The following is a 115,343-nucleotide window of genomic DNA, read 5'->3' on the forward strand; positions in this document are numbered from 1 at the left end:
GAGTGATTTAGCTGCACAATTCGCTTTAGATAAACAAAGCTTGCAATCAAGTGATTCAAATCGTGACTTTGATCCAGACTTGTTAGATATCTTCCTTGAAGAAGCTGATGAGTTATTGGTTGGTATTGATGCTGATCTAAATACATGGACAGCTGATCAACAAAATGTAGGTGCATTGAAAAACTTGATGAGATATTTGCACACCTTAAAAGGTGGTTCAAATATGATTCAAGCAGGTCATATTGGTTTAATTGCACATGAATTGGAAACAATTTATGAGAAATTAATCAATCAGCAGTTACAACCGAACCCACAATTAATCGCAATCATTCGTGCAGTACAAGATGATATTGCAGATCGAATTCAAACTATTCGTGATAAGCAAGTCGATTATCCAGCTACACATGCGTTGAGTGTATTAGCAAACCAAGATTCAGCAAGTTTTGCATCAATGGTTATTCCTGTTGATGACATTGAAGAATTGGATAGTTTGAATACAGCCACAGTGGAAACCACGGTTGATTCGACTGTTTTTGTAAATACGTTAAGAACTGAAACACATCATGCTGTTGATGTGGGTGATTTAGCTGCACAATTCGCTTTAGATAAACAAAGCTTGCAATCAAGTGATTCAAATCGTGACCTTGATCCAGACTTGTTAGATATCTTCCTTGAAGAAGCTGATGAGTTATTGGTTGGTATTGATGCTGATCTAAATACATGGACAGCTGATCAACAAAATGTAGGTGCATTGAAAAACTTGATGAGATATTTGCACACCTTAAAAGGTGGTTCAAATATGATTCAAGCAGGTCATATTGGTTTAATTGCACATGAATTGGAAACAATTTATGAGAAATTAATCAATCAGCAGTTACAACCGAACCCACAATTAATCGCAGTCATTCGTGCAGTACAAGATGATATTGCAGATCGAATTCAAACTATTCGTGATAAACAAGTCGATTATCCAGCTACACACGTACTTCAATTGCTTCAGCAAGCAGATCAATCTATTGATTTTACTTCGTCATCACCTGTTACTTTTGAGCCTGTAGCCGAAAATCATGTTGCCGCTTTGATCGAAACGGATGATCTCACGGACTTATCAATTGATGAATTCTCATTGGTCGAAGCTCAAGAAGTTCTAGAAGATACTTCAAATGCTGGAATTGTTCATGAAGTTGCCCTTGATGATGATGTTCGTTCTCTTGTTGAGCAAACATTCTTAGAAGAAGCAGAAGAACTACTTGAACAAGCCAAAGGTCTATTAAGACAATGGTTTGATCAACGTGGTAATCGTAGTTTGCTCTTACAGTTACAACGTAATGCCCACAGTTTAAAAGGTGGTGCACGTATGGCTGAGTTAGATGCAATTGCGATTGTTGCTTATCATCTCGAGAATGCATTTGAACAGTTTGGTGTACATCATTTCAATTCAAATGTTTACGATAATCTTCTCAATACAGCATTGGCTTGGTTGAGTGATGCGATTTTCAAACGTCAGTATGCAAACTTTGACGGCTTAAAACAAAGTTTAGAGAATATGGAGTTTGTTGATGTTTCAGCACAACTTCCACAAAAGCTCTCAGCTAAAGATATTTTCACTCCAGAATATACAATGGAGTTTGTTCAAGGCGATGGTACAGAACCTCCATCAATGTTAGGTGAGTGGGAAACGACCGAACGTATTGAACAAAATAATGAGATGATTCGTGTCTCCGCTGACGTCATTGAGAAAATGATTGACTTGTCAGGTGAGAATGCGATTAACCGTTCGCGTATCGAAATGGACCTTGGTCAATTGGGCGGTACATTAACGGAGATGGAGCTTGCGATCAAACGTTTGGCAGATCAGTTACGCCGAATGGAAGGTGAGTTAGAAAGTCAAATTATCGCACGTCATGGTGGTGAGAACTCTCGCTATGCAGATTTTGACCCATTAGAGATGGACCAATATTCATCTTTAAATCAGTTGTCAAAATCTCTTGCGGAATCCGCGTCGGACTTGGTTGACTTTAAGACCACACTTTCTGAGAAGATTCGTGATACGGAAGGTTTGTTATTACAACAATCTCGTATTCAAGCAGAAATTCAAGAAAGTTTGATGCGTACCCGATTGGTACCTTTCTCTCGATTATTACCACGTTTACAACGTATTGTTCGTCAAACAGCATCGACTTTAAACCGACCAACAGAATTAATTGTTAACAATACTGAGGGTGAATTAGACCGTAGTATTTTGGAAAAATTGGTTGCGCCATTTGAACATATGTTGCGTAACGCGATTGACCACGGTATTGAAGACAGAGAGCAACGTTTACAAGCGAAGAAACCAGAAACTGGACATATCGCTTTAAATATTGGTCGTCAGGGTACTGATATTGTTGTGACATTTAGTGACGATGGTAAAGGTATCGATGTGAATCGCATTAAAGATAAAGCGATTCAAACAGGTTTAATGACTAAAGAGCAGAAACTTGACCATGAAGAAATTCTGCAATTTATCTTCCATCCAGGTTTTAGTACGGCTGCACAAGTTACACAAATTTCTGGGCGTGGTGTTGGTCTAGATGTTGTTCAGAGCGATATTAAAGCGCTTGGCGGTCATGTGAGCGTTAACTCTGTTTTAGGTAAAGGAACAACATTTACCATTCGAGTACCGACCACAGTAGCTGTAAGTGATGCCTTGATGGTAAAAGCAGGCGATCAACAGTTTGCCTTCCCACTTGCACAAATTGACCGTATTGTTCGTATTTCACCTGCGGCATTAGAACAATACTTTGAAAGTAAAGACGATTATTTCAAGATCGATCAAGAAAGTTATCGTTTACGTTATTTATCTGAGTTTGTTGCTGGGCAGCCGATTCCTCGTTTAAATGGCGTTGTTCATTCATTGCCTGTATTGTTGGTTAAAGGTGCGCAGGGGCAAACAACAGCATTACTTGTTGATCAGTTAGTTGGTTCTCGTGGACAAATTGTTGTAAAACCTATTGGACAACAGTTCTCAAGTATCGGGGTGATTGCTGGTGCGACGATTATGGGTGATGGTCAGGTATGTTTGATCTTAGATGGTCAAAATATTGCTCGACAAGCACAGTCTACAGCACGTAGTAAACAGGCTGATGAAACTTATACAAAACAGCGCTATGATGAACGTCGCTTGATTATGATCGTCGATGACTCGGTAACTGTACGTAAGGTAACTTCGCGCCTATTAGAGCGTCAAGGTTATGATGTTGTGACTGCGAAAGATGGTGTGGATGCGATTGAGCAGCTTGAAACCATTAAGCCAGACTTGATGTTACTTGATATTGAAATGCCGCGTATGGATGGTTTCGAAGTGACAAACCTTGTTCGACATCATGAATTACATCGCGATTTACCAATTATCATGATTACATCACGTACGGGTGAAAAGCATCGTGAACGTGCTTTATCACTTGGTGTAAATCAATATATGGGTAAACCATTCCAAGAAGAAACACTCTTGGAAAATATTGAAAGTTTACTAACAGTGCGCTCATGAGGTAAAAATTAATGGTAAAAAAAAGCGCAAACTCAGGTTTGGGGCAAATTGACCAACAAGAGTTACAACATTTAATTACGGTATCAACAGGGTTTATTGACGCTTATATTATTAAATGTCATGAAAAAGTTCCAATGCTGCTACCGCAGAATATCGTGTTATCAGCGATGGATACACAAACCAATATTGATCATGTTGAATGGCATGATCTCAAACTTCCTATTTATGCTGTAAATGATCCAGCAAATAAAAATGGGGTAGCATTGGTGGTTGAAGGTGATGACGTTTCAGAACGATTTGCTTTGGTTTGTAATGAAATGCCTGAATCCATTCGTTTACGTATTTCTGAAATTGTAGATGAAGAAAAAGACATTGATGACAATAACGTATATAAATATGTCAAGATTGGGGAAAAACAGTTTTATGTCCCTCATCTACAAAATATTCAAACCCAACTAGGGTTATAAATAAAAAAGGAACTCAAAAGAGTTCCTTTTTTATTGCCTCAACTTGTATGTTAAGCAAGTAATTCAACTAAAATTTGCTCATAAATCTCAGCAAGTGGCTCTAAATCATCGACATTTACATGTTCATTGATTTGGTGAATTGTTGCATTTAATACGCCTAATTCTAGAACTTGAGCGCCCGTAGGTGCAATAAAGCGGCCATCTGAAGTTCCTCCACTTGTCGATAGAACAGTTTCAACACCAGTCACATTTTTGATCGCTGTTTTTGCAGCATTCACTAATTCACCAACAGGGGTGAGGAAAGGTAAACCTGATAGTGTCCACTGAATATCATAAGTTAAATTATATTTATCCAAAGTCTCAAGTACGCGTTGTTTGAGAATTTCAGCTGTCACTTCAGTTGAGTAGCGAAAGTTAAAAGTAACTTTTAGTGTGCCTGGGATTACGTTGGTTGCACCTGTTCCAGCTTGTATATTTGAAATTTGAAAAGAGGTCGCAGGGAAATATTCATTGCCATTATCCCAAACAGTATCGCACAGTTCAGTTAAAGCCTTCGATGCTGAATGAATAGGATTTTCTGCTAAATGAGGGTAGGCCACATGTCCCTGTGTGCCATGAACAGTCAAAATCGCATTCAAAGAGCCACGACGACCATTTTTGACGATATCGCCTAATTGATGTGTGCTCGATGGTTCGCCTACCAAGCACCAGTTCATTTTTTCGTTACGTGCTTCTAAAGTTTCAATGACCTTCACTGTCCCGTTGATTGAAGGACCTTCTTCATCAGATGTAATCAAAAATGCAATAGAACCTTTATGGTTCGGATGCTTCGCCACAAAACGTTCAGATGCAACCACCATTGCAGCCAGTGCTGTTTTCATATCTGCTGAACCACGACCATATAATTTACCGTCACGGATACTTGGTAAAAATGGATCTGAATTCCAAGCATCTAAATGGCCTGTAGGAACGACGTCTGTATGACCTGCAAAACAAAAAACGGGTGCTGTAGTGCCTCGGCGTGCCCATAAGTTATCAACATCTTCAAAACGCATGTTTTCGATATTAAAGCCAATTTTTGCTAAACGCTCGGCCATAATATTTTGACAATCATGGTCAACAGGGGTGACAGAAGGTTGGCGTAGGAGCTGTAAACTAAGTTCAAGAGTATCGGAATGGTTCATGCGAGATGTGGTTAAATCTGGTGAAATCTGAACCGATATAATAGGGGAATATGATAGAGAAAGGTATGCAAAAATAAACCTTATCTATGTTTAGATAAGGTTTTGCGAAGGGTGTTCACTAAAATTACATTTTATCCTGAGTTTTTTCAGCAGTTTGAGTAACTTTGTCACCTGCTTTAGATACATCCTGCCCAAAACCCTTAAATGTATTACAACCAGTTAAAACAAAAGCAGTCATGATTGAAGCAACTAAGATTTTTTTCATCATCTTCTCCGTTTAAATGTAATTATGATGTTCTTAGAGGCTAAGAAAAAATGCAGAAAATAAACATAATGGTTTGATAGTAGAAGTGTTATAAAATGTTACTTTATAAAAAATAATCTGATGAAGAAGATCTAACGAATAATAAAGAGGGTTGGCGAAACATATAAAATGAGGGGCTAGGTGTTTCATGATAATAAAGACCATTTGTCCACCATGTTGCATTTTTTGAGGATGCTTGCTGATTAGGACATAACCATTCATGACGTTGTAATCGATAGTAATCTGTTGTGGGAATATTAGTTCCCCATAATCCCAAACGACGGGACGAGTTGACCCAGTTGGGGAGTGCAAACTGATTCAAATCAGTCGGTAAATATAATTGCCCTTTCATAATCGCAAATCTTCGTTGAATCTGATGATGATTTGCATCCGCAAACTGAAATTGACGTTGAGTGAAATGCTTCAATTTTCTTTGTAATGTGTCTTCTCGATTTAGCCCATACCATTGCGCTAAGTCTAAGTTACTTTCACCTAGGTAATACTTTAGCGCAACTTCCCAGTGTTCAATTTCTTGCGTGTCTTTATTTAAAATGACGAAATCTAGTTCACCTAGCGTAACCGATCCTACAATTTTTTGAATGCTATGACCTAAAAGTTGATAGGGATGATACTCATCATCTAATAACCAAAACCAAAGTAAGTTCTCGAATCGTAGCCCAAGGCGAGTACTTTTGAGTTGAGCAAGAAAATCAATGAGGGCTTGCGGATGTTGATCAAGTTGCTTTAAGCGTTCTTCATAGCGTTCATAATGAGTTTGCCAGATTTGATCAGAATGGAGCTCAAAAGTATGCTTTAGCACTAAATCTGGCGGGATTCGAGCTAAAATATTTGGACTCGCGATGCAAAAAGCCAAGTGACGTACTATAGGATTCTTAAACTGCAACCAAGGTTCAAAAAAAAGGGTCGTACTCATTAGGCTCGACATGCTGTTACTCAATCATGGAAATAATAAGTTAAGTTTAAGAAAGAGCAATAAAAACAATTTATACTACCATGGTTGTAAACATGTGTTGGTTAATTACTCAATGAAAACATTGTTCTGGCGTAGTTTAGTTGTGATTTTTATTATTTTAGGAATCATTGGAGCAATTTTACCAGGCATGCCAACCACTGTGTTTTTAATCCTTGCAGCATGGGCTGCATCGAAAGGATGGCCTGAAATGGATGCTTGGCTCTTAAATCATCCTAAATACGGACCCACCTTACGCGATTGGCGTGAACATGGGACAGTACCGCGTAAAGCAAAATGGATTGCAAGTATCATGATGCTAATGAGTGGTATTTTAATGCTGTTTACCAACGCACCATTCCTTGTCAAAATTTTTACAGATCTCACTATGTTTATTGTTGCTGTGTGGTTGTGGTTAAGACCCGAGCCTGAGCGAGGATAAACAAAGCAACGCTTTGTCCGAGCGCAAGACGAGCAGCTATGCTGCGAGTGGCGAGTTAAGAAAAGCAACGCTTTGTCCGAGCGCAAGACGAGCAGCTATGCTGCGAGTGGCGAGTTAAGAAAAGCAACGCTTTGTCCGAGCGCAAGACGAGCAGCTATGCTGCGAGTGGCGAGTTAAGAAAAGCAACGCTTTGTCCGAGCGCAAGACGAGCGGCTATGCCGCGAGTGACGAGGATAAACAAACTTAAAGCTTTTCCTTAATGGCAAGACCTCGCACCAAATATGACCCATATGCCGTGAGTTACGTTGTTAAGAAAAGCAATCCTTAGCGCTGAGAATTGATTAAAACACTACTTTTGCTGATCTAAAACAGCATGTTTGATCTTACTATGCTGTTTTGTTTTTTATATTTAAAATCAATCAACAATCAAAACTACCGAAAAATACAAGAAAAAGCTTTGGGTGTATGTTGAAATATCTGTGTTCTATCATCTGTTGAGATAAAAATGACTTATACCCTTGATCAGGCAGACATCGTCATAGATTTAGCACAACAAATTCTACATTTGCCAAAGCACAATAAATTTTATGTGATCTCTTCTGGCAAGAATGGTGTTGGTGAGCAAGAGAATAGCGGTAAGACGCCAAGAGGTTGGCATCAAGTCGCACAAAAGATTGGTGCAGACCTAAAGAAAAATACGGTCTTTATTGCACGTCAGCCGACAGGGGAAGTGTATAACCAACAACTCGCACAACAATTTCCACAAAGAGATTGGATTTTGTCACGAATTTTATGGTTGGATGGTTTAGAAGATGGATTCAATCATGGAAATGGTTGCGATACATTTAAACGATATATCTATATTCATGGCACGCCTGATACAGAGCCGATGGGCATTCCGATGTCACATGGCTGTATTCGGATGAAGAATGATGAGATTATTGAGTTATTTGAGCTAATTTCTGAGCAGGCGCTGGTTTATATTTCAGAACATACTTTAGAAAATGAATGATGAAAATATGAATAAGTGCTTAAATAAAATACGAAAATCTTGATTTTTTCAATGAATTACTTATTTTTTAATCATTCGTACGCTTTTTTCAGAAAAGAATGGCAAAAGCGTTTGACAGGCTGTAAAGATTCTCTATAATGCACCTCACAAACGATGAAGACGTTAAGGGCGCTTAGCTCAGTTGGTAGAGCGTCTGCCTTACAAGCAGAATGTCGGCGGTTCGATCCCGTCAGCGCCCACCAAGCCTTTACGTTAAAACTCAAGTGCAGCGGTAGTTCAGTTGGTTAGAATATCGGCCTGTCACGCCGAGGGTCGCGGGTTCGAGCCCCGTCCGCTGCGCCACTTAAGTTTTAATATCGTTTTACCCTATAATTGCAAAATTATTGTGCAGCGGTAGTTCAGTTGGTTAGAATATCGGCCTGTCACGCCGAGGGTCGCGGGTTCGAGCCCCGTCCGCTGCGCCACTTTAAGATTGCAAGAATAGATAGAGTTAAGTAAATTAGAGTTTATATTCTTTGATACTTAAACAATATTTAGAGCGTTGCTTTAAATTTGTTACCTCGCTCAGGGCGCTTAGCTCAGTTGGTAGAGCGTCTGCCTTACAAGCAGAATGTCGGCGGTTCGATCCCGTCAGCGCCCACCATAATTAGTGACACATACTTCTTAATAGAAGTAAGCAGTGCAGCGGTAGTTCAGTTGGTTAGAATATCGGCCTGTCACGCCGAGGGTCGCGGGTTCGAGCCCCGTCCGCTGCGCCATTCTCTTAATACCTTTTTTTGAGAATGTTTGTTTTAACAAGTATACTTATACTTGATCTCTGATACGAGTTTACTCTCGCTCAGGGCGCTTAGCTCAGTTGGTAGAGCGTCTGCCTTACAAGCAGAATGTCGGCGGTTCGATCCCGTCAGCGCCCACCATAATTTCTCTTCTAGTTCAAATCCTTGTAATTTATATAGAATTGTTTTATTATTAGCGTCAATAATGATTCTAATATTGAACTATTTTATGAAAAATCCATATCAACGCAAGGCTGCGTCGAAATCACAAACAACAAATTCTAGTTCCTCACCAAAAGATATTTATCGTCAATTTATTCAAAATATTATTATACAAAGGCAAGTTATTGCGCTTTATCATGATGGGTGGGCCTTATGTTCAACCCCATCTGGTCAACACGCATTATCGATTTGGCAAAATAAAGGTTTGGCAAAATTATTGATTAAAGATAATTGGGCTAAATACGAGATTCAGGAAGTATCACTGTGGGTTTTCATTGAAAAGATGATTCCTTTTTTAAAAGAAAATAATACGATTCTATCTTTAGACCTTACCCCAGAGGGTAACAATCTATTGGTTTCACCTGATACTTTTTTATTGGATGTAAAAAATTTCCTTTACCAAATTTATTTACAACGACCAGATGTATTTGCTGAGTTAAAGTTACCTTTGCCTAGAGATATTCGTCTACACAATTAAATGAGATAAATTGATTGGGGGACAACCCCAATCAATATTCATTCAGAAGCCAACCACTGGCATAAGCAAAGTATTCTCTTAACCATGCATTATAGCGTGTGGTCACTGGTGTCGTTGCGCCAAGCATAATGATATTACGATAGCCTTGTTTCTTTGCAATGGCGGCGGCGCGTAATGTGTGGAAATCGCTGGTTACAATTGCGATCGGTTGATGGATGTCAATCTGTTGTGTCTGTAATAAGTGTTGGCTATTTCTAAGATTCAGCTCCGTACTCGTGCTTTTATCTTCCAAGATGATCTGTGAGGCAGGAATATGATAGTGCTGCTGTACATAACGTGACATGACAATCGCTTCACTATTAGTTTCACCAAAATCAATACCACCTGTCATGACTAATTTGGCATGAGGTTGTGCTAAAGCTACAGGGGCAGCACGCTCTAAGCGTTTCGCCAATGTGGCAGAAGGTTGTCCATTTTCAACGCCACTGCCTAACACAATAATGGCTTTAACCGTAGGGATATTTTGAGTTTTGGTATTATTGTCTGAAATGTAATTAAAGAAATAGCCTAAGCTAACGACCCAAATCCAAAAGCACAACCAGCCGAAGCGCCAAATTGAATGTAGACGAAAATGATAGAAGAAGAAACGTTCGATATGATAATAGAAATAAGCATAGAGGCAAAAAAATAGCCCAAGTAGTAGCGGTAGTACTGTTCCAATATAAATCTTTTTAAAGGCGATTAGAATAGCGCCATCTAAGAACAGAACTGAACCGATAAGGGCTAAAACAAGACGAACCCATGAACTTATTTGCATAATCTTAATTGTAGTCAATTTGAATCGTGCTCAGTGTATGCAAAATTCTAAGAAAGGCAAATTCTCTTATGTTTTGATGAAAAAAACGAGTGGCTAGCACTCGTTTTTAGATATCAAAAGGGTTTAATAAACGTCTCGACGATAACGTCCAGCTTGTCTTAATTCATCTAGTTTTTCTTCGCTGAGAATATCTGTCAAAGCTTGATCGACTCCTGAAGCCATGCCTTCAATGCTGCCGCAGACATAAATCACCGCACCTTGATCAATCCATGTGATCAGTTCATCAGCATTGCTTCGCAAAATATCTTGTACATAGATGCGTTGTTCCTGATCACGAGAGAAGGCGAGGTCCAAACGTTGCAAGCTTCCCATATTCAACCACGCTTGAATGGTTTCTTGATAAAAGAAATCATGTTCGCGTTGGCGTTCACCGAAGATCAGCCAATTGGCTGTATAGTTTTGTCGATTACGTTGCTGTAATAAACTCATCAAGCCTGCAATGCCTGTGCCATTACCAATACAGATAATTGGACGGTTATCGTCAATCAGATGGAAGGACTCATTGGTCCGAATACGCAGGGCAATGGTCTGCTGCAACTGAGCAAATTCAGTGAGCCAACCTGAACCAAGACCAAGTTGATTCTGTTCATCATATTTTTGACGAACCACCAGTCTCAGGAGTTGTTGCGAAGGAATACTGGCAATCGAATATTCACGTGTAGGTAGAGTGGGTAGTTGTTCAAGTAAATCTTCAAGTGTACTAAATGGCTGAATCTCAACTCGTAGGTTTCTATTCCAAAGGAGCTGTTCAATCTCTTGGTTCAATGATTCAACGACACTGTGTGTTGGAATCTGATACTTGATTAAGAAATCCTGAATGTCGGTTAAGCAATTGGCAGGCTGAATTTCTGCAATATCGCCAGCATGCCAAGTTATATCAGAAGCGGAACGAAGTTCAATATTATAGGCTGCCTGTCCTAAGCTATTAGGGTTGAGCAATGTGCGTTCAGCGAGAGTCCACTGGTCAAACACTTTCTCTATATTCATGGCATGTAGTTCATGCTTAGTCACCACCGAAAGCGCTTGATTCCAGCGTTGAATATCATTGCTATTGGCATTATCTACTTCGATCAAGTCAAATAATGGTTGTGCCTTGCATTGTTTTAACCATGCATCAACGGCATAACCAAAGCTGCAATAGCTGTCAGGATATTCTCTTGATCCTAGTGCAAGCACTGCGTATTGCATATGAGCTAACTCTAGCTTTTGTTGCATCAGTTTTTTGCTAAAACTTGTTGCAAGATCAGGTGCTTCACCTGTGCCATATGTGCTGATTACAAATAAAACCTGTGATGCTTGTTGTAGGTCTTGTTCAGTCAGTTGCTGAACCGGTTTAACCGTCGTTGGTTGTTGCGCTTCCTGCAAGCTGGTCGCAGTACGCCATGCTAGTTGTTCAGATACACCTGTTTGCGTCGCATAAGTGATCAGCCAAGGCTTGGCATTTGGATCAACCTGCTGTGCGTTGAGTGATTGACGTGCCGCTTGGGTTAGCTTTTTCTGCTTGCGACGTTTTAGATACAACATCCAACCCGTTACAAAGAACAGAGGCATGGCCAATGATGCCAGCATGGCAATAAATTGATAAGTCGAACCAAAGAAGCTGCCGCGATGCACAGGCAACATGCTGCTCATGATTTTTTCATTGAGCTTCTTGTCTTTATACAATTCAAATTTTTCAAATTTATTGTCTTGATAGTTATAAATCGCTTGGTTACGTGCACGTTCATGTTGAGGAATGGCATCGACAAAAGAGAGTTCAACTTTGGCATCCGCATTTTTGGGAATATTCAGGGTTAAACTTGAGTATTCACGACCAATCTGGGCATTTACTCCAGTCCATGTTTGCATCAAGATAGTATTAAGCTGTGCGTTTGTCAGCTTAGGTTGTTTATCTTTGCCATGTTCATTATTTTGTTGATTACGTTGTGGCTGTTCAACGCCCATGACCTTGAACATACCTGCACGCCACCAGTCATAAGACCAATATAAGCCAGTGCAAGCAAACAGTAGGTAAAACACAACGACCCAAGTTCCTACCACTGCATGTAGGTCCCAAATAAAGTTACGACCTTTTAGTTTTGGCTTAATAAACAGCCATTGTTTAATGCTATGTTTCTTTGGAAAGCGTAGATAGATGCCACTCAATACAAAGAAAATCAGCATTAGTGTAGAAGCACCTGTGATTTGTGCTCCAAATTCCCCAGCTGTTAAATTACGATGTAAACGCTGAATAAATTGTAAGGTGTCACGACCTTTAATATCGGGTAGGACCTCAGCCGTATAAGGGTTCACCATCATATTATAACCACGACGTGCACCTTCTTTTTTAATATTGACGGTAGAAGGTGCTGTTGGGTCGGCAGCAATAGTAATGCTGTTAATTTCAATCTCGGGTTGTTGCTGATTGAAATGTTGGTATAACTGGGCAGGGCTAAGTTTTGGTGTTTGAGCAGCCTCAACGACATAGCTATCTTGGTTGAGCCATTTTAAAATTTGCTGTTCATAAGAATAAATTGCACCGGTTACTCCCATTAAAGAAAGTATAAGCCCTGCAGTAATCCCTAAAAACCAATGGATTTGGAAGAAGACTTTTTTAGACATGGTCAAAAATGAAAAGATAATGGAATTTATGTCAAAAATTATAACTCAAGAATACGAACATAATATGGATTTTGTAGGTAATATTGATTTTGATTCTCATTTATTTTTATGGGGTTGAAAAAACCTCTCATTTCGAGAGGTTTTTAGAATCATAGGCGTTAAATTGACTTTGGTGCGCCTACAACTTCATTTAAATGTTTACGTACCGTGTTAAAAGGGAAATTCTTAGAATCCATACGCTTAGGTAGGATGTAAGCACCTTGTTGTTGTTCGCCTTTTGGTGTTTTTACTTTGAAATTAACTAAAATAAACTCTGGAGAGTTGTACCATTCGTAAATGTCTTTCCAGCCAATGGTCGCAGTACCTTCTTGTAATCCAACTTTTTGGCGCATCACGATACCATGGGGTTGTACGCCTAAACGAAGACCTTTAATCTCTTGAACCGGAAATTCTGTCATTTTGCGTTTAACGTACCACTCAAGACCAAATTTTTTCACAAGATAAAAAAGGATCACAGCAATGATCACAACCCAACACAATACAGTTGAGTAAGTTGAATAATACTTAATCAGTCCTGCTGAAACTAATGAAAGCACCACAAGTGCAATCATAATCATCCATGCTTTTTTACTGAATTTATTGGTACTACGCCAAATCATCAGTTGAGCTTGACGTTGTTCAGCTTCAGAGACTTCGTAAGGAACAGGTTGTAGCGTATAAGCGTATAGCGTTTTGGCGGTCATAGTTTAAAAAATGAGTTTAGAACTGAGTTAAGTTTAACACCAATTGGCACTCAAAGATATTATGCCAATGGCGGATAAATTAAAGAGAAGCAAACTCAGTGCCATCTTCATTCGGTTCATGACTGAGACTTTGTTTGAGCATACTTAAACGAGTTAATATGCTAAGCATAAGCGAAAGCTGCTGTAAAATAATTAGAGACTTTTGATTGTTTTCATCATTGCGATTTAAATGCTCACGTATGGTTTTCATCATATTTTGTGCAGATAAATCAGGGACTTCATCTCTAAGCAGAGCACCTTGAATATCATCTAATGCTTGATCGAGCAGGGCTAGAACCTCTTGATCTTGAATTTGTTCGCGATGAGCTCCAAGTGCAGCGATATAACTTAAAAAAGTATGACTTAAGCATAGAAACTCAAAAGCCAAAGTTTTCTGAGTAGATTCAATATTGGGTTCTGTGGCAAGCGTGGAAATAAGAGAAGCAACTTCTGCATCAGTATTGTGCGCAGCGCGCCGAACTACACGATAATTTAATGCATTATTACGACCTTGGTGATATTGCTCAATTACTTCTGCTAAGTAGGTACATTGGGCTTGTAAAGAACGTTGGATCGAGCGAGGTAGCCTGCGGAATTTCCAATCTGGCCAAATGAAACTGACCCCAAACCACGCCAAGGCACAGCCGATCAAGGTATCAATAAAGCGTGGGAAACCTGCCGCAAATGCAGAACCATCTAGATTAAAGTTAATTAAAGCGAGAATCGTAATAAAAGCTGTTGCTTGAGCATACTGTTTACTTCGAAGTTCTAAAAATAATACGCCACTAAGAACTAACATCACCAGTTGCCCTTCAATCGAAGGAATAAAATAGATGATGGTTAGCCCCACGATAATACCGATTAGAGTTCCAACAATTCGCAAATATAAGCGGCGTTTGGTAGCATTAAAGTTAGGTTGGCAAACAAACAATGCTGTGAGCAAAATCCAGTAACCGTAAGCAATATGGGTTACTTGAATAAAGACATAACCAATAAACAACACGATTGAAAGTCTAACCGCATGGCGAAATAACACAGACTCAGGGGTTAAATGTTGTTTAACACGGACTAGAATATCATTCCAACCTTTTAAATCATCATCTTTTAGTTGATTTTCTGCTTGTTGTGCATTGATTAATTTCAGATTTCTTTCCGTTTCTAAATTCTGTAATTGTGCATCAATCGATTTAAGATTTTGATAGAGTGCAAATAATGCATTGATGCGAACTTGATCGTAAAGTCCATCTTCTCTTAATTTGTCTAAGGAAACTCTTAAATTTTCAAAGCTGTGTTTAAAGCGTTTGTTATGCACATAAGGTGTACGGCTTAAAATTGATTGGGCTAAATCCTGACAGGCTTTACCCTGAATCGTGAGAATGCGTTGAAAACGGAATAAGATATCACTGTGTTGAAATACTTTCGCTAGCTTTTGATAATCAATATGTGCGGAGTCTGCACGTTCATGAATATCTTGTGCAACGAAATAGTATTGTAGACTGCGACGTGTATCTTTCTGACCGCGGTCACCTTTTAAGCGGGTTAACAGTGACATTCGCATATCATTAAAAATCGCCACCAATTTGCCATTTTCTAATGCAATATCAATCATACTTTGTTGATAACTGGGTGGAGTAATGTCCACATCAAATAAGTTTGATTTAGCAAATAAAAAACTACCTAAAGCATTATAGGATGCATAAAGTTGGTCTTGTACTTTTCGTACAGGGAACAGCAAGAAACTGATTGTTGAAAGTAATCCATACCAAGCGGCTCCCAAAACTAAGAATGCTGGTTGTAAATACCATTGTTCAAATAAGTGTACACCGAGCATGGTATAGACAGAAATCACTAAACATCCGTAAGCGATGGTCGCATAACGCCGCCCCAAAGAGCCTAATAAAATCCATCCAATACAGGAAACAATTAATCCAACTGCAAAAATAATTGGGTAGGGGAATAACAATTGAACCGATACCGCAGTGATAAAGAAGCCGATATAAGTATAAATCAGGTTCATGATCCGCACGGAAAAACGGTCATCAATGTCACTGATCGCTGCGGCAACCACACCTAATGTCAGCGGAATGGTAGCAAGTTGGAAATTGAGCAGATAGGGAACAAAAGCCGTGCCTGTAAAGGCAATAAGCATACGCACGTTATACATAAACGTGGTGTTGTAGGTTGCCTGTTTTAAACGTCCGAACCAGGGATTCAAGGTTGATCCTTTTTGTATTCTGCTATCGATTTTATCACTCATATTATGCACAAATACAGTGAGGATGCTAAGCTTGCAAACATGATTAACATGAAAAGTACAGTATTATGCAGGCAGAGCAAGCTCGTCAGCGTCAATATTCAACAGCATGGATATTATTGCTGGCTTTATTGACCGCTTTGGGGCCGTTATCCATTGATATGTATTTACCCGCACTGCCACAAATGGCAGATGAGTTTGGGGTAAGCATGCAGATGATTGCCAATACTTTACCTGCATATTTTCTGGGACTTGCGATTGGACAACTGATTTATGGGCCTGTAAGTGACCGCATTGGACGCAAGACCCCGTTGTATTTTGGTCTAGGCTTGTATGCGCTTGCCAGTCTGGCCTGCGTTTTCGAGACCAATGAGTGGGCCCCGATTCTTGCCCCTATATTTGGTGCCTGGATTCTAACATTTTTCCCGTGGCAAGCTATTTTTATCACTTTGGCGGTGATTGGAATAATCTGCTGGTTGTGTGTACATTTCTTCTTTAAGGAATCCTTGCCTGTAGAACGCCGTTTAAAATTGTCTTTTTATCAGGTAACGACCCTTTATGCCGCAATCTTAAAAGATGAGAGTTTTAGAAGACCAATGTTTGCAGGCTGTCTGACGGGTGCGGCATTATTTTGTTATATCAGCTCTGCTTCAGCCGTTTTTATGGGGCAGTACGGACTGTCTCAGCAACAGTTTTCTTATGCATTTGCATTTAATGCAGCTGGGATTATGTTGATGTCCTCAATCAATAAGCACTTAAATACTCGAATGGATATTTTTCCGCGCTTGTGCTTAGGTGGGACAATTCAATGTTTTGGCGCAGTGATTGTGGTCAGTGCTGGCTTGATGAACCATGCGCCACTTTGGCTGTTGATGTCAGGCTTGTTTCTTGCTGTTTCTGGAATTGGTTTAACTGGGCCTAATGCGATGGCTTTGGCCATGTCGAAACAGGGTGCAAGGGCAGGAACGGCCAGTGCCATCATGGGCAGTATGCAGTTTGCCTGTGGTTTGTTAGGTGGTGTGATTTTAAATTTCTTGTTATGGAAAGCTAGCCTCAATATGGGATTGATGATGTTGATGTTTACCAGTGCAGGATTGTTTGCCATTTTTAAGGTGGAGAAACAGCAAGACAGTATCTCCAGCTAGAGATACTGTCTTATAAATCCATTATTCATCTAAAAACACAGTAAAGTTTTCAACAGCTTCGCGTGGCGTGATAAAGGTATTTACGATGTGGTCGGGGTCTGCATAGCCCAGAGCAACAGTACACACCAGTTCTTCATCGTCAGGTGCGCCAAGCACATCCAGTACGATAGGGTGGAAATGGTTCCATGCGGCTTGTGGACAGGTGTCCAAGCCACGAGCTTTTGCTGCAACCATGACATTCTGGATCATCATGGAAATATCCATTTTTGAACCAATGCCCATTGCCTTGTTCACGGTGAAATACAGGGCAACAGGGGCATCAAACAACTGGTAGTTACGCAATTGCTGTGCCGCCATTTTTTCCTTTTCCCCTTTTTGAATGCCCAGCAAACCATACAGTCCCCAGCCATTTTCACGACGACGATCAATAAATGGTGAAATCCATGTTTCAGGGTAGTAGGCGAAAGTTTCTTGATATTGTTCAGCGAGTTCTGGTTGTTGAAAAAGTGCTTGTTGAGCAGCACAAACTCGCTCAATCATCTCGGCGCGTTTTTGGCCTGTCACCACATAAACTTTCCATGGTTGAGTGTTTGTACCTGATGGCGCACGAGCGGCAACATTTAAAATATCCTTAATTGTCTCTGTTGCAACAGGTGTATCTAAAAATGCACGTACAGAATGACGGGCTGTAATCGCATCATCCACATAACGGATTTGTTCCATGTTCATCTTAAGGTTCCTAAGCTTATGGCTCTTTCTCATGTAATGAGACTATAAAGTAATAAGATAGATTTGAGGATGGGTTTTTAGTCGTAGATTGAGATTTGAATAAAAAATAGTCGAGTAAAGATTAACGAGATGAGATGATCCATAAAATTTTTTAATTTGTTATCTTTATGTGAAAAAGAAATGTATTTGTAACACAATGAAATAGAAATAGTATTTATTGATACACGCTGAAATCGTTATGATGATTGGAATAAAAAAATACACACAATAATCTAAATTTATGCATAATACGCCCTTTTCAAAAATCGATTAGGCTTTTCTAACCAAGAAGGTGAGGGAAGTTTTCTATGATAAGCATATTTATTTACCCAATTTTATGCTTATGAAAAATGTTGAAATATACACGAATACAGGAGCTTCTCATGAGTTTACCTCTCATCCGTAAGCCGTTTATTCAAGATTTTGCAATAACCGTTGCAACTTCCATGATGAACAATGCCTATGTCAGTGGGCAAGAACAGATTCAGCACTTTCGTGCCAGAGCTACAGCGCTTGTTTATTTACATAACAAATAGAATAAATGGAATAAAACATGGAATTTACTTTTAATGGTTTTTATACGCTAATTTCGGCAGTGATCGTGCTGTTATTAGGACGTTTGCTGGTCAACAAAATTGATTTCTTAAGACGCTACAACATTCCTGAACCTGTCGCAGGTGGTTTGGTGGCAGCAGTGGTATCCTTGTTGGTGCATTCACTCTGGGGCTACAGTATTGTTTTCAGCAGTCAGTTGCAAACCAGTTTTATGTTGATCTTTTTTGCTTCGATTGGCTTAAGTGCAAACTTTATGAAGCTCAAAGAAGGCGGGATCGGCTTAGTTTTATTCTTGATCTGTGTCGCTACATTCATCATCGTACAGGATGTTGTCGGGATGAGTCTTGCCTCTTTATTAGGTATTGATCCTTTGGTCGGATTGATTGCAGGCTCAATTACTTTAACAGGTGGACACGGTACAGCAGGGGCATGGGGTGAAATTCTTGAAAGCCAACATGGAATTCAGGGTGCATTAGCACTAGGCATGGCAAGTGCAACTTTTGGTTTGATTATCGGCGGCATCATTGGTGGGCCACTTGCAAAACTATTAATCAATCGTTATAGCCTTGCTCAAGAGCAATCATCCACTGCGATTAAGAATCGTGATACCCATCTAGATCAACACCCTGATGAACTCGCACCATTTGAAAATCCACACCAAGTGCGTTTAATTACGGCTGATAATGCGATTACCACGCTGGGGATGTTTGCTGCGTGTCTAGCATTTGCTGAGTTTATGACAGGTTATAGTAAAGGCACATGGTTTGAGTTACCCACCTTTGTATGGGCATTGGGTGGTGGTGTCATCCTGCGTAATATTTTAGAAAGCGTATTAAAAGTTGATATTTTTGATCGTGCAATTGATGTGTTTGGTAATGCATCTTTGTCACTTTATTTAGCGATGGCATTGTTGTCATTAAAGTTGTGGCAATTAGCCGATTTGGCTGGCCCGCTGGTTGTAATTTTGGGTGCACAAACTATTACCATGGCGTTGTATGCAGCATTTATTACTTTCCGCGTCATGGGCAAAAATTATGATGCAGCAGTTCTTGCTGCTGGTCACTGTGGTTTCGGTATGGGCGCAACGCCAACAGCTGTTGCTAACATGCAAGCAATTACCAACATGTATGGACCATCACATAAAGCATTTTTAATTGTTCCGCTTTGTGGTGCGTTCTTTGTTGATTTAATTAATGCAACAGTAATTCAATTAATTTTGAAATTCTTTGCCTAAGTCGGATCAAAAGCCCCATGTGGGGCTTTTTTGGTTCATCGATTGTTATCGTATATGTACTGCCGTACATAAAATATTTTAAAGCGAATAAGTGATGAATGAACAATTAAATGCCACGCTGATGTCGTGGGTACAATTCCTGAATGATCCACTCTGGAATTTTCTGGTCGTCTTATTGGTTGCGGTTGGGGTGTTTTACACATTCGTTACGGGTGCGGTACAGCTTCGCTTGTTCCTGCACAGCATTCTTGTGATGAAGGGAAGCCGTAAAGAGACGCAAGATGAACATGGCATTACACCATTTCAGGCTTTCGTCACGGGTCTTGCAAGCCGTGTCGGTGTTGGTAACGTTGCTGGTGTTGCCATAGCAATCGCCATTGGTGGTCCTGGGGCCGTGTTCTGGATGTGGTTCACTGCCTTTCTTGGCATGAGTTCTGCATTTGTTGAATCATCGCTTGCCCAGTTGTTTAAGGTGAGAGACCATCAAAACAAGCAATTCCGAGGTGGACCTGCGTACTATATTACTCAGGGCTTAAAACAAAAATGGCTGGGGATTGTTTTTGCACTGTCACTCATTCTGGCTTATGGCTTTGTATTTAATGCCGTGCAGGCAAATGCGATTATTGGGGCAACCTCACATGCATGGGGGTGGGATAAAGCCAATTTTGTATTGGGTCTCGGTAGTCTTAATTTTGAAGTGTCATGGGTTGGTATTGCATTGGTGGTTATGACAGCATTGATCATCTTTGGTGGGATCAAGCGTATCGCCAAGGTTGCCGAAGGTATTGTTCCTTTCATGGCATTGCTTTATATCATGGTCGCTTTGTACATCGCGATAATCAACTTGCCGATGTTGCCTGAGATTTTTAAACTGATCTTCACCGAAGCATTCCAGTTTAATGCGGCAGCAGGTGGTTTCTTTGGTGCGATGATTTCTATGGCAATGATGATGGGCATCAAACGTGGCTTGTTCTCCAACGAGGCAGGTATGGGTTCAGCGCCAAACGCTGCTGCTGCATCTGATGTGAAGCATCCTGTGAATCAGGGGTTGGTACAAATGCTGGGTGTATTTGTTGATACTTTCGTGGTGTGTTCATGTACTGCGATCATCATCATGGTGTCTGGTCTGTATCATGAAGCTGGCTTTGAGGGCGTGACATTGACCCAAAAAGCATTGGAGAGCCAAATTGGTGGTTGGGGTGGAGGCTTCCTTGCCATTATCCTGTTCCTGTTTGCCTTTACCTCAATTATTGGTAACTATGCCTATGCTGAAAGCAATGTACAGTTCATTAATGACAACCCAAAGGTCATGTTCATTTTCCGCCTGCTGGTATTGGCAATGGTCTATTTCGGGGCGATCACAAGTGTACCTTTAATCTGGTCAATGGCCGACCTTTCAATGGGCTTGATGGCCACCATTAACCTTGTGGCAATCCTGCTGTTAACACCAATGGCACGCATACTGTTGAAAGATTATACTTCTCAGCTTAAAAAAGGGATCAAGGAACCAGAGTTCAAGATTGATCAATATCCTGAGCTAAAGAAAAAAGTAGATTCTGATATCTGGTAAGTTATTGGATTTATAAAGGCTTACTTCACTAAATTAAAGCCCCTTTCGAGGGGCTTTTTATCAATATATTGTGGATATATACATAAAAATTGATACAGCATTTCACCAATAATGGCGTTAAAATTAAAAGATAGAATCACGTAGATATGGCAAGACAGCATATGAAACAGCTTAAATTATTGACGCTTGGACTTTCAATGGTGATTTTGGCGGGTTGTCAAACGACTTCGCATTTAAAACCTTTAGTTGAAGATGCCCAAGTACAAGCAGTTGTTCAGCCCTTTGCACATATTAAACAACAAGAAAAAAGACCTGTTGTTGCCTTAGTACTCGGCAGTGGTGGGGCACGTGGATATGCTCATATCGGCGTACTTGAAGTGTTGGAACAGCAAGGTATTCGCCCTGATTTTATTGTAGGTACAAGTGCAGGCAGTATTGTAGGTTCAATTTATGCAAGTGGTAAATCCGCTGCAGAGTTGAGAGATATTGCGCTTAAGCTTAAGGCTACCGATGTAAGAGAAGTGAATATCAGTTTAAAAGGTTTCTTTGATGGTAAAAAAGTTGAGGACTATGTGAATGAGCAAGTCCAAAACATTCCTTTACAGAAGTTAAAAATCCCGATGTATGTGGTTGCAACGGAATTAAAAGACGGCACCAAAACTGTATTCAATTATGGTAATACAGGCCAAGCAGTACGTGCATCTGCTTCGATTCCGAGTATGTTTATACCAACCAAGATCCGTAATGTGGAATATGTTGATGGTGGCCTAGTCAGTCCTGTGCCTGTACAGGTTGCACGGGATTTAGGCGCAGATGTGGTGATTGCAGTGGATATTTTGGCACAACCTATTCATACTGAAACCAGTAATGTTTGGGGGCTATTCAACCAAAATATCAACATTATGCAAGGACGTTTGGCTGAAGAAGAATTGAAAAATGCAGATATTGTCATTCAGCCTGATCTACGTGAAAAAGCGCATATCTTTGATATCAAAGGCCGTGAAATGACTATGCAAGCGGGTATTGATGCTGCAAAAGAAAAATTGGCCAATATTCAATGGGTAATTAAAAGCAAAACAAAGCAAGTTGATTTAAATCAACAGGATTTAGCTTTAAAAATGAGTAGCCTTGAGCCATAGTTTCTGCAAAATATTGAATTAAGGGTAGACAGCGATAATGTTTAAGTTCGTCTATCCAGTTGATGTTTATTAAACAAATTGTAAATACGCTACAAAAAGCTATCAAAAAATTGAGAAAACAGGTAAATAACTACCATTCATTAAACTTTTTCATCAGACAAATTTAAGTTTGAAATTATAGGATGACGTTCCAACGTCAATAGCAACACTACAAGGATTGTTAAACGCGATGTTTAAATCTTTTTTTCCTAATCCACGCTTGTTCTTTATTTCAGTCGTTGTGTGGTTAGCCTTGAATATGCTGCTTTGGTATACAGGTGGTCATAGTTGGGGTGAATATCTCGGTTTTACCAAAGGTTATGCTGAAGTAGAGCTACCTGTTGGTGTGAGTCGATTTTTATCAGCATCGTTCATTTGGTTTTATATTTGGTTTTTGGCTTCAACAGCACTTTTTGCAGGATTCTGGCGATTTTTTTCTGATAATAAATGGCAGAAATGGTCAGTTTGGGGTTCTGCATTTATTTTGTTTAATATCTGGTTTGGCGTGCAGGTGAGTGTTGCGATCAATGCTTGGTATGGTCCATTTTGGGATATGATCCAAAAGATGCTAAGTGAAGGTGGTGGTAATATTAATGATCTATATAAAGGTACGCTAACATTCCTTTATATTGCGATGGTTGCTGTTACATTTGCCGTAATTAATGCCTTTTTCACCAGTCATTATGTATTCCGTTGGCGGACAGCAATGAATGAATACTACACAGAAAATTGGGAGCAATTACGCCACGTTGAAGGTGCTTCGCAGCGTATTCAGGAAGATACGATGCGCTTCGCAACTATCGTCGAGGATTTAGGTGTTGAGTTGATTAAATCAGTGATGGTTCTCATTGCCTTTTTACCGCTATTGTTCAAAATTTCAGAAAAAGTACCTGTCTTACCTGTCGTTGGTGAAATCAAACACTCATTGGTGTGGGCGGCTGTGGTTTGGGCTATCGTGGGTACGATTATTTTAATGTTTGTCGGGCAAAAACTACCAGGCTTGCAATTTAACAATCAAAAAGTTGAAGCAGCTTATCGTAAGGAACTGGTTTATGGTGAAGATCATCCGAATAGAGCTGATCCAATCACGTTAAAAGAGTTATTCAGTAAAGTTCGTTTAAATTATTTTAGACTTTATTTCCACTATGCTTATTTTAATCTAGTCGCGATTTGGTATAAGCAACTCGATGTTTTATACAGCTTAGTTGTCCTATTTCCAGCGATTGCATCAGGTAAAATGACTTTAGGCTTGATCAACCAAATCAGTAACATCTTTGATAAAGTGCGTGAATCATTTCAATATCTCATCAGTTCTTGGAAAACGATTATTGAATTACTCTCAATTTATAAACGTTTAAAAGCTTTCGAGTCAATTTTAAAAAAATAAGTGTGATTAAAAAACCTGCATCTAGCAGGTTTTTTTGTGCCTATGATTTGATTAGTGAGTTGCGTTGTAAAAATTTAGAATAGTTCCAACCAAATGCTGTTGTGATTGATCAACGGTGACTTTGATTTCTCTAAAGTTAAACGTGTCTTCATCTTGATATTTGGCTACGCCATCTGTTCTGTTCTTCAGCTTAGGAATTTGATAACTAAAGAAAGCGATTTGTTTTGAAGGGTGTACAATCTTCAATAATTTAAGCGGATCTTGATAACCGCCGTATTCATATTCCACACTTTGTTTTAAAAGATGTGGAAAATAAAGCGTCGCATTTGGCATGCCGCAACCTACACAAAACGATTTTAAATTTGACCAAACTCAGTTTGCTTTAAGCTCATATCTTCTGCAATAAAATGACATATGACAAGTGTAGATTAGCCCTTTAAACTGTTTTCAAGTTTGATAATAAATATGAGTAATACAGAATGATACCAGTGAAGAATATACTTTCAGTTTGCTGCTTTATGGCACTCAGTTCTACTAGCTTCGCACAAGAAATCAAAGGGATTTCATTTTCACATCAAGATTGGGAAATTTACTGTAGTAATACAGGAACCTGCCGAGCAGCAGGCTATCACAATGAATCCAGTGATGATTATCCAGCATCTATCCTATTAACACGTCAGGCGGGCAAAGCTCAGCAAGTCACAGGCGAGTTTGCTTTGGGTGATGGGTTTACCGAACCTCAAATTCCTAAAAATCAGCTTAAAAATATTCATTTTTATGTCAATGGCAAGGATTTAGGGGCTGTTTTGGTAGATGGCACTGAATTTCCACTTATGGGTAGATTGACCGCAGCACAGGTGAATGGATTGTTGCAACAAGCCAGTGGAAAAGCAGACATAGTATTTAAAAACAACCGACTGCAATGGAATATTTCGGATGCGGGTATGACCGCAAGCTTATTAAAAATTGATGATTTTCAGAAACGTGTTGGAACGACAGGGGTATTGGTCAAAAAAGGGAAAATGAGCGAAGTAAAAGTTTTGGCAGCTCAACCGAAATTGATGGTGAAACAGGTTAAAACAGCCAGCAAACCTTATTTAACCCTACAGCCTAATAATAAGCAGCATCAGTCAGTGTATAAATCATTGATGGCAACACAACCCACACCCAAACAAGATGGTTTTTGTGAGGGAGTTTATACTAGTGATGGCGTAAAACCTCAGTCGATTGAACTTTACAAATTAAGCAATAAAAAAGTATTGGCAACGACCCTATGTTGGCGTGGAGCATATAATGAGGGGTATGGAGCGTGGGTACTGGATGAGTCTTTAACAGGAAAAGCGATCTTTGTGACTGAACATGCCTCAGATTTTGGGGATGGGATAATCGGTAGCTCACAAAAAGGAAGGGGGATTGGAGACTGCTGGTCAAGTGATGAGTGGGTTTGGGATGGGCAAAAATTCGTACATACTAAAGATATGTGGACAGGCATGTGTAAAGGGCTTGCTGCAGGTGGGGTATGGGAACTCGATAAAATTGAAGCCGTTGTAAAATAAAGCGTTACGCCAATAAAAATAGCCTAAGGAAATATCATGCTGAATCATAAAATTCATTTACGTGGGCTGATTTTAACGGTTTCATTCAGTTGTTTTAGCACTTCAATTATTGCTGCGCCGTTGCAAATTTTAGAATTTAAAAAAGGGCAACTCAGCCAAACGGAACAGACACAGCTATGTGAACAGGTGAAAGACTTATGTCAGCAGCGTGCGCAATGGCGTAGTTTAAAAGCTACTGACCAAAGTTTATGGTTATTGTCAGATGGAAATGTTGCTCAATTTGGCATCTCGACCACTGGATTTAAATTGTTGCAACAGTGGCATATTCAATTATCTCCTGCGGATGAAATGGCAAGATCGGGGCAATATGTTTTTCCTAAGCTATTTCCTATGGATCCAAATCGTTATGCCATTGCAGTGATTGATACCTTTTCGGAAATGTATTCGGGTGGTGGAGCAGGAATTGAACGTGCCAGCTTTTACGAGTTAAAGGAATCAGGCAAAACACATCGTTTTATTGAAAATTATCCGTTTAGTTTTAATCGTATGATTCGGGCGTGTTTCTCAGAACAGGATTATGAAAGTTCTAGAGGCAAATGCCATGATGAAGATAGTTTGAGTCTGGATATTCGTCCAATTAAGCCGATGCTTTGGCAATTCCGTTATCGTTATAGTTTGGATGTATCGCCTGCATCGGATTCAGGTGAGAAATCATTTAAGGGTAGCCGAAATCTCAATATTGACTTAAACAAAGTATCAAAGCAGCCAAATATTCCTGCAAACTGGGATTATCAAGGGCAAGGCTAAGTTAATTCGGTTTTAGATTTTGCTAAAGCTTTAAGTCCGTGGACTTATGCAATTTACAGCGTCATAACAGATGATTTGTATAGTGCGTGGTACACAAAGAGACTGATTGCTTTTTGGAACTGTGCTTATGTCTCATACTATTTATACCTCATCTCGCCGTAAATTTTCTCATTTGAGCCGTTCTGTAATCATGGCTGCGGCTGTGTTGGGAACAACCCAAGTGGCAATCGCAGGGCCAACCGTCGATCAACTCAGTGATTGTTTGGTGAAAGCCACGACGGCAGCGGATAAAACCACAGTTTTACAATGGACGTTTACCGCTTTGGCAGCGCATCCTGATTTAAAATCTTTTAGTAATGTTACGCCTGAGCAAAAGAATCAGTTAGATCAGAAATTGGCACAGGTTTTACAGCGTGTGATCGTGGAGCAGTGTTCGGCTCAGACTAAGGCGGTGATTCAGGCTGAGGGGATTCAAGCGGTTGGAGAGGCTTTTCAGCAGTTAGGTCAGAGTGCGGGTGAGGATATTGTGAAAGACCCAGCGGTCAGACAGCAGTTGCAAGGCACGTTGCGTTATATTGATTTAAATAAATTGGTTACGACTTTTTTAACACCTGATATCTGGAATAAGTTGGGTGTGTTAAGAGGGGGGTAGTTTTAAACGCTGCTTTTGGAAAAAGCGTTTAGGCAGAGCACTTACATCAAATCGGGATAAAAATTTTCATATTCAGGATTGGGTTCTGGTGTCACTTTTAAATTGCCTTGATAGCCTTTAATAAAACTATGAATTTCTTTTCTCGGTTGTTCATGCCAGCCAATATTAAATGCACAAAGTTTTGGGAAAAATTGTAGGTGGTTGTAATTCAAATTATTATGAATCCAATAGGCGAGTTGTTGCCAATTGGCTTGATCTTTTTCATATAGCTCTAAAAATGATGGAATGACAATACACGCCGTTGCCCCATAACCTTTTGCATCGGGATAGTCCCAAATGTGACTGGCAAAGTTTTTCTCGTTGCTGGCGCAGTTATGTCCTTTTTCATTGCCGAGTTGATTGACGCTTGGAGAACGATATGCCGAGCGAATCGTAATTCGTCCAAATTTATCTTGGAGTGGTTCGAGCAGTTGCTCGCACAGTTGTGTACCTGTGTAGATGGCTTTTTCAGGATGATCGGGGAAGTTGGGTACACCATACCAATTAGCGATTTCGCTATAGAGGAAGTCACGCATGAAGAAAGACTTTGAAAGTTGGATACGTCCTAAGTCTTCAAGTTTAGTAATAGAGGATACTTTTTTGATATTCATTTGTATTTGTCTTGCAAGTATTTTGCAGTGTTTTCTAAAGTAGGGTAAATTGTTCTAAGATTAATATTTATAAGATCTAGGTCTTTTAAAATTTTCGATTTAGCAGAACCAGCGATTCTAATTCTATGAATTTGATAGTCTGAATCTGATCTTTCATTCATTTTAGCTTTTAGACCAAATAACAAAAACGCTCCAGTTTGAGCTAAGATACGTTTATTGTTAAGTTTGCTTTTAATGCATATAACACGGTTTAAATCGCTTGGTTTAACTAAATTTTGAAAATAGGGTTTTTCCTCTTTAATAAAATGTAAGAATTTTTTATGAGAAGTTAGGCTATAATTTAGCTTGTTAGGAAATGGTTTTTTAAGCAAAAAATAAGTAAGGCTATTTTTGTCATTTATATTAAGTTTAGCAATATTTGTTATACAACTAACCGTATCAGAGTCATAATATTTAATATTTTTTTTGTTTGGTCTAATAATAATTACTTCTCCATCTTCATTATTTTTATTCTGACAAGCAAAAAATAAAGCAGTTAACGGATTAGAAGTTATATCCAATAATCTAGTATATAAACCAAAATGTTGCATTCTAGTCAAAATTTCTAGAGCATTTTTATCGTCATTAAATGGGAGGGGTTCATTTATAATTAATTCTCTATAAAGTTTATCTTCATTATGTAGATAAACTCTTTTCCCATTATAAAATCTAAAATTTGAAGGTTCTAACCTATACGTTAATGAAGAATGCCCTCTAAAAAATCTTTCATTGAAATCTGGATTTTCAATATTTATTAGTTTAATCATTTTTCTAAAGAAAGATTCTAAATCTGTTACGCTTTCTTTCTCAGTTTCATTGGAATCTTCTATTATTTTCCTGAATAGTTCGGGATTGAAATACAATAAATCATCACTATAATTTTTTATATGATTAATATAAATATTTTCTTTATCTAAGGTGATAATTTGAATAAGTATATCGCTTTCATCTCTTCTAAATCTATTTAGTGAATCTAATTCGATAATATCATTTTTTGAATAAATCTTTTTTTGGGTATTTATAAAAGAAAATTCTATAATTGAATTTTCTTTTTCATATACGGCATTTTTCAATTTACATAAATAGATGTCGCCTAATTCATTTGTGATTATAAAGGGGATATGAGTTAACCAAGATAGTTTTTCACTATCTAATATTTTATAAAAAATTTGAAGTTCGGTTGATGCATTAGAAAGTATTAAGTCAGCAGCAAAAATCCTTAAGCTCTTTTTATCGATTATTTCTTTTAGATAGGATGAAGTTGTAGATATATATGCAATAGTCTGATTCATAAGAAACCCCGCATTAAGCGAGGTTCTTATAACATGAAATCAATTAATTAGCGAATTAATCAACCAATCAATTTCTTCATTAATTCATTCACTTGCGCAGGGTTCGCTTTGCCTTTCGCAGCTTTCATCACTTGACCAACAAGACCGTTAAAGGCTTTCTCTTTACCAGATTTATACTCTTCAACCATTTTTTCATTGGCTGCAAGCACGTCTTTGATAATCGCCTCAATCGCACCTGTATCGGTTTCTTGCTTTAAGCCTTTTTCAGCAATAATGTCATCTGCAGATTTTCCTTCTGCTTCCCACATAAAGCCAAACACTTGCTTCGCGATTTTGCCGTTAATGGTATTGTCAACAATACGTGCAATCATACCACCCAACTGCTCAGCAGAAACAGGAGAGTCCGCCAATTCTAGGCCTGCTTTGTTTAAAGCACCTGAGAATTCGCCCATCACCCAGTTTGCAGAGACCTTACCTTGCGCAGCACCGCCAGCAGCAGCGACAACAGCCTCGTAGAAGTCAGCCATTTCGCGTGACAGCGTCAATACATGTGCATCGTATTCAGTTACACCGAAGTCAGCCATAAAACGGACACGGCGAGCAGCAGGCAACTCTGGAAGCGCAGCACGTGCCGCTTCAATCTGCTCATCGGCAATGATCACTGGCAACAAGTCTGGATCAGGGAAGTAGCGATAGTCGTTGGCTTCTTCTTTCGAGCGCATTGAACGGGTTTCCATCTTGTTCGGATCGAACAAACGGGTTTCCTGATCAATTGTGCCGCCGTATTCCAAAATTTCCATCTGGCGTTCAATTTCAACATTGATCGCCTGTTCAATGAAACGGAAAGAGTTGAGGTTTTTCAACTCACAGCGTGTGCCAAAAGGTTGACCTGGACGACGCAAAGACACGTTACAGTCGGCACGGAATGAGCCTTCTGCCATGTTGCCGTCAGAAATACCTAACCAGCGTACAAGCGTGTGAATCGACTTGATATAGGCAACCGCTTCTTCAACCGAACGCATATCTGGCTCAGATACGATTTCAAGCAATGGCGTACCAGCACGGTTTAAGTCGATACCCGACATACCTTCGAATTGGTCATGAATCGATTTACCTGCATCTTCTTCAAGATGGGCACGGGTCACACCAATGCGTTTGGTCGTACCATCTTCCAGTTGAATGTCGATATGACCCAAGCCTACAATCGGATTGTCCATCTGGCTGATTTGATAGCCTTTTGGCGAATCTGGATAGAAGTAGTTTTTACGCGCAAACACAGATGCTTGATCGATATAGGCATCAATACCCAAACCAAAGCGAATTGCAAGATCAACCACTTCGGCATTCAATACAGGCAATACGCCCGGCATGGCTAAATCAACAAGGTTGGCTTGTGTATTTGGGTCTTGACCAAATTCAGTCGATGAACCTGAGAAGATTTTAGACTTGGTCGCCAACTGCGTGTGGATCTCAATCCCGATAACGACTTCCCAACCGTCAATTAATTTTAACTTTTGAGCTTCAGCCATTATGCATTCTCCTCAGCAATTGCCGCACGTTTGGTATGCCAGTCTGTGTTTTGTTGATATTGATGCACAATCGAAAGCAATTGTGATTCTGACCAGTAGTTACCAATCAACTGTAAACCAACAGGCAAGCTGTCTTTATCAAAACCTACAGGTGCATTGATGGCTGGTAGACCTGCCAAGTTCACAGCAAGGGTATAGATATCGCCTAAATACATTTCAGTCGGGCTGAGGTTTGCACCGATCTTATATGCTGTGGTTGGTGCAGATGGTGCAGCAATCACGTCAACATTTTCAAATGCTTTCAAGAAATCTTGCTGAATCAAACGACGTACTTTTTGTGCTTTGACATAGTAGGCATCGTAGTAACCCGCAGACAGGGCATACGTCCCGATCAGGATACGACGTTGTACTTCAGCACCAAAACCTTCTGAACGTGAGCGTTTGTACAAGTCCATTAAATCCACTGGATTTTCACAACGGTAGCCATAGCGTACACCATCAAAACGTGACAGGTTCGAAGAAGCTTCCGCAGGGGCGATCAGGTAGTAAGTCGGTACATAGGCTTCAGTCATGTTGAGATCAATCTCAACCAAGATTGCACCCATCTCTTCAAGTTTTTTCAATGATTCTTCAACACGTGCTTTTACATCGGTGTCTAAACCTGCGACATTGAAGTATTGCTTTGGAATACCAATGCGTAAGCCTTTGACTGCTGTGCCATTCAAGTTAGCAACGTAATCGTCAACCTCTTTATTCACTGAAGTTGAGTCTTTGGCATCATGACCTGCAATCACATTCATCAAATATGCACAGTCTTCCGCAGAACGTGCCATTGGACCGCCTTGATCGAGTGATGATGCATACGCAATCATACCGAAGCGTGATACACGACCATAAGTCGGTTTTAAGCCTGTTAAGCCGCAGAATGAAGCTGGTTGGCGAATTGAACCACCAGTATCCGTACCTGTTGCAATCGGCGCGAGATCAGCCGCCACAGCCGCAGCGGAACCACCTGATGAACCACCTGGGACATGATCTAATGCCCAAGGGTTACCTGTTGCACCAAAGTACGAGCTTTCAGACGTTGAACCCATAGCGAATTCATCCATATTCACCTTACCTAAAGTCACAAGACCTGCAGCTTTAGCTTTAGCAACCACAGTTGCGTCATAAGGTGAAATGAAGTTATCGAGCATTTTTGAACCCGCAGTGGTTTTAATGCCTTGAGTACAAAAAATGTCTTTGTGTGCAAGAGGAATACCTGCCAACGCATGTGCATGACCTGACTTAAGTGCAACATCAGCAGCATCAGCTTCAATAAGTGCTTGTTCTGCTGTCACCGTTACATAACTTTTTACTTTCGGGTCAATTTTGGCAATACGTTTTAAATAATGTTCGGTCAATTCGCGTGATGAAAATTGAGCTTGTTTTAGCCCTTCAGAGAGTTCACGGATTGATAAGCGATGTAAATCTGTCATATGAAAAATTTCTTTACATTCTAAATATAAAATATTGATTAATCGAATAGAAATTATTCAATTACGCGAGGTACAAGGTACAAGCCTGCTTCTGTTGCAGGAGCGACCGCTTGATATTCATCACGATGGTTGCTTTCACTTACAATATCAGCACGTAAAGGTTGCGGATTATCAAAAGGACTTTTCAAAGGCTCAACGTTATCGGTATTAATGCCTTTTAGGCTTTCCATCATGCCAAGAATTTTATTTAAACTTTGAGCATATTCAGTAGATTGCGTGTCATTTAGAGACAAGCGAGCAAGATGTGCAATCGCTGAAACGGTCTGTGCATTTAAGTCCGTTGTCTGCTGAGCATCTGATGATGTAGACATAACTTTACCTAATTCAGTATCAAAAAATTGCAAAATATCGTGCGTTATAATAAGCGATTGACTTGTTCAAAGCATCACATTTCGTTAAAGTTGCCACCTTGCATCCATACAAAGTTTAATTGAGAACGCCCCCGTGATTCTAAAACGACTAATTGGCTTGTTTTCGCCGGATTTAGCCATTGATTTAGGTACGGCAAATACACTGATTTATGCACCAGGCCGTGGCATTATATTAAATGAACCGACTGTTGTGGCGATTCGTCATAGCGGTTCACAAAAAATTGTTGCTGCTGTTGGTCTTGATGCTAAACAAATGTTAGGTCGTACACCAGCGAATATTTCAGCGATTCGTCCGATGAAAGACGGTGTGATTGCCGATTTTGAAGTCACTGAGACCATGTTGAATCAGTTTATCGGTAAAGTACATGAAAAGCGTTTATTTCCACCAGCACCGCGCGTTGTGGTGTGTGTCCCATGTAAATCGACTTTAGTTGAACGTCGTGCGATTCGTGAGGCTGTATTTAATGCAGGCGCGCGTGATGTCCGTTTAATTGAAGAGCCAATGGCGGCAGCGATTGGTGCAGGTATGCCAGTCGAACAAGCATGTGGTTCGATGGTGGTTGATGTGGGTGGCGGTACGACTGAGATTGCGATCATTTCATTGCAAGGCTGTGTTTATGCCGATTCATTACGTATCGGTGGTGATGTATTTGATGAGCAAATTATCAATTATGTGCGTAAAGCGCATGGTTGCGTGATTGGGGAAACCACAGCAGAAACCATTAAAAAAGAAGTGGGTATGGCTGTGACTGATGGCAAAACCCTTCAGATTGAAGTTCGTGGTCGTAATTTGGCAGAAGGTGTGCCACGTGCGATTACCGTCACTTCTGATGAAATCTCACAAGCGATTGCTGACCCATTACAAAGCATCGTAAGCGCAGTAAAATCTGCTTTAGAACAAACTCCACCTGAACTTTCTTCGGATATTGCAGAGCGCGGTATTGTGTTGACCGGTGGCGGTGCATTATTACGTAACCTTGATAAATTGCTTGCGCAAGAAACAGGTCTACCTGTGATTGTTGCGGATGACCCTTTAACTTGCGTCACGCGTGGTGGCGGTAAAGTCTTAGAGTTCTTTGATAATCCGAACCATGACATGCTTTTTGTTGGCTAAATCATAAGGACTAGGCGGTGCAACCGAATCTTTTTTCAAGACAACCGCCATCTTTTCGCTCATTTATTATTGCGGTTATTTCATGTTTGGTGGTGCTTTTCTTTGATTGGCGCATGCCTTATGTGATTAAGCCAGCAAGAGATGTCTTGTACGCAGCGTATAATCCAATTTATGCGCTGGCAAGTTATCCTGTATTGTCGCGAGAATGGCTGAACCAACAAACCAAATCTGAAACCCAATTGCGCCGTGAAAATACCGCAATGCAGGCTGAACTCCTTCAAGCTCAAGTTCGACTCCAAAAACTTTCAGAACTCTCCGCGGAAAATAACCGTTTAAGGGGGCTTTTGGATACGCCATTGATTATTGATGGTCGTATGCAAATTGCAGAAGTGATTGGAACAGATGCCGACCCATTACGCCATATTATTATCATTAACCGTGGCTCTGTGGATCACTTAAAAGTTGGGCAAACTGTTCTCGATGATAAAGGGATTATGGGACAGCTGATTAATGTGTACCCACATAGTGCCCGTATCATGTTGTTATCTGATAAAGAACATTCGCTGTCTGTGCGCTTAGAACGAACAGGAATGCGTGCGATTGTATCTGGAACAGGTGATTTAGGTCACCTAAAAATGGAATACGTCCCGACAAGCGCGAATATTCAAGCGGGTGATAAGGTATTTAGTTCTGGTTTGGGTGAACACTTTCCTGCTGGTTATTTGGTGGGTACTGTTTCTAAGGTTAGCCGTCATACTTCAGGTGAGTTTGCAGAAATTGATGTTATTCCTGCGGCACAGCTTGCCAGTGGTCATCATGTGGTAGTTTTATTTTCAGAATCTTTAGCGCAGGAGCAACCTTATGCCGATCGCTAGATTGAGTTTTGAAAAACGCAAAGATCCACTTTGGATGATCATCATCTCAATTATTATCGGGTCTATTCTTTTAGTTTATCCGATTGCTTACGAAGCTTCAGGATGGCGACCATCAATTATGTTGATGACCATGCTGTTCTGGATTCTTTATCAACCTAGTTGGTGCGGGGTTTGGTTCGCCTTTGGCGTGGGGATTTTCACTGATTTATTGTTAGATGCGCCTTTGGGTTTAAATGCACTAAGTTTTGTTTTAATTACGTTTGGTACGCGTTATTTTATTCGTGAACGCCGAATTTTAACTTTCGCGAACTCATGGGTAATCGCTGTACTTGCAATTATTGCACACTTAACCTTTTTGTGGATGAGTCAAACAATATCGAGTACACATTTTTCAATAGCGAGACATTGGCAACCGCTTGTTACTAGCGTGATAGGATGGCCGATGGTTTATTACTGCTTACAAAAATGGCGCGTATAATTTTAGCTTCGAGTTCACCTCGTCGCAAAGAACTGCTACAACAGTTAGGTCTGGACTTTGAAATATACAGTCCAGATATCGATGAAAGTGTCCGAGAAAGTGAAATTGTTGAACACTATGTTGAACGATTGGCGAGAGCAAAGGCACATGCTGTTCTAGGTTTATTTCCTGATGCAATTGTGATTGCTGCGGATACCAGTTTAAGTTTTGCAGGTAAGATCATTGGAAAACCACAATCAAAGCAGCACGCATTTGAAATCTGGTCAACAATTTCTGGGCAATGGCATGATGTGTACTCTGGAATTTGTGTGGCAAGCTCTGTCCAATGCTTAAGTAAAGTGGTTAGAACTCAAGTCGAGTTGCAACAGTTAAGTCATACCGAAATGGAAAAATATTGGGCAACGGGTGAACCTGTTGGAAAAGCAGGGGCGTATGCAATCCAAGGGATCGCAGCTCAATATATTCCCCAAATTCGGGGGAGTTATAGTAATGTGGTCGGTTTACCGTTGTACGAAACAGCACTGTTATTAGAAAGCGTTAAAATTTAAAGTAGACACTTTCGGATATAAGAATTTTTATAAAATTTTGAGTGGATTATGGCAGAAGAATTGCTAATTAACGTCACACCGATGGAGTGTCGTGTGGCTTTAATTGAAAATGGTACGGTCAATGAATTATTTGTTGAGCGTACTGTAAAACGTGGTTTAGTGGGTAATATTTATAAAGGTAAAGTGGTACGTGTACTGCCGGGTATGCAAGCTGCTTTTGTTGATATTGGATTGTCTCGGACTGCTTTTTTACATATCAATGATATGGTCTGGTCACGTTCGCAACCTACCCCAAATGTTTTCGAGCTTCTGCATCCGGGACAGATGTTGACGGTTCAAGTGATGAAAGACATGTTGGGAACTAAAGGTGCACGTCTAAGCACAGATCTTTCTATCCCATCACGTTATCTAGTATTAATGCCTTATGGTAATCATATCGGTGTATCACAACGCATTGAATCAGAAGAAGAGCGTGATCGACTTCGTAGCATGATTGAACGCATTCAGACCGAACACAGCTTACCGGGTAGTGTGATCGTTCGCACCGCAGCGGAAGGTGTAGATGAAGCTGCGATTGCACAAGATATGTGCTATCTGAGTAAGCTTTGGGAGTATATTCAACGTAAGCAAAAAGAAGTTGCGACACCTGAACTTATTTTTGAAGAATTACCTTTACCACAACGAATTGTCCGTGATTTAGCCAGTGATGAAACCGCAAAAATTTATGTCGATTCTCGTGAGATTCATGCCAAGTTAAGTGAGTTTGTGCTTGAGTTTGTGCCAACGATTGAAAATCGTCTGATTCACTATCCCGGCGAAAAGCCACTTTTCGATTTGTATAACGTCGAAGAAGATATTCAAAAAGCGTTGCAGACCCGTGTCGCACTTAAGTCAGGCGGCTATCTGATGATAGATCAGACTGAAGCCATGACCACCATTGATGTGAATACAGGCTCTTATGTGGGTGGCCGTAGTTTAGAAGACACGGTATTTAAAACCAATATGGAAGCGACACAAGTCATTGCGAGACAACTTCGTCTACGTAATTTGGGTGGCATTATCATTATTGATTTTATTGACATGCAAGAGCTTGAGCATCGACAAGAGGTCATGCGTCAGTTTGAACGTATGCTTGAACGTGATCATGCCAAAACAAAAATCACCCAAGTTTCAGAGTTAGGCTTGGTTGAAATGACACGTAAACGTACACGTGAGTCTTTAGAACATTTATTATGTGAGTCATGCCCAACTTGTCAGGGACGTGGATATGTAAAGACAGCAGAGACAGTATGTTACGAGATATTTCGAGAAATTTTGCGTTATGCCCGTGCATTTGATTCCAAGAGTGGCTTTACTGTCGTTGCACATCCAGCAGTGATTGATCGTTTATTAACGGCAGAAGCCCCAGCAGTTGCAGATTTAGAGCATTTCATTAGCAGAGTGATTAAATTCCAAGTTGAAAATTTATATACGCAAGAGCAATACGATATCATTCTGAGCTAAAGTTGTAACAAAATTTCGCTTAATCCTTGTTACAACTGAAATTTTACTTTCTATCATGAATTTTAAATACTAGAACCATAGAATGAGCCATAGGTATCTTGAGTACCTTAGCAAATAATATGAGGTATATAATTATGAATGTGAGCGAAAGATTAGTGAATCATGGTTTTAAGCATGTTTTAGACAGTAATCCAGTCAATACATGTTATATGGTTGATAGCCAAGGTAAAGAAGTCCAAATTACTACGGCAATGATCCGTTTAGCCTGCCATCAACTATTACAGCGTTGTCGTACAATTAAAAAATAAGGGGCGATTTAAAGCCCCTTAATTTTTTCTGTGAATTTAATTCGCAACTTTCTGTTCAGGCAAATCCTGAATGGCCTGTTCAAAACGCTGAATTTCGTCCTCTAAATGCGTAAGAAGTGTCTGCATTTTAGGTACTGTATTACGACATGCAATCAAACCTACTTCTAACTTATCTAAATAACTTGTCATTGTAATATTTAGTGCTTGGCCATCCATGACGATTGAAGCAGGGTAGAGCGCATCCAATTTTGCGCCATTCCAATATAATGGTTCACGTGGACCTGGTACATTCGAAATCACTAGATTAAATGCCTGACGTTTCGGTAACATTCCTGAAGCGATGTTTAAACCTGCTGGTCCATAGACTAATGCACTATAGTTCAGGATTTCATTTGCAGTCATGCGGTTAAAACGCTGTTTTGAATTCTGTACGCTACGGCGAATAATTTCTAAACGTTCAATTGGGTCTGCAATATGAGTGGCTAGGTTTGCCAAAATCATGGTAATACGATTGCTGAAATCAGAATCATCGGTACGCAATGAAGCAGGAACCATCGCAATCAAAGGTTTTTTGGGCAAACTATTTTGATTAATCAAATATTCACGTAATGCACCAGAGCAAACTGCTAGTACTACGTCATTGAGTGTTACACCAAGTGTTTTAGCGATAAGGCGGAAACGTTCCAACTCAAAAGATTGTGCAGCAAAACGGCGAGAAGAACTCACACGTTGGTTTAAGATCGATGGTGGTGCTTGAAATGTTGAGACATAATCAGGATTTTTCCCGATTTCCTTAAATAAGGTTTGTGAAAGTTCGTGCATCACTTTAGGTGCAACTTCACACTGTGATTTAATCGTATCCAAGACTCCTCTGATTTTACTTGCAGTAGGGGCCTTAGGTGCCTTTAAGCGTTTAGTTCGCTTCCCTTCGACACACCATAATGGTACGACATGCTTTTCATTTGGGTCTTTGGAGAGTGATTTTTCGATCAATCGCATTCCTGCAACACCATCCACCATCGCATGGTGAATTTTGAAATACATTGCAAAACGATTGCCTTCAATGCCTTCAATAATGTCGCATGTCCATAGTGGTTTAGCACGGTCAATCAAGGAACTGTGTTGCTGTGAAATATAGACCAATAGTTCACGAATACGCCCTGGATTTGGTAACGCAATATGACGGAAATGATGATCGATATCGAATTCAGGATCTTCACCCCAGAATAATCCTGTCAGTTGATTGTTAAATGGAGGAACCGGAATACTCTTCGATTGACGGATATCTTGAACAAGATCATGCACGAATGTCGGAGATGCATTTTCTGGGATTTCAAATAAAAATAATCCCCCTACATGCATAGGTTGCTGTCTTTTCTCTAGTGAAAGAAAAATAAAATCAATAGGGTGTAATGGGCGCATAGCAGATATAGCCTCTCATTGCATTTTTTATAAGATACTCTTTGAGCTCTTATTAGAATTATTGAACCGTTGTGTAAAGTATATACGGTTTGGTCTGGTTAAAATATGACTTTGTACTGAAGAGTTAGAAAAAATAAAACCACTGACGAATCAGTGGTTTTTATATACCAAATCTGCTAGGAATTATTTTTTCAGATTACCCGAGTGTAATCCGCACTCTTTGTGAGTTGCTTCTTCCCACCACCAACGACCTTCACGTTCATGTTGGTTTGGTAATACAGCACGAGTACATGGTTCACAACCAATTGAAATAAAACCACGTTCGTGCAGCGGGTTATATGGAATTTCCATCATTCGAATATAACTCCATACATCTGCACTGCTCCAATTTGCAAGCGGATTATATTTAATCAATTGCTTGCCTTCACCTGAAAATCCAACATCCGCTTGCACCACTGGGATCTCATTACGTGTGCCTGGGCTTTGATCTTTACGTTGACCTGTAATCCAACCATCCAAAGTCGCTAATTTTTTACGTAAAGGTTGTACTTTACGAACGCCACAGCATTCCTGATGACCATCTTCAAAAAAGCTAAATAAACCCTTTTCATTTACCAACTGCTGTACAGCAGCGGATTCAGGAAAGCAAATTTCGATCTTAATATTGTAATGTTTACGCACAGTTTCAATAAATTGATAGGTTTCTGCATGTAAACGCCCTGTATCTAAACTAAACACACGGAATGGTTTACCAAGACGCGAAGCAATATCAATTAATACAACATCTTCAGCACCAGAAAATGAAATTGCAATTTCGCCTTCTTGGCTTAAAGCAAGCTCTAAAATTTCTCGTGGTGATTTATCTGAATATTCAGCAGCGAGCGCATCTACAAGGTCAATAGTCGGAATAACAGTCATAGGTGTTCCTGGCGAAAGGCTTGGGTACAATTGTAAATCATTCTAAGCAAAGCCATTTGCTTGTCTTCGATTTTAATCTTGCAGAATAAAATCGTTTTATTTAACAACAGCGCAAAAAATGAAAATCTTAATGGTATGATACAGCAATTTTTAATCAACATTGGATGCATTCATGGAAATCGTATGCCTAGACCTTGAAGGGGTACTTGTACCAGAAATCTGGATTAACTTTGCCAAGAAAACAGGAATTAAAGAATTAGAAGCGACGACGCGCGATATTCCAGATTATGATGTTTTAATGACTCAACGTTTAAACATTTTAAAAGAGCATGGTTTGGGTTTAAATGATATTCAAGCTGTGATTGCGGATATGGGACCATTTGAAGGTGCAAAAGAATTTGTTGAATGGGTACGTACACATTTTCAACTGATTATTTTATCTGATACTTTTTATGAGTTTGCACATCCATTGATGAAACAACTGGGTTGGCCAACGATTTTCTGTCACAAACTTGAAACTGATGAAAATGGTATGATTACGGCGTATAAATTACGCCAGCCTGATCAAAAGCGTCAGGCGGTGAAAGCATTACATGGTTTAAATTTCCGTGTGATTGCTGCAGGTGACTCTTATAATGATACGACCATGTTGGGTGAAGCGGATCATGGTTTCTTATTTGATGCGCCAGAAAATGTGATTGCTGAATTTCCACAGTTTCCACCTTTGCATGGCTATGAGGCACTAAAACAGGCGATTCGTGCTGTTTCACAACGCGATATTCCAGAATAATTAAAATTTCTAAGCTTTTTATGAAAGGTAAAGGAAATTTAAAAATAAAAGGCGCTTCTAAGCGCCTTTTATTTTTTTACTATTTATTAGAATTTATAACCAATTTTCAAACCATAAGCGATAGCATCATTATTTTCAAACTCAGCTACGTAGTTAGGCGTATTAAATTGAGAACCTGATTGAGCTTTAGCATCTCCTAACCAGAAATACTTTACACCACCAGCAATAAAGTAATTCGGGGCAGGGCTATATTGAACTCCTATGCCTACATTCCAATAACCTTCTGTTGGACCGAGTGTTGTAACTGGGTTACCTGCACCAGAATCCCAACCTACAGATACACTACCAGCCCAATGATCATTGACTTTACGACCTACGCCAGCAGTTACAGAATATTGGTCGTCAGTATAAGCCACTAGATCAAAGCCGTCTTTTTTACCAGTCTTATTAACGATAGGAGGTAGAACTGAAGCGGCTCCAAATTTATATGGACGAATCGCAAAGTCTTTCCAGTTTACCCAACGAACGTTTGCGAACGCGACAGTATTTTCCATAATTCCCGTTTGAAAATCGAGATTAACGGACTGAGGTGTCGTGATTTCAGTTGTACCTTGAGCATTGTTAATTTGATTTAACATCGCATCAAAAACAGGACTGTTTGTAAAACCTGCAAATCCATGATTCTCATATGCATTCATTTCATGCTTGATTTTTGCACGGTAAGTTAAAGATGTTTTGAGTGCAATTTCTGGAATTTGATAAGCGACACCTACTAACCAACCTACAGCTTCATCACGACCTGTTTTAAAATCATAACCACTGTACGCACTATAACTTTCACCACGTAATAATACCGTTGCATCTAGTGTTTGATAAACTGCGCCTGCATATATGTTCCAGTTTAGGGTTGGTTGATAACCTAAAATTAAATTCAAATCTTCAGTATCAACTGTAACTGAAGTACCACCTTTAAATGGAAGAGGGCGGCTTTCGATAAAGTTACTTTTGCCTTTGTACTCTGCATCAGCCCCATAAGGTTGGTCATAAATAAGACCAATAGAGAATTTTTCGGTTGCCTGAATTTTTAAAGCAGCGTTTGGCGAGTAATAGTTACCTGCCATATTACCTGTCTCATTTTTCGATGTATCTTTTCCTGATACATTTGGATCAAGAACTGAAATACCTGCTTCAAAATAGTTGCCTGCTTGTAAAAAAGGGGCAATAGATTGACCTGAACGGTCTAAAGCTGCTGCAAAAGCTGAAGTGGTTGGGAGTAAGCTAAGTAAAAGAGCGTGCTGAATCGCATTAATCTTCATTGGTATTTTCTCTCATATCACTCTGTAACAAGAATGTTGCGAAAAGTAACATAATTTTTATGGCTCAAAATATTTTACAAATGTCCATAAATGAACTGATAAAGTCATGAAAATTTCTTGAGAAGTGTAGTGTTATATACTATTCGGTTTATTTGTGAATTCTTGTTAAGACTTTGATTAATCATGTTTTTCTATATTTTAAGAATAATCCATAATAAATTTTGAACAGTATTTATTTTTAGCATAGCAATAAAAAAGACCATCAAATGATGGTCTTTTTTATTCGATGTGTTGATTAGAAACGGTAACCCATCTTTAAACCGTAAGCGATAGCATTATTATCTTCAAAACTAGCTACATACTCATTAGTACCAGCTTGTGCACCGGTTTGTGCTTTAGCATCGCCTAACCAGAAGTATTTCACACCGCCAGAAATAAATGTAGCAGGTGTAGGACTATATTGAACACCAAAGCCCACATTCCAGTAACCTTCTGTTGGACCTAAAGTTGTTACAGGGTTGCCTGCTCCAGAATCCCATCCGACAGAAACATTACCAGCCCATTTTTCGTTGAGCTTACGACCAACACCTGCATTTACAGACCATTGATCATCAGAATATTCGACTAAATTAAAGCCATTAGGTTTACCAGCAACTAGACCTGCACCACCAAGAATTTTTGAAAGTTCACCGAATTTATACGGTTGGATTGAGAAATCCTTCCAGTTAACCCAACGTACGTTAGCAAAAGCTACGGTGTTAGCCATGATACCAGTCTGTAAATCTAGATTTACAGATTGAGGGGTTGTAATTTTTGTTTTTTTGTCAACACTTAAAGCCGCAAGTTTACTCGCATCAACACCTAAACCAGTAAGTACACTAGTTAACCCAGGGAATCCTAGCAAAGAAAGGTCTTCTTTAATATTAATTTTGTGATCAATTTCTGATCTATATGTCAACGATGCTTTAAGTGCAATTTCTGGGATTTGATAAGCTGCACCTGCTAACCAACCAGTACCAGTTGTTTCTTTAATATCTGCGTCATAGCCATTATAAACACTATAAGCTTGACCACGAAGGCTGACATGACCTTTTACAGTTTGAATGACAGGTCCTGCATAAAAGTTAAGATTTTTATTAGGTTGGAAACCAAAAACCATTGAAAGATTCTGACTATCTACTTCAACTTGAGTGCTATTTGATCCCGTACTTGAACCTAAATAAGCTTTTGCTGCATTTAATGCCGTTTGAGTTTGTTGAAGCTTTTGAAGACCAGCAGCAACAGTAGTATTACCACCGATAGCAACCTGCTGTAAAGCACCCAGAATTTCTTGTTGAGTTGGGTTTGCTGGATTACCGCCAGTCTGATTAGTTACCTGTTGAAGAGCAGGTCCAAATGAAGCACCAGCTGCATTTACTAATTGACCAATAGACTTAGTTGATAAATCAGATAAAGACTTTTGACTTAGTACGCCATCATTTGGGCTTGAAACAAATACGTTCTCACCGGTGTATTTGGCATCTGCACCAAAAGGTTGGTCGTAAAGTAATCCAAAAGAAATATTGTCTGTAAGTTGAAGTTTTAAAGCTGCACTAGGGAACATGTAATCGTCACCCATGTCACCAATTTTACGTTGAGTTGGTGTTCCGCCAGCTTCTTTACCTTCTACAGTTGGATCTAGAACCGAAAGACCAGCTTCAAAATAGTTACCTGGCTGTAAAAAAGCAGACATTGACTGACCTGAACGATCTAATGCTGCTGCAAATACTCCAGTTACAGGCAGCGTCGCTAAAATCATGGCAGTGCTAAGATGTTTTAATTTCATTTTAAATCTTTCCTTGAACTTCAAGATTTTTTAGGTAGAGAAGCTATCATTGATAAGCCAAATCATTTACGACACATGATTTGCTATAACTCCATGTAACAAAAATACCATAATTAAAATAAGAGTAAATGTTCTAAATGAACTACTCAGTACGATTGATTACATGAAACCGAATAGAAATAATGCTATTAATCTTTATATACATCTGTGTTTTTATTGGTAATGTTATGAAAAATATAACTTATTAATTAAAAATAAAGTGGTGTTTAATTTGCATTTTTACAAAAATATTTTTTTAAAAGGTCAAAGATTTTTTGTAAAAATTAAGAAATTTTTCTCCATAATTTTTTTTAAAGCATTTTTTGGCAATACAGAGAATAGTTTAGGAATAATTTTACGCAAAATTTACGTCTACTGGTTTTTTCAATATAGAGAATTTACGCTCTCAATTTCCATACTAAAGCTGACCTATTTTAAATGGCATTTGCTATGTGGGAATTTATTACTGTATTTTTCTTTTCATTGTTGTTGGCTTATCCGCTCGGACACTATCTTGCGGATGTAATGCAAGCCAAACCAATGAAAAGTGACGCTTTGTTTAAATGGATTGAGCAACCGATTTATGCGCTACTCGGTGTCAAGCACAGTGGGATGAACTGGCGGCAATATTTAACGGCATTTGTGCTCAGTAATATTTTACTGCTTGCTGCAAGTGTCACTATTTTAATGACACAGGCATGGCTACCATTGAATCCTGATCATATCCCGAATATGAATTGGGATTTGGCTTTACATACCACCATTTCATTTCTGACCAATACCAACCAGCAGCATTACTCGGGGCAGTCTCAACTCTCTTATCTATCGCAAATGACCGTGATTGTGGGATTGCAATATTTGTCACCAATTATGGGACTTGCCTTATTGGTTGCCATGTTAAGAGCATTATTTTTACAATCAGCTCAACAACAAGACCTAGATCAAAACAAATGGAATCGTATTAATTTGGGTAACTACTGGATGGATATCATCCGACCACTATTTCGATTTTTCATTCCTTTGGGATTTATTTTTTCTTTACTACTCACTTTTCAAGGTGTGCCAGCAACCTTATCTGCGGGGCCAACAGCGCAAGTTTTAGAGCAAAGCACAGAAGTCAAAACTCAACATATTCCACTCGGCCCAGTTGCACCGATGGTGGCGATTAAACAATTGGGTAGTAACGGTGGCGGTTGGTATGGCCCAAATAGTAGTGTGCCTTTAGAAAATCCAACGCCACTATCCAATGTGATTGAGATGATTGCGATTTTACTGATTCCACTTTCTGCGGTGTTTATGGTTGGACGTTTTATTCAACGTAAAAAACTGATGTGGATGATTTTTGGCACTATGTTGTTGATGTCACTTTCTTCAACGCTGTTGACCCTGTGGGTTGAAAAATCTTCGTTCACTCCAAATACTGCTTTGATGGAAGGGAAGGAAATGCGTTTCGATGCTGAAGCATCGGCATTGTGGGGAAGCGTGACCACACAAGTGAATAACGGCTCAGTCAATATGATGCATGACTCTGCCTCACCCCTCACGGGATTGGTTGAACTGTGCAATATGTTGATCAATGCCATTTGGGGCGGCATAGGGTGTGGGCTATTACAGTTCTTCATTTATCTGTTTTTAGCGGTATTTATCGCAGGTTTGATGACAGGGCGTACCCCTGAATTGTTTGGTCGAAAAATTGAAGTCACTGAAATTAAGTTATTAGCACTGGTGATTCTTTTACAACCTGTGGTGATTCTTGGTTTGACTGCGATTGCTATTGCATTCCCATCCATGACAGGGAGTTCCAATCCCGCATTTCATGGCATTAGCCAAGTGTTTTATGAGTATGTTTCTGCCTATGCCAATAATGGTTCGGGCTTTGAAGGTTTAGGTGATAGCACGCTTTGGTGGAACCTAAGTGCCAGTGTGGCGTTATTGGCAGGGCGTTATAGCGTATTGATTATTCCTGTTTTGATTGCAGTGAGTTTAGCAACCAAACCGCAAGCAGCCGAAAGCAAAGGTTCTTTACAGATCGAATCTCCAACCTTTGCCCTGACTTTAATCGGGATCGTGTTGATTCTGACCTTGTTGCAATTCATGCCAGTGTTGGTGATTGGGCCAATTGCTGACTATTTGTCGATAAAAGTTTAAGCGTGGAGCAAGCACAATGAAACATTCAAATGCGACACAACAGATGGATATCTTGAATAAAGAAATTATTCAGCAAACTTTCCATAAATTGCTGCCTCAACACGCGTTTAAAAATCCAGTGATGGCATGTGTGTGGGTAGGAACAGTTTTAACCCTTGTTGCCACTTTGATGGGTAATGCCAGTTTTGGTTTTGGCTTAGTCCTAAGCTTGATTTTATTGGTCACGGTCTTATTTGCTAATTATGCCGAGGCGGTTGCAGAAGCCAAGGGACGTGGACAAGCTGCATCTTTACGTCAGGCGCGTGAAAACTTAACCGCAAATCGAATTCTCTATTTAAATGCTGTGCCGACTGTGATTTCCGCAAATTTACTGAAAAAGGATGATTTAGTTGTCGTCAAAGCTGGTGAAATTGTTCCTGCGGATGGTGAGATTATTCAGGGTTTTGCCACGATTAATGAATCAGCCGTTACAGGTGAATCTGCGCCCGTACTGCGTGAAGCCAATACTGACCGTTCAGGTGTGATTGGTGGAACTAAGGTTTTGTCAGATGAAATTATTATTCGAGTCAGTAATGAGGCAGGGCATAGCTTCCTAGACCGTATGATTGCCCTAGTTGAAGGTGCCAACCGTCAAAAGACACCGAATGAGATCGCACTGAGTATCTTACTGAATATTATGACCATCACCTTTATTGTGGTGGTGGCAACCTTACCTTTTATTGGTTCAATGGTTGGGATCAAAATCAGTATGGTTTTGCTGATTGCACTGTTGGTGTGTTTGATTCCAACCACGATTGGCGGCTTGCTGCCTGCAATTGGGATTGCAGGGATGAACCGTGCTTTAAAAGCCAATGTCTTAGCCAAATCAGGTAAAGCGGTTGAAGTAGCGGGTGATATTGATGTGTTGTTGTTGGATAAAACAGGCACGATCACCTATGGAGATCGCCAAGCTACTGCTTTTTATCCATTGGCAGGTGTGACAACAAGTGAGTTACGTCAAGCAGCGATGCTGACCTCTTTTGCCGATCCAACGCCTGAAGGGAAGTCGGTCATCAGCCTTGGGAAAGAATTAGGTGAAAGTATCCAAGAGCCGAAAGATGCTGAGTTCATTCAGTTTAGTGCCTCAACACGTTTATCGGGTGTGGACTTAGCAACTGGACAAACGATTCGTAAGGGTGCTGTCGATGCCATTCTTAACTTTACCCATCAAAATATTCAAGACAACATTGAGCTTAAAACTCGTGTAGAGCAAGTGGCTTCTAAAGGTGCAACACCACTCGTAGTAGCTTCGAATCACAATATTTTAGGCGTGATTGAACTGTCGGATGTGATCAAACAAGGCATTAAGGAACGTTTTGCACTGTTACGTGAGATGGGCATCAAAACCATTATGGTCACAGGAGACAATCCATTGACTGCGGCTGCGATTGCGGCCGAAGCAGGGGTGGATGACTATATTGCGGAGGCGAGACCTGAGGACAAATTGGCGTGCATTCGTAACGAACAAGCAGCAGGAAAATTAGTCGCAATGGTGGGTGATGGTACCAATGATGCTCCCGCCTTGGCGCAGGCAGATATTGGTTTAGCCATGAACTCAGGTACCCAAGCAGCCAAAGAAGCGGGCAATATGGTGGATTTAGATTCTGATCCAACCAAATTGCTAGATGTGGTCGAAATTGGTAAGCAGCAATTGATTACTCGTGGAGCATTAACCACTTTTTCTTTGGCAAATGATGTATCTAAGTACTTTGTCATTTTACCTGCATTGTTTGCGGTAGCGATTCCACAACTTGGTGTTTTGAATATTTTGCAATTGAGTAGTCCAAGCAGTGCGGTGATTTCCGCTTTGATCTTTAATGCCTTGATTATTCCAATGCTGATTCCATTGGCACTCAAAGGTGTTCAATTCAAACCTGCCAGTGCATTGCAATTGCTACGCCGTAATATGCTGATTTACGGTGTAGGTGGTGTGATCTTTCCGTTTATTGTGATCAAGCTGATTGACCTTGTTGTGTCCTTGTGGATTTAGGAGTTGGAAATGAATACTTTATTGAAGCATGAACAATTGAATCAACAGAATCTCCAATTATCGAATCCTGTCCATTCAGTTTTACGCCCAAGCCTCGGTTTGATTGTGGTTGGTTTTTTCATTGCAGGCATGTTGTACGCTACAGCAAGTGTCTCGATTGCGCAGTTGATCTTTCCCAAACAAGCCAATGGCAGTGTCATTGAACTGAATGGTAAAGTAGTGGGGTCAAGTTTGGTAGGGCAAAACTTTGTTAGTGAACAATATTTCCATGGACGACCAAGTGCGGTAAGTTACAATGTCGATGGTATGGCAGGCAGTAATTTGGCAATCTCTAATCCTGATTTGCAAAAACAAATTAAAGAGCGAACAGTACAATTTGCCCAAAATAATCAGATTACTAAGCAACACGTGCCGAACGAGATGGTAACTGCATCAGGTAGTGGGATTGATCCTGATATTTCACCTGAGAGTGCATTGTTACAGGTGAAGCGAGTGGCGCAACAACGTCATTTGCCTGAGCAGCAAGTTCGTGATTTGGTACAACAACAAACTCAGCCTGCACAATTCGGCATATATGGGCAAGCCCGAGTGAATGTGTTACAGCTAAATTTGGCCTTAGATCAATTGTCATCGACCACACGTTGATAGAGCGTAATTATGCAGATCGACCGTAATAACAAAGCAGATGCATGGTTGGCACATAGTCAACGTGAACAATCTGGACGTTTGACCATTTTCTTGGGTGCAGCACCTGGGGTGGGGAAAACCTATGCCATGCTGACCCGAGCGCATGAATTGATGCAACAAGGGCAGCATGTGGTGGTTGGCGTGGTGGAAACCCACGGTCGATCTGACACCGAAGCTTTGATTCAAGGGCTGAATGTTATTCCAAGAAAGTCTGTGGAATATCAGGGGCGAATGTTGGAAGAGATGGATCTCGACCAAATTCTTAAATTAAAGCCTCAAATTGTGCTTGTTGATGAATTGGCCCATCGTAATGTACCCAATAGTCGGCATGAATATCGTTGGCAAGATGTCAATGAGTTGTTGGATGCAGGCATTGATGTCTATAGCACCTTAAATATTCAGCATTTGGAAAGTCTGAATGATGTAGTTTTTCAAATTACGGGGATTCGGGTAACTGAAACTGTCCCCGATGCACTACTTAAACGTTTGAAAGATATTCGACTGGTTGATTTACCTGTTCCCGAACTATTAGAACGGATGAATCATGGCAAGATTTATTTCGCCGATGTTGCACCCCATGCATTACAAGGTTTTTTTAAAGCTGCGAATTTGACGGCGTTACGTGATCTGGCAATTCAAACTGTTGCAGGGCAGGTCGATATTGATTATCGAGAAAAATTTGTTGCGCAAGGGCAGATTATTCCGATTCAAAATCATGTGATGTTGGCGATAGATGGTTCTGAATTCTCTGAAGATTTGGTACGCCGTGCGCATCGGATTGCGGAAAGGCGCAATGCAACGTGGAGTGTCATTTCGATTCAAAAAAGTAAGGTTGAAACGACCCAAGCCTTTGCAGTGACGAAGGCTTTCAATCTAGCGCGTAAGCTCGGTGCAGATACCTATTTGCTGTATAGCAATCATATTGCATCGACCATTTTACAAGCGGCTTATGATTATGGTGCATCTAATATTTTGCTTGGCAAAAGTCCTCAAAAATCGCTATGGCAACGCTTATTTTCAGATCATATTGCTGACCAACTGTTAGAGAAACAGCATCCTTTTGAAATCACCTTTGTTCAGCCTTTAAAAGCCAAAAATAATGAAAAGCGTTTGCAGAAAGATGTGGCGCATTCATCTTGGCTGGAACAAGGTTTAGCATTTAATCAACGTGAAGTGTTTGAAAGTATTATCATTGTGTTGTTAGGGCTGATTGTGGCAGCAATCAGTGATCATTTTATTGGGTATAGTGATTTAGCCTTAATTTTTATTGTGACCGTATTACTGGTTGCGATACGCGCCCGCATGTTGATCACGATTATCAGCGTATTCATCTGTTTTTTACTCTACAACTATTTTTTTATCGAACCTCGATTTACTTTTATGATTAGCGCTGAACGAGGCGTGATTACCATCATTACGTTTATTGTCTCAGCCTTACTAGTCGGGCGTTTAGCCAACCAATTACGTGCGCAGGTATTGAATTTACGTGCTGCAAATTCAGTCTCGTTACAGTTGCAAGAATTGGAAAGAAAACTATCGACTTGTGTAGATATTGAGCAGGTGTTAAATGTCGCCAAACAACATTTAGAAACCTCATTAAATGCGACGGTCTGGTTAAAAGTTGAAAATCAGTCTTTGGGTGATGTCTCTGCTTTAAATGAAAAAGATCAAATAGCCGCAGATTGGACACAGAAGAATGCGAAACCCTGTGGACGCTTTACCAACACACTGACCAATTCTGAATGGTGGTTTATTCCACTGAATGTAGTGAAAGAATATGGGGTGATTGCAATTCGTTTTCATCAAAATGCTCAAACCATCAGTTTTGAATTACAACGTTTAACTGAGTTGATGATTGAGGATATTGCTCAAACTGTTGCTCGGGTACAACTGTCTTTACAATTAGAAAATTCTAGAGTAGTGGCTGAAACGGAAAAACTACGTTCAGCTTTACTTTCTTCGGTATCGCATGATTTACGTTCACCCTTAGCCGCGATGATTGGTTCAGCAGATACGCTCAAATATTATGGTGAACAGATGCCTGAAAGCGATCGGCATGAATTATTAGACACTATTCACATTGAAGGGGAACGACTGGATCGTTATATACAAAACCTATTGGATATGACTCGACTAGGTCATCAGGGTTTGACTTTAAGTCGTGCTTGGATCGGTGCAGATGAGCTGATTGGCTCAGCAACGCAACGGCTTAAACGCTATCAGCCTGAGGTGAAAATCGAAGTTGCTTTGCCGGAAGAACTTCTGCAATTGTATGTGCATCCTGCTTTGATTGAACAAGCCATTTTTAATGTCTTGGAAAATGCCGCCAAATTTTCACCAGAGGATGTTCCGATTGAAATAAAGATTCAGCAAGAGGAACAATTTCTACAAATTGACATTATCGATCAGGGGATTGGTATTCCCGAAGATGAACGCGAGCAAATCTTTGATATGTTCTACACCATGCAACGCGGTGATCGAGGAAAAACGGGGACAGGTTTAGGACTGGCGATTGTTAAAGCTATTATTGGCGCACATATGGGCAGTATTGAAGCTTTTGCTGGAACAGATGGTCAAGGCACCTTAATTCGCATACGATTACCGTTACATCAGGATTAAAATTATTATTTATGCCGCAAACAACCCATCCGAATGCTTCAATTTTAATTATTGATGATGAACCTCAAATTCGAAAATTTTTAGACATTGCTTTACGTGCGCAAGGTTATCAGGTGCATGTTGCTGAAAATGGCATGAAAGGCTTAGAAATTTTGGCAACACGAGGTGCGGATTTACTGATTTTAGATTTGGGTTTACCAGATATGGAAGGACAGGAAGTATTGACCGAGATGAGGCAATGGTCAGATATTCCTGTGATTGTGTTATCTGCCCGTCCTGATGAAAATCAAAAAATTAAATTGCTCGATGCAGGTGCGAATGATTATGTGACCAAACCGTTTAGCATTCAGGAATTATGTGCCCGTATTCGAGTGATGTTTCGTAATAAACCACAACAGTCTGAACAGAATATTGTATTTGATGATGGTCAATTATCTGTGGATGTGGCTGAACATGTAGTGACGTTCGCGAATGAAGAAATTATTCTGACTAAAAAAGAATTTAAACTGTTAGCACTATTGATTCGTCATCAGGGGAAGATTGTTACGCAAAAGCAAATTATGACCGAGTTATGGGGCATTAGCCATGAAGAAGATACTCATTATCTTCGAATCTTGGTGAAAAAACTCCGAACCAAAATCGGAGATTCTGCAGTCACTCCAAAATATATTTTTACCATCGCGGGCGTGGGGTTACGTTTCCAAGGGCAATCCTAAATTGAAAAATAAAAAGAGAGTTTGCAAAACTCTCTTTTTGACGAATAAACGATTTATTTTAAGTTTGGATCGCTTTTTTTCAAGAAGAAACTCAAAGCAAGTTTTTGCACCCAAGTGCCATAAGGTGGATAGAATAATTGCGTTGGGAAGAAGCGATGACGAGCAAAAACTGTTTTCGCATGTGATAGCTCACGGAAGCCTTCCTCACCGTGATAAGTTCCCATACCTGAGTTACCAATACCACCAAATGGTGCATCATGGTTGACCACATGCCAACCCCAATCATTGATCGTGACACCACCTGAATGAGTTTGTTTTAAGATGTAGTCACGTTCGGTTGAATCATGGGTGAAACAATAGAGTGCTAGAGGTCGTTCACCTGCTTTGATATAAGCGATCGCGTCATCAAGGCTATCGTAAGCAACTACGGGCAATACTGGACCAAACAGCTCTTCTTTGAGAATACGCATGTCGGGTGTGCAATTCAGCACAATATGTACAGGCATACGACGTGCATCTTTATCACGATCATATTCGGCACAGGCAATAATTTGAGCACCTTTGGCTTTGGCATCGTCTAGGATTTCTAATAAACGTTTGAAATGGCGATCATTGACGATAGAGGTGTAGTTAGAATTATTGCTGATGTTACTGCCATACATTGCCGTAAAATTCTTTTTACATTCTTCTGCAAACTGATTCACTTGTTCTTTCGGCACAAGCGCATAGTCAGGTGCAACACAGATTTGCCCACAGTTGGTTGCCTTACCATGCAATACGCGTTTAGCTGCATCGGCTAAGGGATAATGACGGCTGACAAGCGCAGGGGATTTACCGCCTAATTCTAATGTGACAGGCGTTAGGTTTTCTGCTGCTGCACGCATTACCACTCGACCAATTGCAGGTGAACCTGTAAACACAATATGGTTAAAAGGGAGTGATGTGAATTGTGCAGGATCAAGAATTTCTTCACCGAAAATACAAACTTCATCTTCAGTAAAAACTTCAGCCAGCATGCGTCTCAGTACTGCATTGGTTGCAGGCGTAATCTCGGGCAGTTTAATCATAACTCGATTGCCCGCAGCGATTGCTGCAACCAATGGGCCAAGTGCTAAATAAACAGGGAAGTTCCACGGCACAATCACGCCGACCACACCTTTCGGTTGATATTGGACAGCCAGACGGTTTGATAAAAACAGTAATTCAGTACTTCGCTTACTCGGTCGCATCCATTTACGTAAATGTCGAATAGCATGTTCTGCTTCCAAAACTGAGCCTAATAAATCCAATAATTTTGATTCATCTACCGATCGAGAACTAAAGTCGCTATTGATGGCAGCAGCGATAACATCTTGGTAACGAATAATTTGTTTTTTAAGTTTGAATAATTTTGTACGTCGAGCATCGAGATCAGGATATGGATGCGCATCAAAAGCAGCACGTTGTTGGGCGAATACCAAGCGCATATGTTTAGTTGCCGAGTCGCTAAATTCCTGCGAATGAGAAAGTGTCATTGTTGCTCCTTCCATGCTTATTGGTAGAAATAGACTTTATGATTGATTGAATTTTTAGTCGATGTTAAATTGAGACAACAAAAAGTAATTTAGTGCCATTATCTACTGATCGAATGGATAAAGTAAAAATGCCTAAACAGAATATTGAGCAAAATATTTATATTGAAGCTCGTTATGATCATACGCTATTCGGTCAAGGCACGCCTATACTTGGTTTAAGCAGTTTGTTTGATGAAATGCAAAAACAAGGATATTCAATCGCTCAGATGTTGGACGGTACGGGTATTGCGCATGATGCGCTGACAAGTGCGACCACAACAATATCTCAATATCAAAAGTTGAAGCTATTTCAAAATATCCAATCTTTGTCTAAAGATTCATTGATCGGGCTTAGGGCAGGGCAAAAACAAAAATTATCAGATTTTGGGGTGTACGGTTATGCACTGTACTCTTCCCGTAATTTTCAACAAGCCGTCGAACTTGGCATTCGACATATCAAACTAGCCAGTCCTGTACTGAAAAAATCATTTTATATACAAAATGATACTGCAATTTTTGAGGCTAAAGAAATTATTGCTTTAGGACATTTATTACCATTAATTTGCGAGTTTTGGTTTAGTTCAATGCAGACCTTAATTCAGTGTGTACTCGAAGCACCATTTCAAGCTAAAAGGTTATTGCTGCCTTATCCTGCCCCTGAATATGCAGATGAATATCAAAAGGTATTTGGTTGTGTTGTAGAGTTTGATGCAGAAGTGATGCAATGGCATTTCGATTTAGCATGGTTAGATGCGCCTTGTCCAAATGCAAACCCGATTACTGCGGATATGTGCCAATCTTTTTGTGAACGGATGTTGGGAGATGAAAATGATGAGGAATATGAACTGATCAAAACGATTCGTCTTATTTTTTTGGACAGTGTTGGGAATTTTCCAACTGCTCAACAAATGGCAGATCAATTAAATGTATCTAAAAGAACTTTATATCGCCGTTTAGCCGATCTGAACGTGAGTTACCAAGAAATATTGGATAGTACGCGAACTCGTCTTGCTGATGAATATCTGGCTGCAACGACACTGAGTATGGACGAAATTGCCGAAAGACTTGGTTTTTCAGATACTTCAAACTTTAGGAAAGCGTATTGTCATTGGACGGGAATTTCACCTAATCAATATCGTAAAAAGTTTGCTTAGTGAAATGCAAGAGCTAGAGATTATTTAAAATTAATTTTGATAGAGATTTAATCATTCTTTCATGATTCGCTTATATATTGCGATGAGCGAATCTAAAAAGATAAATATGCAATGATATTTGAAAGCTTAAACATTTACTTGTTTGATTGCATAAACTCATTTGCGACTCAGAATGCGATTGTGGATAGAGTTGCCATATTTACAGCTCATGATTTAAATACAGTTTTTATATGTTTTCTTTTATTTTTATTGGTTTACCAATGGAAGATCTATAACTATTTATTCGCTAAAACACTTTTAATTGTGTTGCTTTCTTTAATCCTGAGTGATTTAGCTGAAATTTTCTATCATCATCCACGTCCGTTTGAAATAGGACTAGGTCATCAACTTATTGGGCATGGTCCAAGTTCATCATTTCCCAGTCAGCATACCCTAACCATCACAATCATTGCCTTTTCATATTGGTTAGCAGGCTTTAAGAAGATTGGTGTATTCGGTATTTTTGTCGGTATGGTCGTTGGTTTATCAAGGGTTTATGTTGGGGTTCATTTTCCATTTGATATCATTGGATCTTTTATGATTGGTTTGATGTTGGTTCTATCTGTCAATTATATCGTGAAGGAATTGACTGTTAGAATTCGTAAAATTACATCGGTCAGTGCTTATGATGTCTAACAAAATGCTAAATGGTTATTTGAATTTTACGATAAATTTATACTGAGCTGAGATAAGTTTATATTATCTTAACGTTACATATTTATAAGCATAAATTATTCTATTCGTAACAATATGAACTTGGTTTAATTTATGAATGCTGTCTTTGTAGAATTGAATCAGCTATTAAATTCTAATAATGTGATTAATCAATCAAATGAGCAAAAATCTGAAAATATTCTGCTCGATAAGGGATTATTTTTACAGGAAGTAGATCATTATTTAGAAAAGTATCCGAATACACAACATATTGATATTTATTTGTATGATTTGAATGGACATCTACGAGGTAAAAGAATTGATGTCAAATGCTTAACACAATTGGTGAAAGCATGTTATTTACCTATTTCTATTTATGCGATGAGTCTAAATGGAAATGTGATAGAAGAAACAGGATTGGGTAAATTTATTGGTGAACCAGATCATTTGTGTCAGCCTATCCTAGGTTCATTGCAACCTTGTGCCATTGAGCCTGAAACTAATGCTCAATTGTTATTGACGATGAAAGATGATCGCCATCAAGAATGTTTAATTGAACCTCGTAATATTTTAAAAAGAATACTCCAACAATTACATGAAAAAAATTATCACCCTTGTATTGCTGCAGAAATAGAATTTTATTTGCAGCCGTTGAATGGGGAACAGGAAGTTCAAGAATTAATAACTCAATGTTTTGATATTCATCTCTCTGATACACATCAACAAATTTTAGATGAGATTGAAGCTATCGCTAAACTCCAGAATATTATAATTACAGGAATTATTTCTGAAGCATCTTTAGGGCAATATGAGCTTAATCTGCAACACACATATGATCTTTTAAAGTTATGTGATCAGATTATGTTGTTAAAACGAACCATTAAACAAATTGCACATAAACACGGATTTCGTGCAAATTTTCTAGCAAAGCCAGATTTGTTAAAAGCGGGCAGTGGAATGCATTTTCATATGAGTTTGCTTGATCAAGATCAAAACAATATTTTTAGTCCTCGGGAAAATGAGTTATCTCAAGATCTTTTAAAAGTCATCAGTGGTTTGTTATGGTTAATGCCAAGTTCGATGGTAATTTTAGCACCCAATTTAAACTCTTTTAGACGCTTTAAAAAAGGTCATCATGTTCCTTTAGAAGCGAGTTGGGGGCTGAATAACCGTAATGTGGCTATTCGAATACCTTGCTCTGATCAAGAAAATCAAAGATTGGAATACCGTGTGGCAGGAGCAGATTGTAATCCTTATCTTAGCATTGCCATGATTTTGATTGGCACACTCTATGGTTTAACACACCAGTTAGAAGTACCGAAACAAATCAATCAACTTACGTTTAAATCTAAACATTATTTATTGCCAATTGAGCAAATTGAAGCTTTAAAATTGTTTAAAAATAACAAGATACTTACAGAATATTTAGGTAAAGAATTTATGGAACTATGGTGCACAGTAAAACAAGCAGAATATCAAAGCGTTCATAGTCAAATCACATCAATTGAAAAGTCTTGGGATATTTAGGTAGATCTATTGATTTATCTAGCCTTGATTTAGCAAATAACTGCTTTAAGGTCACAAAATATCTTTATAGGACAAATTGAGAAAATACATGAAAAAAAATTGACAGCATGAATAGTAGATTATAATTCAATCATAGTTCTAATTTGGAACTATGATTGAATTTATATCTAAGCTTGTTCAAGGGATGATGTAGCTCTTGTCGGTTTGCTGTTGAATATATGATTTCTTGGTAGTCTTGTTAATGTAGTTCAAGCTGTTTGCGTTTTAGTTTTAGGGGAAGGAAAGCCATAATGTTACATAATACAATTACGGTGCGCCAAACGCAGTTTAAACCTGAGAAAATTAAAGCGCACTATACTGAATCTACGCTAATGTCACATTTTATCACAGCACTATCGATGAGCTTTCTACAGTGGGATTTATAACTAGTACGATTGTGATGACCAGTCATCTTGTCTGGCAAGACCGCAAAAATACCTTCTACTCCCCAGCACAACTTTTAAAAAATGCTCAAACGCTTTTAGGGCTGACTCAAATGACATGGCGTTTACTGCCTGATTATTTAGCATTCTATAAAGCTAGTTTTCATCCGTCTGAGATAGACCAGCAAGATTTACTCACCGAATTGAAAGGATTATTAGCTAATTAAATAGTTAAATTTATTTTTAAAAATTAATTATTTATCGATTTTTACTTTATTCAAGGATGCGAGTGTTTATATCTCAATTATCTAAATGGTGCGCTCAGCGGGACTCGAACCCACGTCGGTCGCTTAGGAGGCAACTGCTCTATCCAGTTAAGCTATAAGCGCATAATTTTATGATTATAAACAAAAAAGTGATTGCCTAAGCAATCACTTTTTGATGAATTTGATCAGATATTTAGTCTTTCGCTTTAAGATTTAAAGCTTTATATAGCACAAACATCAATACAATCCAGATTGGGATCATCAGCACAGATTCTTTGAAACCTTGTTGCCACATGATGTAAAGTACGACTGCAATGAAAACTAAGACTAAGTAGTTACTGATTGGTGACCATAACGCAGGGAAACTCGTTTTTAAATTCTTTTCCTTGACCATCGCTTTGAATTTTAAATGAGTTAGGCTGATCATCGCCCAGTTAAGCACTAGAGCGCCAACCACTACATACATCAAATGACCTAAGGCATCTTCTGGAACAAAATAGTTCAACAGTACGCAACCAAAAATCAATAAAGCAGATAATAAAACAGCAGGAATCGGTACACCTTGTTTATTTACTTTAGCGAAAACTTTAGGCGCATTCCCTTGTTGTGCTAAACCGAAAAGCATACGGCTATTGGCAAACATACCGCTGTTATATACAGATAAAGCTGCTGTTAAGATAATGAAGTTAAGTAAATGAGCCGCCCAACTAATTCCCATTTGACTAAAAATCATCACAAATGGACTTTTGTCTAAACCACCTAAATCCAGTTGGTTCCAAGGCACAAGTGAAAGGAGAATCGCTAATGAGCCAACATAGAAAACCAAAATACGCACAACAACTTGATTAATTGCTTTTGGAATGGTTTTCTTTGGATCATTCGCTTCTGCCGCAGCCATACCAATCAGTTCGATTCCACCGAAAGCAAACATAATAAAGGCAAGCATGTAAAACAAACCATCAAAACCGTTTGGAAAGAATCCACCATGTGACCAAAGGTTACTAAATGAGGCTGTTGAATTCGCATCTGCTGTGAAAAGTAAAAACAAACCAAAGAAAATCATAGCGACAACAGCTGTGACTTTAATGATAGCTAACCAAAACTCTGATTCACCATATAATTTAACGTTAGTTAAATTAATTGCCGTAATAATGACAAAGAAAAATAACACTGATTGCCAAGCCGCAATATGAGGCCACCAGTAGTTAATGTATTTTGCAACCGCAGTCAGTTCACTCATCGCAACAAGGATATATAGTACCCAATAATTCCAACCTGATAAGAATCCTGGAAACTTCCCCCAATATTGATAAGCAAAATGACTAAATGAACCAGCGACAGGTTCTTCGACAATCATTTCACCTAATTGGCGCATGATGAGAAATGCAATCAAACCACCGATTGCGTAACCCAAAATAATTGATGGTCCAGCAGACTGGATGACTTGCGCAGAACCTAAAAATAAGCCCGTACCAATAGCTCCACCCATAGCAATGAGCTGGATATGGCGGTTTTTTAGTCCACGCTGAAGTTGAGAAGAATCGTTGTTCAAAGGACTGAGCTCGACGAGGAATAAGTGGAATATTCTAATAGATTGCAAAGTTTTAGCCTAGTAAAAGTACAACTTGGCTATGACTGGAAAGTAGTTTTTAAAAGTTATTTAAAATCATATATTTGAACAAATGGTAAACTAAGTTGTGGTGGTATTTTAGACATTTAAATCAAAATTTTGTTTTTTAAACGGCAGTTGTTTATTTTCGTGCCATTGTTGAGTTATTCAACTTTACTCAATATATACGATGTGCTTTATCTATTACGTTTTGCTTTAATCGTATAGTCGTATGGCATTTCAGATGACTCTACGATAATTTAAGCTCACATTCACTTGCACCAAGAACATGATAAAAGGATGAAATTGACATGAGTTCAGTACCACAAATTAAAGTCCCTGCAACCTACATGCGTGGTGGCACGAGTAAAGGTGTCTTTTTCAATCTCAATGATTTACCTGAAGCCGCACAAGTTGCTGGAAAAGCACGTGACTTGCTCTTGCTACGTGTCATAGGAAGTCCAGATCCTTATGGTAAACAGATTGATGGTATGGGCGGTGCAACTTCAAGTACCAGTAAAACTGTGATCTTGGCAAAAAGTGCCGAGCCAGAGCACGATGTCGACTATTTATTTGGACAAGTTTCAATTGATCAAGCTTTTGTAGATTGGAGTGGTAACTGTGGCAACTTGACAGCAGCAGTCGGTTCATTTGCGATTTCTAATGGTTTGGTCGATGCAGATCGTATTCCTGAAAATGGAATTTGTACGGTACGCATTTGGCAAAAGAATATTCAAAAAACCATTATTGCACATGTCCCAGTAACCAATGGTCAGGTTCAGGAAACAGGTGATTTTGAATTAGATGGAGTGACTTTCCCTGCAGCAGAGGTGCAAATTGAATTTTTAGACCCTGCTGATGATGGTGAAGAGGGTGGGGATATGTTCCCTACAGGAAATGTTGTTGATCAATTGGTTGTGCCTGATGTTGGAACATTCCAAGCGACATTTATTAACGCAGGTATTCCAACTATTTTCTTGAATGCTGAAGATATTGGCTATCAAGGAACAGAATTACAAGATCATATTAATGGGGATGCCGCAGCCTTAGCACGTTTTGAAAAAATTCGCGCATATGGTGCAGTTCAGATGGGCTTGATCAAAGATATTTCAGAAGCAGCAGCACGTCAGCATACACCTAAAATCGCTTTTGTTTCAGAACCTAAAAGCTATACTTCTTCAAGTGGCAAAACTGTTGAAGTAACAGATGTTGATTTATTGGTACGTGCATTGTCTATGGGTAAGCTACATCATGCCATGATGGGGACAGCAGCCGTGGCGATTGGAACGGCAGCCGCAATTCCGGATACTTTAGTGAATTTAGCAGCAGGTGGTGGCGAGCGTGAAGCAGTTCGTTTTGGTCATCCATCAGGCACTTTACGTGTCGGTGCTCAAGCCGAGTTAATTGATGGGAAGTGGGCTGTCAAAAAAGCGATTATGAGCCGTAGTGCACGTGTATTGATGGAAGGTTGGGTACGTGTGCCGGGTGATAGCTTTAGTTCATGATTCTAGATAGTTAATCTTCTAGAAATTCTAAAATATTTCGGCTTAAAGACTTTCTCTGTCTAATCATTTATTCCTAGAAAGTCTTTAAGTACTATGCGATACATATTTATAAATATCCTGTGGTTTTAGCGGCAGGTAGTGAATGATGTAACTATAAAATAGTTTTAATATCCATATTTCATTTTTATTTTTAAGATGAATTTATCCATGATCTGGAGTGTCAAAATAATAAATTTAGACTGTTTGGGTTTTTAAGATAATTTCTATAAGAAACTATTATTTAATGTTAATTTTTTCTTTATATTTTTTTATTTATAGATTACTTTATGTGATATTGATTTTCTATATGAAAAAGTAAAAGGTATTATATGAAAAAATGGTTGTGGGCTTTAGGTTTTTGCGGGGTTATATCAAATATTGCTCATGCCGAAATTGTTAGTGTAATTGGTATAGGTAAATCTCCTATTATAAAAAAAGATCAAAATCTTACTCGAAATACAGCATCTGATTTAGCAAAAGCTGATGCAGTATCCGCTTTGATTATTAAAATTAATGGAATGCAATCATTATCAGAAGCAAAACTTTTATTACCACAAATTATAAATCAAGTGAATCCTGCCTATTTCTCAAATTTAGGCAGCCAAACTGATGGTGAGAATAATCTAGTTACTCGTGTTAATTTAGAAATTGATGACAAAGAATTTCGTACAATATTAAATGATTATGGTTTGTCAAAGAAAAATAGCCGTACAAGCCCTATCATGATTGTTATGGATGAGTACTTCGGTGTTCCTCGAGATAATAGTAAACCAGTAAAAGAGTTTACATCATATTTTAATGACCAAAGTTATAGTAATGATGAAAAAGCGGCTTATTCAAGCCGTGAAAAAGCCAGTGCTTCCTCAAGAGAAAGCGCATCTTCTCAAGGGCGCTCTAGTAGTGGCTATGTAGGTGGCTATGACAACTGGTATGGTTCAGGAGCTTATGCAGCAGGCAGTAAAACAAGTCATAATAATAAATCAAGTTCTTCCGCATCTGCGAGTTACAGTACATCAGAAGATGCAAGTTATTCTCAAAAAGAACGACAAAATAATATTCAAAGTTTTGTGAAATATGTTGAATACCAAACGCCCAGTGTTGTTCCAGAAAAAGTCAATCAAACCTTAAATAGTATTGCTCAAAATGCAGCTAAATATGATCTACGTTTAATGGATTCAGATTTATTTAGAAGTAAATATTTAAAGGGACGTAATATGACGATTCAGCAATTATTAAGTGATGCTGAATTGGCTAAATTTGCTGCTGCTGCTCGTGAAACAAAAGCAGACTGGTTTATGGCAGGTTCAAGTAATATTTTTGATCGTGGTCGTTCATCAGCAACAGGACAATATGTATGTGATGGTGCCGTGACATTTAAGGTCTATTCTGTAGATGATGCGACATTAATGGGTGGGGAAACGCGGACTGAATCAGCATCAGGAGCAACGGCTGAGGCTTGCCGTACCAATGTTGCGGCTAAATTAGGAGAGTTGGCAGTCAGTAATGTCGGGCCACAGATTTTAAACTATGCTAAGAACCGTTCTATGTACGGTAAAGAAATCACGATTTTTGTAAAAAGTATCACCAATAACGTCTCTACACGTTTAGGAGACGATTTATATGAAGCCCTTGATCAGATTGCTGGTACAGAAAATATTAATATTCGTAGTCAAGATGGGAAATTGGTTGAAATCACAATGGGGTATAAAAGTGATAAACCACTTACTGTCGAATTAAATAAAGCACTTAGACAAGTTAATCAAACATTAGCATCTGCTGAAAGAATACAACAAGGCAATACGATTACTTTATGTATTGGTGGTTCACAATGCAAATAAAGACTAAATTATTAAGTTTGGGATTGCTCAGTTTTGTAAGTATAAATAGTTATGCGAATTTACAAATTTATCCATCTAAGGGATTATTTGGTTTAAATAGTTCTAAACATCAGTGTAAAAGTCTTTTGACCCCTTTATCAGAAATTATTGATTCATCGCTATCTTGTAATTTTGAAAAGGCAATCACACCTGAATTAAGAGTACAATTACAAGCAAATTTTGAGAAAGCACTAAAACAGGCTTTTCCCGATCAAGTCGTTACACAAATTGAGCAAAATACTAAAAATCGTACTTATGTTGCATCTTTGGATGTAGTGCGTGCGAGTGAATATTTAGTACAGAAACAATCGACAACTGAAATATTTTTGCCTTTAACAGTGTCGTTTAAGTTGACTAATATTTTAACGGGTGAAGTAATATTTAGTGAAAGTAAAACATATGTTCAGCCCATTAAAGTAATGAGTAGTGAAATTGGTCAAACTGCCACTGATCAAAAAATTATTACACAGTATCAGAATAATATGCTGATTTTAGTACAGCAACTTGTAGAAAGTACAAAAGCTAAATTAAAGCTTTCAGAAATTAAAACAACTATTATTGATCGTTGGAAATCTTATCTGATTTTAGATAAAGGATTTGATCAAGGTATTGGCAAAAATGATGAGCTGAGTTCGAGTGAAGGTGATCTTATTCGGATTGTCCATGCTGATAGAGACTATGCGGTTGCAATTCCTATCATGCTGTATGGAAATACGAAAGAATTTAGTAAAATGACGTCTAATGTAAGACAGTCTATTCGGAAACCTAAAGCTCTTGTTATGGATATCATTCGTTTTGGAGATGAACCAAAAGAATTGGTTGAGCAAATCTTTTCTGATGCGACAGGAGATAATGCACCATTTACTTTAGTTCCTGTCAATCGTCGTTATAGTGCTCTTGCTCAGTCCATTAGTGAGGAAACGAAATTAGCGCAGGCTGAGGATATTAACCGTCGAGAACTCCCTGATTTTTTTATTCGTTTATATGTTACACCCACAATAGGTTATGAACAAAAAGTGGGGCAACTCACTCAGCAGCAATTTGTTTATAGTGATGTCATGGCAGAAATGATTGATAGTTCTGGTCGAGTCATTCATGTTGCACATGCAAGTAATGAAATTAAGGATATCATTTCAGATGGTATGGGATTTTCATTGGAAAATCAGAAAGAAGTTGCACTTAAAAATGCATTAATTAAATTGGCAGAAACTTTTAAGAAAGATCTGAAATTTACTCGTACTGACTTGAAAGTAAGTAAATCAGATAATCAGATAATCAGTATTCAAGATCAAGGTAAACAATTGAATTTAGGGTTAAAAATTAATATTTATAACTCGCAAACGATTTCTGGTAAACAAGTGTTGATCCCGACTTGGGAGGCAACGGTCATTTCCCGTGATGGTAATGAAGTCACAGCACAACTCGATGCACCTATTGGGAAGAGTGACAATATCTCTGTTAAGTCAGGAGATATAATTCAAGTTGATACTCAAGAAAATGCTATAGATTCTAATCTATCACGTTCAATGTGCGCATTTTTAGCTACAGAACAAAGTGGTGAGATTCAATTTAAGCCTTTTACAATAATGACGTATTATGGATTTGCTAAATATTCTAAATACCCGTTCTATGCCACAGGTGTCGACTTAGAAAAGGGGCGCTCACTTAAAGATAATATTCAATATATGACCGAAAATGCTGGATTTAAAAAACAATTAAATCTTAAATTATTTGAACCAAAAACTTGTATACAACCAGTATTTAAAGTGAATGTACAACCTAATTCTCTGATATGTGATGCAAATGATAAAAACTGTCGTGCAACTCTAGATGTCACTACTGGTGTACGCTTATTTAATGAGAACCAACAAAAAATTGGAACTCAAGGGATTAAACAAGAAATTAATTTGAAAGGTTTTTCTATGCAAAGCTATAAAGAAACTTATCTTTTACAATTATTAAATGATTTACCTCCGCTACTTCAACAAATTGCTCAAAAAGCTGATTCAACCCAATAAGGAAACCTTATGAACAAACTTATAGTTGCAACAATGATAATCGGTACAATTTCAAATGCACATGCCGGTTTTGGAGATTTTGCGTCTAAGATGACCCAAAATGTAATTGGTACATCAGCATCTAGCAATGTTAATGTTACCGATTTTTTAACACAAGCTAGTGCGACTAACTTACTTTTTCAAGAAAGCCGTGCAGCTTTAGCTGCTACGATTTCAAAAAGTAAAATGAGTGGTGAAATTCAGGCTAAATTAAAAGCACTTAAGTCTACAACTAATTTACAAGAAAAAGAGGCCATTCTAGCTTCTTTGGAAAAACCAACTGATGAAGTGATGGCTGCAAGTAAAAAAGATGAAGCAGAAACAATTGAAACTATTAAAAATTTAAGTGCGGAGAAGAAAAAATATTTACTTGCTGCAGCACAAAATTTTGGTATTGCAACATTAATGGCTAAAGATCTGGCTGGCGGAGCTTCACAGATTTCTACAGCGATTATTTCAAATCCACAATCATTAACATCAAGTGGATTTACAGTAGGTGGCGCTAAAAATTTAGTAGGTGATGTGACAGGTATTGCTAAGAACTCGTCAATGGCATTAGTTGAAGTACCACAACTTTTTAAAAAGGCTGGGGTTGAATTCACACCTCCTACTAGTTCGAAAAGTAAACCTCAAGATATTGAGCTTTGAACTAAGTAATTGATAAATAAATTTAAAATTTTCACTAATATTTAAAATACCAATAACAGTTGTTACTGGTGGGATAAGCATTAGTTTTTAATAAAACCGAGCCAATTTATTGGTTCGGTTATTATAAGTAAGCTAAACAATAAAAATTGATAAATTACAAAATCATTAAAAACGGCTGAATTACCTGTCATAACTAAATAGTGTTATGATGCCAGAGTTAAACCTATTTTATCAGATCATTTCTCGAGGCAATCGTGTCATCTATTTCTCAAGTTAATGCGGATGTTCTACAACAATCTCAACAACGTATTCAACAAGATTTATTGACAGCATTGGCTGCATTTTCCATTCCTGAACCATTAAAGTCGGCCGTTCACCACGCAGTAATGTTGGGGGGTAAGCGTGTTCGTCCTGCATTATGTTATGCAACAGCAGCTTTATTGCCAAATCATAATTTTGCAGCGGTTCGTCGTGCTGCCGTTGCGATTGAGTTAATACATTGTTATTCCTTGGCACATGATGATTTGCCGTGTATGGATAATGATTTGTTACGTCGAGGTCAACCAACTTGTCATGTGGCATTTGGCGAAGATACTGCACTATTGGCAGGTGATATTTTACAGTCCATGGCATTTGAGATATTGGGTAGCCGTTTGTTTGATGAACAAGGTCAAGGTATAGATGCAGCTATTGTCTTGAAGCAAATGCAGATTTTGGCGACTGCAAGCTCTAAAATGGTTTGCGGACAGGTGCTTGATTTACAAGCTGAAGGTAAACAAGTTGATCAAACTGAATTAGAAAATATTCACCGTAATAAAACGGGTGCATTGATTCAAGCCGCGATCATGATGGGTGCAGTGACTATCTTTACTGGGACAGATCAAGCAATTCCTAAATTGCGTCAATTTGGGCAAAGCATTGGTTTAGCTTTTCAGGTTCAAGATGATATTTTAGATATTACAGCAAGCACTGAAATTTTAGGTAAAACTGCGGGTAAAGACGAGCAAGTGCAAAAATCTACTTATCCTGCATTGATGGGATTGGCTCAAGCTCAGGCTTATGCTCAAACTTTACATGATCAAGCCTTTGAAGTATTAGCATATTTCGGGGATGCTGCTAAAGAACTTGTTGAAATTTCTCAATTCTTGTTAGCACGCCAAAGTTGATCTAAGCCAAGACCATAAACGATAAGAAATAAAATAGGATACGGTTTTATGAAGGATGATCAATTAAAACAACTTGCACTCGAGTATGGACAAGAACTTGCTTTTTGAATTCAGTCCCAACGCTTTGGACCAGATTGTGAGGTGTTTAAAATTTTTGACAAAATGTTTATGTTGATTGGTGCATATTCTGGAAAGTTGCTTGTAACCATCAAATGTAAGCCTGAGAAAAGCTTGGAATATCAAGAGCTATATCCTTCAATTTCTGCAGGTTACCATTTGAATAATAAACATTGGATATCAATTGCCAGCGGTGATGAAATTACAGCAGATTTGCTGCAAGACCTAATTAAAGATTCTTATGATTTGGTGGCAGGAAAATTGCCAGTTAAAGAACGAAAACTGATTCAGAATGTATAAAAAATAAAGCAGCGATAACGCTGCTTTATTTTGATTGGAAAGGGAGTTTAATGTTTCCCCATAATTCCACGGATAGCATTAAGTACATCCGATGGGAGTACCACAGTTTTTGCATTGCTTGATTTAGATAGGTCCTGCATTGCTTTCACATATTGCTCACCCAATAAATAAGCAACAGGAATTTCTTTATCACCTACAGCAGTGGTGATCATTTCAATTGCGCGTTGTGAAGATTCTGCAAGGACTACCTGAGCTTCTGCATCACGACGGGAAGCTTCTAAACGACCATCTGCCTCTAAAATCGCAGCTTGTTTTTCACCATCTGCTTTCGTCACCGTTGCACGACGTTGACGTTCAGCCGCCGCTTGTGCTTCCATCGCAGCTTGCATGGTGTGAGATGGTTGAATATCTTGAATTTCAACTGTTTTAAGGGTAATGCCCCAATCTGAAATATCATCAGAAATGGCAGCTTTTAATTTCGCCTTAATGTGGTCACGAGATGATAAAGCATCATCTAAATCCATTTCGCCGACAATCGAACGTAATGAAGTTTGCACTAGGTTTTGAATCGCCCACGTATAATTTTCAATTCCATACACGGCTTTTTCTGGAGTTGTTAGATTGATATAAGCGACAGCATTCATCACTAAAACAGCATTGTCTCGAGTAATCACTTCTTGTGATGGAATATCTAACACAATATCTTTAGTTGTAATTTTATATGCCACTTCATCGATATAGGGAATAACAAAGTTCAGACCCGGGTTTAGGGTGGTATGGTATTTACCTAGACGTTGTACAATCCATTTATACCCTTGAGGAACAATACGCACCCCTTTAAAAATAGTTATGCCAATAAAAGCTAAAAGTGCTAAGACAACAATATTACCGACAGACATTGGAAACCCTCTTTATGTTTATGAGTTGCTGTGTGGTTGAACGACTAAATCATTACCTAAAATATCAATTACTCGGACACGATCACCAACTTGTACTGGAACTGTAGAACGGCAATTCCATTCATCAGAACCTAAAAGGGGCATGGGAAAGTGTACGACGATTTGTCCATGATCAAGTCCAGTTTTAATCACCATACCCACTTGACCTATTGTTGATTCACGCGCTAGACCTGCTTTAGTTTTATCAATTGAAAGTGGTTTGATAAACTTGAACCAAAGAATCGTACATAAAATGGATAAAATTCCCCATGTGACCACTTGGGTGGTAAAGCCCATCATTGGGAAAAGCCATAGTAAAATGCAGACCATAATTGCGGCTACGCCAAACCATAACGCAGCAAAAGCGGTCAAAATCAACTCTGAAAGGATCAGCAAAATTCCTAATACAAACCAGTGCCAAGGTTCAACTACAAACTCCATAGATTTGCTCGCATCATTAAACTGAGTTAGGTGAAAAAACATTCACTTTGGCACTGTAGCAGATCATTATGTTTATGAATATAAAAAGATTGTTTTTTTAGATATTGGGACTGATGATTATTATAAAATAGCAGCAGCCCCTGAAGATAATGATTAGAATTTAGGTTTTGGTGCAGGTTTAAATGCAGCAGGAGATTTCTTAAACGTTGCAATTGCATTTTGGATTGATGTAATTTTCGCTTGAGCCGATTTTTCGCCTTCTAAAATTGCTTGATTACTCGATTTCAGATCAAGTACACCCAAATGACCGACTTTCGGTTGAATTACAACATTTGCTTGGTTCAATTCTTCATTAATACTTTGTTGCCCCATAATATTAATGGTCTGATCCAATAAACCCCACATGCTTAATGGTTTATCACCTGTTGGACGCGCAGATATATCGACTGCAATCACAATATCAGCACCCATATCTTTGGCAGTTTTCACAGGAATAGGACTGACTAAACCACCATCTACATATTTGGTATTACCAATCACAGCTGGAACAAAGACGTTGGGAATACTGCAAGAGGCTCGTACGGCTTGACCTGCATTTCCTTTAATAAACTCAGCTTTTTTACCATTGTCTAAACGAGTGGCAACCGCCGCAAAGCGAATTGGAAATTTTTCAATTGGTTTGTTACCAACTTGAGTATTGACATAGTTTTGCAGTTTTTGCCCAAGGATAATACCTTGGCTATTGATAGTAAGATCACGCAAATCAGATTCTTGAAGTTTTAATGCGAGATTTTGCATTTGATAAGGGGTTTGCCCACTTGCATAAATACTTCCAACAAAGCTACCTGCACTTGTTCCAGTGACAATCTTAGCTTTAATATCATGCGATTCTAAAACTTTAATGACGCCAATATGCGCAAAACCTTTTGCACCACCTCCACCTAAAGCCAAAGCGATAACAGGTTCACGAGCTTTAATCGAGGTCGTAGGGGGAGCATTTTTTACAGTTTGATCACAACCAAATAAAGCTAGGCTGAATAAAGCCAAGCAAGACAGTCGAGCAATTTTCATATGAAGTGGAGATAAAATAGACAAAAAGATGGGCACATCAGAGCAGATTTACCCCTAATTTTCTAGTCCTTTTTCACTAGTTTTTGTAATGGTTCTGCCAGCCAAGCAGGATTCTTTGGAGAAAAATGACCAACATAACGCTGCATAATCTGTTCAAGGTCATTTTGATAGTGACCTGTTGGTGTAAATGCTCCTAAGCTGTAAATGGTTTTGCGATCGTAGTCGAAAGCAAACATCACTATGGGTATTCCTGCTGCATGAGCTATATGATAAAAGCCACTTTTGATTTTTTCAGCTTTTTTTCGTGTTCCCTCGGGCGCCATGCCAACCCAAATTTTGTCATATTTGTGAATAGTCGCAACTACTTGCTCAGTAAGACCATTGGTGCTGTCACGGTGAACAGGAATGAGTCCTGCCCAATCTAAAATTGACTTAAAAGGTGGTTTAAATAAAGTATCTTTTCCCAAAACTGTAATTTTTAAACCGAGCCCTCCAATTGCCAAGAAACCATACCAACCATCAATATTTGAAGTGTGTGGAGAAATAATAGCAACTGCTTTGGGTAAGTTTGGAATTTCTCCAACCACAGTCCAACCTTGTCCTAAAAACAGTTTTCTACACAAAGTACGACTGAAAGCCGTTCCACGCTGCGGAACTAACGGAGGTAAGTCAGGAAAATATTGTGGCATAAATCTGTAAATACGATGATAACTACAATTTATGTTAAACGCTCATGACAGGTCTCGCATTGGCAAAAAATAAGATTTTATTGCCAGATCAATGAAAGGATTGGATACTTGAGTTCTCTCTTTTGTTACTCTGGAAAACTGTAAATGCTTAATCTTCGACAGATTTACATTTTATTGTTTTCTCTATATTGGGCACAGGGATTACCTGTAGGCTTCATGACCCATGCCTTACCCGTAATTTTAAGGGCACAAGGTGTCTCTTTAGCACATATCGGTGGTTTTGGTTTACTGATGCTGCCTTGGTCGATCAAAATCTTTTGGGCGACGTATGTTGACCGTTTTGCACTCTCTCGTTTAGGGCATTACCGTAGCTGGATTATTCCGACGCAATTATCCAGTGTTTTTATTTTGGTTATTTTGTCATTTTTCCCTATTCAAGCACTTGATCAACCCAGTTATTTATTTATTTTCTTTGTCTTACTTTTTTTGATGAATTTTACTGGTGCGACACAAGATATTGCCACAGATGCTTTAGCTGTCAATTTACTTAAACAGGATCAACAGCATTGGGGTAATACTTTTCAAGTGATTGGTTCACGCTTAGGATTTATTGTTGGTGGTGGAGCAGTGCTTTGGTGTTTAGATTGGTTAAATTGGCAAAAGACCTTTCTTATTTTAGCCATATTGGTCGTTTTGAATACCATACCTATTTTGTTTTATCAAGAGTCTAGGCATCATTTCACAAATAGCGCGCAGACAACTTCTTCGATTTCAATTAGCCAATCAATTAAAAAATATCTTACGTATTTTACATCTTCTCAAGAGTTAAAAACGTGGTTGATGGTCTTATTGAGTTTTAAAGTTGCTGATGGTTTGGCAGGACCAGTATTAAAACCTTTGATGGTAGATATGGGCCTAAATTACACCCAAATAGGTGTTTTTATCACCATATTTGGTGCTATGGCAGCGCTGGTGGGAGCAGGTGTTGCAGGGCTTTTATTGAAACATTTTTCCAGAATACAATGCTTAATTACTTTCTCAATTCTGAAGATTATCAGTTTAGTTGCTTATACGGGCATTGCTTATGGCTATGAAACTAATCAGCAGATTACGCCATTTTGGTTATATATCGTCAATGCATTTGAAGATGCTTGTTCAGCAATGTTATTAGTGGTCATCTTAACTTTGATTATGCAGTACAGTCGCAAAGCATTTGCAGGTACAGATTTTACTTTTCAGGTATCGATTATGGCTACGATGAGTGGTTTACTCTACTTAGGAAGTGGAATTTTGGCTGATGCGATTGGGTATTATCGTTACTTATGTTTGATTTGTATGGTTGCTATTTTGTGTCTATTCCCGATGTTCTATTGGAAAGAAAATACAAGATGAAAACAAATTTTTATTACAAATTTCTTTTAATATTTCTTAATTTTGAAATATAAATGATAATTTTTATATTGCTTCATTCGCAAAGATTATTGTTTTAACTCAAAGTTTCGTGATTGCGTATAAGTATTTTTCATGGAATAGTGTTTTTAATAATATTATTTAATTCATTGAAATTTATTAATAAAAAACAATTTTTTATAAAATTCATAAAATGTAATTGATGTGTGTAAAAATTAAACTTTAGTCGAAAATAGAATAAATAAATAAGATTTTAATCGTTTTGTCATATAAAGTTAATGTGTAGGATTTGTTACAAATTTAGCTAGGACGTAAACAATGAAAATCAAAATTGTAACAGCAGCAGTGCTTGGTTTACTCGCAACTTCAACATTCGCAGCACCAACAATCTATGGTGAGATTGATGCCAGTGTTGATTATTTACCAGAAAAAAATGCAACGATTGGAAATAAAGATGTTTGGGAAATTAGCTCAAATAGTTCGTTCATTGGGATTAAAGGCGATGAAAAACTCACTGATCGTTTAAGCGCTGTATATGCTGCAGAATGGGGTTTAAGTGCTGATGGCGATACCACTGATTGGAGCCAACGTAACCGTTTTATTGGTTTAAAAGACAGCCAATTAGGTACAGTTAAGATTGGTAAGCATGATACGCCTGTAAAGCAATTATCAAGTGTCGTTGATACATTCAATAACTATGTAGGGAATAAAGCTGATATTGGTGGTATTTTCACTGGCGAAAACCGTATTGATAATACAGTGATTTATGAATCTCCAGCCGTTAAATTACTACATGGTGCATTTAAATTTAACGCATTACTTGCTACGGGTGAATCATCTGGCATCAAAGCGACAAGTGGTGGTGCTAAAGTTGCTGGTCGTGGCTTAGGTGATGCATGGTCTGCATCGGTTACTTATGAAAATCCATTATTAGTAGCGGGTATTGGTTATGACAAAGCAATTCCAAGTAACTTCTTAGGGCGTGGCTTTTTAAATGCTGCTGAACCAAAATTAGGCACAGCTCCTGCTGCAGCTGCAACATTAGCTGCAGCGAATACTGTACGTGCAATTGGTCGTTTAAATCCTGTTGAAGGCTTAGCATTAAAAGCACTTTTCCAAACATCTGAAGTTGAAAAGTCTGATGGAAATGGTAACGGTGCATCAACAGATAATATCGATGATGCTCAAGGTTGGTTAATTGGTGCTGAATATAATATTCCGCAAGCAAAAAATTGGACGGTGAAAGGTCAATATAGCCAAAATGATACGAGTTTTAAAAACAACACGGCAGATTTTAAAGCCAAACAAGTGATTGCTGGTGCTGACTATGCATTTAGCAAACAAGTTAAAACATACGGTTACGCAGGTTATCTAACGCTTGAACAAGCGGACAAAAAAGATAAGCAACCTGTAGCAGGATTAGGTTTAGAATTTAAATTCTAATATCTTGTATCTAAAAACACCCCCTAAGTTTGACTTAGGGGGTGTTTTTTTATTTCTATTTTATTATGTTGTAATATAATCATTTAACTGAATAAAATGATTTTCGATAATAAAACTAAGATAAATTTTAGATGGAAAGTAAATGGAATTCATTGTTTTAAAATGAATTATTTTGAAATATACTTTGATGTCTAGATATAGATCCATTGTTTTGTTAACTCTCAATTATTTAGTTTAAGTCATTTTTAAGTTTTTATTCTTATCTTAAGCAAGTTAAGAAATCTATTTTCAGACTGTGAAGATCATGTTCCTACAGAAACTCAAGACCAAATCGATATCCTTGTTTGCATTTAATCTATTGCTTGCAATATGGTTAGGTATTTTTCTTAACTTTGCTTTTTATGAAAAAATCCAATCGCTTACGCCCTATACTGGGATAAAAGCGGGAATGTTTGTCGCAGCATCCGTTATAGTCGTTGTTGCAGCTTATCATTTTATTTTTCAGCTTTTTAACTGGAAATGGACAGCAAAACCAATAGCGATTGTTTTAGTTTTTATTGGTGGCTTTGCTTCATATGCTGTGAATACGCTTGGTGTTTTAATTACATCAGAGCAAGTGCAAAATTTAATGCAAACTGATGTTGCTGAAGCACGTGATACATGGTCTTGGCATTTAGTTGTATGGACATTAGGAATGACAGTACTTCCCATCATTGCTATTTTGATGGTGAAGTTAAAGCCTGAACCAATGCTGCGTCAAATTGTAGAAAAAGTGATTGCTTCAATTGTTTCATTGGCTTTGGTTGGTGGATTATTGTTTGTTTTTTACGTTGATTTTGCAGCGATATTCCGTGAACACCGTGATTTGAAGGGAATGATCTCACCGCAAAATATGATTGCTTCATTTGCTTCATATTATAAGAAGAAAGCACCTAAAGAAAATTTACCGTTAGTGACTTATGGTGAAGATGCTTCAATGCAGAAAGCGAATATTGCTGCTTTACCTAAATTGATGGTTTTAGTGGTGGGTGAGACGGCACGTGCAGAAAACTTTTCTTTGAATGGTTACGCTAAGAATACCAATCCGAAGCTTGCGAAACAGGATTTAATTAATTTTGCTCAAGTGAGTTCTTGTGGTACAGCGACAGCTGTTTCCGTACCATGCATGTTCTCAGGTATGCCACGTAAAGAATATGATGAACGACTAGCAAGCCATCGTGAAGGTCTACTGGATATTGCAAAACGTGCAGGTTATCAAGTGACATGGATTGATAATAATTCTGGTTGTAAGGGAACTTGTGATCGAGTTGAACAATTTAAGATTCCAGAGCCAATTCAAAAGAAATGGTGTAAAGATGAAGAGTGTTTTGATGATATTTTAATTGATAGCCTGAAAGCTTATCTTGCAACAATTCCTAAAGATGATACGCGTCCACGCTTAGTGGTACTACATCAAATGGGTAGCCATGGTCCAGCCTATTACAAACGTATTCCAGCAGAATTTAAAGTTTTTAAACCAACCTGTGATACCAATGCGATTCAAGGTTGTTCGCGTGATGCGCTTGTGAATAGTTATGATAATACCTTGCTTTATACGGATTATGTTTTGGACTCATTGATTGAAACGTTAAAAGGTCAAACACAGCACAAAGCAGGCTTGTGGTATTTATCGGATCACGGTGAATCAACAGGTGAAAGTGGCATGTATTTACATGGAGCGCCATATGCAATTGCCCCGACTCAACAAACCCATGTTCCAATGTTTATGTGGTTCTCTGATCTTTGGAAAAAACAAGCTCCAGAACAAATGAAATGTTTAGCGAAGCAAAATAAGAGTGAATTGAGTCAAGACAATTTGTTTCCAACGATGTTAAGTTTACTTGATGTCAAAACTAAGGTGATTGACCCTAAAAATGACATGTTAGCGACATGTTCTAACCCATAAGGTGAGATAAAGTCATGACCAAAATCTTGATGATCGAAGATGATTTTATGATTGCAGAATCAACATTGACTCTGTTGCGCTACCATCAATTCGAGGTAGAGTGGGTCAATAATGGCGTAGATGGGCTATCCTTATTAGCAAAGCATAATTTTGATTTGGTTTTGCTTGATTTGGGTTTGCCTATGATGGATGGTATGCAGGTATTGAGACAAATCCGTCAGCGTAGTGTACTTCCAGTATTAATCATTTCAGCTAGAGATCAACTGCAAAACCGTGTCGATGGATTGAATCAAGGTGCGGATGATTACCTAATTAAACCTTATGAGTTCGATGAGTTATTGGCACGAATTAATGCACTATTACGTCGAGGTCATGCAGAAACAGCACAACTTAAAAATCAATCGCAGTTATTGAAAAATGGTGATTTGGTTCTTGATGTCGAGCAGCATTTGGCGACCTTCAAAGGACAACAGATTGAGTTATCAAACCGTGAATGGGCAATTTTAATTCCGCTTGTAAGCCATCCAAATAAAATCTTCTCCAAAGCAAATCTTGAAGATAAGCTTTATGATTTTGATAGTGAGGTGACCAGTAATACCATAGAGGTTTATGTACATCACTTACGTGCAAAACTAGGTAAAGATTTTATTCGAACTATCCGTGGTTTGGGTTACCGACTAGGACAATCATAAATATTTATGAAAATATCTAAGCAATACTCACTGAAAAAAAGACTGATTTGGGGAACCTCGGTCTTTAGTTTGCTGCTTGGATGTTTATTAATTTTTACAGCTTATAAAACAGCTTTACATGAAGTTGATGAGATTCTTGATACACAAATGCAATATATGGCTGAGCGTTCGACTGCTCAGCCATTAACAACTGTTGTGAGTAAAGTTGAATTGCATCGCACATATCACGAAGAAGATTTGCTGGTTGATATTTGGGCTTATAAAGATCAAAGTCATTTATGGCATCAAACACACTTACTCATTCCCCCTGTAAAACAAGCGGGTTTTTATAGCCAAGACACGCCACAAGGCAAATGGCGTGTCTATGTCATTCCTTTAAAAGACTATCAAATACAAGTTAGTCAGCAGGAAGATGTTCGCCAATCATTTGCTTGGGAATTGGCAGGGAGTATGTTTGTTCCCTATATTATTTTATTGCCTTTTGCGATTTTGGTTTTAGCTTTTATCATTCGTTTGAGTTTAAAACCTCTCGACGATTTCAAAACAGAATTAAGGCGACGTGATTCAGATGGTTTAGCGCCCATTGATAGCAATGATTATCCTCAAGAGTTGATCCCAACTATTGAGGAGATGAATCATTTATTTGAACGAATTCAACATGCTCAAACCGAACAAAAGCAGTTTATAGCAGATGCTGCACATGAATTACGAACACCCGTCACTGCACTCAATTTACAGACCAAGATTCTGATTAGTCAATTTCCTGAACATGAAGCATTGCAAAATTTGAGTAAAGGCTTGGCACGTATTCAGCATTTGGTGACGCAGCTTTTAGCTTTAGCAAAACAAGATGTTGGATTAAGTTTAATCGAACCAAATACTCACTTTCGTTTGAATGATGTCGCACTCAATTGTGTCGAACAGCTTGTTAATCTTGCAATGCAAAAAGAAATTGACTTAGGTTTTGAACGTAACGATTTGATTGAAATGCAAAGTCTTGAATCAACTGTTCATTCAATTATTTTTAATCTGATTGATAACGCGATTAAGTACACGCCAGATCAAGGTATTATTAATATTTCGGTTTACAGTGACAGTGACGATTTTGCTTGTATTCAAATCGAAGATAGCGGTGTCGGTATTGATGCTGAACAATACGATAAAGTTCTAAAACGTTTTTATCGAGTGCACCATCATTTAGAAGTGGGCAGTGGTCTAGGACTTTCAATTGTCGATAAAGCCACGCAGCGACTAGGTGGAAGCCTAGTTTTATCTCGAAGTCTTGATTTAGGTGGTTTATCAGTTCTGGTTCGCTTACCTAAAAAGCTTTAAGTTTAGCTATCGTTGATTTGATTGATTGAATTATCAAATGAGTTAAGTGATTGTTTCAGAATGCTCTTTTAAGCAACCTAAAAACAAAACACATTTCTGAATCCGTTTGCCATCATTACCCACTTTGCTAATCTTAAAATTCAGAACCCATTTTAAGCGTTTCCCAACTTTGCATATATCACTATAAACTTGCGGTTCAGCAAGGAGGGCTTGATAAAGAATTTGACTAGCATCGGATAATTGTTCAAATTTGAAATGATAGGCTGTAGAAAAAATAAATAGCAACCAGTCACGAACAAAACAATCATGTAGACTCAGGACTTCATGCGGGTCAGTTTCAAAATCAATAAAACTAAATCGGTTATTTTGATCAACAAGAATGTTGCGAGCGAATGCTTCGCTTAAATAGCCTTGTTTAGAATGAATATACTGAATAGCTTGAATTGCTTGGCTAAATAATAATGATTTTGAATGAATATCTTTTTGACAAGCCAATGCTTGATCTAGTTGTGAGACGCTACTTTGATGTTGTGATCCGATGTCTTCAAGCAAAATTCCTTTTTTTGAAACTGCAAGGACATTCGATGTAGAAACACCTAAAGATTTGAGTGTTTGAATCCGATGGTATTCACATTGAATTGCAGCAGAACCCCCTTGATTAGGAACAGGAGTAATTGCACCTAAATTAAATATTTTTGCTAACCACTTCAATGGAGTGTACAGCCATAAACCGTGACGTTCAGATGCTTTCTTCAACCATACTTTTTGAGAACCTAGATTGTAGGCTTGAATGGAAGATTGTTGCTTAGTTAAAGTAGTTTCTAAGAAATTTTGAAAGTCATCCATCAGCAGCAAACAGTACCTAAGTGAATATCATGATCATGCATGAAGCCATGCGAGTAGGGCATCACTTTATCATATCAGGACCCATTTGCGTTACAGAATTAGCCGCTGCATGAGCTAAATGACGTTTATAGGTGATCATATAAATCACAACATTGATAGCAAAGCAAATCCAAGCTGTCCATAAATTATGACTGAGGAAATGTGCACCACGCATCATTTGTGCCCAGCCCATTGCGAAGCCAAGTAATACACCTGCAAATAAATAAAACCAAGCTCTTTTACGCTGATCGAGGCGATAAAGAAAATAGCCTGTAACTAAGGCAAAACCTGTACTTGCATGACCACCTGGAAAACAATGTCCAGCGGTTGCTGAAAAATCCCAAATAAAACCTGTGACAGTCTTATTGGTCATATCCCATGGGCAAGCATGAGCAGCTTGTGCTTTCATTAGACCAATAATGCATGTACATAACATACTGACCCAAAACATATAGCCATACTGCCAACGTTTCGCTTTGAATTTTTCTATTTTAAAAGAAGCGATCCACAGCAAGAAAAAGCTTACATAGACAATAGTTAAAACTTTTTTGACATAAGTATGATTGAGCTTTGCAAGATACCAATCGCCTTTCAAAGCAAAATCGCCAAAAGTTCCTACCCATGGTTGAATCAAATATAGATCTATTGCTCCACCGACTGGAAACACGAATAAGAGGATAAAAAAGCTCACAAATAATAAGAAACTTGCGATTAAGAAAAAACGTGTTTTTAAAATCATAGAGCATGCAATTCGGCAGAATGATAGTTTTGTTATTTAATAATTTGAAACTTAATTGTCTCTTAAAATGTTCATAAAAAAAGCGGCTGAATAGCCGCTTTAAAAAATTATTTTTAGAACATTGATTCTTCTGAATTTGCTGAAATTTTATGAATTGAAAGATCTGCACCACGATATTCATCTTCTTGAGAAAGGCGAATTCCCATCGTAACTTTCAATATGCCATAAACGGTGAAACCACCAGCAAGCGCAATCACAATGCCTAAAACTGTTCCAATGATTTGAGAAATGATAGAGACACCTCCTAAACCACCTAATGCTTGTAGACCAAATATGCCTGCCGCAATCCCACCAAATGCACCACATACACCATGTAAAGGCCATACACCCAAAACATCATCTACTTTAAGTTTATTTTGTGTATAAGTGAATAAATACACAAACAAAGCACCCGCAGCACCACCAATTACAAGTGCACCAATTGGGTGCACAATATCGGAGCCTGCACAGATTGCGACCAAACCTGCAAGAGGGCCATTATGTAAGAAACCAGGGTCACCTTTACCCATGAAGTTTGCTGACAATGTACCACCAACCATTGCCATAAGAGAGTTAATCGCAACTAATCCTGAAATAGCATCAACGCGTTGTGCGCTCATGACATTAAAGCCAAACCAACCAACAATTAAAATCCAAGAGCCTAAAGCAAGGAATGGAATCGATGAAGGTGGATGTGCACTCACACGACCATCATGCTTATAACGACCATGACGCGCGCCAAGTAAAATCACTGCTGCTAATGCAATCCAACCGCCCATTGCATGTACGACAACTGAACCTGCAAAGTCATGGAAGCTTGCACCAAAAGAGCTTTCTAACCATTTTTGAAAGCCGTAGTTACCATTCCAAATCATGCCTTCGAAGAAAGGATAGATTAAAGCAACCAGAATTAAAGTGGCGATTGCTTGTGAACGCATTTTGGCGCGTTCTGCGATGCCGCCAGAAATAATTGCTGGAATCGCTGCTGCGAAGGTGAGTAAGAAAAAGCAACGCATTAAGTTAAACCCATGGTCAGCCGCTAAAGTGCTTCCTGCATGGAAAAAGTTTTGTCCGTATGCAATCCAGTAACCGACAAAGAAATAAGCGATTGCTGAAATCGCAAAATCGGTCAGAATTTTACTGAGCGCATTGACTTGGTTTTTGTGGCGGACTGTACCAAGCTCAAGGAATGCAAAACCTGCATGCATTGCCAATACGAGTACTGCACCGAGCAGTAAGAAAAATAGATCTATGTTTTGCATAGTGGTGCTCAAAAAAAGTGCTAAATTTAATTTCGATGCAAACATTTGATTCGTTTTTTGCACCAAAATAGATTTAGTAAATCTAAAAACTTAAGCTGTCGTTGAACAACTCAATTTGATAAAAAATATAAAGCAAAAAACGCACCAATTTAGAAAGTAAATTGTAATTTTGGTGAAAAGTGGTGCATTTTTCTTAAAAATAGCACCATTTATTATACTTTGAGAATTAAATTCTTAAATATGAATGCGTTATTGCAACCGAAAATTACAGCTTAAGCTTGAGTAATAGAACTTGAGTCTATTTTCATCGGATTCAGTATTTTTCCAACTGCATTCGTTACTTTGACTTAATAATTCATAAAAGATCTTTGATATATTGCTGAGTTTAAAAAGTGATTTGCTATTAGGATGCAAATGAATATATTTCGCATACATTCCTTTCGTAATCGACTACTGGTCCTGTTCGCAGGGATGTCTTTTATGTTTGGACTATGTATTACTTTATATATTGGTAAGACTGCTTCGGCGCAAATGAGTCAAACCAGCGGTCAAACCTTATATATTGCAGCGAAAAGTATCAGCAATACCTTGGCAAACTCGCTTACAGAACGTGAGCGAGAAATGGTGTTATTAAGTCAATCTCCATTTTTTGCTGAGGCAGACTTTCATAACCCGCGAGTACAGCAACAACTTGAGCAAGTCAAAAAGTCTTATAAATATTATGCTTGGTTAGGAATCGCCAATACTCAGGGGCAAGTCGTCGTTGCAGCTAATCATTTACTAGAAGGGGCAGATGTTTCAGAACGCCCGTGGTTTATTCATGGTGTAAATCAAGTCTATCTAGGCGATGTACATAAAGCTGTTTTACTGGCCAAGAAAATTAAAGCGATTAATCCTAATGAACCATTACGGTTTATTGATTTCGCTACGCCAATTTATGATCCATCGACACAGAAAATTAAAGGCGTTTTGGCTGCACATGCAGATTGGAGTTGGGCGAGTCATGTATTAAGCAGTTCATTGTCAGAAAATTCTGCACAACGAGGTATTGAGGTATTTATTGTCAATCAGCATGGTGAAATTCTATATCCATTCAAAAGCATTGGACAAGTCCAGCCTCCTGCATTTCAGGCAAATCGTGGACATCATTTTTTGCATAATTGGAATGAAAAACAAAAGTATTTAACTACAGATGTCCCTGTGCTTTCGCAAACTAAGAGCAATTTAGGTTGGCACGTGATTATTCGTCAGCCTATTTCGATTGCTTTAGCAGAAGTGAAATCACTGCAACATAAAATATTAGCTCTGGGCTTTATTTTGTCATTATTGCTCTTGCTACTTACTTATAAATTGGCGAATAAGTTTAGCCGTCCGATTGAATTATTAGCAGATTCAGCGCATGCCGTGGAAAAAGGGCAAGAAGATATTCAATTTGAAGCACAGACCAGTATTCGTGAGATTCGGGGCTTATCTCAGTCGTTGCAAAGCATGACCGATACCTTGCTTACTCAGAAGCATCAACTTCAAGATGCCAATGCCACACTTGAGCAAAAAGTTGTAGAACGTACGCATGAACTACAAGTTGCCAATGTCGAGTTAGCTCATATTGCGCGTTATGATGCGCTTACGGGCTTACATAATCGCCGTGCTTTTAATGATTATTTGTCCTATCTATTTAGTCAAATGTCACGTACACAACAGACTTATGCAGTGCTATTAATGGATATCGATTTCTTTAAAAAGGTGAATGATACCTTTGGACATGAAACAGGTGATCAGGTATTGCAGCGTGTTGCAGAAATTCTTCCAACTGCTTTACGGATTACTGATTTCGTTGCACGCTTAGGTGGCGAAGAGTTTATTGCCTTGTTGCCTGCTACTTCATTGGATGGAGCTGCGATATTGGCAGAGAAAATCCGATCTACGATTGAGGAGGAACAAATTATTGTAAATCACGCCATCAGTTTAAGTATTGGTGTAAGTGTAGTCCTGTTAGATGATACTGATATGAATGATGCGATTCGTCGTGCAGATAAAAATTTGTATATGGCGAAACAGCAAGGACGTAATCGAGTGATTTCTTGATTGCTATAGTGGATTCAAAGTGCATGTAAATAGCTTTGGCAACGCACTACTTTTAATATTTGATTATTGCTAGGGTTTTTAAAATTTTTAGGTGAATGAGCATGTCCTTTGATCTCAAAGTTAGTTTACAACAAAGGGCTGAGCCGTCTGCGCAGCAGAAAAAGCTGAATCGCCTGATTGATAAAATTGAACAGCAAAAAATTAGCCTTGCCACATGGCAAAATGCCCAAGCTGAAATTCAGCAACATACACGGCAAAAACTTTTGCCCGTGTATAGCGAACTCCATGAAATATTATTTCAGCAGTTAGAGCAACTTTGGAATATGTTACACAGCCATGAGTTTTCCAAAGCTAATCTAAAGCAACTGGATGAAAAAATTGCCCAACTTGCACAAATGTTGAAGCGTTCCAAAATGTTGGATGAAGAACAATTAAAGCTAGTGAAGCAGATTGATGTCTTTTATCAGCAACATACACAGCAATCATCGAAAAAGAATAAAAAAGTACAGTCAGTTAAGTTCGAACTTAATGAAAACTTTGTTCAAAATATAGAGTTAGAAGAAGATGACTTTGAACAATATGCTGCTGAGCAGCAACAAGCTCGTGAACAAGCAAAACAACTTAGACAACAACAAAAACGTGAACAAGCTGAGCAGATGGCAGCACAGTCGTTGAAAACAGTGTATTTAAAAATTGCTGCGATGATTCATCCTGACCGTGAACAAGACGAAACTAAGAAAGCAGAAAAAACTGAATTGTTTCAGCATGCAAGTCAGGCGTATGAACAACAGGATTTGTTTTATTTACTCAAATTCCAGTTACAGCTTGAGCAGAATAAAGGTGTCGGGATGAAAGAGTTATCTGCGGAGCAAGTGAAGTTTTATAAATTGGCATTGGATGCGCAAAGTCAGCAGTTGGAAAGTCAAATTAAAGAAATTTTAGATTCTTTTCAGTTGGCGAAGAGGGTGAAAGCAGAGCATGTGCATATTAGTGATGTGTATAAAGCCGTAGATGCGGATTGTGCTGAGTTAAAGCAGCAGTTGAAGTGGGAAAAGGAACGTTTAAAGCATATGAAAAAGGTGAGTGGAGTAGAGATGCTGTTGGGGCATGGGGTGCTTTGATTTTTAAAAGAGTCTTTCTCTAACCTTATAGTACAAGGAGGGAAAGACGGTTTGTGCTTATTTTAAAATTTCAGATAAAAAAGGATCATTTCGAACATAGGTTTTCCAAAATGCAGAAAATGGATAATTCTGTTGAAGCATATTAGTAATATTTTCAATTAGATCTGCTTTTTGTTGCTGTCTAAGTCGATTCCATCCATTTTTTAATTGAAAACGTAAACTTTGTAAATAGGCATGTTCTTCTAAAATTTTTTCTTTTAGATACTCATGACTCACTTGTTGATTGCCACTATTCGCATTGTTGTAGCATTGCTCTAATAAAGCTATGGTTTTATTTGTTAATTCATATAAATCTGAGTCATTGTTTAAAGTATTAGTGAGTACAATTTTTCCATTAGGTACGCTTGGGGCTTGTAAAGCAATAGCAACATCCACATTATGATTTTCGTTACAGCAATCAAGTAATTCTTTGTGCCTTGAACCTTTAATTCCGTTACAGTGAGAGCATGAGTAATAAAGATTATTCCAATCTATTCTTAATTCTTCACTTTTGTTGAGATGGGGTAAAAAATGCTCCACATTTACATTACCGAAATCTGTTTGTTCACATAAATAACATTTAGATAAGAAATCTAGTTTCAATTGTTTGACTACTGCTGGATCTGTGTAATCAGAATTCGTCCATTCTTTTGGTTTCGCTGATCGAATTACTTTAAACATCAAGTTCTCCTAACTCTTGATTGTCTAATAAATGATTTAATGCTTTGAAATAAAAAGACTTTGACTCCACGTCAAGTTGTTTAGCATATGGAGTGATATTTTTTAGAGTTTCTCTAAGTTTTTCATAATTATTAGGATTACTATTTAAAATAGTGGAAATAGTTTGAATTTCTGTTTTTAAGTGATCAGATTGGGGGTTAACATGGAATAAACCTTTAATTACTGCTTCATAAGAATAATGACTTAAATCATCTTCAAAAAACTCGCCACTTGAAATATCATAAACTACAGTGTCCTTAGTAGAGGTAATAACAAATGGAGAATGTGTGCTTACAATAAATTGGATTTCAGGAAATGATTTTATGAGAAATGGTAAAATTTTCTTTTGTAGTGATATGTGTAAATGTACATCAATTTCATCAATAATTACTAAGCCCTCTAAATCAGTGTGATTAATATTTAGTAAGCGAGCTCGCATTAGAAGGCTTGAATAAATATTGAAAATTGCTTTAAATCCAGAAGGAAGCTCTTTTAAACCAAAAAATTTATTTCCATTATTTTGAATTATTAATACACGATTATTTCTGTCATCAAATGAAAGTTTTGTGGTTTCATTCTCGAAAATAAATTTTAGATCACTTTCTACATTAAGAAGCCATTTCTCATATTTATTCTTGTATGTTGTGGTTAACGAATTTTTTCTTTCTTCAATTATATATCTTTCAAAAGATCCTTCTAAATCGTGATCAAAAAGATCAAGCGCCTTATCTTTATAGTATTTTAAATCACATATATCATAATGGCTTCCCATTTCTCGATAAGTTTCTGGGGTATACAGTCTGGATGCTGTGAATAATGTACATGTGGCTGAATTTCTTAAAATTTTATTTTTTAGTGAAATAGGATCATAAAAAACAATATTAATTTTTTTATTAATTAGTTCTTGGAAGCTTTTTTGTATTATGTTCTTTGAGTTCTGTATATGTTCTATTTTATTAAAAAAATATTTTTTTGAGCTGTTATTTGAAAATAATTGAGAATCTATTTCATCTTTAGGATCAAAGCTGGAGTATATATCTGTATATTTCATACTGGATTTGTAATTGTGGTATTCAGTAAGAAAAGCTGAGAATTTTTTGTCGTATATCGAATATATTCTTTCAATATGGGATTTAAAGACAGATTTGGGGAGGTTTTCCTCTTTTGATAAAATATATTCTAACTCTTTTAAAAAGCTTTCATCTATATCTAACACATCTTTGTAAGTGTTAACTTCATTAGAGATTTTGGTTAATTTTGAGTAGCTATTTTCTTTTCTTTCAAGCTTATCTATATCTATGCTTTTTTTAATTTCATTATAAAGCTCATTTAATAATATTGTTTTTCCTGCCCCATTGTTTCCTGTAATAATTAAATTTTTACCTTGAATTTTTAAGTTATGATTATTAATGGTAAAAGACTTTAAATACTTCATGTTAAATATAAAGGGCTGGTTATTCAGCCCTTTATACAACAGATTAGATTAAATATGCAACAACTTAAAGCGCTGCAATCTGATCCATATTCGCTTTAATTTTCACTAACTGATCAGCAAACTCAGCCAATTTCACTTTTTCACCTTCAACCACAGCCGCTGGTGCTTTCGCAACAAAACCTTCATTTGCCAATTTTCCTGCAATTTGGTCATGCTGCTTTTGCACTTTGTCTAAGTCTTTTTGTAGGCGACCAAGTTCCGCTTTCGGGTCAATTAAACCTTTCATTGGAACAAATACAGACACGTGACCCACAACAGATGAAGATGACAATGGTGGTTGCTCAGCATCAGCCAAGAACGTAATGCTTTCTACTTTTGCTAAAGCTTTAAACAATGCTTCGATACGTGTGATCTGTGCTTTTTCAGCTTCAGTCGTATTTTGAAGTAGAACTGGTAATAAACGTGCATTACCTAAGCCCATTTCACCACGGATGTTACGTACCGCACCAATCAAACCTTGTAACCATTGCATGTCCGCTTCAGCTTGCTCATTGATTTTCTCTTGAGCAGGCACAGGATATGCCGCAGTCATAATGGTTTTGCCTTCAATACCGAGCATTGGCGCAAGGGTTTGCCAAATTTCTTCAGTCAAGTACGGCATAATCGGGTGAGCTAAACGTAAAGACGCTTCCATCACAGCCAATAACACACGACGAACTTCAGCTTTGCGTTCTTCTGACACTTCAGCATCGTTCAATACTGGCTTAGTGAGTTCTACATACCAGTCACAGTATTCATTCCAAATAAAGTCGTAGATCGCTTGGGCAGCTAAATCTAAACGATAGGTTGCGAAAGCTTGTTGAACCGCAGCTTCCGCTTTTTGCAAACGGCTGATAATCCATTGCTCTGGTAACTCCCAAAGATCAGGGCGAGCAGTTTGACCAACGGTTTGACCTTCAACATTCATCAATACGAAACGGGTTGCGTTCCAGATTTTATTACAGAAGTTACGATAACCTTCAACACGCTTCATATCGAATTTGATGTCGCGACCCGTGTTTGCGAGTGCACAGAATGTGAAACGAACTGCGTCTGTACCGTAAGCCTGAATGCCTTCTGGGAATTCTTTACGGGTTGATTTTTCAATCTTCGCTGCTTGTTTCGGGTTCATCAAACCCGTAGTACGTTTTTGTACTAAAGTTTCAAGGTCTACACCATCAATCAAGTCGAGTGGGTCAAGTACGTTACCTTTCGACTTAGACATCTTCTGACCTTCACCATCACGAACTAAACCATGTACATACACAGTTTTGAACGGAACTTGAGACGTCCCATCTTCATTTTTCATGAAGTGCATGGTCATCATGATCATGCGTGCAACCCAGAAGAAGATAATGTCAAAACCAGTCACTAACACATCAGTCGGGTGGAAGGTATTGAGGAAATAGTTTTCAGCATCTTTTGCTTTGTCACCAGTCCAACCTAAAGTTGAGAATGTCCAAAGCGCAGAAGAGAACCATGTATCCAATACATCTTCATCTTGACTCAATGCAACATCAGCAGGGATGTTGTTATTTGCACGAACTTCTGCTTCGTCACGACCAACGAATACATTACCTTCAGCATCGTACCAAGCGGGGATACGATGACCCCACCAAAGCTGACGTGAAATACACCAGTCTTGAATGTTGTTCATCCATGCCATGTACATGTTGCTGTACTGCTCTGGTACGAACTTGATGTCACCATCTTTCACCGCTTTAATCGCTGGCTCAGCAAGCGGTGCAATTTTGACATACCATTGGTCAGTCAATAATGGCTCAACGATCACACCTGAACGGTCACCGCGAGGTGGTTTAAGCGTATAAGGTTGAATTTGATCTAACCAGCCTTCCGCTTCAGCTTGTTCAACCAGTTTTTTACGTGCAGCAAAACGCTCTAAACCAATGTAGTCTGCTGGTGCAGCGATGGTTTTAGAAATTTGCTCACCTGCTTTTGCGATGTATTCAAACTCAGCCAACACTTCTGCATTTTTGTTAAAGATGTTGATGATCGGCAATTCACAACGCTTACCGACTTCATAGTCATTGAAGTCATGTGCAGGCGTAATTTTTACACAGCCTGTACCGAATTCTTTATCAACATATTCATCTTTCACGATTGGAACTGCACGACCTGTAATTGGCAGGATAATGTTCTGACCCACAAGGTGTTTATAACGTTCATCATCAAGTGCAACAGCAACGGCAGTATCACCTAACAATGTTTCAGGACGAGTCGTAGCCACCACAATGTGATCTTTACCATCGTGTGTACGAAGCGATTTGTCTTCAAAGAAGTATTTGAAGTGCCACAATGAGCCTGCTTCTTCTTTGTCTGATTCAACTTCAAGATCAGAAAGGGCAGTTTGCAGTTTCGGGTCCCAGTTTACGAGACGTTTACCGCGATAGATCAAGCCATCTTCGTGCAGTTTAACGAACACTTCTTTGACTGCATTGGATAAACCTTCATCCATCGTGAAGCGTTCGCGCGACCAGTCCACTGAAGAACCTAAACGGCGGATCTGACGAGTAATCGTACCACCAGATTGTTCTTTCCATTCCCAAATCTTTTCAATGAACTTTTCACGACCTAAGTCATGACGGCTGATGTTTTGTACGCCAAGCTGACGTTCTACGACCATTTGTGTTGCAATACCTGCATGGTCAGTACCCGGTTGCCATAAGGTATTTTTACCAGACATACGGTTGTAGCGAGTCAAGGCATCCATAATGGCATTGTTAAAGCCATGCCCCATGTGCAAGCTGCCGGTGACGTTTGGTGGTGGAATCATGATACAGAATGATTCACCTTGACCTGATGGTTTGAAGTAACCCTGTTGTTCCCAGATTTGATACCATTTTTTTTCGATCTCGGTTGGATCGTAAGTAGTTGCAATATTTTGAGCAGATTGAGCGTCAGTCATAGTACAGAAGATTAAAATTGAATAAAAAATTAGATCTATTGTAGCAAAAAAATGATGAATATTTTCATCAAAAAAAGTCGATGAAAACAGTTGGTTTTTTCTTGAAAAAGTTAGATTTATATGTGTTACATCACACAATTAAAAATGTTTAAGCATAAAACAACGATATAAAAAATATTAAAACTTAAAAAAGGACGGTTACGATGAGTTATTCAATTCTATTAAAAATTAATGAAGCAACACACGGTCAACCATTTTTGGCATTTATGCATGTTGATCGTGAATAGAATGTGGTAAATTCAGCATTTGAAAAGCCAAAAATGAAAGAAAAACAGAATCTAAGGATGAATAAGGGCTTATTGAATAAGCCCTTATTTTATGGAATCTAGAATAGGGTGATTAGAATGAACACTGCCGTTTTTTTAAATATTCATGCCGATACATACGCGCGATTTGCTCATATCCGTACGCAGCTCTTACAGGGTAGTAAAGAAAGCCAAGCAAATGCATTGGGGGCAGTTTTATCTGAAATTGCATGTGAAGTGATAGAACAAGTTTTTATGGTGCTATTGCAAGACAATCAACATCATTCACTCACAGGTGAATCTGAAAAAGTGATTCAGCAGATTTTAGAAGCAATCCGAAAATATATGCCATGGTCAGTGTCATTCTTTGGGAATGATCGTCTAGTTCCATTGATTGAACATTTATCTAAAACAATTCGAGTTGAAGATGAGTCGGTATATATGACTTATCCGATTGAGCAACAGTTGACTCAACAGGTTAAAGCTTCGAGTCAAAAATTAGCTGAAGGGGAAAGTCGGGAAATTGCCAATTCACTGAAGTTGCTCACAGAAGTGATTGATGTAGGTGTCACTCATTTAATTCGTGAGCCGAAAAAGAGCCTAAAATTTAATTTTGTAGTCGATAAAACCTTAAATGGCGTCATTAATATGACCACACATTTAGGGTATAAGCGTTTAGAAAAATTAGGTACTCAACTTGATCAACAAGTTGCGGCAACTTATGTAGATCACTTTCTTAAATTTATGCGTCACCCTGCATAAATAAAGGAGATAAATGACATGGCGAAACTTAAAAGTCTTGAAAATAAAGTCGTATGGATTACAGGTGCATCTTCGGGCTTAGGTAAAGCTTTGGCACGAGAGTGCGCTTTACAAGGTGCTCAAGTTGTACTGACTTCACGTCGTTATGATGAGTTGGAATCGGTTCGAGTGGGTTTACTTAAGCCTGAACAGCATCTTTCAATCGCTGCTGATATTACCGATGAAGCTCAAGTCCGCCATGCACATGAACGAGTTCTCGCAACCAAAGGACGTATTGATTGGCTGATTAATAATGCAGGCTTGAGTCAGCGTGCGTTGATTGAAGAAACGAGTATGCACACTGAACGTGCCATCATGGAAGTGGATTATTTCTCACAAGTGTTCTTTACCAAAACCGTATTACCCACTTTGCGCAAACAAAAATCAGGTCGGGTGGTATTTATTTCGAGTGTGGCGGGTCTTTTAGGAACCCAATATCGCGCGACTTATTCTGCGGCTAAGGCTGCAATTCACATGTGGGCCAATAGTTTACGTGCGGAAGTCGCCAAAGAGGGAATAGCAGTTTCAGTGGTTTTTCCTGGTTTTGTTAAAACCACTGTTTCATTTAATGCTTTAAATGGTGAGGGCAAACCACAAGGGCATCAAGATGAAGCGATTGAAAATGGTTTGGATGCCGATGTATTTGCCCAGCGAGTTGTTGAAGCTTTGATGGCAGGCGATGAATATGTGGTTGTCGGTGGGAAGAAAGAACAACTGGGTGTATTGGTGTCCCGTTTGTCACCAAGCCTGTTGTATAAAATGATTCGTAAAACCAAAGTGAAGTAAAAGGAGCTTTTGCTCCCTTTTACTCATTTAAAATAGCCGTACCATAAGCAAACACTTCAACCATACCAACTTGCATACCTAATTCTGTGGTGCTGAGACGAACCCCCATAATATGATTTGCGCCTATTCGATCTGCTTCTTGCTTAAGGCGGAGCATGGCTTCACGCCGTGCACGTTCAACCACACTTTCATAACTGGTCAGGCGACCACCGAAAAAGTTCTGAATATTGGCAAGTACATATTTAAAGTAATCATGTGAGATGACGACATTGCTACTCACCAATTGCCCCTTTCCTGATGTTTCAATAAATCGATTGGTATCAATTCGAATATGGGCAAATTGTTTTTCTTTTTCATCTAATTCACTTAAATGTTTTTGTTCGATATGACGACCAAATCCCCATCCGACTGAAAACAGAATCAAGAAAAGAATAACCTGAAAAATTAATCCACTCATAGACATGCCTAAGCGCTAAATGGATCAGGAAGTTTTGGTGTGAGCGGCTGGACGATGACAGCTGTTCCATAGACAAAGAGTTCAGATGCACCTTGAGCGATATTTGAGGTCGAGAAGCGGATTCCGACAACAGCATTCGCACCCAAACTTCGCGCTTTATCAATCATACGTTGAGTTGCTTCTTGACGAGATTCTTCAAGTAATTCTGTATAACCTGTCAGTTCACCACCCACGATGTTTTTCAAACCAGCCATTAGGTCACGACCAACGTGTTTACTACGAACGGTGCTGCCATAAACAACATCTAACTGACGTAAAATAGTGTGCCCGGGCATGGATTCTAAACTGCTTAATAACATAGTATTTGTCTAAATCATTGATATGCTATCTTTGAAGATAAGAAAAATTTGTATGTGTTGCAATAAAAAAGCTCACCGAAGTGAGCTTTTAAACCGAAAATAATCAAAATTATTGAGCGGCGTGAATTTGTGCGCTAGACGGTTGTGGGTTTACAGTTTCACTTGTATTGGCTTTTAAACCACCACCAAGCGTTTTATAGAGTTCCACTTGGCTGTTTAAGTTCGCTTGTTGTAACAACAATAAACCTTGCTCAGCCGAATATGCTGAACGTTGCGCATCTAATACGGTTAAGTAACTATCAATACCTGCACGGAAGCGAGCATTAGAAAGTTTATAAGTCGTATTTGTTGCTTCAACTAAACGACGTTGAGCTGTTAAACGATCACCAATATTGGCACGCGTTGCAAGTGCATCATTCACTTCACGGAAAGCCGACTGTACTGACTTTTCATAGTTAGCAAGTGCAATTTTTTGATCCGTTTCAGAAATCTTCACATTCGCTTTGCGTGTACCCCAATCGAAGATTGGCATGTTAATACTTGGTCCAATAGACCATAACGCATTTCCAGACTTGAATAAATCACTCAAGTCAGTTGATGCATAACCTGCCGAACCAGTCAAACTAATGGTTGGGAATAATTGTGCTTTTGCTGCACCAATATTTGCACCAGCAGCACTCAGTTGATATTCGGCAGCTTTCACGTCTGGACGGTTATTTAACAAATCACTTGGTAAGCCTGCACTTAACGCATTTTGCTGGGTAATGTGAGTTACTTGTTGTTGAGGCAGCAAGTTCTGAGGAACAGGCTGACCAACAAGCAAGTTTAACAAGTTCTGCGCTTGAGCAATTTGTGTTTTGTAGTTAGCAACGTCATTACGTGCAGTTTCAACTGAAATTTGCGCCTGACGCACAGGAATTTCACTATCAATCCCTACATCGAAACGTTTCTTATTCAGACTAAATGAATCTTGTTGCGCTTTGAGGGTTTGCTCTGCAAGTTTGAGTTGTGCACTGGCAAATGAATAATTCAACCAAGCTTGAGTGACTTGGCTGATTAAACTGATTTGCGTTGCATCACGTGAACTTTGAGTTGCTAGATAACTGTCTAATGCAGCATCTTTCAAGCTGCGTACGCGTCCCCAGAAATCAAGCTCATAAGAGGTGAGACCTAAACCAACTTGATAAGTTGAATAAGGATTATTCGGATCACGAGAAGGGCTGACTTGGCGCACAGCACTACCGCTTGCTCCGATTGTTGGCAATTGATTGTTTTCTGAGATTTGATATTGCTGTTGAGCTTTTTGGATATTCAATGCAGCAGTACGTAAATCGCGGTTATTAGCAAGAGCCAAATCAATGACCTGTAATAAACGTTGGTCAGCAAAAAAGTCTTTATAACCTTGTTCAGCAATTGATTTTCCAGAAGCATTACCATAAGACGCGTAGCTTTCAGGAGTATTTGTGCTCACAACAGGCTCTGGCCCGCGCATACTTTGGCAGGCAGCCAAAGAGAGCGCGAGTGCAGAGATTGCAATGCCACGACTGGAAATAGACCAAACAGTTTGCATCACGATCAATGCTCCTGAGTATTTAAAGTTTTAGGTTTGTACTTAAAGATACTACGAATCCACACGAAGAATACAGGGATGAAGAAGATACCTAAAAGTGTTGAAGAAATTACACCACCAAGTACACCATAACCGACTGAGTGCTGACTACCAGCACCTGCACCGCTTGCTAGGGCTAATGGTAAAACACCAAAACCAAAAGCAAGTGTAGTCATGATAATTGGACGTAAACGCATTTTTGCAGCATGTAAGGTTGCATCAAATAAATCTTCACCTTGCTCCTGCAATTCTTTAGCAAATTCTACAATTAAAATTGCATTTTTGGCAGAAAGACCTATGACTGCTACGATCGCGACTTGGAAGTAAATATTAAAGGACAGGTTTGGATCGCCTTTAATGACCATACCCAACCATGTCAATGTAAAGGCACCGATAATACCTAAAGGTACAACCAATAATACAGAAATCGGAATTGACCAACTTTCATATAATGCCGATAGACATAGGAATACAATCAATAACGAAAGAATCAGTAAAGGCAGGGTCTGATTACCAGAATCCCGTTCTTCTAAAGATAATCCAGTCCATTCATAGTCGAAGCCTTGTAAGCCCATAGACGGTAACTTACCAATGATTTCTTCCATTGCCAACATCGCATCACCAGAGCTAACACCCGGTGCAGGAGTACCTTGAATGTTGACAGATGATACGCCGTTATAACGTTCTAAACGTGGTGAACCATACGTCCATTCGCCTTTAGCAAATGCTGAGAATGGAACCATTTGACCTTTGTTATTGCGTACATACCATTTGTTGAGGTCTTCTGGCATCATGCGAGTATCCGCTTCACCTTGGACATAAACTTTTTTGACACGACCACGGTCAACGAAATCATTGATATAAGAGCCACCCCAAGCCATGCTCATGGTGCTGTTAATATCACTAATACTGACACCCATTGCACCAGCTTGCGCTTGATCAACAGTGATTTTGTATTGAGGTGTATCTTCTTGACCATTCGGACGAACACCTGCAAGACGTTTGTCTTGTGATGCCATACCTAAAATTGCATTTCTTGCCGCAATCAGTTTTTCATGGCCTTGACCACTGACATCTTTCAGCTGGATATTAAATCCTGATGATACGCCTAATTCTGGCATAGCAGGCAATTGTAATGGCATGATGTAAGAAGCATCTTTTACAATCATATTCAGTGCCATACCACGCTGAATAATCGCACCAATTTGTGATTCGGGTGTTGTACGTTCGCCCCAGTCTTTCAATTTAATGAAAGCGAGACCCGCATTTTGACCGACTCCAGTGAACGAGAAACCAGAAACGGTAAAGATCGAATCAACATGATCTTTTTCCTTATGCAGGAAGTAATCGGTCATTGTGGTAATAACTTTATCAGTACGTTCTAAGCTAGCGCTTGGCGGCAACTGAACTAAAGTCATAACTACGCCTTGGTCTTCTTCAGGTAAGAAAGAAGATGGCAACACTTTGTATAGACCAACCAAACCAGCAATCACTACGATATAAATGATCCCAGAGAAAATCTTATGATGGGTCATACGATTGACACCACCTTGATATTTTACTGATAGTTTATCGAAGCCACGGTTAAACCAACGGAAGAAGCGTGCAAAAATATTGTTGCTTTCTTGCTTGTTCGGATCATGTTGCTTTAACAAAGTCGCACATAGGGCAGGGGTAAACGTTAGTGCAACGATTAAAGATAAAATCATTGCAGTGACTAAAGTGATTGAGAACTGGCGATAAATAACCCCAGTTGTACCACCAAAAAATGCCATTGGTACGAATACCGCTGTTAATACACTGGTAATACCAATTAAAGCACCAGAAATTTGACTCATTGACTTTTCAGTCGCTGCTACAGGCTCCAAGTGCTCTTCTTGCATCACACGTTCGACGTTTTCTACTACAACGATCGCATCATCGACCAACAGACCAATCGCTAGTACCATTGCGAACATCGTCAGCGTATTGATCGAAAAGCCAAAAATATTAATGACAGCAAATGTTCCCAATACAACAACAGGAACCGCAAGGGTCGGAATGATTGTTGCGCGCCAGTTTTGTAAGAACAGGAACATCACGATAAATACTAACACCACAGCTTCAATCAGTGTATGAACTACACTTTCAATAGACAGCTTAATAAATGGCGTAGTGTCATACGCAAGTTTGTCTTTTAAACCACTTGGGTAGTTATTGCGTAGTTCAGATAAGCGCTTTTCAACGGCAGCAGCGGTATCAAGTGCATTCGCACCCGTTGCAAGTTTAATTGCAACACCACCTGCAGGATTACCATTGAATTTAGAATCAAATTGATAGTTATCCGAGCCTAATTCAACACGTGCAACATCGCTCAAACGAACTTGTGCGCCATCCGCAGTGTTTTTAAGGAAAATATTTCTAAATTGCTCAGGTGTTTGCAACATACTTTGTGCATTTACAGTCGCATTTAAAATTTGACCCTGAACTGCTGGAGCACCACCTAATTGACCTACTGCAACTTGAGCGTTTTGTGAACGTATAGCCGCAGCAACATCTGAAGGTGTGAGATTAAAGCTGGTAAGTTTCGCTGGATCTAACCAGATACGCATTGCATAAGAACCACCAAATACAGTGACCTCGCCGACACCTGCAACACGACTAAGTGGTTCAGAGATATTTGAGTTTACATAGTCTTTAATATCTGATGCAGATAAGCTGCCATCTGGCGAGTAAAATGCAACAACTTGCATAAAACTTGCACCAGACTTAGTCACTCGGACACCTTGACGTTGTACGTCAGCAGGTAACAGTGCTGTTGCTGATTGCAGTTTGTTTTGAACTTGTACTTGGGCGATATCAGGATCAATGCCTTGTTCGAAGTTTAAGTTGATCGATGCTTGACCATTACCCGCACTGTTTGAAGAGATATAACGCAAACCATCCAAACCATTCATTTGCTGTTCAATGATTTGAGTAACCGTATTCTCAACAGTCTGAGCTGAAGCACCTGGATATGTTGCAGAAATTGTCACCGTGGGCGGTGCAATTGTTGGGTATTGCGCAACTGGCATTTTGGTGAGGGTGAGAATACCCGCCAGCATAATCACCAACGCAATCACCCATGCAAAAATTGGGCGATGGATAAAAAATTGAGCCATGCAATCTACCCCTTAAGCTTGTGAAGTAGCTTTTTGTTCAGCTTTTGGTGAATTGACTTGCTTTTGTTCGCTTGCCTGAGGAGCAGCATTCTGACCTTGAGGTGCTTTCACTTGTGGTTGATAAGGCTTAGCAGAAACTTCTTGCCCTTCTTTGACCTTAGCAACACCATCGACTACAACTTTATCACCGACTTTTAAGCCTTCAGTCACAATCCAATCTTGACCTTTTACGCCGACTGTTGTGATAGGGCGAGTTTCAATTGCACCTTTCGCATTTACGATCAGTGCGATTGCTTGACCTGTTGGTAAGCGTGTAACAGCCGCTTGAGGAATCAAGTAAGCGTTCGGTAGAACTGCTTGAGAAATTTTTGCAGTTGCGTACATACCCGGTAATAACAGATGATTTGGGTTTGGGAATACCGCACGTAAAGTCACTGTACCAGTTTCTGGGTTAACGCTAGCGCCAGAGAATGCAAGTTGTCCTTCTAACGGATAATCAGAACCATCTTCAAGTGTAATTTTGACTCGAGTATTGTTGCTATTGTCTAAACTACCTTTGCTGAGTTGCTGACGCAGACGTAATAATTCAGCACTTGACTGATTGATATCAACATAGATTGGGTCAAGTTGTTGAATCGTCACTAATGGATCAGCTTGATTTGCTGTAACTAAAGCACCAGATGTTACTGATGAACGACTCGATTGTCCTGAAATAGGCGCTCGAACAGTTGAATAACCTAAATTAATTTCAGCATTTTTAAGTGCTGCTTTTGATGCTGCGACATCTGCTTCAGCGAGTTGAACTTGAGCATTGATATCATCATATTCTTGTTTAGAAACAGCATTAGTTCCAACCAATTGACGATAACGACCTTCTTTCACGCGTAGCGCATTTAGATTTGCTTGCTGACGCAATAAGGTTGCACGAGCACTATCAGCAGTTGCACGATTTGTATTCGCATCAATTTCATAGAGTGCTTGACCTGCTTGTACATAACTGCCTTCAGCAAATAAACGCTTTAAAATGACGCCGCCTGTTTGTGGACGAACTTCTGAAATTTGATATGCAGACGTTCGACCCGAAAGTTCTACGTTTTGTTCAACGCTTTGTGGTTGTGCAACGATGACACCGACTTCTGGAGGTGGCATTTTTTGTGCAGCAGCAGTTTGCTGTGCATTTTTAGGATCTTTGCTACAACCAACAAGCGCAATGCTTGTTGCTAATGCGCAAGCAGTCAGGGCAGGCGCCCAAAGCTTAGCCGACATCATTATTCCACCTCAATTTAGATTTCTTATCTAAAAACAAATTGTTGCTGAAATTGCTTTGATACAGCCAAAACCAAAGCAATGAAGTCCAAATCAACCCAATTCCCCAACCCGTGAGTACGTCAGTCGGAAAGTGAACCCCTGCGTAAACTCTAGATATCCCCATGAAAATAAACCATAACGTAGATACTAAAATGACACTAAGGCGATTTTTATGTTGCTGAAGCAATAACATCATTAAACTCGCAAGGGTTGCTGCATAAAGGCTATGGGCACTTGGGAATGATGCGCCATAGCTTTTAACCAAGTGATAAAACTCCAAGGGTCTTGGTCGATTAATACTCCATTTCAGAAGCCAACCAATCACAATACTTCCACCCATACTCAAAGTGATAAAAATCACATTCTTATAGTTTTTAATCCAAGTTTGATAAAGACACAAAAAAGTGGTTAAAAATAATAAAAATGGCATCCCACCTAACAGAGAAAGTATAATTGTCACGTGGTTAAGCGTCAATGAACGGTGTTCAAATAAAGCTTGAACACACAAAAGGTCTAAAGTCGATGTGTCGAAGCAAACCAGCCCAAACACACTAACTCCTAAAAAAAAGCAACCAATACAAAGCAGTAGGTGCGGCATGCGAACCTCATTTTTTGCTTAACCATTGTTCAGGGTTGTCGAGTGTTTTGAAGTGTACTCGTGAGTACACTTTTGGTCAAGTCTTGAAATTTTATGATAATTTCATTTTTATATTTTTATAAGCTTGATTAAAAAAACATAACAAAATTCGATTAATGTCTCACTTTTTGCTCAGTTTTATTTTGTTCTTCTAACTGTAGAGGTTGGCTAGGGGGCCAAAAAAAGTCACTTGGTCGAGTTAAGAAATGAGTCATCACTAATTTTGCGAGTGGTTTCCATTGAGCGAAGCGGACGCGACGGGCACGAAGTGCAACAATAATTGTCAACGTAAAGCTGACAAATAAGTTAGTCAGACCAATTAGCATAACCCCTAAAAAAGACACGATGATTAAACCAATATCAGGGCTACCGATGGTCATAAGACCTTGAATAAAATTGGCAGAGGCAAAGGCAATATGTCGAATATCTAAAGGTAAACCAAGAATAAAACCAATGGTTCCCATACTGCCAAGCATGATGCCAAAAAGAAAATTACCAGCCAAAGCCCCAAGATTGGTTTCAATATAATTGGCAAATTTATCTAAACGTTGTTGTCCCATCCAGCGTTTCAAACGATGGTGTTGTTTTAAACGAGGACCAACCTTTCGGTAGATGGCCAAATTATCGAAGTAGCCTGCAAGTAATCCTGAGAAAAATAAGCATATTCCAGCAATTGCAGCATGGGGTACAGCTAACGAAGTAAATGGATTTAGATCATGTAAGGTTTTGGTTGCTTTTGTTGATGAAAGCAAAGGTTCATGTAGATTGTATTGCCATAAAAAAGTAATTAAAGCTGCTACTGGTATAGCAATCGAAATGTTACCGAGGATTGCAATAAATTGAGTTCGAATAATGTTGATAATCAGAGCAGCCAATTCAGCAATTTGAGCTGTTTTACTGCCTTTTTGGTGTTGTACTGTTGCGGCAAGTGCTGCCGCTGTCATTGCGGGTTGTTTAGTCGCAACGGTAAAGTGTAAGACATGGATAAGCATGAAGCCTAATGCATAATTCATACTATATAAAAAAGCATGTGTAAAAGGTGCGAGCACTAAACGAGCAGTTAAAATCTTTAAAGTGGCCATCGTTGCGATAATTGCACCAGCACCTGCTGCTGCTTTATACATACCCAAAAAGCCAGCTTTATCAGTGCTTACATAATGTTCACCTGTTTTACTCGCATTTTCAGTGACCTGTAATGCAACCAGTTCGCTGGTTGAGCTGAGTAAATGACGAACACTTTTTTCATCATAATGTGCCTTGGTGAAGTCAGTAAGTAATTCACCTAATGCAAGATAGCGTATCTCATTTTTACTTGCCAATAAGCTCAATAAAAGTTCAATACGATCAATTGCTTGCTCAAGTAGAGATAATAAATAGGTTAAGCTAACACTCACACCAATACGTTTAGTTGCACGGCGAATTTTGAGTACGACTTCACGGCATTGATCTAGCATTACAAATGCCTGAGAAGCATCAGGTGGTGGCATTACAACAACTGCATCTTGATCATCAATTTGTTTTTTATATTTCTCGATGAATTCAACAATTTCTCGATTTTGAACTAAGAAGGGAGATTCATATTCAATAATATCTGGCTGAGCATTAATAAATTCAGGATATAAACCTATACCACTGATTCGATAAGACAAAACGGTAATCGCCTTGATGAGCTCATTTTTAGAAATTTGTTTTTCAACCGTATTACTTTGGCTTTCGGCTAACAGATTAAATAAAGTGATCCAGTCTTGATTCTCAATCAGATCAAGCCATTGGCTATCTGTTTCTTGGTAAAATACTTTTCCAATAAGAGTCTTTAACTGCTGACCATCTTCAACCAATGGAAGAAAGTGCGCACCAAGGCGTTGACTCAGTTGATTCCAAAAACCATCTAATGAAAGAATACCACTATCAGCATATAAGCTAATCTGTTTGTATTGGCTAATCAGTTTGAGTAAGAAATTTTGTAATAGGAGCGCAGACGTCGGCGTCAATAATAATATTTTGATGAAGCCCTGAATCTGTTGTTTAACTTCGTCCGCGTCCTTTGGATTTTTTGGCCGTAAGCGGTTAATTAATTCAATGATAATATTTTCATCTAAAACAGCTTGGTTTTGATCAAGCTGTTCCTGCATTTTTAAAAATAAATCAGATAAAGTTAAATGCATAGGCACTCATAAAGTTATTGAAGTCGATGTAAGGCCATTAAGGTCAAATTAATCAGTGCTTGGCGATATTCATTATCTGGTAGCGCTTTAAGCGCTTCTAAAGCTGCATCCGTTTCTTGTTTGGCACGTTTTTGACAGTAGTCTAAGCCGCCTGAGTTGTGAACAATTTCAATGACTTTGTCCAAATGCTCGATACCACCTGTCGCGATACTGCGACGAATAATCGCATGATCATCTCCAGTTGAATGAGCTAATGCTGAAATTAACGGTAAAGTCGGTTTACCTTCCATTAAATCATCACCAATATTTTTACCTAATGTGTCGGCATCAGAGGTGTAGTCCAAAATATCATCAATAATCTGAAAGGCATTGCCAAAATGGCCAGCAAAACGGCGTAGTGGCTCACGATATTCTTCTCTGCCCGCCAGAATTGCCGCGCCTTCAGTTGCCAGTTCAAACAGGCGTGAGGTTTTACCATGAATAATTCTGAGATAGGTTTCTTCAGTGGTGTCTGGCTGGTGCTGGGCCTGAAGCTGTAAAACCTCGCCTTCCGCAATCTCACAGGTTCCTGTTGAGAAGTCCTTGAGCAAAGTGATGTTGTTTAAATCCACCAGCAAATCAAAGGCCCGTGCTATCAGGAAGTCACCCACCAGAACGGCGGTCTGATTGTTCCATGTTGCATTTGCGGTTGGACGACCACGGCGTAAGTTGGATTCATCAACGACATCATCATGCACCAATGTTGCAGTGTGTAGCATTTCGATAATTGCCGCTAAATGTTGGGCATGTTGCATGTTTGCGACGCCGCAAGCACGAGCAGCAAGTAAACACATGATTGGGCGCATACGTTTACCGCCAGCTTCAACAACATGTTTACTCACCGACATAACAAGACCAACTTTAGAACTTATACCTTCATTGATCAGGTGATCCATCGCAGCAAAATCTGTCGCAACAGGGGAGAGAATGTCTTGCTTGAAATCGATAACCATATGAAGGAAAACCTCGTATAGGTGGATAATGTTGCCAAGTGTATCAATTAATTTATTGCTAAACAGTTATACAAGTCATGTAATCTGTGATTTACAACAAGACGGTGAGTTTTTTGGTCTTAATTTAGCCAAATAAAGGCAATTCTCTATAAACCGATATCACTCTACTTATGACTTGATAAAAACACAGTTTGTTATTGTCGCAATTTGTTTTTAAAAATGTATTTCAAATTTTGATCAGAATCAATCAAAACAAGCCGACATCAATCTAATTGATTTCATTAAAAAATCCAAGCAACTTATCAATATCTCTGCATTTGTGCAAAATGACTTGTTGTTTGATCAATTTTCACTTAAAATTTGTCCCCTTGTATAACCCCAGTGGCGTTCGTTTTAAGCTCGGTATATCCCTTTATCGACACGACGACACGGGTATGTTGGAGTACATTATGTACGCAGTAATCCAAAGCGGTGGTAAACAGCACCGTGTTGTTGAGGGTGAAACCCTTAAAGTAGAATTGTTGAAAGCAGAAACTGGTTCAACTATTACGTTTGATGACGTATTAATGGTTGTTAACGGTGACAGCATTCAAATCGGTGCTCCAGTAGTAGCTGGCGCAAAAGTAACTGCAGAAGTAGTTGGCCATGGTCGTCACGACAAAATCCGCATCATCAAAATGCGTCGTCGTAAACACTACCGTAAGCAACAAGGTCACCGTCAATGGTTTACCGAGTTGAAAATTACTGGTATCGCAGGCTAACTCAGGAGTAAATAGACATGGCAACTAAAAAAGCCGGTGGATCGACGAAGAACGGTCGTGATTCGAATCCTAAGATGTTAGGTGTTAAAGTTTACGGTGGTCAAACTGTAACTGCTGGTAACATCATCGTTCGTCAACGTGGTACAGAATTCCACGCTGGTGCAAATGTTGGTATGGGTCGTGACCATACTTTATTTGCTACTGCTGACGGCGTAGTAAAATTTGAAGTGAAAGGTCAATTTGGCCGTCGCTATGTAACTGTTGAAGCTTAAGCTTTAATGGTTCAGAAAAACCCGCTTTTAGCGGGTTTTTTTATATTTACAATCTCTACATAAACGCTGTAACTTCATACATAATGCAGACCTTTGCGACACGAATTACACAAAACCAATGCTTTTCTTCATTTTTTAAATGATCAAAAACAGTAAGATGTCGTCATAACAGTAAAAATCTGATAGAAGGTTCATTTTATGAATTTCGTAAAAAAAATCGCTTATGCAACAACTTTAAGTGTAGCTACACTTGCTCCTGTTGTGAGTAGTCAGGTATTTGCTGCACCTGTGGCTGCATCGACTCAGCAGGCGACGAATAGTTTGGTTCAACAACTCTCTGGCTTACAAAGATTCACAGCAGATTTTGAACAAAGTACCAAAGTAGCTGCGAGTAATAAAGCAGTTCAGAAAAAAGGTTTAACTGCACAACATATGAACCAGACTTTTAAAGGTTCAATGAAAGTTGAACGACCTGGAAAGTTTTATTGGGAAACCACAAGTCCTGCTAAACAAACGATTGTGACTACAGGTAAAGTCGTCTGGATTTATGATCCTGATCTTCAACAGGCAGTACGTCAAAGTTTGGATGATCAAATTGCGAATACCCCAGCGCTTTTACTGTCAGGGAATACCAATCAGATTATGCAATCTTACAGAGTAACGCAGCCTAATCGTAGTAAGCTTTATTATACTTTGTATCCAAAACAAGAGGATGGAGCATTTCAAAGTTTAACGATTAGTTTTGGTGCAAATAAGGCACCTAACTTGATGGTCTTACAAGATTCTTTAGGTCAAACAACGAATGTTCGATTTACTAATGTAAAAGTTAATCCAACTATTCCTGCATCAGTATTTAATTTCACGCCACCGAAAGGTACGGATATTATTGATCAGTAATATTCTAAATACTCAAAGAGCTGCAATTACTGTGGCTCTTTGAGGTGAAATGTAGATACATTTCTTAATTTCATTTATAGGCAAGGCTTTGTATAGTGAAGAAAAACATCAGAGACTTGCATGATGATGAAGTTTACACAATTATCAAAAATTATTCCGCTTCTTCCTATCCTGACAGTTATTGCATTAACAGGTTGCCAACCTAAAAAAGATACAACTAATGAAAAGGAAAAAGTAGATATTCCACTCATTCAAGCGAAAGTTATTGCAGTCAAAATACCCAAACAAAAAGTCTGTTTAGAAGATGGTTGTACCAATTATGATTTACAAAATGTTGAAACCAATCAAAAATGGATTGATGAATATTTTCTCAATCGTATGAAAAAAGCTGAGCCGAATGCATTTTCGAACTTAGCTGATCAACAGGTAAAAGTCGCTGCTGGTGAACCATCACTCAGTGAAAGTAGTACCTATGTACGTTTTGTAGGGCAAAATTATAATTTGGCGACTTTCGCAATTCAGACTTATTCATATTCAGCTGGTGCTGCGCATGGTATGTCACATCAAGAATTTGTGAATTTTGATTTGTCGAATAAGAAACATATTACTGTTGCAGAGTTGTTGAAACCCGAAATGAATCAAAAACTTCGTGATGAGTTATATACTGCTAATCAAAATTGGTTAGATGATCACCAAATTAAGAAAGATCAATTGCAAGTCAGTGATAATTTTTATTATGGAGTCAATGGGATCGTGTTCGTCTATCCATTGTATGAGTTGGCTTCATATGCAGAAGGGATGAGCGAATTAACTTTACCGTATTATTCAGCCAAAAAATTTATCAAGTCTGAATATTTACCAAGCTTACCGAAAGAGCCAAATTAGTTGTTAGTCAGCATCTAAACATTGTTTATAGATGCTGATAGTTTATTGCCAATCGCTGTATTTTTTTAGGTTAAAGCCTTACACTATAGCCAGTTTTTTCTCTATTCATGATTGATTATGATCGACCCAAAATTACTCAGAAATAATATTGAAGCAGTGAATGCTGCTTTAGCAAAACGTGGTATTCAGCTTAATGTACAAGAATGGGCGGATTTAGAAGCACGCCGTAAAGAATTGCAGTCCAAAGCTGAAAACTTGCAGGCAGAGCGTAATGCGGGCGCAAAACAGGTTGGTCAAATCAAGAAATCGGGTGGTGATGCATCTGAAATTATGGCACGTATGGCTGCCATTGGTGATGAAATCAAAGCTGCTGAAGTTGCGCTTGCTGAGTTGCAAACTGAACTAGAGCAAAAATCACTGGCGATTCCAAACTTACCTGATGAATCTGTTCCAGAAGGTAAAGATGAAAGCGATAATGTTGAAATCTTAAAGTGGGGCACACCACGCCAATTTGATTTTGAGATCAAAGATCATACCGATCTTGGTGAGTGGATGGGTGGGCTTGAGTTTGAAACAGCAACCAAGCTGACAGGTTCACGTTTTAGTGTATTGAAAGGTCCTTTAGCTCGTTTACAACGTGCATTAACCCAGTTCATGCTGGATACACATACCCTTAAAAATGGTTATACCGAAGCCTATGTACCTTATCTGGTCAATGCAGATAGTTTGCGTGGTACAGGTCAGCTACCTAAATTTGAAGAAGACTTATTCAAGTTGCAAGGTGAAAAAGAATATTACCTGATCCCGACCGCAGAAGTGCCAGTAACAAACTTTGTGCGTGATGAAATCTTAGATGCCGATCGTTTACCACTTAAATACGCAGCACATACACCATGTTTCCGTAGTGAAGCAGGTTCTTATGGTCGTGATACCCGTGGTTTGATTCGTCAACATCAGTTCGATAAGGTCGAAATGGTGCAAATTTCAAAACCAGAGCACTCAATGCAGGCGCTTGAAGAACTAACTGCACATGCAGAGGGCATTTTGCAAGCATTAGGCTTACCATATCGTAAAATTTTGCTCTGTGGTGGTGATATGGGTTTTGGTGCAACCAAAACTTATGACTTAGAAGTATGGGTGCCAAGCCAAAATACCTATCGTGAAATCTCAAGTTGCTCAAACATGGGCGATTTCCAAGCACGACGAATGAAAGCACGTTACCGCGTAGATCAGAAGAAGATCGAATTGGTGCATACGTTGAATGGTTCAGGTTTAGCTGTAGGTCGTACTTTGCTTGCAGTGATGGAAAACTATCAACGTGCGGATGGTTCGATTGAGATTCCTGAAGTTTTACGTCCATATATGGGCGGTATTAGTTATATCGACTAAAATGCATCGAATTTGTGCATAGTTTTTGCTTTAGCTCAATCAGATCTAAAAATATAGAGGCGTATCGTGGAAATTTTCCCAATCTCTTTAAAGTTGCAGCAGCAACGTTGCCTGATTGTGGGTGGTGGGCATATTGCCTACCGCAAAGCAAACTTGTTAGTCAAAGCTGGTGCGATTATTGATGTGATTGCACCAGAGATTGAGCCTGATTTGCAAGAATTAGTTGAGAAGTCACTGGGTCAATATATCCAAGCCCCTTTTTCTGTAAATATTTTAGCAACGCCTTATCGCCTAGTGATTGCAGCGACAGATCAGCCTGATGTGAATAAAGCTGTCTTTGAGCAATGTGAGATACGTAATCTTCTCGTCAATAGCGTAGATGATATTCCAAATTGTCGTTTTATGGTGCCTGCAATTATTGATCGGTCACCACTCGTTATTTCTGTGGCTTCAAATGGAGCTTCGCCTGTTTTATCACGTCAAATTCGTACACAGTTAGAAAGTTCTATTCCACATGGTATGGGTAAATTAGCTGAGTTTTCTGGTCAATGGCGTAAACAGGTGAAAGAAAAAATTGCCAATTCAGATGAGCGTCGTATTTTTTGGGAAAACTTATACGCAAGTCCACTAAAAGAGCAAGTCTTTAATGACAATCTTGAGGTGGCAAATAATTTAATTGAACAAGCCTTAACAGAGTGGACTGCACCGAAAGGTGAAGTCTATTTAGTGGGTGCGGGTCCTGGTGATCCAGAGTTGCTGACTTTAAAAGCATTACGCTTGATGCAACAAGCTGATGTGGTGATTTATGATCGTTTGGTCTCTGCACCAATCTTAGAATTGTGCCGCCGTGATGCTGAAAAGATTTATGTCGGTAAAGCACGTTCTAATCATTCAGTCCCGCAAGATGGTATTAATGCTTTGTTGGTTGAATATGCACAAAAGGGTAAGCGTGTTTGCCGCTTAAAAGGCGGTGATCCATTTATTTTTGGGCGTGGTGGCGAAGAGATTCAAGAATTAGTTGAAGCTGATGTTACATTTCAAGTTGTGCCGGGTATTACAGCGGCGTCAGGGTGTTCTGCTTATGCAGGTATTCCACTCACGCATCGTGATTACGCACAAAGCGTACGTTTTTTAACAGGACATCTTAAAGAGGGATCACCAGAACTTCCTTGGAATGAGCTAGTGTATGAAAACCAAACTCTGGTGTTGTACATGGGCTTAGTTGGTTTAGAACGCATTTGTGAGCAACTGATTGCTCACGGCCAGCGTCCAAATATGCCAGTTGCACTTATTTCCAAAGGTACCACGCCAGATCAAAATGTGGTGGTTGGAACTTTAGCTGATATAGCGACCAAAGTATCTGAGCATCATATCGTAGCACCGACTTTAACCATTATTGGTGAAGTAGTTAGTCTGCGTGAACAGTTAAAATGGCAATAAAATTTCCTTTATGGCGTTGTCGTCATTCCAGATCTATTGAATAAATAGATCTGGAGAATTTGAATAGTAGAGAAAATTTGTGATTCATGTTGTCCTATACGAACCAGAAATACCTGCAAACACAGGTAATATTATTCGTTTGTGTGCCAATACAGGTGCTCAATTGCATTTAGTGAGACCTTTAGGTTTTGAACTAGACGATAAGAAATTGAAGCGAGCAGGTTTGGATTACCACGAATGGGCAAGAATGCAAATTTGGGACAATATCGAACTCTGTCTTGCCGATTTAAAAACCAAAGGTGTTGAGCATGTTTTTCCATTGACCACTAAAGGTACAGCGACACCGCATACAGTCGATCTTAATCGTCCAGTTGCTTTGTTGATGGGGCCTGAAACTCGTGGTTTACCTGAACAAGTGCGTTTAATGTTCCCACAAGAGCAATGGATTCGTCTGCCAATGGCTGAAAATTCAAGAAGTTTAAACCTTTCTAACGCAACCGCCGTGATTGTCTATGAAGCGTGGAGACAACAGGGTTTTAAACAACTTTAGTTCCTTGGGTTAGAGATCACCTACGGGCTTGCAACAACTAAGGTTATGGTTCACGCGTGGTTGGCAAGATAAAGTTTTTGCAGGCTTTACAAACAGTGCGAGTTTAAATGGTGATAAACAAGTGACGTTGATTCAATTACAAACCTTAGCTTCTCAGCATGGTGGTATTTGGGTGAGTTTAGGTTTACTTCCAGCCAATACCAAAGCCGCAAAACGCGAAGATGTGAATAATTTAGGCGGTTCTGTTGGTTTACTGGTTCAATCACCTTCTGATGCGAGTGTAGATGAGATTTCAACAGGGGACTTAGAAACAGCGAAGCTGTATGCGGAACGTGTTAAATCAATTGTTGAAAAACTGCATAGCTAAGTTTTTGAGTTAATAAAAAGGCGCATTTAGCGCCTTTTTAGATTTAGATGATTTTATTCGTGTTCATTGTGTTGAGGTGCATTATATTTAAAGCCTTTGGTTTTATAGCCTAAATATAAAATACCAAACATTGCCCACCATAAACCGTATTTTAATGCTGTATCTTCAATTTCTAGCCACATAGCGAAGACGCTGAGGAAGCCACAAAGAGGAATGATGACAAAGTTTAAAATATCTTTGAAATTCTTTGTACGGCCATCACGTAAGGCATAACGTGAAATTACGGACAGGTTCACGAAAGTGAACGCAATCAGGGCACCAAAACTGATCATGGAAATCACCACATCCAGACTCATGAAACCTGCACTTAATGCCACCAATCCAACAATCAGAATGTTATAGGATGGCGTAAAGGTTTTCGGGCTGATATGGCCAAAGATTTTCTTGTTAATCACACCGTCCCGACCCATCACATACATCAGACGTGATACGCCAGCATGAGCCGAAATACCAGATGCCATGACAGTCACAATCGCAAACGCTAAAACGTAAGACTGGAACAGCGAACCACCCACCAACAATAAAATATCTGGCTGAGTTGCTGCGACATCTTGGAAGTAACTTTTTGGATCATTTGGAAAGTAAATTTGCATAAAGTAGGTGCTGATAATAAAAATTACACCTGCGAATAATGCAGTCAAGAAAATCGCTTTTGGTAAGGTCTTTTCAGTATCTTTGGTTTCTTCTGCTAGAGAGCTTAGTGAGTCAAAACCTGTAAATGAAAAGCACAGTAGGGTTGCACCTGTAATTAACGCGCCAATAGAGGTTAGCTCATTCCAGAACGGTTGTAAGCTCCAAAGTTGATAGCGTGTTTCTGCAGTAATTGGACCTTCTGCGTTATACCCCATTTGTAGTTTGTTATAAACCAAATAGGTGAATACACCGATGACGATCAGTTGAACTAAAACAATCAAGCTATTAAAGTTTGCAACAAAACGAGCGCCACGCAGGTTGATGCCAGTCATAAAGGCAGTCAGGATAATCACCCAGACCCAGTGGTTTACATTTGGAAATAAGGCATCCAGATAGATTCCCGCCAAGATGATATTGACCATCGGTGATAGTAAATAATCGAGCCAAGAAGACCACCCCACCATAAAGCCAACATTTGGGTGGATTGATTTTTGAGCGTAAGTATAAGCCGATCCAGAAGATGGATAACGGCGAATCATGTGCCCATAGCTTAGCGATGTAAACAAAATCGCAATCAATGCCACAATGTAAGAGGTAGGAACGTGGTGATGACTTTCTTCTGATACCAGACCGAAGGTGTCAAACAAGGTCATCGGTTGAATATAAGCCAAACCAATAATGATAATGTGCCAAAGACCTAGCGTTTTTTGCAGTTTAGCTACCGATGGAGTCCCAGAAATATTTGTCAACGGCGTTATCCTCATAATCGTTGATCAAAGATCAGCTATGGTTTTAAGGGTCATTTGAGACAAAATGACCCCTGCTACAAAAAAAAGAAGTGCGCCAATTTATCGTAATTTATTATAAATTGTCAGTACTTTTATGCTTCTTTTAGCAATTTTTTTGCCAATTCGCCAAAGAAATAGATGAATAAAGATTCATTTAAAATGGCAAAGCCCCGATAACGAGATTATATCGGGGCTTTGAAAGTTAAATTATTTATTTAACTTAATGAATTACCATGCTTTTTGCAAAATTGCACGAAGATCTTCTAAATTCGCTTCTTTTGGGTTGTAAATGATTGAACCATCATTTAAGGCTTTTTCAGCAACTTCGTCTAACTGCGCTTCTGTCACTTTACCCGTTTCACGTAAAGTACGTGGAAGTTTAGTAAGCGTGAATAAACGATCACGCATGGTTAAAATAGTTGCAATGGCTTTTTCTGCTCGCAGATGAGCAGGTGTCTGTGCATAAATATCTGCACCTGCAAGTGGAAGCAATAATTCACCAATCTTAGCACCATTGACTTCTTTGTTGTATTCAAGCACATATGGCAAGAATAAGTTCATGCAAAGACCATGGGGCAGGTGAGCAACTGCACCTAAGGCATGGCCAAGTGAGTGAACCAGACCAACCATTGAATTAGAGAATGCGATTCCCGCCATAGTTGATGCTTGAGCAAGCTCTAAACGACCTTGTGCATCACTTGGATTGTCTAAAACTTTGAATAAGTTTTCACTAATTTTCTTGATGCCAGCACTTGCATAAGCATCGCTTAAAGGATTCGCTGCTAAGCATGTATAAGCTTCAACACAGTGAGTGAGTGCATCCATACCTGTCATTGCGGTTAGGTGTGGTGGCAATGTTTGTGTCATGCGCGGATCAAGAATTGCAGCATGTGGCATCAAGTAATAAGAAGCAAACGCAAGTTTGACATTTTTTTGCGTATCAGAAACGACAGCAACCATAGTTGCTTCAGAACCTGTACCAGACGTTGTCGGAATCACGAAGAATGGTTTTAATGGTTTTGGTAGGTTATGTGCACCTGAGTATTGCAATAAATCATCGCCACCTTCTGAAACTAAAATATTAGTTGCTTTCGATGTATCAATAACCGAACCACCACCAATCGCAATAATCGCATCACATTTTTTTTCACGATACAGTTGTGCTGCTGCACGTACTACTTCCAAGCTTGAATCAGGTGGAACGTCATCAAAAATTGCACCAATTACAGCATCTGTTGTGCTAAAAGCAGCTTCAATTGGGCTGAGTAGACCATTTGCACGTACGCCTTTATCGGTAATGATCATTGGGCGTTTTGAACCAAGAGTCGCAAGTTCAAAAGGGATGTGCTCTAACGCAGCATTACCAGCAATTACCTTTACAGGACAAAAAAATTCGTAATAAGGCTTAGCCATGTTATGCGCTCCGTTTGAAATATGATTGTGCGACTTTGAGGTAGATATTTTTTGCGCCAGTGAATTTTTCTTTGAATGTTAATTCAGCTGGATAACGTTTCACAGCAAGTGAGGCAATTAATTTAGGTAGAATTAACGCTTCCATTTTATTTAAACAACGCACTAAGCGAATGGCACTTGAAACATCACCATCAGCAATCATACGGTCATTGGCAAATGCTTGAGCAGTACTTTCTTGGAAAGAAAATACCAGAAAAGCATGAGTTAAATGTTTGAAGGTAATTGTTAAATCAGGTTTGCCTTTATAGTTGGATAAAAGCTCTAATTGTTTTTCTTCGGTCACTCGTGCAATAAATGCAGGACCATTTGGGAAAACATTCATTGAAAGTATAAAGCCAACTGGAAATTTAGAGACTTCCTGTTGTACTTCGTCATCCACTTGGCTTGCCATTACTAAACCACGACCGACGACATCCATCATGAGTTTTACGTAGGCAAATTGCAAAGTGGGCTTCACTGCTTTGGTCGAAATCACTCGCGTATCCCTTGTTAAAATTATGCAAAAGCAAATTTAGAGTAATTACTCTAATTTATTTCTTTGGAATTTAAAAGTAGTTTATTCAGATTTGACTACAAGGTCATGAAAGAAATTCGTATTTTGTAAATAGCGAATAAAATCATGACAAAGTTGCTCAAAGCTTGGGTAATCTTCAAGCAAGTCTTGCAAGCGTACCATTTCTAAACCTGCGTATCCACAAGGATTAATGGTTTGAAAGCCTGTTAAATCACAATCAATATTTAAGGCTAAACCGTGGTAACTACGACCACGGCGAATTTTAAAACCTAAAGACCCGATTTTACGACCATCAACATAGACTCCTGGCGCATCAGGCTTAGCGTAAGCGTCAATATTGTATTGTTTCAGCAAGTCAATCATGGCTTGTTCAGCAAAGCTGACTAGAGTTCGAACATGCCATTTCAAACGGTTTAAATCTAATAGGAAATAAGCAACGAGTTGACCCTTACCATGCCAAGTGACCTGTCCTCCGCGATCAGTATGGACAACTGGAAGGCTGCTGTGCGTAAGGATATGTTCAGCTTTGCCTGCTTGCCCTTGAGTCAAAACATCTTGATGTTGTAATAACCAAACTTCATCGGGTGTGGTTTCATCACGATTGGTTGTGAAGTCTTTCATTGCTTCAAAACGAGCTGTGTAGTCTTGTAGATCTTTGAAACAACGAATGATTAAGGAGGGAGTATTAACTTGAGGGCTTAAAATATCCCTAGGAATAGATAGATTCATTTGATTCTAGATTATTGTATTTAAAATGGGTATTAAAAGATATTTTTTTGTTTCGAAATAGATTCTCATAACTCTATAAAAGCTATGAAATTCTATTTCAAAAAAATTTATGAATTTATTCGTAATATTCTTCATTAGAATATTGAGTATCAGGTTCATGTTGTTGACCATTAAAGCCAATTTTCCCACTATCTACTTGTGGTTTAATAAATGCATAAAATAGCGTGTCCGAAAGAAGCGTAGTAAGTTTGTCTGAGTTGGTAATAGTTGCAAAAATTTTATCACCTTTGTCAGAAGGCTGTAAGATATAGTCCAAAGTGATTTTTGCTTTACTTTGAGTAAAATCAAGTTCTAATTTTTGTGCTTGGTCTTCTGTATTTGATGTATTAGCAATATTACGGACACTGTCAGATTTTTTAATAATATCTGATGGGATTGTGGCTGTTAAATCAATTGCACATTCTGTTTTGGGACTATCTGGATCAATATGATTGGTACGACTATCCATTAAATTAAACTGGATAGATTTAGCTGATACTCGAAGTTTACTTGTATCTACATCTTCCAAAAGATTTTTCTTGATTAAATCTTTTAATCCTATATCAAGTTTTTTCTCTAATTGTTCTTGTAGGTTTTTCTGTAGTAATACAATAGCATTAGGATCATCACATTTAAGATGCTTTTGACCCGTAAATGAACATCCGTGTAATATAGGGAGGCCAAACAGGCAGCTAAGTAATACGAGTTTTTTCATAAAAAATTCCAATATCTTTAGTGTAAGGGAAATAGGTTAATAATTAGAATCAAGTTGATAAATAGCTTGTTTTAATTGATCCACTCGAGAGTTTGTCATTTCTGTTTCACAGTTAAGGGTAGTGATTTCTTCTTCACCATATTCGGCATTATTACCTTGTAGTTTGCATTCGAGTTCACGTTTTTTTAACCATGTTTTTTGGCTATCTAATAATTGACTACGAATCTCTTTGGTTGTTGCATTCCAAACTAAATTAAGATTCGCGTTTGCGGCATCAATTTGTTGTTGAGCTTCGTTTATACGTAATTGTGCATATTCAGTTTCAGCCTGTGCTTGTGCTTGAGCCGCTTCTGCTTCTGCTTGTTCAGCTTGCTGTTTGGCACTTTGTTTAGCAGCTTTAGTGAGAGAGTCAATAGTGATTTTTGCAACAAAATTTGAAATAAGATTTTGATTTTCTAAAGAGACATAGATTTTCTTTGCGTCATCTGTGGGTTGAACTGAATATTCTAATTCGTGTTTTAATTGGTTTAATTCGAATTTAAGATCATCTAAAACAGCCTGCTGTGCAATATCTGTTTCGTCTGATAGCTTTCGACTTTCATTCGCAGCATCTATAATCTGTGATGGGATCTTAATATCTAGTTCAGCCGCACAAAATTCTTTTTTACTATTAGGGTCTGAGTTGTTAGTTCTGACATCATTAACTGTAATATCAAATTGTTTAATTGTACTTCTGACTTTTCCCATATCTAGGGTTATATTTTGAGTATTGATAAGTGTTTTAACTTGTTCTGATGTTAATTGATCAATATCTTTATTTATAAGTTCGATGACTAGTTTACGAGTATCCTCGCTATTACATTTAGCAGAATTAAAAGATAATTTTTCACAACCAACGAGGAAAGACGTTGAAATAATACAGAATAGAAGGGTTATTTGTTGCACTTATTGTTACTCCTAGTAATATATGGCTATTATACTAACAAAAACATTACAAATTGTCGCTGATTATAATTATTTGTATATTGCGAAAAATATAGGGATATATTGTATATCCCTATATTGTATTAAAGCGCTGTCTTAATTAAAGGACAGGCTGCAAGATCAGCATATAGCGCATGAACTTGTTCTAACTCTTCAAAGCGTAATTGTGCGGTTAAAGAGTGGTATTTACCTGTACGTGAAGGTTGTACTTTTACTGTACCACCATCGAATTCAGGGAAGTGCTTCTGCAAAATATCAACAACAGCCACTCGAAGTTCATCCCCTGCATTACCAATCAATTTGATTGGATAGTCCATCGGGAAAACCCAAAGATGTTCTTGTAATTCACGAGAAGGAGTGCGGTCTAACATGAGCAACCTCTTTAATTTGAAACGCCCGCATCAGTGCAGGCGCTTATGATCTAATAACTAAATGGGGATGAAGTACTTAACTTCAAGTCATGAACGAGGGCTTTGACCATCGTTCAAACTTTCCCAATAATTAGTCATTTTCCAAGAATGAACGTAAATGTTCAGAGCGAGAAGGGTGGCGAAGTTTACGTAACGCTTTCGCTTCAATCTGACGGATACGTTCACGTGTTACGTCAAACTGTTTACCCACTTCTTCTAAAGTATGGTCGGTTGGCATATCGATACCAAAACGCATTTTTAAGACTTTAGCTTCACGTTCTGTTAAGTTTTCAAGCACTTCACGGGTCGCTTCTTTTAAACCTTCTGAGGTCGCAGCATCGACTGGAGATGTGATGTTCGAGTCCTCAATGAAGTCACCAAGATGCGAATCTTCATCATCACCGATCGGTGTTTCCATTGAAATCGGTTCTTTTGCGATTTTAAGTACTTTACGAACTTTAACCTCGTCCATTTCAAGACGCTCACCTAATTCTTCAGGTGTCGGTTCACGTCCCATTTCTTGAAGAAGTTGACGTGATACACGATTGATCTTGTTAATCGTTTCAATCATGTGGACTGGGATACGAATAGTACGCGCTTGATCGGCAATTGAACGAGTAATCGCCTGACGAATCCACCAAGTTGCATACGTCGAGAATTTATAACCACGACGATATTCAAACTTGTCTACAGCCTTCATCAAACCGATGTTACCTTCTTGAATCAAATCAAGGAATTGTAAGCCACGGTTCGTGTATTTCTTCGCAATTGAAATAACCAAACGTAAATTTGCTTCAACCATTTCTTTCTTGGCACGGCGTGCTTTCGCTTCACCAACTGCCATACGTTTAGAGATATCTTTGATATCTTTTACGTTCAAACCAAGGTCTTTCTCAATATCGGCAATTTTCTGTTGGAATGCCAATACGTCAGGGCGCACTTTTTCTAAATGTGCTTTGGTTTCAGCGGGGGCTTTTGCGATTTGTTCATCTAACCAAGCTGGATTTGACTCTTGTTCAGGGAAGGTTGTACGGAATTGATTACGATCCATACGACCACGACGCACTGCATAACGCATGATTTCACGTTCGTTGGTACGAATTTGCTCATGTGTGCCACGAATCATTTCTGAAATAATGTCAAATAAACGTGGTGTGAATTTGAACATCATAAAGACAGCAGCTAAAGCTTCTAGTGCAGCTTTTGCTTCGTCACTATTGCGACCATGTTTTGCTACAATTGCTTTTGTATCATTCCAAGCAGCTTCTAGTTCAGAAAAACGAACTTTGGCGATTTCAGGATCTGGACCTGAATCACCTTCAGAATCATCATCACCTTCAGATTCTTCGTCTTCGTCATCATCGTCAAGTTTTACATCTTTCGTCGCAGGTGAAGCGCTTTCAGCTTCTTCAAGTTCTGCTTCTTCTTCCAGTACTTCTGGAATGTCATCATCAGTTTCTGGGTCTAAATAGCCAGAAAGAATATCGGCAAGACGACGCTCACCTGTTAAAAAGTCATTATATTCTTGTAAAACAACTTCAACAGCATTTGGCCAATAAGCAATTGAATGTAAAACGTCACGAATACCTTCTTCGATACGTTTTGCAATGCTAATTTCGCCTTCACGCGTTAAAAGTTCAACTGTCCCCATTTCACGCATGTACATACGTACAGGGTCAGTGGTACGACCAGGCTCGCTTTCAACCGATGCGAGTACGGCAGCAGCTTCTTCTTCAGCGACTTCGTCTGCAGCTTCAGTAGATTCACCAAACATGGTGTCATCAGTTTCTGGCGCACGTTCATGCACTGGAATACCAACGTCTTGAAGCATCTGGATGATGTCTTCAATCTGCTCACTTTCCGTAATTGAGTCTGGTAGATGATCGTTAACCTCAGCGTAAGTTAAGTAACCTTGTTCTTTGCCTCGGCTAATCAGAGCCGCTACTTGCGAAGTAGGGGAATTCATATCGCTCATCTTTGCTTACTCTTTTGTTGAATCTGTGGCGGTGAAAAACCGTGCATGATAGCACAATTCACGAGGAATGTTTTGGATTTGATCCGCTAGCTTTAAATAAAAAATAGGTTGGATTGAACTGTAGTTTCTTAGATATTGGGATGTGTCATAATTTTTCAAGCAGAGAATTCCTATTCAAGAATTTTTTCATTTGTACAATTGTTTGAATATAAATA

General features: G+C 38.8%; 97 protein-coding genes, 7 tRNA genes and 3 pseudogenes. 60 read left to right on the forward strand and 47 right to left on the reverse strand.

The features are described 5' to 3' along the window. Together CDG59_RS01760 and CDG59_RS01765 are read left to right on the forward strand one after the other, a co-directional pair. Positions 1-3,529 (forward strand): Hpt domain-containing protein (locus tag CDG59_RS01760; RefSeq protein WP_087543202.1); only part of this gene is annotated, 3,529 nt, incomplete at its 5' end. An 11-nt stretch (positions 3,530-3,540) separates the two neighbouring features. Beyond that, positions 3,541-3,996, forward strand: coding sequence for a hypothetical protein (locus CDG59_RS01765; protein ID WP_087543204.1), 456 nt, complete (start codon positions 3,541-3,543; stop codon positions 3,994-3,996). Positions 3,997-4,046: 50 nt separating this feature from the next. Here CDG59_RS01765 and dapE read toward each other — a convergent pair whose 3' ends face one another. From dapE to CDG59_RS01780, 3 genes are all read right to left on the reverse strand, one after another. Beyond that, a complete protein-coding gene (gene dapE, locus CDG59_RS01770) occupies positions 4,047-5,180 on the reverse strand; it encodes a succinyl-diaminopimelate desuccinylase (protein WP_087543205.1) in 1,134 nt (377 codons plus the stop codon). A 124-nt stretch (positions 5,181-5,304) separates the two neighbouring features. Further along, a complete protein-coding gene (locus tag CDG59_RS01775) occupies positions 5,305-5,448 on the reverse strand; it encodes an entericidin A/B family lipoprotein (protein ID WP_017196706.1) in 144 nt (47 codons plus the stop codon). A 100-nt stretch (positions 5,449-5,548) separates the two neighbouring features. After that, a complete protein-coding gene (locus CDG59_RS01780) occupies positions 5,549-6,430 on the reverse strand; it encodes a DUF1853 family protein (protein WP_087543207.1) in 882 nt (293 codons plus the stop codon). Between the two features lie 100 nt (positions 6,431-6,530). On the opposite strand from CDG59_RS01780, the gene CDG59_RS01785 reads away from it, so the two are divergent. The 9 genes from CDG59_RS01785 to CDG59_RS01825 all read left to right on the forward strand — a co-directional run bounded on the left by CDG59_RS01785 (position 6,531) and on the right by CDG59_RS01825 (position 9,384). Then, the gene (locus CDG59_RS01785; protein ID WP_087543434.1) at positions 6,531-6,896 is read left to right on the forward strand and encodes a YbaN family protein; all 366 of its coding nucleotides are present in this window, start codon (positions 6,531-6,533) and stop codon (positions 6,894-6,896) included. Positions 6,897-7,401: 505 nt separating this feature from the next. After that, a complete protein-coding gene (gene elsL, locus CDG59_RS01790) occupies positions 7,402-7,908 on the forward strand; it encodes a cell wall-recycling L,D-carboxypeptidase ElsL (protein ID WP_087543208.1) in 507 nt (168 codons plus the stop codon). 166 nt (positions 7,909-8,074) lie between these two features. After that, positions 8,075-8,150, forward strand: a tRNA-Val gene (locus CDG59_RS01795). Between the two features lie 23 nt (positions 8,151-8,173). Next, positions 8,174-8,250 (forward strand) — tRNA-Asp (locus tag CDG59_RS01800). Between the two features lie 45 nt (positions 8,251-8,295). Continuing rightward, positions 8,296-8,372: transfer RNA gene (locus CDG59_RS01805), tRNA-Asp, on the forward strand. Between the two features lie 103 nt (positions 8,373-8,475). Then, positions 8,476-8,551, forward strand: a tRNA-Val gene (locus tag CDG59_RS01810). Positions 8,552-8,589: 38 nt separating this feature from the next. Continuing rightward, positions 8,590-8,666, forward strand: a tRNA-Asp gene (locus tag CDG59_RS01815). A gap of 83 nt (positions 8,667-8,749) precedes the next feature. After that, positions 8,750-8,825: transfer RNA gene (locus CDG59_RS01820), tRNA-Val, on the forward strand. Between the two features lie 88 nt (positions 8,826-8,913). After that, the gene (locus tag CDG59_RS01825) at positions 8,914-9,384 is read left to right on the forward strand and encodes a DUF2750 domain-containing protein (RefSeq protein WP_005161994.1); all 471 of its coding nucleotides are present in this window, start codon (positions 8,914-8,916) and stop codon (positions 9,382-9,384) included. A gap of 31 nt (positions 9,385-9,415) precedes the next feature. On the opposite strand, the gene CDG59_RS01830 is transcribed toward CDG59_RS01825, so the two are convergent. The 4 genes from CDG59_RS01830 to yccS form a co-directional block, all read right to left on the reverse strand. Then, positions 9,416-10,201: a YdcF family protein gene (locus CDG59_RS01830; RefSeq protein ID WP_087543210.1), complete on the reverse strand. Its 786-nt coding sequence runs from the start codon at positions 10,199-10,201 to the stop codon at positions 9,416-9,418. Between the two features lie 123 nt (positions 10,202-10,324). After that, complete coding sequence (locus CDG59_RS01835) at positions 10,325-12,862, reverse strand: PepSY domain-containing protein (RefSeq protein ID WP_087543212.1); 2,538 nt, start codon at positions 12,860-12,862, stop codon at positions 10,325-10,327. Between the two features lie 158 nt (positions 12,863-13,020). Further along, positions 13,021-13,605 carry a YcxB family protein gene (locus tag CDG59_RS01840; RefSeq protein ID WP_005161985.1) on the reverse strand — a complete coding sequence of 195 codons (585 nt, stop codon included), beginning with the start codon at positions 13,603-13,605 and terminating at the stop codon, positions 13,021-13,023. Positions 13,606-13,684: 79 nt separating this feature from the next. Further along, the gene (yccS, locus tag CDG59_RS01845) at positions 13,685-15,859 is read right to left on the reverse strand and encodes a YccS family putative transporter (protein ID WP_087543436.1); all 2,175 of its coding nucleotides are present in this window, start codon (positions 15,857-15,859) and stop codon (positions 13,685-13,687) included. A 107-nt stretch (positions 15,860-15,966) separates the two neighbouring features. Between yccS and CDG59_RS01850 the strand changes: the two genes are divergently transcribed. Beyond that, positions 15,967-17,043, forward strand: coding sequence for a multidrug effflux MFS transporter (locus CDG59_RS01850; protein WP_087543213.1), 1,077 nt, complete (start codon positions 15,967-15,969; stop codon positions 17,041-17,043). Positions 17,044-17,064: 21 nt separating this feature from the next. On the opposite strand, the gene CDG59_RS01855 is transcribed toward CDG59_RS01850, so the two are convergent. Further along, positions 17,065-17,772, reverse strand: coding sequence for a nitroreductase (locus CDG59_RS01855; RefSeq protein WP_087543215.1), 708 nt, complete (start codon positions 17,770-17,772; stop codon positions 17,065-17,067). Between the two features lie 422 nt (positions 17,773-18,194). Here CDG59_RS01855 and CDG59_RS15265 point away from each other — a divergent pair, with 422 nt between their 5' ends. The 5 genes from CDG59_RS15265 to sbmA all read left to right on the forward strand — a co-directional run bounded on the left by CDG59_RS15265 (position 18,195) and on the right by sbmA (position 23,735). After that, complete coding sequence (locus CDG59_RS15265) at positions 18,195-18,347, forward strand: hypothetical protein (protein WP_171294967.1); 153 nt, start codon at positions 18,195-18,197, stop codon at positions 18,345-18,347. Positions 18,348-18,364: 17 nt separating this feature from the next. Beyond that, entirely contained in the window at positions 18,365-19,600 is a 1,236-nt protein-coding gene (gene gltS, locus CDG59_RS01860) for a sodium/glutamate symporter (RefSeq protein WP_087543216.1), read from the forward strand. A 94-nt stretch (positions 19,601-19,694) separates the two neighbouring features. Beyond that, a complete protein-coding gene (locus CDG59_RS01865) occupies positions 19,695-21,170 on the forward strand; it encodes an alanine/glycine:cation symporter family protein (RefSeq protein ID WP_087543218.1) in 1,476 nt (491 codons plus the stop codon). 161 nt (positions 21,171-21,331) lie between these two features. Then, on the forward strand, positions 21,332-22,309 hold the full coding sequence (locus CDG59_RS01870) for a patatin-like phospholipase family protein (protein ID WP_087535777.1): 978 nt from the start codon (positions 21,332-21,334) through the stop codon (positions 22,307-22,309). Positions 22,310-22,538: 229 nt separating this feature from the next. After that, positions 22,539-23,735: a peptide antibiotic transporter SbmA gene (gene sbmA / locus CDG59_RS01875; protein ID WP_087543219.1), complete on the forward strand. Its 1,197-nt coding sequence runs from the start codon at positions 22,539-22,541 to the stop codon at positions 23,733-23,735. Between the two features lie 51 nt (positions 23,736-23,786). On the opposite strand, the pseudogene CDG59_RS01880 reads toward sbmA, so the two are convergent. Beyond that, positions 23,787-24,089, reverse strand: a pseudogene (locus CDG59_RS01880) (DUF4850 domain-containing protein); the annotation flags it as partial. 125 nt (positions 24,090-24,214) lie between these two features. Here CDG59_RS01880 and CDG59_RS01885 point away from each other — a divergent pair. From CDG59_RS01885 to CDG59_RS01895, 3 genes are all read left to right on the forward strand, one after another. Next, a complete protein-coding gene (locus CDG59_RS01885) occupies positions 24,215-25,291 on the forward strand; it encodes a DUF1176 domain-containing protein (RefSeq protein ID WP_087543222.1) in 1,077 nt (358 codons plus the stop codon). Between the two features lie 36 nt (positions 25,292-25,327). Then, positions 25,328-26,098 (forward strand): hypothetical protein, encoded by a 771-nt coding sequence (locus tag CDG59_RS01890; protein WP_087543224.1) that lies wholly within the window; start codon positions 25,328-25,330, stop codon positions 26,096-26,098. Positions 26,099-26,225: 127 nt separating this feature from the next. After that, a complete protein-coding gene (locus tag CDG59_RS01895; RefSeq protein ID WP_087543225.1) occupies positions 26,226-26,750 on the forward strand; it encodes a hypothetical protein in 525 nt (174 codons plus the stop codon). A 41-nt stretch (positions 26,751-26,791) separates the two neighbouring features. Here the strand turns inward: CDG59_RS01895 and CDG59_RS01900 are convergent, their stop codons facing one another. The 5 genes from CDG59_RS01900 to gatC are packed head-to-tail and all read right to left on the reverse strand — an operon-like array spanning position 26,792 to position 32,109. Beyond that, positions 26,792-27,400, reverse strand: a complete 609-nt coding sequence (locus CDG59_RS01900; protein WP_039047139.1) for a hypothetical protein — start codon at positions 27,398-27,400, stop codon at positions 26,792-26,794. Next, the gene (locus CDG59_RS01905; protein ID WP_087543227.1) at positions 27,397-28,731 is read right to left on the reverse strand and encodes an FRG domain-containing protein; all 1,335 of its coding nucleotides are present in this window, start codon (positions 28,729-28,731) and stop codon (positions 27,397-27,399) included. The genes CDG59_RS01900 and CDG59_RS01905 overlap by 4 nt, the downstream gene beginning before the upstream one ends. Positions 28,732-28,790: 59 nt before the next feature. Further along, entirely contained in the window at positions 28,791-30,260 is a 1,470-nt protein-coding gene (gatB, locus tag CDG59_RS01910; protein WP_087543228.1) for an Asp-tRNA(Asn)/Glu-tRNA(Gln) amidotransferase subunit GatB, read from the reverse strand. Next, positions 30,260-31,738, reverse strand: coding sequence for an Asp-tRNA(Asn)/Glu-tRNA(Gln) amidotransferase subunit GatA (gene gatA, locus CDG59_RS01915; RefSeq protein WP_087543230.1), 1,479 nt, complete (start codon positions 31,736-31,738; stop codon positions 30,260-30,262). Before gatA ends, gatB begins: the two co-directional genes overlap by 1 nt. A 53-nt stretch (positions 31,739-31,791) precedes the next feature. Continuing rightward, positions 31,792-32,109 (reverse strand): Asp-tRNA(Asn)/Glu-tRNA(Gln) amidotransferase subunit GatC, encoded by a 318-nt coding sequence (gene gatC, locus CDG59_RS01920; RefSeq protein ID WP_004664595.1) that lies wholly within the window; start codon positions 32,107-32,109, stop codon positions 31,792-31,794. A 133-nt stretch (positions 32,110-32,242) separates the two neighbouring features. On the opposite strand from gatC, the gene CDG59_RS01925 reads away from it, so the two are divergent. The 6 genes from CDG59_RS01925 to CDG59_RS01950 all read left to right on the forward strand — a co-directional run bounded on the left by CDG59_RS01925 (position 32,243) and on the right by CDG59_RS01950 (position 36,995). Further along, the gene (locus CDG59_RS01925) at positions 32,243-33,283 is read left to right on the forward strand and encodes a rod shape-determining protein (RefSeq protein WP_004664594.1); all 1,041 of its coding nucleotides are present in this window, start codon (positions 32,243-32,245) and stop codon (positions 33,281-33,283) included. 17 nt (positions 33,284-33,300) lie between these two features. After that, entirely contained in the window at positions 33,301-34,158 is an 858-nt protein-coding gene (gene mreC, locus CDG59_RS01930) for a rod shape-determining protein MreC (protein WP_004664592.1), read from the forward strand. Next, positions 34,145-34,636, forward strand: a complete 492-nt coding sequence (gene mreD, locus CDG59_RS01935) for a rod shape-determining protein MreD (protein WP_087543232.1) — start codon at positions 34,145-34,147, stop codon at positions 34,634-34,636. Before mreC ends, mreD begins: the two co-directional genes overlap by 14 nt. Then, the gene (locus CDG59_RS01940; protein ID WP_087535740.1) at positions 34,624-35,184 is read left to right on the forward strand and encodes a Maf-like protein; all 561 of its coding nucleotides are present in this window, start codon (positions 34,624-34,626) and stop codon (positions 35,182-35,184) included. The genes mreD and CDG59_RS01940 overlap by 13 nt, the downstream gene beginning before the upstream one ends. A gap of 48 nt (positions 35,185-35,232) precedes the next feature. Further along, positions 35,233-36,687: a ribonuclease G gene (gene rng, locus CDG59_RS01945; RefSeq protein ID WP_087535741.1), complete on the forward strand. Its 1,455-nt coding sequence runs from the start codon at positions 35,233-35,235 to the stop codon at positions 36,685-36,687. A gap of 134 nt (positions 36,688-36,821) precedes the next feature. Beyond that, on the forward strand, positions 36,822-36,995 hold the full coding sequence (locus tag CDG59_RS01950; RefSeq protein ID WP_004664584.1) for a PA1571 family protein: 174 nt from the start codon (positions 36,822-36,824) through the stop codon (positions 36,993-36,995). A gap of 36 nt (positions 36,996-37,031) precedes the next feature. Here the strand turns inward: CDG59_RS01950 and CDG59_RS01955 are convergent, their stop codons facing one another. Continuing rightward, positions 37,032-38,417 carry a WS/DGAT/MGAT family O-acyltransferase gene (locus CDG59_RS01955; protein ID WP_087535742.1) on the reverse strand — a complete coding sequence of 462 codons (1,386 nt, stop codon included), beginning with the start codon at positions 38,415-38,417 and terminating at the stop codon, positions 37,032-37,034. Positions 38,418-38,600: 183 nt separating this feature from the next. Next, a complete protein-coding gene (locus CDG59_RS01960) occupies positions 38,601-39,335 on the reverse strand; it encodes a phosphoadenylyl-sulfate reductase (protein WP_087535743.1) in 735 nt (244 codons plus the stop codon). A 172-nt stretch (positions 39,336-39,507) separates the two neighbouring features. Here CDG59_RS01960 and thrH point away from each other — a divergent pair, with 172 nt between their 5' ends. Next, the gene (gene thrH / locus CDG59_RS01965) at positions 39,508-40,125 is read left to right on the forward strand and encodes a bifunctional phosphoserine phosphatase/homoserine phosphotransferase ThrH (RefSeq protein WP_087543234.1); all 618 of its coding nucleotides are present in this window, start codon (positions 39,508-39,510) and stop codon (positions 40,123-40,125) included. An 86-nt stretch (positions 40,126-40,211) separates the two neighbouring features. On the opposite strand, the gene CDG59_RS01970 is transcribed toward thrH, so the two are convergent. Further along, positions 40,212-41,441 (reverse strand): OmpP1/FadL family transporter, encoded by a 1,230-nt coding sequence (locus tag CDG59_RS01970; RefSeq protein WP_087543236.1) that lies wholly within the window; start codon positions 41,439-41,441, stop codon positions 40,212-40,214. A gap of 295 nt (positions 41,442-41,736) precedes the next feature. Continuing rightward, positions 41,737-43,266 carry a long-chain fatty acid transporter gene (locus CDG59_RS01975; RefSeq protein ID WP_087543238.1) on the reverse strand — a complete coding sequence of 510 codons (1,530 nt, stop codon included), beginning with the start codon at positions 43,264-43,266 and terminating at the stop codon, positions 41,737-41,739. A 489-nt stretch (positions 43,267-43,755) separates the two neighbouring features. Between CDG59_RS01975 and kdpA the strand changes: the two genes are divergently transcribed. From kdpA to CDG59_RS02000, 5 genes are read left to right on the forward strand one after another with little or no spacing between them, the layout of a single operon-like run. Next, complete coding sequence (gene kdpA, locus CDG59_RS01980) at positions 43,756-45,453, forward strand: potassium-transporting ATPase subunit KdpA (RefSeq protein ID WP_087543438.1); 1,698 nt, start codon at positions 43,756-43,758, stop codon at positions 45,451-45,453. A gap of 16 nt (positions 45,454-45,469) precedes the next feature. Then, positions 45,470-47,482 (forward strand): potassium-transporting ATPase subunit KdpB, encoded by a 2,013-nt coding sequence (gene kdpB / locus CDG59_RS01985; RefSeq protein ID WP_087543240.1) that lies wholly within the window; start codon positions 45,470-45,472, stop codon positions 47,480-47,482. Between the two features lie 9 nt (positions 47,483-47,491). After that, on the forward strand, positions 47,492-48,127 hold the full coding sequence (gene kdpC / locus CDG59_RS01990) for a potassium-transporting ATPase subunit KdpC (RefSeq protein WP_087543241.1): 636 nt from the start codon (positions 47,492-47,494) through the stop codon (positions 48,125-48,127). A gap of 12 nt (positions 48,128-48,139) precedes the next feature. Then, complete coding sequence (locus CDG59_RS01995; RefSeq protein WP_087543243.1) at positions 48,140-50,788, forward strand: sensor histidine kinase; 2,649 nt, start codon at positions 48,140-48,142, stop codon at positions 50,786-50,788. An 11-nt stretch (positions 50,789-50,799) separates the two neighbouring features. After that, positions 50,800-51,504, forward strand: a complete 705-nt coding sequence (locus CDG59_RS02000) for a response regulator (protein ID WP_087543245.1) — start codon at positions 50,800-50,802, stop codon at positions 51,502-51,504. Positions 51,505-51,557: 53 nt separating this feature from the next. On the opposite strand, the gene CDG59_RS02005 is transcribed toward CDG59_RS02000, so the two are convergent. After that, complete coding sequence (locus CDG59_RS02005) at positions 51,558-53,018, reverse strand: coniferyl aldehyde dehydrogenase (protein ID WP_087543247.1); 1,461 nt, start codon at positions 53,016-53,018, stop codon at positions 51,558-51,560. A gap of 128 nt (positions 53,019-53,146) precedes the next feature. Between CDG59_RS02005 and CDG59_RS02010 the strand changes: the two genes are divergently transcribed. The 5 genes and pseudogenes from CDG59_RS02010 to CDG59_RS02025 form a co-directional block, all read left to right on the forward strand. After that, positions 53,147-54,211 carry an AraC family transcriptional regulator gene (locus CDG59_RS02010; RefSeq protein ID WP_087543249.1) on the forward strand — a complete coding sequence of 355 codons (1,065 nt, stop codon included), beginning with the start codon at positions 53,147-53,149 and terminating at the stop codon, positions 54,209-54,211. A gap of 111 nt (positions 54,212-54,322) precedes the next feature. Continuing rightward, positions 54,323-54,886, forward strand: coding sequence for a phosphatase PAP2 family protein (locus CDG59_RS02015; protein WP_087543251.1), 564 nt, complete (start codon positions 54,323-54,325; stop codon positions 54,884-54,886). A gap of 132 nt (positions 54,887-55,018) precedes the next feature. After that, positions 55,019-56,431, forward strand: a complete 1,413-nt coding sequence (locus CDG59_RS02020; protein ID WP_087543253.1) for a glutamine synthetase family protein — start codon at positions 55,019-55,021, stop codon at positions 56,429-56,431. Positions 56,432-56,721: 290 nt separating this feature from the next. Further along, positions 56,722-56,856 (forward strand): hypothetical protein, encoded by a 135-nt coding sequence (locus CDG59_RS15735; protein WP_413772660.1) that lies wholly within the window; start codon positions 56,722-56,724, stop codon positions 56,854-56,856. Beyond that, a pseudogene (locus CDG59_RS02025) lies at positions 56,841-57,080 on the forward strand (metal-dependent hydrolase); the annotation flags it as partial. The gene CDG59_RS15735 and the pseudogene CDG59_RS02025, both read left to right, overlap by 16 nt. 86 nt (positions 57,081-57,166) lie before the next feature. On the opposite strand, the gene CDG59_RS02030 reads toward CDG59_RS02025, so the two are convergent. Both CDG59_RS02030 and CDG59_RS02035 read right to left on the reverse strand, forming a co-directional pair. Continuing rightward, positions 57,167-57,242, reverse strand: a tRNA-Arg gene (locus CDG59_RS02030). 70 nt (positions 57,243-57,312) lie between these two features. Further along, positions 57,313-58,671 carry an amino acid permease gene (locus CDG59_RS02035; protein WP_087543255.1) on the reverse strand — a complete coding sequence of 453 codons (1,359 nt, stop codon included), beginning with the start codon at positions 58,669-58,671 and terminating at the stop codon, positions 57,313-57,315. Positions 58,672-59,039: 368 nt separating this feature from the next. Between CDG59_RS02035 and prpF the strand changes: the two genes are divergently transcribed. The 6 genes from prpF (at position 59,040) to CDG59_RS02065 (ending at position 66,437) form a co-directional block, all read left to right on the forward strand. Further along, positions 59,040-60,233: a 2-methylaconitate cis-trans isomerase PrpF gene (gene prpF / locus CDG59_RS02040; protein WP_087543257.1), complete on the forward strand. Its 1,194-nt coding sequence runs from the start codon at positions 59,040-59,042 to the stop codon at positions 60,231-60,233. A 368-nt stretch (positions 60,234-60,601) separates the two neighbouring features. Then, positions 60,602-62,110: a hypothetical protein gene (locus tag CDG59_RS02045; RefSeq protein WP_087543259.1), complete on the forward strand. Its 1,509-nt coding sequence runs from the start codon at positions 60,602-60,604 to the stop codon at positions 62,108-62,110. Further along, a complete protein-coding gene (locus tag CDG59_RS02050) occupies positions 62,101-64,167 on the forward strand; it encodes a hypothetical protein (protein WP_087543261.1) in 2,067 nt (688 codons plus the stop codon). The genes CDG59_RS02045 and CDG59_RS02050 overlap by 10 nt, the downstream gene beginning before the upstream one ends. Before the next feature lie 9 nt (positions 64,168-64,176). Then, entirely contained in the window at positions 64,177-64,854 is a 678-nt protein-coding gene (locus tag CDG59_RS02055; protein ID WP_087543263.1) for a hypothetical protein, read from the forward strand. A gap of 254 nt (positions 64,855-65,108) precedes the next feature. Then, the gene (locus CDG59_RS02060; RefSeq protein WP_087543265.1) at positions 65,109-66,020 is read left to right on the forward strand and encodes a polyprenyl synthetase family protein; all 912 of its coding nucleotides are present in this window, start codon (positions 65,109-65,111) and stop codon (positions 66,018-66,020) included. Positions 66,021-66,128: 108 nt separating this feature from the next. Further along, positions 66,129-66,437, forward strand: a complete 309-nt coding sequence (locus tag CDG59_RS02065) for an MmcQ/YjbR family DNA-binding protein (RefSeq protein WP_227519099.1) — start codon at positions 66,129-66,131, stop codon at positions 66,435-66,437. 47 nt (positions 66,438-66,484) lie between these two features. On the opposite strand, the gene CDG59_RS02070 is transcribed toward CDG59_RS02065, so the two are convergent. The 4 genes from CDG59_RS02070 to CDG59_RS02085 form a co-directional block, all read right to left on the reverse strand. Beyond that, positions 66,485-67,336: an SPFH domain-containing protein gene (locus CDG59_RS02070; protein WP_087535758.1), complete on the reverse strand. Its 852-nt coding sequence runs from the start codon at positions 67,334-67,336 to the stop codon at positions 66,485-66,487. A gap of 18 nt (positions 67,337-67,354) precedes the next feature. After that, complete coding sequence (locus tag CDG59_RS02075) at positions 67,355-67,816, reverse strand: NfeD family protein (protein WP_087543267.1); 462 nt, start codon at positions 67,814-67,816, stop codon at positions 67,355-67,357. A 153-nt stretch (positions 67,817-67,969) separates the two neighbouring features. Then, positions 67,970-68,887, reverse strand: coding sequence for a patatin-like phospholipase family protein (locus CDG59_RS02080; protein WP_087543269.1), 918 nt, complete (start codon positions 68,885-68,887; stop codon positions 67,970-67,972). A gap of 62 nt (positions 68,888-68,949) precedes the next feature. Next, complete coding sequence (locus CDG59_RS02085) at positions 68,950-69,576, reverse strand: 1-acyl-sn-glycerol-3-phosphate acyltransferase (RefSeq protein WP_087535760.1); 627 nt, start codon at positions 69,574-69,576, stop codon at positions 68,950-68,952. A 144-nt stretch (positions 69,577-69,720) separates the two neighbouring features. Between CDG59_RS02085 and CDG59_RS02090 the strand changes: the two genes are divergently transcribed. The 5 genes from CDG59_RS02090 to CDG59_RS02110 all read left to right on the forward strand — a co-directional run bounded on the left by CDG59_RS02090 (position 69,721) and on the right by CDG59_RS02110 (position 76,398). Then, positions 69,721-70,968, forward strand: a complete 1,248-nt coding sequence (locus CDG59_RS02090; RefSeq protein ID WP_087543271.1) for an MFS transporter — start codon at positions 69,721-69,723, stop codon at positions 70,966-70,968. 336 nt (positions 70,969-71,304) lie between these two features. Beyond that, on the forward strand, positions 71,305-72,429 hold the full coding sequence (locus CDG59_RS02095; protein ID WP_087543273.1) for a porin: 1,125 nt from the start codon (positions 71,305-71,307) through the stop codon (positions 72,427-72,429). 304 nt (positions 72,430-72,733) lie between these two features. Beyond that, positions 72,734-74,374: a phosphoethanolamine transferase gene (locus tag CDG59_RS02100; protein WP_087543275.1), complete on the forward strand. Its 1,641-nt coding sequence runs from the start codon at positions 72,734-72,736 to the stop codon at positions 74,372-74,374. A 14-nt stretch (positions 74,375-74,388) separates the two neighbouring features. Continuing rightward, positions 74,389-75,066 (forward strand): response regulator transcription factor, encoded by a 678-nt coding sequence (locus tag CDG59_RS02105; RefSeq protein WP_087543277.1) that lies wholly within the window; start codon positions 74,389-74,391, stop codon positions 75,064-75,066. Positions 75,067-75,072: 6 nt separating this feature from the next. Then, the gene (locus CDG59_RS02110; RefSeq protein WP_005161867.1) at positions 75,073-76,398 is read left to right on the forward strand and encodes an ATP-binding protein; all 1,326 of its coding nucleotides are present in this window, start codon (positions 75,073-75,075) and stop codon (positions 76,396-76,398) included. A gap of 42 nt (positions 76,399-76,440) precedes the next feature. Here CDG59_RS02110 and CDG59_RS02115 read toward each other — a convergent pair whose 3' ends face one another. The 3 genes from CDG59_RS02115 to CDG59_RS02125 all read right to left on the reverse strand — a co-directional run bounded on the left by CDG59_RS02115 (position 76,441) and on the right by CDG59_RS02125 (position 79,323). Continuing rightward, positions 76,441-77,244: a serine/threonine protein kinase gene (locus tag CDG59_RS02115; RefSeq protein WP_087543279.1), complete on the reverse strand. Its 804-nt coding sequence runs from the start codon at positions 77,242-77,244 to the stop codon at positions 76,441-76,443. A gap of 61 nt (positions 77,245-77,305) precedes the next feature. Beyond that, positions 77,306-78,022, reverse strand: a complete 717-nt coding sequence (locus CDG59_RS02120) for a phosphatase PAP2 family protein (RefSeq protein WP_087543281.1) — start codon at positions 78,020-78,022, stop codon at positions 77,306-77,308. Between the two features lie 113 nt (positions 78,023-78,135). Further along, positions 78,136-79,323, reverse strand: coding sequence for an ammonium transporter (locus CDG59_RS02125; RefSeq protein WP_087543440.1), 1,188 nt, complete (start codon positions 79,321-79,323; stop codon positions 78,136-78,138). A gap of 414 nt (positions 79,324-79,737) precedes the next feature. On the opposite strand from CDG59_RS02125, the gene CDG59_RS02130 reads away from it, so the two are divergent. Both CDG59_RS02130 and CDG59_RS02135 read left to right on the forward strand, forming a co-directional pair. Next, positions 79,738-81,408, forward strand: a complete 1,671-nt coding sequence (locus CDG59_RS02130; RefSeq protein ID WP_087543283.1) for a sensor domain-containing diguanylate cyclase — start codon at positions 79,738-79,740, stop codon at positions 81,406-81,408. 101 nt (positions 81,409-81,509) lie between these two features. Next, positions 81,510-82,529 carry a molecular chaperone DnaJ gene (locus CDG59_RS02135; RefSeq protein ID WP_087543285.1) on the forward strand — a complete coding sequence of 340 codons (1,020 nt, stop codon included), beginning with the start codon at positions 81,510-81,512 and terminating at the stop codon, positions 82,527-82,529. 57 nt (positions 82,530-82,586) lie between these two features. On the opposite strand, the gene CDG59_RS02140 is transcribed toward CDG59_RS02135, so the two are convergent. The 3 genes from CDG59_RS02140 to CDG59_RS02150 form a co-directional block, all read right to left on the reverse strand. After that, on the reverse strand, positions 82,587-83,249 hold the full coding sequence (locus tag CDG59_RS02140; protein ID WP_087543287.1) for a hypothetical protein: 663 nt from the start codon (positions 83,247-83,249) through the stop codon (positions 82,587-82,589). Further along, positions 83,242-84,723: an AAA family ATPase gene (locus CDG59_RS02145; RefSeq protein WP_143225209.1), complete on the reverse strand. Its 1,482-nt coding sequence runs from the start codon at positions 84,721-84,723 to the stop codon at positions 83,242-83,244. Before CDG59_RS02145 ends, CDG59_RS02140 begins: the two co-directional genes overlap by 8 nt. A 64-nt stretch (positions 84,724-84,787) precedes the next feature. After that, positions 84,788-87,688, reverse strand: coding sequence for a valine--tRNA ligase (locus CDG59_RS02150; RefSeq protein WP_087543289.1), 2,901 nt, complete (start codon positions 87,686-87,688; stop codon positions 84,788-84,790). 404 nt (positions 87,689-88,092) lie between these two features. Between CDG59_RS02150 and CDG59_RS02155 the strand changes: the two genes are divergently transcribed. Both CDG59_RS02155 and CDG59_RS02160 read left to right on the forward strand, forming a co-directional pair. After that, on the forward strand, positions 88,093-88,755 hold the full coding sequence (locus tag CDG59_RS02155; RefSeq protein ID WP_087543290.1) for a hypothetical protein: 663 nt from the start codon (positions 88,093-88,095) through the stop codon (positions 88,753-88,755). 18 nt (positions 88,756-88,773) lie between these two features. After that, positions 88,774-89,580 carry an SDR family NAD(P)-dependent oxidoreductase gene (locus CDG59_RS02160; protein WP_087543292.1) on the forward strand — a complete coding sequence of 269 codons (807 nt, stop codon included), beginning with the start codon at positions 88,774-88,776 and terminating at the stop codon, positions 89,578-89,580. Between the two features lie 19 nt (positions 89,581-89,599). Here CDG59_RS02160 and CDG59_RS02165 read toward each other — a convergent pair whose 3' ends face one another. The 8 genes from CDG59_RS02165 to sdsA all read right to left on the reverse strand — a co-directional run bounded on the left by CDG59_RS02165 (position 89,600) and on the right by sdsA (position 100,247). After that, the gene (locus CDG59_RS02165; RefSeq protein ID WP_087543294.1) at positions 89,600-90,037 is read right to left on the reverse strand and encodes a YbjQ family protein; all 438 of its coding nucleotides are present in this window, start codon (positions 90,035-90,037) and stop codon (positions 89,600-89,602) included. A gap of 8 nt (positions 90,038-90,045) precedes the next feature. Beyond that, positions 90,046-90,396: a YbjQ family protein gene (locus CDG59_RS02170; protein WP_087543296.1), complete on the reverse strand. Its 351-nt coding sequence runs from the start codon at positions 90,394-90,396 to the stop codon at positions 90,046-90,048. A gap of 109 nt (positions 90,397-90,505) precedes the next feature. After that, the gene (adeK, locus tag CDG59_RS02175) at positions 90,506-91,966 is read right to left on the reverse strand and encodes a multidrug efflux RND transporter AdeIJK outer membrane channel subunit AdeK (RefSeq protein WP_087543444.1); all 1,461 of its coding nucleotides are present in this window, start codon (positions 91,964-91,966) and stop codon (positions 90,506-90,508) included. A gap of 5 nt (positions 91,967-91,971) precedes the next feature. After that, positions 91,972-95,145, reverse strand: coding sequence for a multidrug efflux RND transporter permease subunit AdeJ (adeJ, locus tag CDG59_RS02180; RefSeq protein WP_087543298.1), 3,174 nt, complete (start codon positions 95,143-95,145; stop codon positions 91,972-91,974). A gap of 12 nt (positions 95,146-95,157) precedes the next feature. Next, a complete protein-coding gene (locus tag CDG59_RS02185) occupies positions 95,158-96,414 on the reverse strand; it encodes an efflux RND transporter periplasmic adaptor subunit (protein WP_005161823.1) in 1,257 nt (418 codons plus the stop codon). After that, entirely contained in the window at positions 96,401-97,051 is a 651-nt protein-coding gene (locus tag CDG59_RS02190) for a phosphatase PAP2 family protein (RefSeq protein WP_087543300.1), read from the reverse strand. The genes CDG59_RS02185 and CDG59_RS02190 overlap by 14 nt, the downstream gene beginning before the upstream one ends. Before the next feature lie 152 nt (positions 97,052-97,203). Next, entirely contained in the window at positions 97,204-99,255 is a 2,052-nt protein-coding gene (locus tag CDG59_RS02195) for a site-specific recombinase (protein ID WP_087543302.1), read from the reverse strand. A gap of 14 nt (positions 99,256-99,269) precedes the next feature. After that, positions 99,270-100,247 (reverse strand): All-trans-nonaprenyl-diphosphate synthase, encoded by a 978-nt coding sequence (gene sdsA / locus CDG59_RS02200; RefSeq protein ID WP_005161816.1) that lies wholly within the window; start codon positions 100,245-100,247, stop codon positions 99,270-99,272. A gap of 449 nt (positions 100,248-100,696) precedes the next feature. Here sdsA and rplU point away from each other — a divergent pair, with 449 nt between their 5' ends. The 8 genes and pseudogenes from rplU to CDG59_RS02240 all read left to right on the forward strand — a co-directional run. After that, positions 100,697-101,008 carry a 50S ribosomal protein L21 gene (gene rplU / locus CDG59_RS02205; protein WP_004664501.1) on the forward strand — a complete coding sequence of 104 codons (312 nt, stop codon included), beginning with the start codon at positions 100,697-100,699 and terminating at the stop codon, positions 101,006-101,008. A 17-nt stretch (positions 101,009-101,025) separates the two neighbouring features. Next, positions 101,026-101,280 carry a 50S ribosomal protein L27 gene (rpmA, locus tag CDG59_RS02210; protein ID WP_004640422.1) on the forward strand — a complete coding sequence of 85 codons (255 nt, stop codon included), beginning with the start codon at positions 101,026-101,028 and terminating at the stop codon, positions 101,278-101,280. A gap of 198 nt (positions 101,281-101,478) precedes the next feature. Then, on the forward strand, positions 101,479-102,177 hold the full coding sequence (gene lolA / locus CDG59_RS02215) for an outer membrane lipoprotein chaperone LolA (RefSeq protein ID WP_005161809.1): 699 nt from the start codon (positions 101,479-101,481) through the stop codon (positions 102,175-102,177). A 120-nt stretch (positions 102,178-102,297) separates the two neighbouring features. Continuing rightward, positions 102,298-103,062 carry an RsiV family protein gene (locus CDG59_RS02220; RefSeq protein WP_087543304.1) on the forward strand — a complete coding sequence of 255 codons (765 nt, stop codon included), beginning with the start codon at positions 102,298-102,300 and terminating at the stop codon, positions 103,060-103,062. Between the two features lie 117 nt (positions 103,063-103,179). Then, positions 103,180-104,451 (forward strand): serine--tRNA ligase, encoded by a 1,272-nt coding sequence (serS, locus tag CDG59_RS02225; protein ID WP_087536960.1) that lies wholly within the window; start codon positions 103,180-103,182, stop codon positions 104,449-104,451. 66 nt (positions 104,452-104,517) lie between these two features. Then, the gene (gene cysG, locus CDG59_RS02230) at positions 104,518-105,891 is read left to right on the forward strand and encodes a siroheme synthase CysG (RefSeq protein WP_087543306.1); all 1,374 of its coding nucleotides are present in this window, start codon (positions 104,518-104,520) and stop codon (positions 105,889-105,891) included. 79 nt (positions 105,892-105,970) lie between these two features. Next, entirely contained in the window at positions 105,971-106,441 is a 471-nt protein-coding gene (locus tag CDG59_RS02235; protein WP_004664488.1) for a tRNA (cytidine(34)-2'-O)-methyltransferase, read from the forward strand. A gap of 40 nt (positions 106,442-106,481) precedes the next feature. Then, positions 106,482-106,808 (forward strand): annotated as a pseudogene (locus tag CDG59_RS02240) (NADPH-dependent FMN reductase); the annotation flags it as partial. 53 nt (positions 106,809-106,861) lie between these two features. Here CDG59_RS02240 and CDG59_RS02245 read toward each other — a convergent pair. The 8 genes from CDG59_RS02245 to rpoD form a co-directional block, all read right to left on the reverse strand. Further along, on the reverse strand, positions 106,862-108,250 hold the full coding sequence (locus CDG59_RS02245; RefSeq protein ID WP_087543310.1) for an APC family permease: 1,389 nt from the start codon (positions 108,248-108,250) through the stop codon (positions 106,862-106,864). Positions 108,251-108,517: 267 nt separating this feature from the next. After that, positions 108,518-109,702, reverse strand: coding sequence for an iron-containing alcohol dehydrogenase (locus tag CDG59_RS02250; protein ID WP_005161786.1), 1,185 nt, complete (start codon positions 109,700-109,702; stop codon positions 108,518-108,520). Position 109,703: 1 nt separating this feature from the next. After that, positions 109,704-110,237 carry a hypothetical protein gene (locus CDG59_RS02255; protein ID WP_005161783.1) on the reverse strand — a complete coding sequence of 178 codons (534 nt, stop codon included), beginning with the start codon at positions 110,235-110,237 and terminating at the stop codon, positions 109,704-109,706. Between the two features lie 81 nt (positions 110,238-110,318). Next, complete coding sequence (lipB, locus tag CDG59_RS02260) at positions 110,319-111,005, reverse strand: lipoyl(octanoyl) transferase LipB (RefSeq protein ID WP_087543312.1); 687 nt, start codon at positions 111,003-111,005, stop codon at positions 110,319-110,321. Between the two features lie 115 nt (positions 111,006-111,120). Further along, positions 111,121-111,759, reverse strand: coding sequence for a hypothetical protein (locus CDG59_RS02265; RefSeq protein ID WP_087543314.1), 639 nt, complete (start codon positions 111,757-111,759; stop codon positions 111,121-111,123). A 36-nt stretch (positions 111,760-111,795) separates the two neighbouring features. Further along, positions 111,796-112,704, reverse strand: coding sequence for a lysozyme inhibitor LprI family protein (locus CDG59_RS02270; protein ID WP_087543316.1), 909 nt, complete (start codon positions 112,702-112,704; stop codon positions 111,796-111,798). A 122-nt stretch (positions 112,705-112,826) separates the two neighbouring features. Continuing rightward, positions 112,827-113,114, reverse strand: coding sequence for a YbeD family protein (locus tag CDG59_RS02275; protein WP_004664473.1), 288 nt, complete (start codon positions 113,112-113,114; stop codon positions 112,827-112,829). A 130-nt stretch (positions 113,115-113,244) separates the two neighbouring features. Beyond that, entirely contained in the window at positions 113,245-115,128 is a 1,884-nt protein-coding gene (rpoD, locus tag CDG59_RS02280) for an RNA polymerase sigma factor RpoD (RefSeq protein WP_005161779.1), read from the reverse strand. Between the last annotated feature and the right edge of the window lie 215 nt (positions 115,129-115,343).

This window comes from Acinetobacter sp. WCHA29 (genome assembly GCF_002165335.1).
GTDB lineage: Bacteria > Pseudomonadota > Gammaproteobacteria > Pseudomonadales > Moraxellaceae > Acinetobacter.

Excerpts from the sequence above, each read along its gene's own strand:
- CDG59_RS01765 (WP_087543204.1), top strand. The coding sequence starts at position 3,541 with ATGGTAAAAAAAAGCGCAAACTCAGGTTTGGGGCAAATTGACCAACAA.
- dapE (WP_087543205.1), bottom strand. The coding sequence starts at position 5,180 with ATGAACCATTCCGATACTCTTGAACTTAGTTTACAGCTCCTACGCCAA.
- CDG59_RS01775 (WP_017196706.1), bottom strand. The coding sequence starts at position 5,448 with ATGATGAAAAAAATCTTAGTTGCTTCAATCATGACTGCTTTTGTTTTA.
- CDG59_RS01780 (WP_087543207.1), bottom strand. The coding sequence starts at position 6,430 with ATGTCGAGCCTAATGAGTACGACCCTTTTTTTTGAACCTTGGTTGCAG.
- CDG59_RS01785 (WP_087543434.1), top strand. The coding sequence starts at position 6,531 with ATGAAAACATTGTTCTGGCGTAGTTTAGTTGTGATTTTTATTATTTTA.
- elsL (WP_087543208.1), top strand. The coding sequence starts at position 7,402 with ATGACTTATACCCTTGATCAGGCAGACATCGTCATAGATTTAGCACAA.
- CDG59_RS01825 (WP_005161994.1), top strand. The coding sequence starts at position 8,914 with ATGAAAAATCCATATCAACGCAAGGCTGCGTCGAAATCACAAACAACA.
- CDG59_RS01830 (WP_087543210.1), bottom strand. The coding sequence starts at position 10,201 with ATGCAAATAAGTTCATGGGTTCGTCTTGTTTTAGCCCTTATCGGTTCA.
- CDG59_RS01835 (WP_087543212.1), bottom strand. The coding sequence starts at position 12,862 with ATGTCTAAAAAAGTCTTCTTCCAAATCCATTGGTTTTTAGGGATTACT.
- CDG59_RS01840 (WP_005161985.1), bottom strand. The coding sequence starts at position 13,605 with ATGACCGCCAAAACGCTATACGCTTATACGCTACAACCTGTTCCTTAC.
- CDG59_RS01850 (WP_087543213.1), top strand. The coding sequence starts at position 15,967 with ATGCAGGCAGAGCAAGCTCGTCAGCGTCAATATTCAACAGCATGGATA.
- CDG59_RS01855 (WP_087543215.1), bottom strand. The coding sequence starts at position 17,772 with ATGAACATGGAACAAATCCGTTATGTGGATGATGCGATTACAGCCCGT.
- CDG59_RS15265 (WP_171294967.1), top strand. The coding sequence starts at position 18,195 with ATGAGTTTACCTCTCATCCGTAAGCCGTTTATTCAAGATTTTGCAATA.
- gltS (WP_087543216.1), top strand. The coding sequence starts at position 18,365 with ATGGAATTTACTTTTAATGGTTTTTATACGCTAATTTCGGCAGTGATC.
- CDG59_RS01865 (WP_087543218.1), top strand. The coding sequence starts at position 19,695 with ATGAATGAACAATTAAATGCCACGCTGATGTCGTGGGTACAATTCCTG.
- CDG59_RS01870 (WP_087535777.1), top strand. The coding sequence starts at position 21,332 with ATGAAACAGCTTAAATTATTGACGCTTGGACTTTCAATGGTGATTTTG.
- sbmA (WP_087543219.1), top strand. The coding sequence starts at position 22,539 with ATGTTTAAATCTTTTTTTCCTAATCCACGCTTGTTCTTTATTTCAGTC.
- CDG59_RS01885 (WP_087543222.1), top strand. The coding sequence starts at position 24,215 with ATGATACCAGTGAAGAATATACTTTCAGTTTGCTGCTTTATGGCACTC.
- CDG59_RS01890 (WP_087543224.1), top strand. The coding sequence starts at position 25,328 with ATGCTGAATCATAAAATTCATTTACGTGGGCTGATTTTAACGGTTTCA.
- CDG59_RS01895 (WP_087543225.1), top strand. The coding sequence starts at position 26,226 with ATGTCTCATACTATTTATACCTCATCTCGCCGTAAATTTTCTCATTTG.
- CDG59_RS01900 (WP_039047139.1), bottom strand. The coding sequence starts at position 27,400 with ATGAATATCAAAAAAGTATCCTCTATTACTAAACTTGAAGACTTAGGA.
- CDG59_RS01905 (WP_087543227.1), bottom strand. The coding sequence starts at position 28,731 with ATGAATCAGACTATTGCATATATATCTACAACTTCATCCTATCTAAAA.
- gatB (WP_087543228.1), bottom strand. The coding sequence starts at position 30,260 with ATGGCTGAAGCTCAAAAGTTAAAATTAATTGACGGTTGGGAAGTCGTT.
- gatA (WP_087543230.1), bottom strand. The coding sequence starts at position 31,738 with ATGACAGATTTACATCGCTTATCAATCCGTGAACTCTCTGAAGGGCTA.
- gatC (WP_004664595.1), bottom strand. The coding sequence starts at position 32,109 with ATGTCTACATCATCAGATGCTCAGCAGACAACGGACTTAAATGCACAG.
- mreD (WP_087543232.1), top strand. The coding sequence starts at position 34,145 with ATGCCGATCGCTAGATTGAGTTTTGAAAAACGCAAAGATCCACTTTGG.
- CDG59_RS01940 (WP_087535740.1), top strand. The coding sequence starts at position 34,624 with ATGGCGCGTATAATTTTAGCTTCGAGTTCACCTCGTCGCAAAGAACTG.
- rng (WP_087535741.1), top strand. The coding sequence starts at position 35,233 with ATGGCAGAAGAATTGCTAATTAACGTCACACCGATGGAGTGTCGTGTG.
- CDG59_RS01950 (WP_004664584.1), top strand. The coding sequence starts at position 36,822 with ATGAATGTGAGCGAAAGATTAGTGAATCATGGTTTTAAGCATGTTTTA.
- CDG59_RS01955 (WP_087535742.1), bottom strand. The coding sequence starts at position 38,417 with ATGCGCCCATTACACCCTATTGATTTTATTTTTCTTTCACTAGAGAAA.
- CDG59_RS01960 (WP_087535743.1), bottom strand. The coding sequence starts at position 39,335 with ATGACTGTTATTCCGACTATTGACCTTGTAGATGCGCTCGCTGCTGAA.
- thrH (WP_087543234.1), top strand. The coding sequence starts at position 39,508 with ATGGAAATCGTATGCCTAGACCTTGAAGGGGTACTTGTACCAGAAATC.
- CDG59_RS01970 (WP_087543236.1), bottom strand. The coding sequence starts at position 41,441 with ATGAAGATTAATGCGATTCAGCACGCTCTTTTACTTAGCTTACTCCCA.
- CDG59_RS01975 (WP_087543238.1), bottom strand. The coding sequence starts at position 43,266 with ATGAAATTAAAACATCTTAGCACTGCCATGATTTTAGCGACGCTGCCT.
- kdpA (WP_087543438.1), top strand. The coding sequence starts at position 43,756 with ATGTGGGAATTTATTACTGTATTTTTCTTTTCATTGTTGTTGGCTTAT.
- kdpB (WP_087543240.1), top strand. The coding sequence starts at position 45,470 with ATGAAACATTCAAATGCGACACAACAGATGGATATCTTGAATAAAGAA.
- kdpC (WP_087543241.1), top strand. The coding sequence starts at position 47,492 with ATGAATACTTTATTGAAGCATGAACAATTGAATCAACAGAATCTCCAA.
- CDG59_RS01995 (WP_087543243.1), top strand. The coding sequence starts at position 48,140 with ATGCAGATCGACCGTAATAACAAAGCAGATGCATGGTTGGCACATAGT.
- CDG59_RS02000 (WP_087543245.1), top strand. The coding sequence starts at position 50,800 with ATGCCGCAAACAACCCATCCGAATGCTTCAATTTTAATTATTGATGAT.
- CDG59_RS02005 (WP_087543247.1), bottom strand. The coding sequence starts at position 53,018 with ATGACACTTTCTCATTCGCAGGAATTTAGCGACTCGGCAACTAAACAT.
- CDG59_RS02010 (WP_087543249.1), top strand. The coding sequence starts at position 53,147 with ATGCCTAAACAGAATATTGAGCAAAATATTTATATTGAAGCTCGTTAT.
- CDG59_RS02015 (WP_087543251.1), top strand. The coding sequence starts at position 54,323 with ATGATATTTGAAAGCTTAAACATTTACTTGTTTGATTGCATAAACTCA.
- CDG59_RS02020 (WP_087543253.1), top strand. The coding sequence starts at position 55,019 with ATGAATGCTGTCTTTGTAGAATTGAATCAGCTATTAAATTCTAATAAT.
- CDG59_RS15735 (WP_413772660.1), top strand. The coding sequence starts at position 56,722 with ATGTTACATAATACAATTACGGTGCGCCAAACGCAGTTTAAACCTGAG.
- prpF (WP_087543257.1), top strand. The coding sequence starts at position 59,040 with ATGAGTTCAGTACCACAAATTAAAGTCCCTGCAACCTACATGCGTGGT.
- CDG59_RS02045 (WP_087543259.1), top strand. The coding sequence starts at position 60,602 with ATGAAAAAATGGTTGTGGGCTTTAGGTTTTTGCGGGGTTATATCAAAT.
- CDG59_RS02050 (WP_087543261.1), top strand. The coding sequence starts at position 62,101 with ATGCAAATAAAGACTAAATTATTAAGTTTGGGATTGCTCAGTTTTGTA.
- CDG59_RS02055 (WP_087543263.1), top strand. The coding sequence starts at position 64,177 with ATGAACAAACTTATAGTTGCAACAATGATAATCGGTACAATTTCAAAT.
- CDG59_RS02070 (WP_087535758.1), bottom strand. The coding sequence starts at position 67,336 with ATGTCTGTCGGTAATATTGTTGTCTTAGCACTTTTAGCTTTTATTGGC.
- CDG59_RS02075 (WP_087543267.1), bottom strand. The coding sequence starts at position 67,816 with ATGGAGTTTGTAGTTGAACCTTGGCACTGGTTTGTATTAGGAATTTTG.
- CDG59_RS02080 (WP_087543269.1), bottom strand. The coding sequence starts at position 68,887 with ATGAAAATTGCTCGACTGTCTTGCTTGGCTTTATTCAGCCTAGCTTTA.
- CDG59_RS02085 (WP_087535760.1), bottom strand. The coding sequence starts at position 69,576 with ATGCCACAATATTTTCCTGACTTACCTCCGTTAGTTCCGCAGCGTGGA.
- CDG59_RS02090 (WP_087543271.1), top strand. The coding sequence starts at position 69,721 with ATGCTTAATCTTCGACAGATTTACATTTTATTGTTTTCTCTATATTGG.
- CDG59_RS02095 (WP_087543273.1), top strand. The coding sequence starts at position 71,305 with ATGAAAATCAAAATTGTAACAGCAGCAGTGCTTGGTTTACTCGCAACT.
- CDG59_RS02100 (WP_087543275.1), top strand. The coding sequence starts at position 72,734 with ATGTTCCTACAGAAACTCAAGACCAAATCGATATCCTTGTTTGCATTT.
- CDG59_RS02105 (WP_087543277.1), top strand. The coding sequence starts at position 74,389 with ATGACCAAAATCTTGATGATCGAAGATGATTTTATGATTGCAGAATCA.
- CDG59_RS02110 (WP_005161867.1), top strand. The coding sequence starts at position 75,073 with ATGAAAATATCTAAGCAATACTCACTGAAAAAAAGACTGATTTGGGGA.
- CDG59_RS02115 (WP_087543279.1), bottom strand. The coding sequence starts at position 77,244 with ATGGATGACTTTCAAAATTTCTTAGAAACTACTTTAACTAAGCAACAA.
- CDG59_RS02120 (WP_087543281.1), bottom strand. The coding sequence starts at position 78,022 with ATGATTTTAAAAACACGTTTTTTCTTAATCGCAAGTTTCTTATTATTT.
- CDG59_RS02125 (WP_087543440.1), bottom strand. The coding sequence starts at position 79,323 with ATGCAAAACATAGATCTATTTTTCTTACTGCTCGGTGCAGTACTCGTA.
- CDG59_RS02130 (WP_087543283.1), top strand. The coding sequence starts at position 79,738 with ATGAATATATTTCGCATACATTCCTTTCGTAATCGACTACTGGTCCTG.
- CDG59_RS02135 (WP_087543285.1), top strand. The coding sequence starts at position 81,510 with ATGTCCTTTGATCTCAAAGTTAGTTTACAACAAAGGGCTGAGCCGTCT.
- CDG59_RS02140 (WP_087543287.1), bottom strand. The coding sequence starts at position 83,249 with ATGTTTAAAGTAATTCGATCAGCGAAACCAAAAGAATGGACGAATTCT.
- CDG59_RS02145 (WP_143225209.1), bottom strand. The coding sequence starts at position 84,723 with ATGAAGTATTTAAAGTCTTTTACCATTAATAATCATAACTTAAAAATT.
- CDG59_RS02150 (WP_087543289.1), bottom strand. The coding sequence starts at position 87,688 with ATGACTGACGCTCAATCTGCTCAAAATATTGCAACTACTTACGATCCA.
- CDG59_RS02155 (WP_087543290.1), top strand. The coding sequence starts at position 88,093 with ATGAACACTGCCGTTTTTTTAAATATTCATGCCGATACATACGCGCGA.
- CDG59_RS02160 (WP_087543292.1), top strand. The coding sequence starts at position 88,774 with ATGGCGAAACTTAAAAGTCTTGAAAATAAAGTCGTATGGATTACAGGT.
- CDG59_RS02165 (WP_087543294.1), bottom strand. The coding sequence starts at position 90,037 with ATGAGTGGATTAATTTTTCAGGTTATTCTTTTCTTGATTCTGTTTTCA.
- CDG59_RS02170 (WP_087543296.1), bottom strand. The coding sequence starts at position 90,396 with ATGTTATTAAGCAGTTTAGAATCCATGCCCGGGCACACTATTTTACGT.
- adeK (WP_087543444.1), bottom strand. The coding sequence starts at position 91,966 with ATGCAAACTGTTTGGTCTATTTCCAGTCGTGGCATTGCAATCTCTGCA.
- adeJ (WP_087543298.1), bottom strand. The coding sequence starts at position 95,145 with ATGGCTCAATTTTTTATCCATCGCCCAATTTTTGCATGGGTGATTGCG.
- CDG59_RS02185 (WP_005161823.1), bottom strand. The coding sequence starts at position 96,414 with ATGATGTCGGCTAAGCTTTGGGCGCCTGCCCTGACTGCTTGCGCATTA.
- CDG59_RS02190 (WP_087543300.1), bottom strand. The coding sequence starts at position 97,051 with ATGCCGCACCTACTGCTTTGTATTGGTTGCTTTTTTTTAGGAGTTAGT.
- CDG59_RS02195 (WP_087543302.1), bottom strand. The coding sequence starts at position 99,255 with ATGCATTTAACTTTATCTGATTTATTTTTAAAAATGCAGGAACAGCTT.
- sdsA (WP_005161816.1), bottom strand. The coding sequence starts at position 100,247 with ATGGTTATCGATTTCAAGCAAGACATTCTCTCCCCTGTTGCGACAGAT.
- rplU (WP_004664501.1), top strand. The coding sequence starts at position 100,697 with ATGTACGCAGTAATCCAAAGCGGTGGTAAACAGCACCGTGTTGTTGAG.
- rpmA (WP_004640422.1), top strand. The coding sequence starts at position 101,026 with ATGGCAACTAAAAAAGCCGGTGGATCGACGAAGAACGGTCGTGATTCG.
- lolA (WP_005161809.1), top strand. The coding sequence starts at position 101,479 with ATGAATTTCGTAAAAAAAATCGCTTATGCAACAACTTTAAGTGTAGCT.
- CDG59_RS02220 (WP_087543304.1), top strand. The coding sequence starts at position 102,298 with ATGATGATGAAGTTTACACAATTATCAAAAATTATTCCGCTTCTTCCT.
- serS (WP_087536960.1), top strand. The coding sequence starts at position 103,180 with ATGATCGACCCAAAATTACTCAGAAATAATATTGAAGCAGTGAATGCT.
- CDG59_RS02250 (WP_005161786.1), bottom strand. The coding sequence starts at position 109,702 with ATGGCTAAGCCTTATTACGAATTTTTTTGTCCTGTAAAGGTAATTGCT.
- lipB (WP_087543312.1), bottom strand. The coding sequence starts at position 111,005 with ATGAATCTATCTATTCCTAGGGATATTTTAAGCCCTCAAGTTAATACT.
- CDG59_RS02265 (WP_087543314.1), bottom strand. The coding sequence starts at position 111,759 with ATGAAAAAACTCGTATTACTTAGCTGCCTGTTTGGCCTCCCTATATTA.
- CDG59_RS02275 (WP_004664473.1), bottom strand. The coding sequence starts at position 113,114 with ATGTTAGACCGCACTCCTTCTCGTGAATTACAAGAACATCTTTGGGTT.
- rpoD (WP_005161779.1), bottom strand. The coding sequence starts at position 115,128 with ATGAGCGATATGAATTCCCCTACTTCGCAAGTAGCGGCTCTGATTAGC.